At 69.8% G+C, this 109,487-nt stretch carries 128 protein-coding genes, 1 other RNA gene and 1 pseudogene (1 of these 130 running past the window's edge); 65 read left to right on the top strand and 65 right to left on the bottom strand.

The window, feature by feature from the left end; all coding sequences use genetic code 11:
- Positions 1-38: 38 nt before the first annotated feature.
- Positions 39-998, bottom strand: coding sequence for a DeoR/GlpR family DNA-binding transcription regulator (locus ACFVS6_RS22335; RefSeq protein WP_389706192.1), 960 nt, complete (start codon positions 996-998; stop codon positions 39-41).
- 186 nt (positions 999-1,184) lie between these two features.
- On the bottom strand, positions 1,185-2,624 hold the full coding sequence (locus ACFVS6_RS22340; RefSeq protein WP_385585437.1) for an NAD(P)H-quinone dehydrogenase: 1,440 nt from the start codon (positions 2,622-2,624) through the stop codon (positions 1,185-1,187).
- Between the two features lie 173 nt (positions 2,625-2,797).
- Between ACFVS6_RS22340 and ACFVS6_RS22345 the strand changes: the two genes are divergently transcribed.
- The 3 genes from ACFVS6_RS22345 (at position 2,798) to ACFVS6_RS22355 (ending at position 5,873) form a co-directional block, all read left to right on the top strand.
- Positions 2,798-3,235, top strand: a complete 438-nt coding sequence (locus tag ACFVS6_RS22345; RefSeq protein WP_281205642.1) for a gamma-glutamylcyclotransferase — start codon at positions 2,798-2,800, stop codon at positions 3,233-3,235.
- A gap of 141 nt (positions 3,236-3,376) precedes the next feature.
- Complete coding sequence (locus ACFVS6_RS22350; protein ID WP_281205643.1) at positions 3,377-4,183, top strand: purine-nucleoside phosphorylase; 807 nt, start codon at positions 3,377-3,379, stop codon at positions 4,181-4,183.
- Positions 4,184-4,211: 28 nt separating this feature from the next.
- Entirely contained in the window at positions 4,212-5,873 is a 1,662-nt protein-coding gene (locus ACFVS6_RS22355; protein WP_389706195.1) for a phospho-sugar mutase, read from the top strand.
- A 57-nt stretch (positions 5,874-5,930) separates the two neighbouring features.
- Here the strand turns inward: ACFVS6_RS22355 and ACFVS6_RS22360 are convergent, their stop codons facing one another.
- From ACFVS6_RS22360 to afsQ1, 3 genes are read right to left on the bottom strand one after another with little or no spacing between them, the layout of a single operon-like run.
- A complete protein-coding gene (locus tag ACFVS6_RS22360; RefSeq protein ID WP_389706196.1) occupies positions 5,931-6,551 on the bottom strand; it encodes a hypothetical protein in 621 nt (206 codons plus the stop codon).
- Positions 6,535-8,031, bottom strand: coding sequence for an ATP-binding protein (locus ACFVS6_RS22365; RefSeq protein WP_389706197.1), 1,497 nt, complete (start codon positions 8,029-8,031; stop codon positions 6,535-6,537). The genes ACFVS6_RS22360 and ACFVS6_RS22365 overlap by 17 nt, the downstream gene beginning before the upstream one ends.
- Entirely contained in the window at positions 8,028-8,705 is a 678-nt protein-coding gene (gene afsQ1, locus ACFVS6_RS22370; protein WP_180291024.1) for a two-component system response regulator AfsQ1, read from the bottom strand. The genes ACFVS6_RS22365 and afsQ1 overlap by 4 nt, the downstream gene beginning before the upstream one ends.
- Before the next feature lie 174 nt (positions 8,706-8,879).
- Between afsQ1 and ACFVS6_RS22375 the strand changes: the two genes are divergently transcribed.
- The gene (locus ACFVS6_RS22375) at positions 8,880-9,575 is read left to right on the top strand and encodes a SigE family RNA polymerase sigma factor (RefSeq protein WP_388888415.1); all 696 of its coding nucleotides are present in this window, start codon (positions 8,880-8,882) and stop codon (positions 9,573-9,575) included.
- A 147-nt stretch (positions 9,576-9,722) separates the two neighbouring features.
- Here the strand turns inward: ACFVS6_RS22375 and ACFVS6_RS22380 are convergent, their stop codons facing one another.
- Positions 9,723-10,358 carry a uridine kinase gene (locus ACFVS6_RS22380; protein WP_389706200.1) on the bottom strand — a complete coding sequence of 212 codons (636 nt, stop codon included), beginning with the start codon at positions 10,356-10,358 and terminating at the stop codon, positions 9,723-9,725.
- A gap of 154 nt (positions 10,359-10,512) precedes the next feature.
- On the opposite strand from ACFVS6_RS22380, the gene ACFVS6_RS22385 reads away from it, so the two are divergent.
- Positions 10,513-10,863 (top strand): hypothetical protein, encoded by a 351-nt coding sequence (locus ACFVS6_RS22385; protein WP_389706202.1) that lies wholly within the window; start codon positions 10,513-10,515, stop codon positions 10,861-10,863.
- A 141-nt stretch (positions 10,864-11,004) separates the two neighbouring features.
- Here the strand turns inward: ACFVS6_RS22385 and ACFVS6_RS22390 are convergent, their stop codons facing one another.
- Genes ACFVS6_RS22390 through deoC form a run of 3 tightly spaced genes read right to left on the bottom strand, consistent with a single transcriptional unit; the run spans position 11,005 to position 14,335 of the window.
- Positions 11,005-11,910, bottom strand: coding sequence for an aldehyde dehydrogenase family protein (locus tag ACFVS6_RS22390; protein ID WP_389706204.1), 906 nt, complete (start codon positions 11,908-11,910; stop codon positions 11,005-11,007).
- The gene (locus ACFVS6_RS22395; RefSeq protein ID WP_389706205.1) at positions 11,910-13,367 is read right to left on the bottom strand and encodes an aldehyde dehydrogenase family protein; all 1,458 of its coding nucleotides are present in this window, start codon (positions 13,365-13,367) and stop codon (positions 11,910-11,912) included. Before ACFVS6_RS22395 ends, ACFVS6_RS22390 begins: the two co-directional genes overlap by 1 nt.
- A gap of 5 nt (positions 13,368-13,372) precedes the next feature.
- Positions 13,373-14,335, bottom strand: a complete 963-nt coding sequence (gene deoC, locus ACFVS6_RS22400; protein ID WP_389706410.1) for a deoxyribose-phosphate aldolase — start codon at positions 14,333-14,335, stop codon at positions 13,373-13,375.
- Positions 14,336-14,464: 129 nt separating this feature from the next.
- Here deoC and ACFVS6_RS22405 point away from each other — a divergent pair, with 129 nt between their 5' ends.
- Genes ACFVS6_RS22405 through ACFVS6_RS22415 form a run of 3 tightly spaced genes read left to right on the top strand, consistent with a single transcriptional unit; the run spans position 14,465 to position 15,965 of the window.
- Positions 14,465-15,091, top strand: coding sequence for a PH domain-containing protein (locus tag ACFVS6_RS22405; RefSeq protein ID WP_389706206.1), 627 nt, complete (start codon positions 14,465-14,467; stop codon positions 15,089-15,091).
- 39 nt (positions 15,092-15,130) lie between these two features.
- A complete protein-coding gene (locus tag ACFVS6_RS22410; RefSeq protein WP_389706207.1) occupies positions 15,131-15,697 on the top strand; it encodes a VanZ family protein in 567 nt (188 codons plus the stop codon).
- A gap of 52 nt (positions 15,698-15,749) precedes the next feature.
- Complete coding sequence (locus tag ACFVS6_RS22415; protein ID WP_389706209.1) at positions 15,750-15,965, top strand: PspC domain-containing protein; 216 nt, start codon at positions 15,750-15,752, stop codon at positions 15,963-15,965.
- Between the two features lie 9 nt (positions 15,966-15,974).
- Here the strand turns inward: ACFVS6_RS22415 and ACFVS6_RS22420 are convergent, their stop codons facing one another.
- The 3 genes from ACFVS6_RS22420 to ACFVS6_RS22430 all read right to left on the bottom strand — a co-directional run bounded on the left by ACFVS6_RS22420 (position 15,975) and on the right by ACFVS6_RS22430 (position 18,418).
- Positions 15,975-16,742: a hypothetical protein gene (locus tag ACFVS6_RS22420; protein ID WP_389706210.1), complete on the bottom strand. Its 768-nt coding sequence runs from the start codon at positions 16,740-16,742 to the stop codon at positions 15,975-15,977.
- A 124-nt stretch (positions 16,743-16,866) separates the two neighbouring features.
- Positions 16,867-17,130 (bottom strand): hypothetical protein, encoded by a 264-nt coding sequence (locus ACFVS6_RS22425; RefSeq protein ID WP_389706211.1) that lies wholly within the window; start codon positions 17,128-17,130, stop codon positions 16,867-16,869.
- Between the two features lie 139 nt (positions 17,131-17,269).
- Positions 17,270-18,418, bottom strand: coding sequence for an adenosine deaminase (locus ACFVS6_RS22430; protein WP_389706212.1), 1,149 nt, complete (start codon positions 18,416-18,418; stop codon positions 17,270-17,272).
- 114 nt (positions 18,419-18,532) lie between these two features.
- On the opposite strand from ACFVS6_RS22430, the gene ACFVS6_RS22435 reads away from it, so the two are divergent.
- Complete coding sequence (locus ACFVS6_RS22435; RefSeq protein WP_389706214.1) at positions 18,533-19,252, top strand: alpha/beta hydrolase; 720 nt, start codon at positions 18,533-18,535, stop codon at positions 19,250-19,252.
- Positions 19,253-19,624: 372 nt separating this feature from the next.
- Here ACFVS6_RS22435 and ACFVS6_RS22440 read toward each other — a convergent pair whose 3' ends face one another.
- A complete protein-coding gene (locus ACFVS6_RS22440; protein ID WP_389706216.1) occupies positions 19,625-20,857 on the bottom strand; it encodes an ATP-grasp domain-containing protein in 1,233 nt (410 codons plus the stop codon).
- Positions 20,858-21,061: 204 nt separating this feature from the next.
- Between ACFVS6_RS22440 and ACFVS6_RS22445 the strand changes: the two genes are divergently transcribed.
- Complete coding sequence (locus ACFVS6_RS22445) at positions 21,062-22,114, top strand: LuxR C-terminal-related transcriptional regulator (protein WP_389706217.1); 1,053 nt, start codon at positions 21,062-21,064, stop codon at positions 22,112-22,114.
- 48 nt (positions 22,115-22,162) lie between these two features.
- On the opposite strand, the gene ACFVS6_RS22450 is transcribed toward ACFVS6_RS22445, so the two are convergent.
- Positions 22,163-23,101, bottom strand: coding sequence for a LysR family transcriptional regulator (locus ACFVS6_RS22450; protein ID WP_389706219.1), 939 nt, complete (start codon positions 23,099-23,101; stop codon positions 22,163-22,165).
- A 98-nt stretch (positions 23,102-23,199) separates the two neighbouring features.
- Here ACFVS6_RS22450 and ACFVS6_RS22455 point away from each other — a divergent pair, with 98 nt between their 5' ends.
- The 3 genes from ACFVS6_RS22455 (at position 23,200) to ACFVS6_RS22465 (ending at position 26,443) form a co-directional block, all read left to right on the top strand.
- On the top strand, positions 23,200-24,504 hold the full coding sequence (locus ACFVS6_RS22455; protein ID WP_389706221.1) for an MFS transporter: 1,305 nt from the start codon (positions 23,200-23,202) through the stop codon (positions 24,502-24,504).
- A 144-nt stretch (positions 24,505-24,648) separates the two neighbouring features.
- The gene (locus ACFVS6_RS22460) at positions 24,649-25,356 is read left to right on the top strand and encodes a L,D-transpeptidase family protein (protein WP_389706223.1); all 708 of its coding nucleotides are present in this window, start codon (positions 24,649-24,651) and stop codon (positions 25,354-25,356) included.
- Positions 25,357-25,438: 82 nt separating this feature from the next.
- Positions 25,439-26,443, top strand: a complete 1,005-nt coding sequence (locus ACFVS6_RS22465) for a sigma-70 family RNA polymerase sigma factor (protein ID WP_389706225.1) — start codon at positions 25,439-25,441, stop codon at positions 26,441-26,443.
- Here ACFVS6_RS22465 and ACFVS6_RS22470 read toward each other — a convergent pair.
- The 12 genes and pseudogenes from ACFVS6_RS22470 to ACFVS6_RS22525 form a co-directional block, all read right to left on the bottom strand.
- Positions 26,339-26,707: a hypothetical protein gene (locus ACFVS6_RS22470; protein ID WP_389706227.1), complete on the bottom strand. Its 369-nt coding sequence runs from the start codon at positions 26,705-26,707 to the stop codon at positions 26,339-26,341. The genes ACFVS6_RS22465 and ACFVS6_RS22470 overlap by 105 nt on opposite strands.
- Before the next feature lie 114 nt (positions 26,708-26,821).
- Positions 26,822-28,099, bottom strand: a complete 1,278-nt coding sequence (locus tag ACFVS6_RS22475) for a thymidine phosphorylase (protein ID WP_389706229.1) — start codon at positions 28,097-28,099, stop codon at positions 26,822-26,824.
- Positions 28,100-28,204: 105 nt separating this feature from the next.
- Positions 28,205-28,603 carry a cytidine deaminase gene (locus ACFVS6_RS22480; RefSeq protein WP_385585496.1) on the bottom strand — a complete coding sequence of 133 codons (399 nt, stop codon included), beginning with the start codon at positions 28,601-28,603 and terminating at the stop codon, positions 28,205-28,207.
- Positions 28,600-29,865, bottom strand: a complete 1,266-nt coding sequence (locus ACFVS6_RS22485; RefSeq protein WP_389706231.1) for an ABC transporter permease — start codon at positions 29,863-29,865, stop codon at positions 28,600-28,602. The genes ACFVS6_RS22480 and ACFVS6_RS22485 overlap by 4 nt, the downstream gene beginning before the upstream one ends.
- Positions 29,862-30,977, bottom strand: coding sequence for an ABC transporter permease (locus ACFVS6_RS22490; protein ID WP_281205671.1), 1,116 nt, complete (start codon positions 30,975-30,977; stop codon positions 29,862-29,864). Before ACFVS6_RS22490 ends, ACFVS6_RS22485 begins: the two co-directional genes overlap by 4 nt.
- Positions 30,974-32,614: an ABC transporter ATP-binding protein gene (locus ACFVS6_RS22495; RefSeq protein ID WP_389706233.1), complete on the bottom strand. Its 1,641-nt coding sequence runs from the start codon at positions 32,612-32,614 to the stop codon at positions 30,974-30,976. The genes ACFVS6_RS22490 and ACFVS6_RS22495 overlap by 4 nt, the downstream gene beginning before the upstream one ends.
- A 281-nt stretch (positions 32,615-32,895) precedes the next feature.
- Complete coding sequence (locus ACFVS6_RS22500) at positions 32,896-33,960, bottom strand: BMP family protein (RefSeq protein ID WP_389706235.1); 1,065 nt, start codon at positions 33,958-33,960, stop codon at positions 32,896-32,898.
- Positions 33,961-34,322: 362 nt separating this feature from the next.
- Positions 34,323-35,579 (bottom strand): amidohydrolase, encoded by a 1,257-nt coding sequence (locus ACFVS6_RS22505; RefSeq protein ID WP_389706412.1) that lies wholly within the window; start codon positions 35,577-35,579, stop codon positions 34,323-34,325.
- A 137-nt stretch (positions 35,580-35,716) separates the two neighbouring features.
- Positions 35,717-36,910 carry a hypothetical protein gene (locus ACFVS6_RS22510; protein WP_389706414.1) on the bottom strand — a complete coding sequence of 398 codons (1,194 nt, stop codon included), beginning with the start codon at positions 36,908-36,910 and terminating at the stop codon, positions 35,717-35,719.
- Positions 36,907-37,818: an N-acetylneuraminate synthase family protein gene (locus tag ACFVS6_RS22515; RefSeq protein ID WP_389706416.1), complete on the bottom strand. Its 912-nt coding sequence runs from the start codon at positions 37,816-37,818 to the stop codon at positions 36,907-36,909. Before ACFVS6_RS22515 ends, ACFVS6_RS22510 begins: the two co-directional genes overlap by 4 nt.
- 375 nt (positions 37,819-38,193) lie before the next feature.
- A pseudogene (locus tag ACFVS6_RS22520) lies at positions 38,194-38,613 on the bottom strand (cytidylyltransferase domain-containing protein); the annotation flags it as partial.
- Positions 38,610-40,124, bottom strand: coding sequence for a DUF6716 putative glycosyltransferase (locus tag ACFVS6_RS22525; RefSeq protein ID WP_389706236.1), 1,515 nt, complete (start codon positions 40,122-40,124; stop codon positions 38,610-38,612). The pseudogene ACFVS6_RS22520 and the gene ACFVS6_RS22525, both read right to left, overlap by 4 nt.
- Before the next feature lie 155 nt (positions 40,125-40,279).
- Here ACFVS6_RS22525 and ACFVS6_RS22530 point away from each other — a divergent pair, with 155 nt between their 5' ends.
- Together ACFVS6_RS22530 and ACFVS6_RS22535 are read left to right on the top strand one after the other, a co-directional pair.
- Positions 40,280-41,281, top strand: coding sequence for a glycosyltransferase family 2 protein (locus tag ACFVS6_RS22530; protein ID WP_389706237.1), 1,002 nt, complete (start codon positions 40,280-40,282; stop codon positions 41,279-41,281).
- On the top strand, positions 41,278-42,642 hold the full coding sequence (locus ACFVS6_RS22535; protein ID WP_389706239.1) for a polysialyltransferase family glycosyltransferase: 1,365 nt from the start codon (positions 41,278-41,280) through the stop codon (positions 42,640-42,642). The genes ACFVS6_RS22530 and ACFVS6_RS22535 overlap by 4 nt, the downstream gene beginning before the upstream one ends.
- A gap of 61 nt (positions 42,643-42,703) precedes the next feature.
- On the opposite strand, the gene leuE is transcribed toward ACFVS6_RS22535, so the two are convergent.
- Positions 42,704-43,354 (bottom strand): leucine efflux protein LeuE, encoded by a 651-nt coding sequence (gene leuE / locus ACFVS6_RS22540; protein ID WP_389706240.1) that lies wholly within the window; start codon positions 43,352-43,354, stop codon positions 42,704-42,706.
- Between the two features lie 232 nt (positions 43,355-43,586).
- Between leuE and ACFVS6_RS22545 the strand changes: the two genes are divergently transcribed.
- Entirely contained in the window at positions 43,587-44,444 is an 858-nt protein-coding gene (locus ACFVS6_RS22545) for a peptidoglycan-binding protein (protein WP_389706242.1), read from the top strand.
- A 203-nt stretch (positions 44,445-44,647) separates the two neighbouring features.
- On the opposite strand, the gene ACFVS6_RS22550 is transcribed toward ACFVS6_RS22545, so the two are convergent.
- From ACFVS6_RS22550 to ACFVS6_RS22695, 30 genes are all read right to left on the bottom strand, one after another.
- Entirely contained in the window at positions 44,648-45,721 is a 1,074-nt protein-coding gene (locus ACFVS6_RS22550; RefSeq protein WP_389706244.1) for a hypothetical protein, read from the bottom strand.
- The gene (locus ACFVS6_RS22555) at positions 45,721-46,431 is read right to left on the bottom strand and encodes an RNA polymerase sigma factor (protein ID WP_389706418.1); all 711 of its coding nucleotides are present in this window, start codon (positions 46,429-46,431) and stop codon (positions 45,721-45,723) included. Before ACFVS6_RS22555 ends, ACFVS6_RS22550 begins: the two co-directional genes overlap by 1 nt.
- 311 nt (positions 46,432-46,742) lie before the next feature.
- Positions 46,743-48,017, bottom strand: a complete 1,275-nt coding sequence (locus ACFVS6_RS22560) for a tyrosine-type recombinase/integrase (RefSeq protein WP_389706246.1) — start codon at positions 48,015-48,017, stop codon at positions 46,743-46,745.
- A gap of 66 nt (positions 48,018-48,083) precedes the next feature.
- Positions 48,084-48,239 (bottom strand): helix-turn-helix domain-containing protein, encoded by a 156-nt coding sequence (locus tag ACFVS6_RS22565; protein WP_389706248.1) that lies wholly within the window; start codon positions 48,237-48,239, stop codon positions 48,084-48,086.
- Positions 48,240-48,259: 20 nt separating this feature from the next.
- On the bottom strand, positions 48,260-48,409 hold the full coding sequence (locus ACFVS6_RS22570) for a hypothetical protein (RefSeq protein WP_389706250.1): 150 nt from the start codon (positions 48,407-48,409) through the stop codon (positions 48,260-48,262).
- Positions 48,410-48,477: 68 nt separating this feature from the next.
- Positions 48,478-48,714 carry a hypothetical protein gene (locus ACFVS6_RS22575; protein WP_389706251.1) on the bottom strand — a complete coding sequence of 79 codons (237 nt, stop codon included), beginning with the start codon at positions 48,712-48,714 and terminating at the stop codon, positions 48,478-48,480.
- 15 nt (positions 48,715-48,729) lie between these two features.
- On the bottom strand, positions 48,730-49,119 hold the full coding sequence (locus ACFVS6_RS22580; RefSeq protein ID WP_389706253.1) for a hypothetical protein: 390 nt from the start codon (positions 49,117-49,119) through the stop codon (positions 48,730-48,732).
- A gap of 32 nt (positions 49,120-49,151) precedes the next feature.
- Positions 49,152-49,505, bottom strand: coding sequence for a hypothetical protein (locus ACFVS6_RS22585; protein WP_389706254.1), 354 nt, complete (start codon positions 49,503-49,505; stop codon positions 49,152-49,154).
- A gap of 55 nt (positions 49,506-49,560) precedes the next feature.
- A complete protein-coding gene (locus ACFVS6_RS22590) occupies positions 49,561-50,358 on the bottom strand; it encodes a hypothetical protein (RefSeq protein WP_389706256.1) in 798 nt (265 codons plus the stop codon).
- Between the two features lie 358 nt (positions 50,359-50,716).
- Positions 50,717-51,076: a hypothetical protein gene (locus ACFVS6_RS22595; protein ID WP_389706257.1), complete on the bottom strand. Its 360-nt coding sequence runs from the start codon at positions 51,074-51,076 to the stop codon at positions 50,717-50,719.
- Between the two features lie 15 nt (positions 51,077-51,091).
- On the bottom strand, positions 51,092-51,424 hold the full coding sequence (locus tag ACFVS6_RS22600) for a hypothetical protein (protein ID WP_389706259.1): 333 nt from the start codon (positions 51,422-51,424) through the stop codon (positions 51,092-51,094).
- A complete protein-coding gene (locus tag ACFVS6_RS22605; RefSeq protein WP_389706261.1) occupies positions 51,366-52,817 on the bottom strand; it encodes a DNA cytosine methyltransferase in 1,452 nt (483 codons plus the stop codon). The genes ACFVS6_RS22600 and ACFVS6_RS22605 overlap by 59 nt, the downstream gene beginning before the upstream one ends.
- Positions 52,818-52,857: 40 nt before the next feature.
- Complete coding sequence (locus ACFVS6_RS22610; RefSeq protein WP_389706263.1) at positions 52,858-53,394, bottom strand: hypothetical protein; 537 nt, start codon at positions 53,392-53,394, stop codon at positions 52,858-52,860.
- A 15-nt stretch (positions 53,395-53,409) separates the two neighbouring features.
- Positions 53,410-53,733: a hypothetical protein gene (locus tag ACFVS6_RS22615; protein ID WP_389706265.1), complete on the bottom strand. Its 324-nt coding sequence runs from the start codon at positions 53,731-53,733 to the stop codon at positions 53,410-53,412.
- Between the two features lie 72 nt (positions 53,734-53,805).
- Positions 53,806-54,315: a hypothetical protein gene (locus tag ACFVS6_RS22620; RefSeq protein WP_389706267.1), complete on the bottom strand. Its 510-nt coding sequence runs from the start codon at positions 54,313-54,315 to the stop codon at positions 53,806-53,808.
- 15 nt (positions 54,316-54,330) lie between these two features.
- Positions 54,331-54,549, bottom strand: coding sequence for a hypothetical protein (locus ACFVS6_RS22625; RefSeq protein ID WP_389706268.1), 219 nt, complete (start codon positions 54,547-54,549; stop codon positions 54,331-54,333).
- Positions 54,546-54,896 (bottom strand): hypothetical protein, encoded by a 351-nt coding sequence (locus ACFVS6_RS22630; RefSeq protein WP_389706269.1) that lies wholly within the window; start codon positions 54,894-54,896, stop codon positions 54,546-54,548. Before ACFVS6_RS22630 ends, ACFVS6_RS22625 begins: the two co-directional genes overlap by 4 nt.
- Complete coding sequence (locus ACFVS6_RS22635) at positions 54,893-55,441, bottom strand: antirestriction protein ArdA (protein WP_389706270.1); 549 nt, start codon at positions 55,439-55,441, stop codon at positions 54,893-54,895. The genes ACFVS6_RS22630 and ACFVS6_RS22635 overlap by 4 nt, the downstream gene beginning before the upstream one ends.
- Positions 55,442-55,499: 58 nt before the next feature.
- Positions 55,500-55,688, bottom strand: coding sequence for a hypothetical protein (locus ACFVS6_RS22640; RefSeq protein ID WP_389706272.1), 189 nt, complete (start codon positions 55,686-55,688; stop codon positions 55,500-55,502).
- Between the two features lie 18 nt (positions 55,689-55,706).
- An RNA gene (locus ACFVS6_RS22645) (hammerhead ribozyme type II) lies at positions 55,707-55,771 on the bottom strand.
- A 9-nt stretch (positions 55,772-55,780) separates the two neighbouring features.
- Positions 55,781-56,188 (bottom strand): hypothetical protein, encoded by a 408-nt coding sequence (locus ACFVS6_RS22650; protein WP_389706273.1) that lies wholly within the window; start codon positions 56,186-56,188, stop codon positions 55,781-55,783.
- Positions 56,185-56,520: a hypothetical protein gene (locus ACFVS6_RS22655; protein ID WP_389706274.1), complete on the bottom strand. Its 336-nt coding sequence runs from the start codon at positions 56,518-56,520 to the stop codon at positions 56,185-56,187. Before ACFVS6_RS22655 ends, ACFVS6_RS22650 begins: the two co-directional genes overlap by 4 nt.
- Positions 56,521-56,529: 9 nt before the next feature.
- On the bottom strand, positions 56,530-56,841 hold the full coding sequence (locus tag ACFVS6_RS22660; RefSeq protein WP_389706275.1) for a hypothetical protein: 312 nt from the start codon (positions 56,839-56,841) through the stop codon (positions 56,530-56,532).
- 125 nt (positions 56,842-56,966) lie between these two features.
- Positions 56,967-57,284, bottom strand: a complete 318-nt coding sequence (locus ACFVS6_RS22665) for a hypothetical protein (protein ID WP_389706276.1) — start codon at positions 57,282-57,284, stop codon at positions 56,967-56,969.
- A gap of 76 nt (positions 57,285-57,360) precedes the next feature.
- Positions 57,361-58,167 (bottom strand): hypothetical protein, encoded by an 807-nt coding sequence (locus ACFVS6_RS22670; RefSeq protein ID WP_389706277.1) that lies wholly within the window; start codon positions 58,165-58,167, stop codon positions 57,361-57,363.
- A gap of 88 nt (positions 58,168-58,255) precedes the next feature.
- On the bottom strand, positions 58,256-58,921 hold the full coding sequence (locus tag ACFVS6_RS22675) for a hypothetical protein (RefSeq protein ID WP_389706278.1): 666 nt from the start codon (positions 58,919-58,921) through the stop codon (positions 58,256-58,258).
- 1,258 nt (positions 58,922-60,179) lie between these two features.
- Positions 60,180-60,656 carry a Pycsar system effector family protein gene (locus ACFVS6_RS22680; RefSeq protein WP_389706280.1) on the bottom strand — a complete coding sequence of 159 codons (477 nt, stop codon included), beginning with the start codon at positions 60,654-60,656 and terminating at the stop codon, positions 60,180-60,182.
- Positions 60,657-60,816: 160 nt separating this feature from the next.
- Positions 60,817-61,269: a hypothetical protein gene (locus ACFVS6_RS22685; RefSeq protein ID WP_389706281.1), complete on the bottom strand. Its 453-nt coding sequence runs from the start codon at positions 61,267-61,269 to the stop codon at positions 60,817-60,819.
- A 57-nt stretch (positions 61,270-61,326) separates the two neighbouring features.
- A complete protein-coding gene (locus ACFVS6_RS22690) occupies positions 61,327-62,136 on the bottom strand; it encodes a hypothetical protein (protein WP_389706283.1) in 810 nt (269 codons plus the stop codon).
- 11 nt (positions 62,137-62,147) lie between these two features.
- A complete protein-coding gene (locus tag ACFVS6_RS22695) occupies positions 62,148-63,080 on the bottom strand; it encodes a helix-turn-helix domain-containing protein (protein ID WP_389706285.1) in 933 nt (310 codons plus the stop codon).
- A gap of 830 nt (positions 63,081-63,910) precedes the next feature.
- On the opposite strand from ACFVS6_RS22695, the gene ACFVS6_RS22700 reads away from it, so the two are divergent.
- The 21 genes from ACFVS6_RS22700 to ACFVS6_RS22800 all read left to right on the top strand — a co-directional run bounded on the left by ACFVS6_RS22700 (position 63,911) and on the right by ACFVS6_RS22800 (position 82,529).
- Positions 63,911-64,264, top strand: coding sequence for a hypothetical protein (locus tag ACFVS6_RS22700; protein WP_389706287.1), 354 nt, complete (start codon positions 63,911-63,913; stop codon positions 64,262-64,264).
- Between the two features lie 17 nt (positions 64,265-64,281).
- On the top strand, positions 64,282-65,943 hold the full coding sequence (locus ACFVS6_RS22705) for a terminase (protein WP_389706289.1): 1,662 nt from the start codon (positions 64,282-64,284) through the stop codon (positions 65,941-65,943).
- 35 nt (positions 65,944-65,978) lie between these two features.
- On the top strand, positions 65,979-67,406 hold the full coding sequence (locus ACFVS6_RS22710) for a phage portal protein (protein WP_389706290.1): 1,428 nt from the start codon (positions 65,979-65,981) through the stop codon (positions 67,404-67,406).
- Positions 67,406-68,521, top strand: a complete 1,116-nt coding sequence (locus ACFVS6_RS22715; protein WP_389706291.1) for a hypothetical protein — start codon at positions 67,406-67,408, stop codon at positions 68,519-68,521. Before ACFVS6_RS22710 ends, ACFVS6_RS22715 begins: the two co-directional genes overlap by 1 nt.
- Positions 68,522-68,711: 190 nt before the next feature.
- A complete protein-coding gene (locus tag ACFVS6_RS22720) occupies positions 68,712-68,966 on the top strand; it encodes a hypothetical protein (RefSeq protein ID WP_389706293.1) in 255 nt (84 codons plus the stop codon).
- 138 nt (positions 68,967-69,104) lie between these two features.
- Positions 69,105-70,106, top strand: a complete 1,002-nt coding sequence (locus ACFVS6_RS22725) for a hypothetical protein (RefSeq protein WP_389706295.1) — start codon at positions 69,105-69,107, stop codon at positions 70,104-70,106.
- Between the two features lie 71 nt (positions 70,107-70,177).
- On the top strand, positions 70,178-70,633 hold the full coding sequence (locus ACFVS6_RS22730; RefSeq protein ID WP_389706296.1) for a hypothetical protein: 456 nt from the start codon (positions 70,178-70,180) through the stop codon (positions 70,631-70,633).
- Entirely contained in the window at positions 70,630-70,965 is a 336-nt protein-coding gene (locus tag ACFVS6_RS22735; protein WP_389706298.1) for a phage head-tail adapter protein, read from the top strand. The genes ACFVS6_RS22730 and ACFVS6_RS22735 overlap by 4 nt, the downstream gene beginning before the upstream one ends.
- On the top strand, positions 70,965-71,348 hold the full coding sequence (locus ACFVS6_RS22740) for a DUF5403 family protein (RefSeq protein ID WP_389706300.1): 384 nt from the start codon (positions 70,965-70,967) through the stop codon (positions 71,346-71,348). Before ACFVS6_RS22735 ends, ACFVS6_RS22740 begins: the two co-directional genes overlap by 1 nt.
- On the top strand, positions 71,349-71,846 hold the full coding sequence (locus ACFVS6_RS22745; RefSeq protein WP_389706301.1) for a hypothetical protein: 498 nt from the start codon (positions 71,349-71,351) through the stop codon (positions 71,844-71,846).
- 152 nt (positions 71,847-71,998) lie between these two features.
- Positions 71,999-72,739: a hypothetical protein gene (locus tag ACFVS6_RS22750; protein WP_389706303.1), complete on the top strand. Its 741-nt coding sequence runs from the start codon at positions 71,999-72,001 to the stop codon at positions 72,737-72,739.
- Positions 72,740-72,842: 103 nt separating this feature from the next.
- Positions 72,843-73,181: a phage tail assembly protein gene (locus tag ACFVS6_RS22755; protein ID WP_389706305.1), complete on the top strand. Its 339-nt coding sequence runs from the start codon at positions 72,843-72,845 to the stop codon at positions 73,179-73,181.
- Between the two features lie 65 nt (positions 73,182-73,246).
- Entirely contained in the window at positions 73,247-73,561 is a 315-nt protein-coding gene (locus ACFVS6_RS22760) for a hypothetical protein (RefSeq protein ID WP_389706307.1), read from the top strand.
- Positions 73,562-73,564: 3 nt separating this feature from the next.
- Positions 73,565-77,035, top strand: a complete 3,471-nt coding sequence (locus ACFVS6_RS22765; protein WP_389706309.1) for a hypothetical protein — start codon at positions 73,565-73,567, stop codon at positions 77,033-77,035.
- Entirely contained in the window at positions 77,036-77,881 is an 846-nt protein-coding gene (locus ACFVS6_RS22770; RefSeq protein ID WP_389706311.1) for a phage distal tail protein, read from the top strand.
- A gap of 22 nt (positions 77,882-77,903) precedes the next feature.
- On the top strand, positions 77,904-79,625 hold the full coding sequence (locus tag ACFVS6_RS22775) for a siphovirus ReqiPepy6 Gp37-like family protein (protein ID WP_389706312.1): 1,722 nt from the start codon (positions 77,904-77,906) through the stop codon (positions 79,623-79,625).
- Between the two features lie 10 nt (positions 79,626-79,635).
- On the top strand, positions 79,636-79,866 hold the full coding sequence (locus ACFVS6_RS22780; RefSeq protein WP_351586245.1) for a hypothetical protein: 231 nt from the start codon (positions 79,636-79,638) through the stop codon (positions 79,864-79,866).
- Between the two features lie 14 nt (positions 79,867-79,880).
- Entirely contained in the window at positions 79,881-81,128 is a 1,248-nt protein-coding gene (locus tag ACFVS6_RS22785; protein ID WP_389706314.1) for a tail fiber domain-containing protein, read from the top strand.
- Positions 81,125-81,460, top strand: a complete 336-nt coding sequence (locus tag ACFVS6_RS22790; RefSeq protein ID WP_389706316.1) for a hypothetical protein — start codon at positions 81,125-81,127, stop codon at positions 81,458-81,460. Before ACFVS6_RS22785 ends, ACFVS6_RS22790 begins: the two co-directional genes overlap by 4 nt.
- A gap of 29 nt (positions 81,461-81,489) precedes the next feature.
- Positions 81,490-82,314, top strand: coding sequence for an N-acetylmuramoyl-L-alanine amidase (locus ACFVS6_RS22795; RefSeq protein ID WP_389706318.1), 825 nt, complete (start codon positions 81,490-81,492; stop codon positions 82,312-82,314).
- Positions 82,311-82,529 (top strand): hypothetical protein, encoded by a 219-nt coding sequence (locus tag ACFVS6_RS22800; RefSeq protein ID WP_389706320.1) that lies wholly within the window; start codon positions 82,311-82,313, stop codon positions 82,527-82,529. Before ACFVS6_RS22795 ends, ACFVS6_RS22800 begins: the two co-directional genes overlap by 4 nt.
- A 46-nt stretch (positions 82,530-82,575) precedes the next feature.
- On the opposite strand, the gene ACFVS6_RS22805 is transcribed toward ACFVS6_RS22800, so the two are convergent.
- Positions 82,576-82,866 (bottom strand): hypothetical protein, encoded by a 291-nt coding sequence (locus ACFVS6_RS22805; protein WP_389706322.1) that lies wholly within the window; start codon positions 82,864-82,866, stop codon positions 82,576-82,578.
- A 117-nt stretch (positions 82,867-82,983) separates the two neighbouring features.
- Between ACFVS6_RS22805 and ACFVS6_RS22810 the strand changes: the two genes are divergently transcribed.
- The gene (locus tag ACFVS6_RS22810; protein ID WP_389706323.1) at positions 82,984-83,475 is read left to right on the top strand and encodes a hypothetical protein; all 492 of its coding nucleotides are present in this window, start codon (positions 82,984-82,986) and stop codon (positions 83,473-83,475) included.
- 59 nt (positions 83,476-83,534) lie between these two features.
- On the opposite strand, the gene ACFVS6_RS22815 is transcribed toward ACFVS6_RS22810, so the two are convergent.
- Together ACFVS6_RS22815 and ACFVS6_RS22820 are read right to left on the bottom strand one after the other, a co-directional pair.
- The gene (locus ACFVS6_RS22815; protein ID WP_389706324.1) at positions 83,535-84,332 is read right to left on the bottom strand and encodes an IclR family transcriptional regulator; all 798 of its coding nucleotides are present in this window, start codon (positions 84,330-84,332) and stop codon (positions 83,535-83,537) included.
- 97 nt (positions 84,333-84,429) lie between these two features.
- On the bottom strand, positions 84,430-85,380 hold the full coding sequence (locus ACFVS6_RS22820) for a zinc-binding alcohol dehydrogenase family protein (RefSeq protein ID WP_389706325.1): 951 nt from the start codon (positions 85,378-85,380) through the stop codon (positions 84,430-84,432).
- A 346-nt stretch (positions 85,381-85,726) separates the two neighbouring features.
- Here ACFVS6_RS22820 and ACFVS6_RS22825 point away from each other — a divergent pair, with 346 nt between their 5' ends.
- The 13 genes from ACFVS6_RS22825 to ACFVS6_RS22885 all read left to right on the top strand — a co-directional run bounded on the left by ACFVS6_RS22825 (position 85,727) and on the right by ACFVS6_RS22885 (position 92,789).
- The gene (locus ACFVS6_RS22825) at positions 85,727-85,969 is read left to right on the top strand and encodes a hypothetical protein (protein WP_389706327.1); all 243 of its coding nucleotides are present in this window, start codon (positions 85,727-85,729) and stop codon (positions 85,967-85,969) included.
- A 270-nt stretch (positions 85,970-86,239) separates the two neighbouring features.
- Positions 86,240-86,917 carry a hypothetical protein gene (locus ACFVS6_RS22830; protein ID WP_389706329.1) on the top strand — a complete coding sequence of 226 codons (678 nt, stop codon included), beginning with the start codon at positions 86,240-86,242 and terminating at the stop codon, positions 86,915-86,917.
- 54 nt (positions 86,918-86,971) lie between these two features.
- Positions 86,972-87,406: a hypothetical protein gene (locus ACFVS6_RS22835; protein ID WP_389706331.1), complete on the top strand. Its 435-nt coding sequence runs from the start codon at positions 86,972-86,974 to the stop codon at positions 87,404-87,406.
- Between the two features lie 118 nt (positions 87,407-87,524).
- Positions 87,525-87,962: a hypothetical protein gene (locus tag ACFVS6_RS22840; protein ID WP_389706333.1), complete on the top strand. Its 438-nt coding sequence runs from the start codon at positions 87,525-87,527 to the stop codon at positions 87,960-87,962.
- A gap of 88 nt (positions 87,963-88,050) precedes the next feature.
- On the top strand, positions 88,051-88,869 hold the full coding sequence (locus ACFVS6_RS22845; RefSeq protein ID WP_389706335.1) for an AAA family ATPase: 819 nt from the start codon (positions 88,051-88,053) through the stop codon (positions 88,867-88,869).
- A 21-nt stretch (positions 88,870-88,890) separates the two neighbouring features.
- The gene (locus ACFVS6_RS22850) at positions 88,891-89,265 is read left to right on the top strand and encodes a hypothetical protein (RefSeq protein ID WP_389706420.1); all 375 of its coding nucleotides are present in this window, start codon (positions 88,891-88,893) and stop codon (positions 89,263-89,265) included.
- 238 nt (positions 89,266-89,503) lie between these two features.
- Positions 89,504-89,809 carry a CHC2 zinc finger domain-containing protein gene (locus tag ACFVS6_RS22855; protein WP_389706422.1) on the top strand — a complete coding sequence of 102 codons (306 nt, stop codon included), beginning with the start codon at positions 89,504-89,506 and terminating at the stop codon, positions 89,807-89,809.
- The gene (locus tag ACFVS6_RS22860) at positions 89,691-90,308 is read left to right on the top strand and encodes a topoisomerase (RefSeq protein WP_389706424.1); all 618 of its coding nucleotides are present in this window, start codon (positions 89,691-89,693) and stop codon (positions 90,306-90,308) included. The genes ACFVS6_RS22855 and ACFVS6_RS22860 overlap by 119 nt, the downstream gene beginning before the upstream one ends.
- Positions 90,305-90,655 carry a hypothetical protein gene (locus ACFVS6_RS22865; RefSeq protein WP_389706337.1) on the top strand — a complete coding sequence of 117 codons (351 nt, stop codon included), beginning with the start codon at positions 90,305-90,307 and terminating at the stop codon, positions 90,653-90,655. Before ACFVS6_RS22860 ends, ACFVS6_RS22865 begins: the two co-directional genes overlap by 4 nt.
- Positions 90,652-90,885, top strand: a complete 234-nt coding sequence (locus ACFVS6_RS22870; protein ID WP_389706339.1) for a hypothetical protein — start codon at positions 90,652-90,654, stop codon at positions 90,883-90,885. The genes ACFVS6_RS22865 and ACFVS6_RS22870 overlap by 4 nt, the downstream gene beginning before the upstream one ends.
- The gene (locus ACFVS6_RS22875; RefSeq protein ID WP_389706341.1) at positions 90,866-92,059 is read left to right on the top strand and encodes a hypothetical protein; all 1,194 of its coding nucleotides are present in this window, start codon (positions 90,866-90,868) and stop codon (positions 92,057-92,059) included. The genes ACFVS6_RS22870 and ACFVS6_RS22875 overlap by 20 nt, the downstream gene beginning before the upstream one ends.
- Positions 92,056-92,403, top strand: a complete 348-nt coding sequence (locus tag ACFVS6_RS22880) for a hypothetical protein (protein ID WP_389706343.1) — start codon at positions 92,056-92,058, stop codon at positions 92,401-92,403. Before ACFVS6_RS22875 ends, ACFVS6_RS22880 begins: the two co-directional genes overlap by 4 nt.
- Positions 92,400-92,789 carry a hypothetical protein gene (locus ACFVS6_RS22885; protein ID WP_389706345.1) on the top strand — a complete coding sequence of 130 codons (390 nt, stop codon included), beginning with the start codon at positions 92,400-92,402 and terminating at the stop codon, positions 92,787-92,789. The genes ACFVS6_RS22880 and ACFVS6_RS22885 overlap by 4 nt, the downstream gene beginning before the upstream one ends.
- A 67-nt stretch (positions 92,790-92,856) precedes the next feature.
- Here ACFVS6_RS22885 and ACFVS6_RS22890 read toward each other — a convergent pair whose 3' ends face one another.
- The gene (locus ACFVS6_RS22890) at positions 92,857-93,387 is read right to left on the bottom strand and encodes a GNAT family N-acetyltransferase (protein ID WP_389706347.1); all 531 of its coding nucleotides are present in this window, start codon (positions 93,385-93,387) and stop codon (positions 92,857-92,859) included.
- Positions 93,372-94,625 carry an XRE family transcriptional regulator gene (locus ACFVS6_RS22895; protein ID WP_389706349.1) on the bottom strand — a complete coding sequence of 418 codons (1,254 nt, stop codon included), beginning with the start codon at positions 94,623-94,625 and terminating at the stop codon, positions 93,372-93,374. The genes ACFVS6_RS22890 and ACFVS6_RS22895 overlap by 16 nt, the downstream gene beginning before the upstream one ends.
- Positions 94,626-95,424: 799 nt before the next feature.
- Between ACFVS6_RS22895 and ACFVS6_RS22900 the strand changes: the two genes are divergently transcribed.
- Positions 95,425-95,565, top strand: coding sequence for a hypothetical protein (locus tag ACFVS6_RS22900; RefSeq protein WP_389706351.1), 141 nt, complete (start codon positions 95,425-95,427; stop codon positions 95,563-95,565).
- Positions 95,566-95,698: 133 nt separating this feature from the next.
- Complete coding sequence (locus tag ACFVS6_RS22905) at positions 95,699-96,628, top strand: hypothetical protein (RefSeq protein ID WP_389706352.1); 930 nt, start codon at positions 95,699-95,701, stop codon at positions 96,626-96,628.
- On the opposite strand, the gene hemC (ACFVS6_RS22910) is transcribed toward ACFVS6_RS22905, so the two are convergent.
- Entirely contained in the window at positions 96,615-97,547 is a 933-nt protein-coding gene (hemC, locus tag ACFVS6_RS22910) for a hydroxymethylbilane synthase (RefSeq protein ID WP_389706353.1), read from the bottom strand. The two genes, ACFVS6_RS22905 and hemC (ACFVS6_RS22910), sit on opposite strands and share 14 nt — an antisense overlap.
- A gap of 101 nt (positions 97,548-97,648) precedes the next feature.
- On the opposite strand from hemC (ACFVS6_RS22910), the gene hemC (ACFVS6_RS22915) reads away from it, so the two are divergent.
- The 11 genes from hemC (ACFVS6_RS22915) (at position 97,649) to ACFVS6_RS22965 (ending at position 106,651) form a co-directional block, all read left to right on the top strand.
- A complete protein-coding gene (hemC, locus tag ACFVS6_RS22915; protein ID WP_389706354.1) occupies positions 97,649-98,560 on the top strand; it encodes a hydroxymethylbilane synthase in 912 nt (303 codons plus the stop codon).
- Positions 98,561-99,239: 679 nt separating this feature from the next.
- Entirely contained in the window at positions 99,240-99,866 is a 627-nt protein-coding gene (locus ACFVS6_RS22920; protein ID WP_389706356.1) for a 2-oxo-4-hydroxy-4-carboxy-5-ureidoimidazoline decarboxylase, read from the top strand.
- 152 nt (positions 99,867-100,018) lie between these two features.
- Entirely contained in the window at positions 100,019-100,399 is a 381-nt protein-coding gene (sdhC, locus tag ACFVS6_RS22925) for a succinate dehydrogenase, cytochrome b556 subunit (protein ID WP_389706358.1), read from the top strand.
- Between the two features lie 5 nt (positions 100,400-100,404).
- Positions 100,405-100,887, top strand: coding sequence for a succinate dehydrogenase hydrophobic membrane anchor subunit (locus ACFVS6_RS22930; RefSeq protein ID WP_389706361.1), 483 nt, complete (start codon positions 100,405-100,407; stop codon positions 100,885-100,887).
- Positions 100,888-100,910: 23 nt separating this feature from the next.
- Positions 100,911-102,665, top strand: a complete 1,755-nt coding sequence (gene sdhA / locus ACFVS6_RS22935; RefSeq protein WP_389706363.1) for a succinate dehydrogenase flavoprotein subunit — start codon at positions 100,911-100,913, stop codon at positions 102,663-102,665.
- Positions 102,665-103,432, top strand: a complete 768-nt coding sequence (locus tag ACFVS6_RS22940; protein ID WP_389706364.1) for a succinate dehydrogenase iron-sulfur subunit — start codon at positions 102,665-102,667, stop codon at positions 103,430-103,432. Before sdhA ends, ACFVS6_RS22940 begins: the two co-directional genes overlap by 1 nt.
- Before the next feature lie 127 nt (positions 103,433-103,559).
- Positions 103,560-104,081: a hypothetical protein gene (locus ACFVS6_RS22945; RefSeq protein WP_389706366.1), complete on the top strand. Its 522-nt coding sequence runs from the start codon at positions 103,560-103,562 to the stop codon at positions 104,079-104,081.
- 77 nt (positions 104,082-104,158) lie between these two features.
- Positions 104,159-104,926, top strand: coding sequence for an alpha/beta fold hydrolase (locus tag ACFVS6_RS22950; RefSeq protein WP_389706367.1), 768 nt, complete (start codon positions 104,159-104,161; stop codon positions 104,924-104,926).
- Positions 104,927-105,074: 148 nt separating this feature from the next.
- Positions 105,075-105,479, top strand: coding sequence for a hypothetical protein (locus ACFVS6_RS22955; protein ID WP_389706369.1), 405 nt, complete (start codon positions 105,075-105,077; stop codon positions 105,477-105,479).
- Between the two features lie 3 nt (positions 105,480-105,482).
- The gene (locus ACFVS6_RS22960; protein WP_389706370.1) at positions 105,483-105,908 is read left to right on the top strand and encodes a thiol-disulfide oxidoreductase DCC family protein; all 426 of its coding nucleotides are present in this window, start codon (positions 105,483-105,485) and stop codon (positions 105,906-105,908) included.
- Between the two features lie 11 nt (positions 105,909-105,919).
- Positions 105,920-106,651, top strand: a complete 732-nt coding sequence (locus tag ACFVS6_RS22965; RefSeq protein ID WP_389706372.1) for a TetR family transcriptional regulator — start codon at positions 105,920-105,922, stop codon at positions 106,649-106,651.
- A gap of 37 nt (positions 106,652-106,688) precedes the next feature.
- Here ACFVS6_RS22965 and ACFVS6_RS22970 read toward each other — a convergent pair whose 3' ends face one another.
- On the bottom strand, positions 106,689-108,005 hold the full coding sequence (locus tag ACFVS6_RS22970) for an MFS transporter (RefSeq protein ID WP_389706374.1): 1,317 nt from the start codon (positions 108,003-108,005) through the stop codon (positions 106,689-106,691).
- A 107-nt stretch (positions 108,006-108,112) separates the two neighbouring features.
- Between ACFVS6_RS22970 and ACFVS6_RS22975 the strand changes: the two genes are divergently transcribed.
- Positions 108,113-108,625 carry a MarR family winged helix-turn-helix transcriptional regulator gene (locus tag ACFVS6_RS22975; RefSeq protein ID WP_389706376.1) on the top strand — a complete coding sequence of 171 codons (513 nt, stop codon included), beginning with the start codon at positions 108,113-108,115 and terminating at the stop codon, positions 108,623-108,625.
- Between the two features lie 40 nt (positions 108,626-108,665).
- On the opposite strand, the gene ACFVS6_RS22980 is transcribed toward ACFVS6_RS22975, so the two are convergent.
- Positions 108,666-109,487, bottom strand: partial view of an ABC transporter substrate-binding protein gene (locus tag ACFVS6_RS22980; protein ID WP_389706378.1) — the 3' portion only. Its footprint extends 735 nt past the window's final position; only the last 822 of its 1,557 coding nucleotides appear in the window; its start codon lies off the right edge, out of view; it ends in the stop codon at positions 108,666-108,668.

Here is a 109,487-nt window from a genome sequence, read left to right on the forward strand (position 1 = left end):
GCCGCCGCTTCCGGGCGGCGGCCGGGCGACCCGTCCGGTCACCGTCGGCGCAGGTCCGCGACCCTCGCCCGCTCGCTCGGCTCGGCCATCGCGGCCGACCGGAGCGTGCCGGGTCCGCCGCGCCGCTGGACCGGGAGCGGGGAATCGCGCCGGGGCCTGCGCCCCTGCATCCCGTCGCCGCCCGCCCCGCCGCCGGGACCCCCGCCGGACGCCACGGCCGCTCCGGCCACGGTGATCTGGACACCCTGGTCGGCGAGGGCCTGGAGCTCGGTGCCCGCCCGGTCGTCGTGCGGCGGCGGCTCGTCCGTGACCAGCCGGGTCATGACGTCCGTCGGCACGGTCTGGAACATGGTGTCGGTGCCGAGCTTCGTGTGGTCGGCGAGGACCACCACCTCGGCCGCGGCCTGCACCAGGGCCCGGTCCACGCTCGCGGAGAGCATGTTGGAGGTGGACAGCCCGCGTTCGGCGGTCAGGCCACTGCCGGACAGGAAGGCCCGCGAGACCCGCAGCCCCTGGAGGGACTGCTCCGCGCCACTGCCCACGAGGGCGTAGTTGGAGCCCCGCAGGGTTCCGCCGGTCATCACCACCTCCACCCGGTTGGCATGCGCCAGCGCCTGGGCGACGAGCAGCGAATTGGTGACCACGGTCAGGCCGGGCACCCGCGCGAGCCGGCGGGCCAGCTCCTGGGTCGTGGTGCCGGCGCCGACGACGATGGCCTCGCCCTCTTCGACGAGTCCGGCCGCGACATCGGCGATGGCGGTCTTCTCGGCCGTGGCGAGATGGGATTTCTGCGGAAATCCGGATTCCCGCGTGAAACCACCCGGCAAGACCGCACCGCCGTGCCGGCGGTCGAGGAGTCCTTCTGCCTCCAGCGCCCGCACGTCCCGCCGTACGGTCACTTCGGAGGTCTGGACGACGCGGGCGAGCTCCCGGAGCGATACCGCTCCGTTGGCCCGCACCATTTCGAGGATCAATTGGCGACGTTCTGCAGCGAACACGAAACTGACAGTAACCCGGGTGACCGTCTGCTTTCAGCTCCTTGCACCGGAATACCGAAGTTGTCCGTAAACCGGGTCGACAAGTGGTATACGCCGCCGGACGGGACCGCGCCCGCCCGGCGGGAATCCGGACCACTGCTCCGCGTTCACCCCAACCTCCATGTGAGGAGGGGTGGTTGGCGGTTCCTACGCCTCGCCCGCAGCCTTGCGCGTGTGCAACTGACGGGCGACCTCGGCGATCGAACCGGACAGCGAGGGGTACACGGTGAACGCGTTTGCGATCTGCTCGACCGTCAGGTTGTTGTCGACCGCGATCGAAATCGGGTGGATGAGCTCGCTCGCGCGGGGCGCGACGACCACGCCGCCGACGACGATGCCGGTGCCCGGGCGGCAGAACATCTTCACGAAGCCGTCGCGGATGCCCTGCATCTTCGCGCGCGGGTTGCGCAGCAGCGGGAGCTTCACCACGCGGGCGTCGATCTTCCCGGAGTCGACGTCGGCCTGGGTGTAGCCGACGGTGGCGATCTCGGGGTCGGTGAAGACGTTCGAGGAGACCGTCTTGAGGTTGAGCGGGGTCACCGCGTCGCCCAGGAAGTGGTACATCGCGATCCGGCCCTGCATGGCCGCCACGGACGCCAGCGCGAAGATGCCGGTGACGTCGCCGGCCGCGTACACGCCGGGCGAGGAGGTGCGGGAGACCTTGTCGGTCCAGATGTGGCCGGACTCCTTGAGCCGGACCCCGGACTCCTCCAGGTTCATGTCCTTGGTGTTCGGGATCGCGCCGACGGCCATCAGGCAGTGCGTGCCGGTGATGACGCGCCCGTCGGACAGCGTGACCTCGACCCGGTCGCCGACCCGCTTCGCGGACTCGGCGCGCGAGCGGCCGACGACGTTCATGCCGCGGCGCCGGAAGACGTCCTCCAGGACGGCGGCCGCGTCCGGGTCCTCGCCCGGCAGCACGCGGTCGCGGGAGGACACCAGGGTCACCCGGGAGCCGAGGGCCTGGTACGCGCCGGCGAACTCGGCGCCGGTGACGCCGGAGCCGACCACGATGAGTTCCTCGGGGAGCTCCTCCAGGTCGTAGACCTGGGTCCAGTTGAGGATCCGCTCGCCGTCGGGCATCGCGTCCGGGATCTCCCGGGGGTGCCCGCCGGTGGCGATCAGGACGGCGTCGGCGGTGAGGATCGTCTCCGTGCCGTCGGCCGCGGTGACGATGACGTCGCGCGTCCCGTCGATGCCCTGCGGCCCGCCGAGCTTGCCGCGGCCGCGCAGGACGCGGGCGCCGGCCCGGGTCACGGAGGCGGTGATGTCGTGGGACTGGGCGAGCGCGAGGCGCTTGACGCGTCGGTTCACCTTGCCGAGGTCGACGCCGACGACGCGCGCGGCCTGTTCTATGTGCGGGGTGTCGTCCGCGACGACGATCCCGAGCTCCTCGTACGACGAGTCGAAGGTCGTCATGACCTCGGCGGTCGCGATGAGGGTCTTCGATGGCACGCAGTCGGTGAGTACCGACGCCCCGCCCAGACCGTCGCAGTCGACGACGGTCACCTCCGCGCCGAGCTGGGCCCCCACCAGGGCCGCCTCATACCCGCCGGGTCCGCCGCCGATGATCACGATCCGGGTCACGAAAAGTCCGCCTCACGTCTACCCGGCCGGCTGCCGCCCCGGCCGGTGTTCCGGGGGGTCTCCCCGGGGGATGCATTCCGTGCCCCATTGTCCCGCACGCGCCGCGGTGCTTCGCCCCCGGTCCCGCCATCCGGGCACGCGCGGCGGGCCGGCCCTCCCGTACCCTCGACCACATGTCGCTCTACGCCGCGTACGCCGGCAACCTCGACCCGCGGCTGATGACGCGCCGCGCCCCGCATTCGCCGCTGCGCGGCACGGGCTGGATCAACGACTGGCGGCTGACCTTCGGCGGCGAGCAGATGGGGTGGGAGGGCGCCCTCGCCACGATCGTCGAAGCCCCCCGCCACCAGGTCTTCGTCGCCCTCTACGACATCGCTCCCCTGGACGAGGACTCCATGGACCGGTGGGAGGGCGTCGGGATGGACATCTACCGTCGGATGCGGGTGCGCGTGCACACGCTCGACGGCGAGGAGGCGGCCTGGGTGTACGTCCTCAACGGATACGAGGGCGGACTGCCCTCGGCGCGCTACCTGGGCGAGATCGCCGACGCCGCCGAGGCCGCGGGCGCCCCGCACGACTACGCGATGGAACTGCGCAAGCGTCCCTGCTGATCCCGGACCGGATCCCGGCCCCGCCTCGACCCGCTCCCGACCGGCCCCGGGACGATTCGGCGGAAACGACAAGGCAACGATCCGAACACCGTGAGCTGTGCCATCTACGCGCGTAGGCCGAGAGCGGTTACGCTCGTCCGCGTGAACGCATCTGTTACCGACCCCTTCGCCGCCGCCGACGCCGCCGCCACCCGCCTGCGCGAGCTGACCGGCGTCGATTCCCACGATGTCGCCCTCGTCATGGGCTCCGGCTGGGCCCCCGCCGCAGAGGCCCTGGGCGCCCCCGAGGCCGAGTTCCTCGTCACCGAGCTGCCCGGCTTCCCGCCCGCCGCGGTCGAGGGCCACGGCGGCAAGATCCGCTCGTACAAGATCGGCGAGAAGCGCGCCCTGGTCTTCCTCGGCCGGACCCACTACTACGAGGGCCGCGGTGTCGCCGCCGTCGCCCACGGCGTGCGCACCGCCGTGGCCGCCGGCTGCAAGACCATCGTCCTCACCAACGGTTGCGGCGGTCTGCGCGAGGGCATGAAGCCCGGCCAGCCCGTCCTGATCAGCGACCACCTCAACCTGACGGCCACCTCGCCGATCGTCGGCGCGAACTTCGTCGATCTCACCGACCTGTACTCGCCGCGCCTGCGCGCGATGTGCAAGGAGATCGACGCGAGCCTCGAAGAGGGCGTCTACGTCCAGTTCCCCGGCCCGCACTACGAGACCCCGGCCGAGATCAACATGATCCGCGTGATGGGCGCCGACCTGGTCGGCATGTCCACCGTGCTGGAGGCCATCGCCGCCCGTGAGGCCGGCGCCGAAGTGCTCGGCATCTCCCTGGTCACCAACCTGGCCGCCGGCCTGTCCGGCGAGCCGCTGAACCACGAAGAGGTCCTCCAGGCCGGCCGCGACTCGGCTGCCCGCATGGGCACGCTGCTGACGCAGGTCCTCGCCCGCATCTGATCGACGTACGAGAGGTAAGGCGGAAGCAGTGCAGGAACAGGCACAGGACGACCTGATCACCCGGGCGCGGGCCTGGCTCGCCGAGGACCCGGACCCGGAGACGGCGGCCGAACTCGCCGGGATCATCGAGGCGGGCGACACCGCCGAGCTCGCGGACCGGTTCGCCGGCACGCTCCAGTTCGGCACCGCCGGACTGCGCGGCGAGATCGGCGCCGGCCCGATGCGGATGAACCGCGGCGTGGTCATCCGGGCCGCGGCGGGCCTCGCCGCCCACCTCAAGGCCCAGGGCCACACCGACGGCCTCGTCGTCATCGGTTACGACGCCCGCTACAAGTCGGCGGACTTCGCCCGCGACACCGCGGCCGTCATGACCGGCGCCGGGCTCCGCGCGGCCGTCCTGCCCCGACCGCTGCCCACGCCCGTCCTCGCGTACGCCATAAGGCACCTGGGCGCCGTCGCCGGCGTCGAGGTGACCGCGAGCCACAACCCCCCGCGGGACAACGGCTACAAGGTGTACCTCGGCGACGGCTCGCAGATCGTCTCCCCCGCCGACGTCGAGATCGCGGCGCAGATCGACCGCGTCGAGACCCTCGCCTCCGTGCCGCGCCCGGACTCGGGCTGGCAGGAGCTCGGCGACGACGTCCTGGAGGCCTACCTGGCCCGTACGGACTCCGTCCTGACCCCCGGCTCCCCCCGGGGCGTGCGGACCGTCTACACGGCCATGCACGGCGTCGGGAAGGACGTCGTCATGGCGGCCTTCGCCCGGCACGGCTTCCCGGAGCCGGTCCTGGTCGCCGAGCAGGCGGAGCCGGACCCGGCCTTCCCGACGGTCGCCTTCCCCAACCCGGAGGAGCCGGGCGCGATGGACCTGTCCTTCGCGAAGGCCGCCGAGGTCCGCCCCGACATCGTGATCGCCAACGACCCGGACGCCGACCGCTGCGCGGTGGCCGTGCCGGACGCGTCGGCCCCCACGGGCTGGCGCATGCTGCGCGGTGACGAGGTCGGCGCGCTGCTGGCGGCCCACCTGGTCCGCAAGGGCGTCAGCGGCGTCTTCGCCGAGTCGATCGTCTCGTCCAGCCTGCTGGGCCGGATCGCCGAGGCCGCGGGCGTCGGCTACCAGGAGACCCTGACGGGCTTCAAGTGGATCGCCCGCGTCGAGGGTCTGCGCTACGGCTACGAGGAGGCGCTCGGCTACTGCGTGGACCCGGAGGGCGTCCGCGACAAGGACGGCATCACCGCCGCCCTGCTGGTGGCGGAGCTGGCCTCCGAGCTCAAGGAGCAGGGCCGGGGCCTGACCGACCTGCTGGACGACCTGGCGCTGGCCCACGGCCTGCACGCCACCGACCAGCTCTCGGTCCGCGTCTCCGACCTGTCGGTGATCGCCGACGCGATGGCCGCGCTGCGCGCGGAGCCCCCGGTCTCCCTCGCGGGCCTGCGGGTCGTCTCGGCCGAGGACCTCACGGTCGGTTCGGCCGCGCTGCCGCCCACGGACGGCCTGCGCTACCACCTCGACGGCGACCACAAGGCCCGGGTGATCGTCCGCCCGTCCGGTACGGAGCCGAAGCTGAAGTGCTACCTGGAGGTCGTGGTCCCCGTGGCGGGCGCCTCCGACCTCGCCGCGGCCCGCACCCGCGGCCAGGGCGTCCTGGACGCGATCAAGAAGGACCTCTCGGCGGCCGCCGGGATCTGACCCGCGGCTCCCTCCGACGGCCCCCCGAGCTCCGGCCCGGGGGGCCGTCGGCGTCCGTCAGGAGGGCGTCGGCCGGACCAGCTCGCCGAGCGTCGGCACCGACTCCGGGCGGGAGCGGACGGCCTCCGTGCACTCCCAGGCGCGCGGCGGGTCCGCGTCCGGCCCGCCGAGGACCACCGGCCCCGGCCCGGCCGAGATCGCGTCGCTGCCGGCCAGGGTGCACACGATCTGCGACAGCGCCACCGGCGGCAGGTCCTCGGGCCGACGGGTCAGCCGGACCGTCCCGGCCGGGTCCCCGGTCCGCGGCGGGGCGACCGCCAGCCCGCCGTTCACCCCGGTGGTGAAGCCGGCGCTCCGCTCGTCCGCCGACGTCCGCTCCAACTGCTCCAGCAGCGCCTGCGCCACCAGGACCTCGGCCTCCTTGGCCGGCCTCTTCTCGGTCACCGGAACGATTCGCTCCACGCCCACCAGCTGCGATCCGCAGACCAGTTCCACCGTGGCCCGGAACCCCGGCACGCCGCTCTGTCCGGCCGGCCGCTCCGGGGTTTCGCACGACACCCTCGACGGGGCCGCGCCCACGTCCACGGGCACGGTCGTCGCCCTGATCCCGCACGCCGAGGTCCCGCACAGCAGCACCGCCGCCACGACCCTCGGCACGGCCCTACGCGTCCACGTCACCCGTGATCACCTTCCCCACGTCCCCCGGCAGCCGCAGGGTGAAGACGGCCCCGCCGTCCGCCCCGTTCTCGGCCGTGATGTCACCGCCGTGGATGTGCGCGTTCTCCATCGCGATCGACAGGCCCAGACCGCTGCCGTCCGACTTCGGCCGGGAGGCGCTCGCCTTGTAGAACCGGTCGAAGACGTGCGGCAGGACCTCCTCGGGGATGCCCGGCCCGTTGTCCCGGATGGTCACCACCAGCCAGTCGGCGTCGGCGCTCTCCACCGCCACCGACACCCGCACCGGCGAACCGCCGTGCTTGAGCGCGTTGCCGATCAGGTTCGCCAGGATCACGTCGAGGCGCCGCGGGTCCAGCCGCCACACGATGCCCCGCCCGGCGTCGAGTTCCACCGCGTCCAGCCAGGCGCGCGCGTCGATGCACGCCGTGACCTGGTCGGCGACGTTCACGTCGTCCAGCACCAGGCGCGCCGTGCCCGCGTCGAAGCGGGTGACCTCCATCAGGTTCTCCACCAGGACGTTGAGCCGTCGCGTCTCGCTCACCACCAGGCCCACCGCGGGCGCGATCATCGGATCGAGGTCGTCGACCTCCTCCTCCAGCACCTCGGCCACCGCGGTCAACGCCGTCAGCGGCGTGCGCAGTTCGTGGGACATGTCGGCGACGAAGCGGCGGCTGGCCTCCTCGCGGGCGCTCATGTCGGCGACCTTCTTCTCCAACGCCTCGGCCGTCTTGTTGAACGTGTGCGACAGGTCGGCGAGTTCGTCCGTGCCCGACACGTCCAGCCGGTGGTCGAGTTCGCCCTCGCCGAGCCGGCGCGCGGCGTCGCCGAGCCGCTGGATGGGCTTCAGCACGGTCCGCGCCGCCGCCTGCGCGAGCAGCGCCGACCCGAGCAGGGCCAGCCCGGTGGCGATGGTCAGCGACCAGCCCAGCGCGTTGAGGTCGTCCCGCTCGGTGGCCAGCGACTTGTACATGTAGCCGGTCGGCCCGCCGCCCACGATCCGCGTGCCGCCCACCAGGTACGGATTGCCCTGCGGCTTCGTCCGCTGCCAGTACATGTGGTACTCGGCGTCGTTGGCGGCCGTGGTCTTCTGGCGGTCGTTCACGGCGTGCTGGAGCGACTTCGGTACGTCGTCCAACCCGAAGGTGGCCGCCCCCGCCGCGCCGAACACCTTCCGGCCGTCCTTGCGCTCGTGCACCAGCAGCACGCTGTACCCGGGGCTGCTGCCCGCCATCAACTCGGCGGTGCGCTGCATCTCCTGGGGCGTCGGCTCGGCGGGCAGCCCCGCGGCCCGGAGCTGCATCTCCTGACGGAAGTCGCCGAGGGCCGCGTCCTGGGTACGGGTGAGCACGGCCTCGCGGTTGAGCCAGTAGGCGATCCCGGAGGCGGAGACGGCGGCCGTCAGCGCGACCAGGCAGAACACGACCAGGAGCCGCAGCCGCAGGCTGGTCCAGCGCCTGCCCGCGAACAGGGCTCGGATCATTGCGGCGAGTCCAGCCGGTACCCGACGCCCCGGACGGTACGGATCAGGGTGGGCGAGGACGGGACCTCCTCGACCTTGGCGCGCAGCCGCTGCACGCAGGCGTCGACGAGCCGCGAGTCACCGAGGTAGTCGTGCTCCCAGACCAGGCGCAGCAACTGTTGGCGCGACAGGGCCTGACCGGGCCGGCGGCTGAGTTCGAGCAGCAGCCGCAGTTCGGTGGGGGTGAGCTGGAGGTCCTCGCCGTTCTTCGTCACGGTCATCGCGGCCCGGTCGATGACCAGGGACCCGAAGACGGCGGAGTCGCTGGCCTCGCGTTCGCCCCGGCGCAGCACGGCCCGGATCCGGGCGTCGAGCACCCGGCCCTGGACGGGCTTGACGACGTAGTCGTCGGCTCCCGACTCAAGGCCCACGACGACATCGATGTCGTCGCTGCGCGCGGTCAGCAGGATGATCGGCAGCTGGTCGGTGCGGCGGATCCGCCGGCACACCTCGAAGCCGTCGATACCGGGCAGCATCACGTCGAGCACGATCAGGTCCGGCCGCTGCTCGCGCAGCAGTTTCAGGCCGTCCTCGCCCGTCGCCGCGGTGGCCACACGGTGGCCCTGGCGGGACAGGGAGAGTTCGAGGGCCGTGCGGATGGCGTCGTCGTCCTCGATCAGCAACAGGAAGGGCACGCGCTCATTCTGTCCCATCGGCCGTCGGGACTTCGACCGTCGGGCGCCCCGGATCCGGCCGCGGTCCGCTGTGACAGGCCTGTGACAGTCGAAGGACACCCCGGTTATGTCCGGCGGGCAGGCTTCTGTCATCGCAACACGGACCGAAGCAGACTCCACGACGGGGGGCGCGAGATGAACACGCTGCACAGCACCACGACCAGCGCGGTTGTCACGCGGCTGCACGATGTGAACCGCCGGGCGGGTGTCCGTACGGCGCCGGTCGCCCGTCCGCGGCCGGTGCACGTCACAGCCATTGACGCGAACCAGTACCAGACGGTTCCCGCACCGCGTACTCCCTCCTCCACCTCGGAGGCCGAGTTCACGGCGTACGTCCAGGAGCGCCGCGCGGCCCTCTTCGCCACCGCCTTCCACCTCACCGGTGACCGGCACGAGGCCGAGGACCTGTTGCAGAGCGCCCTGTTCTCCACGTACCGGGCCTGGGACCGGATCAGCGACAAGGCGGCCGTCGGCGGCTACCTGCGGCGCACGATGACGAACCTGCACATCAGCGCGTGGCGCCGGCGCAAGCTCAACGAGTACCCGACCGAGGAACTCCCGGAGACGGCCTCCGACACGGACGCGATGCGCGGTACGGAACTGCGCGCGGTGCTGTGGCAGGCGTTGACCCGGATCCCGGAGCCGCAGCGCACGATGCTGGTGCTCCGTTACTACGAGGGCCGCACCGACCCGGAGATCGCCGAGATCCTGGGCATCAGCGTCGGCACCGTGAAGTCGAGCATCTGGCGGTCGCTGCGGCGCCTGCGGGACGACGAGGTGCTGAGCTTCGGACGTGACGAGGCGGAGTCCTTCGGGGAACTCGTCGCGTAGCCGGGACCACGGGCCCAGGGGGCCGTCCTACGGGGGTGGGACGGGGGCTTGCGGGGGGAGAAGAGGCGGGATCAAGCGGCCGGGGGTCCGCGTGATCCCGCCTTTTCGCGCGCCCGCCCCTTCGTGTGCCGGGGGCGCGGCCGGGGGTCAGGCCGGGGTGGTCGCGGCGCGGTGGCGGCCGGCCGCGGCGGCGGCCAGCCGGCCGAGGGCCTCGTCACGGCCGCAGGCGTGGGCGCCGAGGGCGGTGTGCCGGGCGACGATGCCGCGTTCGGCCCGCATCAGGCGCCAGCCGCGGCGCAGCAGGAACGGCAGCGACTTGCGGCCCTCGCGCAGGTCGCGGGCCAGGCGCCGGCGGAAGGTGGTCGAGGGCCGGCCGCGCAGGCAGAGCGCGTCGGCGAGGAGGCCGAGTTCCTGGCAGCGGGCCACGACGTCGGCAGCGAAGATGCCCTCCGCGATGAACAGCGGGGTCCGCGCTATGTCCAGGGTCTCGGTGCCGGTGCGCGAGGACGACGCGAGGGAGTACTCCGGCACCTGCGTACGGCCCGTGGAGCAGAGTTCCGCGATGGCGGTGACGGCGGCTTCCGCGTCCCACGACCGCGGGGAGTCCCAGTCGATGTCGGAGCTGCCCTCGACCAACGGGAGGGTCGGGTCCGTCCCCTCCTTGTAGAAGTCGTCCAGGCGCAGGACGGGCAGCCCGGAACGGGCCGCGAGCGAGGACTTTCCGGATCCCGAGGGACCGGTCAGCAGCACGACGCGCGTGGGAAGAGGAGATGAACAGCTCACGGGACACCAGTGTGAGGCATGACCGGCCGTAAGGGCACACCCGTGACGGCGCCTGCGACAACCCTCACACCGGGCGCGGTCCGCCGGTTGGAATCGGGGAAGCCGCCTCGACTACCCTGTGTGCGCACGCGACTACGACCACAGGCGGGAACCCATGGCACGTCACGCAGCTCCCACCCCTCCGAAGCGCCTCCGCGCCGCCGGACTGACCCTGTCCATGGCCGGCGCGGCCCTGGCGATGGCGGCGGGCGGGGCCCAGGCCGGTGAACTCTCCGTCCCCGCGGCACTGGCGGGGGTGACCGACCCGATCACGAACCTGAAGGTGAACCCGCTCGCGAACACCGGTGTGGACCCGCTCGACAACGGGGTCGCCACGCAGGTCGCGGACTTCCCGTCCGTCGGCACGGGCATGGTGACGGGCACCCTGACGCGGGGGCCGTCGGTCGGCGAACTGCCCACGGCTGCGGTGTCGTCGCTGCTGGGTCCGGTGCTCCCGAAGGCGTAGGCCGCACCGGGGATACGGGAAGGCCCCGACAGCGCGGGGGTCGCTGCCGGGGCCGGTCCATGGTGGTGCCCCTGGTGCCTGTCGTCGAATTCCCGTCTGCCTCGCGGTGTCCGGGCGACAACGGGACTTCGACGACGGGCCCTAGTAGGACGAACCGCCCGCGCCGAGCGAACCCGTCGGGTGCCAGACCGTCTTGGTCTCCAGGAAGGCGGTCATGCGCGCCGTGCCCGGGTCGGCGTTCCAGTCGTCCACAGGCTGTGGACGCAGGACGCGCTTGAGGTTGTCGGCCGCCGCGATCTCCAGCTCCTTGGCGAGGGCCGCGTCGGCGCCCGCCAGGTCGATCGCGTTGACGTCCTGGTGGGACGCCAGGTGCGGGCCCATCTCGGAGGCCTTGCCGGACAGGATGTTGACCACGCCGCCGGGCAGGTCGGAGGTGGCCAGCACCTCGCCCAGGGACAGGGCGGGCAGCGGGGCCTTCTCCGAGGTGATCACGACGGCGGTGTTGCCCGTCGCGATCACGGGGGCGATCACCGAGACGAGGCCCAGGAAGGACGAGTCCTGCGGGGCCACGACGGTGACGACACCGGTGGGCTCCGGGCTGGAGATGTTGAAGAACGGGCCCGCGACCGGGTTGGCCCCGCCGACGATCTGGCCGATCTTGTCGGTCCAGCCCGCGTACCAGACCCAGCGGTCGATCGCCGCGTCGACGACGGCCGCGGCCTTCGACTTGGACAGGCCCTCCGCCTCGCCGACCTCGCGGACGAACTGCTCGCGGCGGCCCTCCAGCATCTCGGCGACGCGGTAGAGGACCTGACCGCGGTTGTAGGCGGTCGCGCCGGACCAGCCGCCGAACGCCTTGCGGGCGGCGACGACCGCGTCACGGGCGTCCTTGCGGGACGACAGCGGGGCGTTGGCCAGCCACTTGCCCTTCGAGTCGGTCACTTCGTACACCCGGCCGCTCTCGGAGCGGGGGAACTTGCCCCCGACGTACAGCTTGTAGGTCTTGAAGACGTTCAAACGGGTCACAGAGGACTCAACCGTTCCCATTAGCGCTCACCCTTCGGGCTCGACGGGGCGAGGTAGCCCTCCAGGCCGTGGCGACCGCCTTCGCGGCCGAAGCCCGATTCCTTGTAGCCGCCGAACGGCGAGGTCGGGTCGAACTTGTTGAACGTGTTGGCCCAGACGACGCCCGCGCGGAGCTTGCTCGCGACCGCGAGGATGCGCGAGCCCTTCTCCGTCCAGATGCCGGCGGAGAGGCCGTACTGGCTGTTGTTGGCCTTGGCGACGGCCTCGTCCGGGGTCCGGAAGCTCAGTACGGACAGCACCGGGCCGAAGATCTCGTCGCGGGCGACGGTGTGCGCCTGGGTGACGTTCGTGAAGAGCGTCGGGGCGAACCAGTAGCCGGCGGACGGCAGCTCGCAGGCCGGGGACCAGCGCTCGGCGCCCTCGGCCTCGCCGGTCTCCGCGAGCGCGGTGATCCGGGCGAGCTGCTCGGCGGAGTTGATCGCGCCGATGTCGGTGTTCTTGTCGAGCGGGTCGCCCAGGCGCAGCGTCGACAGGCGCCGCTTGAGGGAGTCGAGCAGCTCGTCCTGGATGGACTCCTGGACCAGCAGGCGGGAGCCCGCGCAGCAGACCTGACCCTGGTTGAAGAAGATGCCGTTGACGATGCCCTCGACGGCCTGGTCGATGGGGGCGTCGTCGAAGACGATGTTGGCGCCCTTGCCGCCCAGCTCCAGGGTGACCTTCTTGTCGGTGCCGGCGATCTGACGGGCGATGGCCTTGCCGACCGCGGTCGAGCCGGTGAAGGCGACCTTGTCGACGTCCGGGTGCGCGACGAGGGCGGCGCCCGCGTCGCCGTGGCCGGTCAGGATGTTGACGACGCCCTTGGGCAGGCCCGCCTGGCGGCAGATGTCCGCGAAGAACAGCGCCGACAGGGGCGTGGTCTCGGCGGGCTTCAGGACGACGGTGTTGCCGGTGGCGAGCGCCGGGGCGATCTTCCACGCCAGCATCAGGAGCGGGAAGTTCCACGGGATGACCTGGCCGGCCACGCCGAGCGGGCGCGGGTTGGCGCCGTAGCCCGCGTGGTCGAGCTTGTCGGCCCAGCCCGCGTAGTAGAAGAAGTGCGCGGCGACGAGCGGGAGGTCCGCGTCGCGGGTCTCCTTGATCGGCTTGCCGTTGTCCAGGGTCTCCAGGACGGCCAGCTCGCGGCTGCGCTCCTGGATGATCCGGGCGATCCGGAAGAGGTACTTGGCGCGCTCGGAGCCGGGCAGCGCGGACCACTTCTCGAAGGCCTTGCGGGCCGCCTTCACGGCGCGGTCCACGTCGGCGGCACCCGCCTGCGCGACCTCGGCGAGCACCTCCTCGGAGGACGGCGAGACGGTCTTGAAGACCTTGCCGTCGGCGGCGTCGGTGAACTCGCCGTCGATGAAGAGGCCGTAGGAGGGGGCGATGTCGACGACCGAGCGGGACTCGGGGGCCGGTGCGTACTCGAAAACAGAACCCATGGTGATCAGTCCACCGTCACGTAGTCGGGACCGGAGTAACGTCCGGTGCTCAGCTTCTGGCGCTGCATGAGCAGGTCGTTCAGCAGGCTGGAGGCGCCGAAACGGAACCAGTGGTTGGACAGCCAGTCCTCGCCGACGGTCTCGTTGACCAGGACGAGGAACTTGAGGGCGTCCTTGGTGGTGCGGATGCCACCGGCGGGCTTCACGCCGATCTGGATTCCGGTCTGCGCCTTGAAGTCGCGGACGGCTTCGAGCATGAGGAGCGTGTTGGCGGGGGTGGCGTTGACGCCGACCTTGCCGGTGGACGTCTTGATGAAGTCCGCGCCCGCGAGCATGCCGATCCAGGAGGCGCGGCGGATGTTGTCGTAGGTCGACAGCTCGCCCGTCTCGAAGATCACCTTGAGCCGCGCGGCCGTGCCGTCCTCGCGGACGCAGGCCTCCTTGACGGCCTTGATCAGCTCGTACGTGTCCAGGTACCGGCCGGCGAGGAAGGCACCGCGGTCGATGACCATGTCGATCTCGTCGGCGCCGGCGGCGACGGCGTCACGGGTGTCGGCGATCTTCACGGGCAGGGCGGCACGACCCGCCGGGAAGGCGGTGGCGACGGAGGCGACCTTGACGTCGGCGCCGTTCAGGGCCGCCTTGGCGGTGGCCACCATGTCGGGGTAGACGCAGACCGCGGCGGTCATCGGCGTCGTGCGGTCGGTCGGGTCGGGGTGGACGGCCTTCGTGGAGAGCGCCCGGACCTTGCCCGGGGTGTCAGCACCCTCAAGCGTCGTCAGGTCGATCATCGAGATGGCCAGGTCGATGGCGTACGCCTTGGCCGTCGTCTTGATCGAGCGGGTGCCGAGGGAGGCCGCGCGGGCCTCCAGGCCGACTGCGTCTACGCCGGGCAACCCGTGCAGGAAGCGGCGCAGCGCGCTGTCGGACGTCGTCACGTCAGCGAATGCGGTGAGGGTGGTGGGCATGGTCACCAGAGGAGCATATCTACGCGCGTAGCTGCCTGTCACCCCCCTCGGTGCACATATGGGCGTGACATCCGCCATCGGTGCGGAGCCCTTGTCGCGCTCGCGCGTGCGTACGGCACAATCGGCGGCATGACTACGCCCTCCCCCCACGAGCCGGTCTACGACGACCGGGTCTACCGCTCCCCCATGGCCGTCGTCACCGGGGTGCTCATGCTCGCCGTGATCGCGTGGCTGTGCGGGGACGCCGTCGTCCGGGGCGAGGGCCCGGGCCGCTGGATCGGGCTGGCCATCGCCCTGTTCGCGGTGCCGCTGACCGTGGCCTTCACCATCCGGCCGGCCGTCTTCGCCAATGACGACCGGATGCGGGTGCGCAACCCGTTCCGCGTCATCGAGCTGCCCTGGGCCGCCGTGGACGCGGTGCGCGCCGGGTACTCGGCGGAGGTGCTGGCGGAGGGGTCGAAGTACCAGCTCTGGTCGGTCCCCGTGTCGCTGCGCGAACGCAAGAAGGCCAGTCGGCAGCTCAGCCGGCGCGAGGCGCTCAGCGGCAGGGGCCTGGAGAAGGACGGCGCCGCCGTGCCGAAGGAGCCGGAGCGGGCCGCGGCCGACAAGGTCGTCGACGAACTCCGCGAGCTCGCGGAGCGGGGTGCGGCGCGACCCGGCGCACAGGGCTCCGTCAGCGTCACGTGGTCCTTCGAGATCATCGCGCCGGCCGTCGCGGGCGTGGTGCTGCTGATCGTGCTGCTCGTCACCGGCTGAGGCGGAACCACCGCCACCGGGGGGCGCGTCCTCGCAGGTGTGCACCGTCATGAGGGCAGCGGCAGCGCCGCCACCGCCACACAGCTCCCGCTCCGGCCCCGAATCCTGAGCGGGGCCCTGCTGGCCGCGCATCTGGTCCTCGTGGCATGGCTGACCCTGCGTCCGCTGGACGTGCCCTGGGCCGCCGCCGCCAATCTGACCCCGCTGGAGGGGATCAGGGCGGACCTGGCGTACGGGCCGCTGGAGGCGGCCCGGCGGATCGGCGAGGGGCTGGCCCTGCTGGCCCCGCTGGGGGTGCTGCTGCCGCTGGCCGGGGGGCGGCTCGCGCCGACGCCGCTGTCCGCGTGGTCCTCGCTGGCCCGGACCGCGGCCGCCGGCGTACTGGTCTCCCTCTCCATCGAGATGCTGCAGACGGCCGTCCCCGGGCAGGTCGTGGACGTCGACTCCGTGCTGCTGAACACCATCGGGATGGTGCTCGCGCACCTGGCCGTCGTACCGGCCCTGAGGGCCAGGATGAGGCGGTCTCAGGGGCCCACCCCGAGAATTACCAGGGTCGGGCTCGGCCGCTGGACCGAGGTTCTTTCCGCGGTGCCGCGCGAGTATTGAGGCATCGCGCAGGGGCTTCCCGGGGCGCGGTCACCCTACGAAGGAGAAAGCCATGAGCGCGATTGCCCGCCCCCGTGACGGACGGATGATCGGTGGCGTCTGCGCCGGTCTCGCGCGACGTTTCGGCATGAAGGCGAAGACGATGCGGATCATCTTCGTGATCTCGTGCCTGCTGCCCGGCCCGCAGTTCCTGATCTACCTCGCGCTGTGGCTGCTGCTGCCCAACGAGAAGTACGGGACCACGGGCGCCGCCGGCACCGCCTGGTAGTTCCGCCGGTCAGCCGGCCTTGGCGACCTTCTCCAGCTGCTTGTCGGCGACCTCCTGCGGGACGGTCGCCTGCTGACCGGCGCCGGTGACGTTGAGCGCCATCAGCCGGACGACGGTGTCGCCCTCCCGCGCGACGACCAGGTGGACCTGGGCCGAGACCCCGCCCGCGGCCGCGACGGTCGTCCAGCTGACGCTCTCGTCCGCGGCGGTCCTGTACGGGACCGCCTTCACGTCCCGGTAGCTGCCGGTCTGCTTCTCCACCGTGGCGGCGAATCCGGTGCCGCAAGCGGCGACGGCGTCGCGCAGCCGGGAGACGAGCCGCTTGGCGTCGCCCTCGGAGTAGGAGCTGACGGAGGCGGAGACGGCGAGGCCGACCTGCTTCTGGGAGCCGATGCCCCGGTTCACGGTCTCCCGCGCGGCCGGGTCGGGCTTGTCCCCCATGATGTCGGCGAGGGGCTGGCAGGCCTTCTTGTCGGCCTGCGGCTGGCCGTCGGGGGCGTTGGGGTTCTTGCCCTGGGCGGACACCTGGTAGCCGGGCAGGTCGCCCTGGACGAGGGCGGCCCGCTCCAGCCCGACGGGCGCGGCGCCGGGCGCGGCGGAGCCGGACGCCGACGCGCCGGGCGCACCCGGGGCGGGGGCCACGGCGGAGCCCTTGGGATCCGGGACCTTGCCGGACGCGGGGGAGTCCGCGCTGCTGCATCCGACCGCTGCGAGAAGCAGCGCGGGAAGCAGCGCGATCGTCGTCACCGGCGCTGTGGATCGTGTCTTGATGCGCATGACGGAACCTCATACCCCATACGTCGAGCGGCAGTTAGGCGCGATCGTGGCACACCGCGCGGCGCGACGCACACCCCCTCGAAGAGGCGTGCGCCAGCCGCACACGTGTACGCGTCGCAGCAGGTCAGCCGCCGATGGGCAGACCGCCGGCCAGTGCGGGGAGACCGCCGAGGAGACCGGTGACGGGGGCGGCGGGGTCGGACGACTGCCCCTCCTGGCCCTCCTGGGTCTGGTTGGTGACCGAGCTGGTGGCGCTGGTGACGGCACCGAGGGCGTCCGTCAGGTTCGCGGCCGGAAGACCGGCGGCGGAGGCGGTGCCGGCGGCACCCGCGGCGAGGGCGGCACCAATGACAGCGACACCGAGGGACTTGGCAGCAGACTGCTTCATGAAAGATCGTCCTTGCGACGGGGAATTGAGCGGCTCCGCAAACTAGTCACTTGAAACCCCCGACCGCAAACATCATCAAATACGAGAAAGCGCCCGGGAATTGCTCCTCCCGGGCGCTTTCAGTACGTCATGCCGTGGCCTAGGCCGAGACGGAACCGCTGGTCGAGACGGTCTGACGGAACAGCCATTCCGACTTCAGCTCCGCGTAACCGGGCTTGATGACGTCGTTGATCATGGCCAGTCGTTCATCGAAAGGAATGAACGCGGACTTCATCGCATTGACGGTGAACCACTGCATGTCGTCGAGCGAGTAGCCGAAGGTGTCGACCAGGTGCTCGAACTCGCGGCTCATGCTGGTGCCGCTCATCAGCCGGTTGTCGGTGTTCACGGTGAGCCTGAAGTGCAGCTTCCGCAGCAGACCGATCGGGTGCTCGGCGTACGAGGCGGCCGCGGCCGTCTGGAGGTTCGAGGTCGGGCACATCTCCAGGGGGATGCGCTTGTCCCGGACGTACGAGGCCAGCCGGCCCAGCGTGACCGAACCGTCCTCGGCGACCTCGATGTCGTCGATGATCTTCACGCCGTGGCCGAGCCGGTCGGCGCCGCACCACTGCAGGGCCTGCCAGATCGACGGCAGGCCGAAGGCCTCGCCCGCGTGGATCGTGAAGTGGTTGTTCTCGCGCTTGAGGTACTCGAAGGCGTCGAGGTGGCGGGTGGGAGGGAACCCGGCCTCGGCACCGGCGATGTCGAAGCCGACGACGCCGTTGTCCCGGTAGCGGTTCGCCAGCTCGGCGATCTCCAGCGCGCGGGCCGCGTGGCGCATCGCGGTCAGCAGGGCGCCGACGCGGATGCGGTGGCCGTTGGCCTTGGCGCGGCGCTCGCCCTCGCGGAAGCCGTCGTTCACCGCCTCGACGACCTCTTCGAGGGTCAGGCCGGCTTCCAGGTGCTGCTCGGGGGCGTACCGGACCTCGGCGTACACGACGCCGTCCTCGGCCAGGTCCTCGGCGCACTCGGCGGCGACCCGGAAGAGCGCCGCCTTCGTCTGCATGACGGCGCAGGTGTGCGCGAACGTCTCCAGGTAGCGCGGGAGGGAGCCGGAGTCGGCGGCTTCGCGGAACCAGATGCCGAGCTTGTCGGCGTCGGTCTCGGGGAGGTTCTCGTAGCCGACCTCGCGGGCCAGCTCGATGATGGTCCCGGGGCGCAGCCCACCGTCGAGGTGGTCGTGCAGGAGCACCTTCGGGGAGCGGCGGATCTGGTCCGGCGTGGGCAGGGTGGGGGTCTCGCTCGTCATCTGCGCACTCTAGCTCCTACGCGCGTAGAGCGTAGCCCCGGCAACGGTCGCCGATATGTAACAGTGACCGTCCGGACGGGTGGCGTACACCTGGCGGTCTGAGACTGTTCCGCCATGGCACAGCATGCGCCGCCGGCGCGCGGGGTCCGCCTGGGGCGGCCCGCCGGAGCGAACGGTTCGGTTTCGACGGTCAGTGGTGTGGTGCTCCTGCTCCCCGGGGCGTCCAGATTCTCCCCCGGTCCGCTGCGTCCGCTCGCGCGGGCGCTGGCGCGGGCCGGCGGGACGGACGGCCTGGTCGCGCACACCGTGCAGCACGGGTCGGGACCGCAGGAGGAGGCCGCCGGCTGGGCGGCGGACGAGGCCCTGCGCAGGTACGGGGACGTCCCCGTGTGCCTGGCCGGGTTCGGGGCGGGCGGCCGGGCGGCGCTGCGCGCGGGCGGCCACGGCGCGGTCAACACCGTCCTGGCGCTCGCGCCCTGTCTCGGGGACGCGGGCGGCGGGGACTCCCCCGAACCGGTAAAGCACCTCGCGGGGCGCCAGGTGCTGATCGTGCACGGCACGAACGACGCGCGCAGCGACCCGGAGTCCTCCTTCCTGCTGGCCACCCGCGCGAAGAAGGCGAACCGTTCGACCTGCCGGTTCGAGGTGCACTCCGACGGGCACGGGCTGCGCGAGCACCAGGCCGAAGTGGTCGCCCTCGGGGTGGACTTCGTGATGGGCGCGATGGTGTCGGGGCGGTACTCGCGGCCGGTCACCGACGCCCTCGCGGCGCCGCCGCCGCTGGGTCTGCGAATGCCGCTGGCCTCCGGCTTCGGCCGGTCCCTGCGGGGCTGACCGGCCCGCGTCGGGCGGCGGCGCGCGCGAGGTGAACGGCGGACCCGGGGCCCGCGCCCGGGCGATCGGCGGCACGTCCCGGCCGAACGGCGGCCGCGGCGCGGCGACTTCACGGAGGCCTCGCCACGACACGGGGCCGGGGCGCGGGCGCGGGCGCGGGCGCGGGCAGGAACGCGGGCCCGGGCATGGACGCGGGCACAAGGCACGGGCACCGCGCGGCACGGGCACGGACGCGGCAGGGGCACGGGCACGGACTCGGGCATGCGCGCGAGGTTCGGGCAGGGGCATGAGGCCGGGCTCAGGCATGGGCGCGGGTACGGCAACGCCCGGGCGGGTGAGCGTGCGGGCCCCGGCGTGGGTGGGGTTCGCGGGTCATGCGAAGCCGCGGTCGGGGCGGAGGGGGAGTCGGCAGGGCCTCGGTGTCGGGTCGAGCGGGTCCCGCGCGAGGAGGTCCGCGGCGTCGTCGAGGGTGCTCCTCAATAACGCGGCCGTCGGTGCGGTGGCCAGGAGTTGGGCGTGGTGGTGGCCGCCGGTCGGAGTGGCCCGGACGACCGTGTCCGGCGGCACCGTCAGCCGTGCCCTGACCACGCCGGGGACCGCGCGGGCCGCCGCCAGGCGGGGGCCGGCCTCGGCCAGGCTCCGACCGGGCGGGAAGTCCACGTACCGCAGGCCCGCGTGGGCTGCGCGGGGTCGGCGCACCGGCTCCGGGAGGCCGAGCCCCTCCGCGAGCGCGAGGGCGAGCACGTCGGTGCCGTGCGCGAGGCGCAGCAGCTGCGTCAGCTCCTCGGACCCGGGCCGGGCGTGGGCCTCGACCAGGCGGGGGCCGCGGGGGGTGAGGACGACCTCGGTGTGGGAGGGGCCGTCGTGGTGGCCGGTGAGGTCCAGGACCCCGCGCACGAGGGCCCGTACGGCCCCGGCGGTGGCCTGGTCGAGGGCGACCGGGAGGTCGTGGCCCGCCGCGGTGAGGCCGGCGCCGGGACCGGGGAGGCGACGGGTCCAGCCGAGGATCCGGTGGCGGCCGGCGCGGGAGAGGGCCTCCACCGCGAGCTCGGGGCCTTCCAGGTACTCCTCGACCAGCAGGTCGGTGATCTCCGGGTAGTGCGGAGCGGCGGCCTCCGCCGCGGCGGCGTCGCCGACGAGCCGCACCCCTTCGCCATCGGCGCCCGCGCGGGGCTTGATGACGCAGGGGTATCCGATGAGGGTGGTCAGGAAGGGGAGCAGCTCGGCCCGGCCGCAGCGGGCGAAGGAGACCGGCCGGTCGGGGTGCAGGGCGTTGGAGCGGGCGCGGAGGGCGGCCTTGTCCATGAGGGCGGTGACGGCGGTGGTGGGGGTGCCCGGCAGGCCGAGGGCCTCGTTGGCGCGGGCCGCCGCCAGGGTCGCGGCGGGGCCGAAGCCGAAGACGCGGGCCCGGCCGGCGCGGACCTCCGCCAGTCGGCCGACGTCCTCGACGAGGCGGGGGTGGTCGCGCCAGTCCGTCCGTACCCGCCGCTCCGCCCCCTCACGGTCGGATGGCACCGATGGATCCGGCGCGACCACCACGGTGCGCACGCCCGCGCGGCGGGCGGCGGCAACCTCGGCGGGGCGCGGGCTCAGCAGGACTGCCACGGGCTGGTGCCTCTGGCCGGTCGGTCCTTGCCGCATACCGCGCTCCCCCCGTCACGCCGTGCCCCCACTGTGCCGGTTCGGCATATGCCGGGAGCGGCCGCGCACGCGTCGAGTTGCCGCCTTGCGGGAACACGAGGGGTTTATAAACGGTCACATGCAGGGACGAATACGCATATGCGAGCCGATGCCGACGGAGTCGATGGGGTGAACGGGACCGAGGGCCTCCACGGAGGACGAGGGGACCACCGTGACCACCGGGATCACCGGGACCACCTGGGCGAGCTGAGTGCCGCAGCACGGCGCCTGTACGCGTACGCGGTGGAGCGGCACGCCTTCACGGCGGCGGAGGCCACGGCGGCGCTGGGCGTCCGGGCGGGCGCGGCGATCACCGAGCTGGCGGCGGCCCAGCTGCTCCAGCGGGCCCCGGGCGACGGGCCGGAGCGGTGGAGCGCGGTGGCGCCCCGGGCGGCGGCGGCGCGGGTCCTGGCCCCGCTGGCGCTGCTCGTACGGGAGACCCACGACGAGATGGACCGGCTGCGCGGGCGGCTGGAGGCGCTGGTGCCGGCGTACGAGGCGGGGGCCGCGTACCGGGAGCTGAGCGGTTCGGGGCACCTGGAACTGGTGACGGACCTGGGTGCGGTGCGGGGGCTGATCACCGAGCTGGTGGCGGGGTGCGAGCGGGAGCTGCTGACCTCGCAGCCGGGCGGGGGCCGGCCGTTGGAGACGCTGGAGGAGGCGGTCGGGCGGGACGAGTCGCTGCTGTCGCGCGGGGTGCGGATGCGGACGATCTACCAGCACACGGCCCGGTACTCGCGGCCGACGGCGGCGTACGTCGAGCGGGTGACGGCGTTGGGGGCGCAGGTGCGCACGCTCGGCGACGGGCTGATGCGGATGCTGATCTTCGACCAGCACACGGGGCTGATGGCGGTGCCGGACCGGACCGGGGCGGCGTTGGTGGTGCGGGAGCCGAACGTCGTGCACTTCATGACGGCGGCCTTCGAACGTTCCTGGCTGGGGGCGGAGCCGTTCCCGACGACGGTGGGTCCGGACGCGGCACGGTCGATCTCGGACGAGCTGCGGCAGACGATCGTGCGGCTGCTGTCGGAGGGGCTGGAGGACAAGGTGATCGCGCGGCGCCTCGGCATGTCCGAGCGGACCTGCCAGCGACACATCGCGGAGATCATGCGGGCCGTGGGCGCCAAGTCCCGCTTCCAGGCCGGGTACTTGCTGTCCCCGGCCGCCGCGCCGCCCCGGTAGGCGGGCTGCAGCCGGGCCGGTCGGGGCGGCCGGGAGGGGCGTCCGCGGTCAGGCCGGGGGCTCCGGCTCCACGATCAGGCGGCCGCGCCGGGACAGCAGGAAGCGCTTGAACTCCGCGACGGGCGGGGTGTCCGGGTGTCCGTCGAGCCAGGCGACGCCGATCTCGCGCACCGCGCGCGGGGCCGTGACCGTCAGCTCGACCACGCCCGGTCGGGGCACCGCCGGCGGGGGCAACAGGGCCACCCCCAGGCCGGCCGCGACGAGGCCGCGCAGGGTTTCGGCCTCCTCGCCCTCGAAGGCGACCTTGGGGGCGAAGCCGGCCTCCGCGCACAGGTCGTCGGTGATGCGGCGCAGGCCGTAGCCCGCTTCGAGGGTGACGAAGGTTTCCTCGGCGGCCTCGGCCAGCCGGACGCGCTTGCGTCCGGCGAGGCGGTGGTCGTCCGGGACGACCAGGCGCAGCCGCTGCTCGTCGAGCCGGCGGGCCACCAGGTCGGGGGCGTCGGGCAGCGGTGAGGTGAGGCAGAGGTCGAGCTCACCGGCCCGCAGCTTCTCCAGCATGGCCTCGCCGTAGTTCTGCACGAGGGAGAACCGCACGCGGGGGTGGTCGGACCGGAAGGCACGGATCAGTCCGGGCACGGTTTCGGGCCCCAGGGTGTGCAGGAACCCGAACGCGACCTTGCCGAAGGCAGGGTCGGCGTCCTGCTGCACGGACTCGGCGGCGCGCGCGATCCCTTCGAGGGCCTGTTCGGCGGAGGCCAGGAAGGTCCGGCCGGCCGTGGTGAGGGCGACGGTGCGGCCCTTGCGGGCGAACAGCGTGACGCCCAGGTCCTGTTCGAGGCGGACCATGGCCCGCGACAGGGTGGACTGGGGAACGCCCAGCTCGTGCGCGGCGCGCGTGACGTGCTCGTGCCGGGCGACGGCCACGAAATGGGCGAGCCGGGGGGCCAGCTGGCGTGTCACGGCCATGTCTTCTTCGTAACGGTTCATTGACATCCGCCGCCCTGAGCTGTGGTGATGCGTGAGTGGATCGATTATGGCGAATCTGTGCATTGGACGCATCAAAAAGTCGGGCCTACGGTTTTCGTATGCCTCCCGCTCATACCGGGGCACCCGTCACCTCGGGTGCCTCCACCCTGTCGTCCCCGCTCGCGCCCGCCCCCGACACCGCGGACGGGCCCCTCTCCCCCGGCCGCCCCGGCTACCGCCGGATGAGCCTGGCGCTCTTCGCCGCGGGACTGGCGACCTTCGCCCTCCTCTACTCCACCCAGGCCCTGCTGCCCGCGATCTCCGCCGGGTTCGGCGTGACGGCGGGTCAGGCCAGCTGGACGGTTTCCGCGGCCACCGGCGCCCTCGCCCTGTTCGTCCTGCCGCTCAGCGCGCTGTCCGAGCGGTTCGGACGGACCCGGATGATGACCTGGTCGATGGTGCTGGCCGTCGGCGTCGGCCTGCTGGTGCCGTTCGCGCCGAACCTGGAGTGGCTGGTCGTGCTCCGCGCGGTGCAGGGTGCGGCGATCGCCGGCATCCCGGCCTCCGCGATGGCGTACCTGGCGGAGGAGGTCCGGCCGAAGGCGCTGGTCGGCGCGATCGGCCTGTTCGTGGCGGGGAACTCCATCGGCGGGATGAGCGGTCGCATCGTCACCGGCTGGGCGGCGCAGCTGTGGGGGTGGCGGGCCGGGCTGTTGACCGTCGGGCTGATGGCGCTGGCCTGCGCGGTGGCCTTCCTCGTGCTGCTGCCCCGGGCCCGGTTCTTCCGGCCGGCCTCGTTGAACCCGCGTGCGGTGGGACGTACCGTCGCCGGTCACCTGCGCGATCCGCTGCTGCTGCGGCTGTACGGGATCGGCGCGCTGTTCATGACCGTCTTCGGCGCGGTGTACACGGTGATCGGCTACCGGCTGGTGGACGCGCCGTTCTCGCTGGGGCAGGGCGTCGTCGGCTCCGTGTTCCTGGTCTACCTGGTCGGTACGGTCTCCTCGGCGGCCGCCGGGAAGCTGGTGGCCCGCACCGGGCGGCGCGGCGCGCTGTACCTGGCCGTGACGACGACGGCCCTGGGCCTGTTGCTGTCCCTCGCGGACTCGCTGGCCGCGATCCTGGTGGGTCTGGTGCTGATCACGGCGGGGTTCTTCGCGGGCCACGCGGTGGCCTCCGCCGCGGTCAGCCGGACGGCGCGGACGGGCCGCGCCCAGGCCTCCGCCCTCTACCAGTCCGCGTACTACCTGGGATCCAGCGCGGGCGGCACGCTGGGCGCGCTGGCCTACCACTCCTCCGGATGGGCGGCCACGGTCGGCATCGCGCTGCTCGCGGTGGTGGGCGTCGCCTCGATCACCCTCTACGGGTCCCACGCGGCCCGCGTCGAGCGGCGGATCCTGCTCTCGGCGGCGACCGCACGCTGAGGCGGGAGGTGCCTGGAGGGGCCAGGAGGAGACAAAAGGGGTCCCGGTGCGGTCGGCGCCGGGAAATCCCAGGTCGTTACACAACTTCCCCTGTCTTTGCGGGCCCGCATCCCCCAATATGCGGTGCAGGACAGGGGAGGGTGAATGGCCGCGATACGCACGCGTGCGAAAAGACGGGCTGCAGTGGTGTTCGGTGGGGCGTTGGCACTGGCCGCGCCGCTGGTGGTGGCGGGCGGTGGGGCGGCGCAGGCCGCTTCCTGCAACGTGACCACCGGGCCGTACCAGAGGCAGGTGGAACAGTTCCTGGGCAGGCCGGTGGACGGCGTGCAGTCGGCGGCCGACTGCAACGCCATCAAGTCCTTCCAGGCGACCCACGGAATCACCCCCACCGCGGGGTACGCGGGACCGCTGACCTGGCAGACGATGAACACGATGCTGGCCCAGCGGGCGGCGGGGAAGAACCCGAACGCCGACAGGAAGTGCCCGACCAACCTGGGCCGGATCGCCTGCGTCGACCTGACCCGGCAGCTGACCTGGATCCAGGACGGCGCGACGCTGAAGTACGGGCCGGTGCCCGTGCGCACGGGCAAGGCCGAAACCCCGACGCGGACCGGCCTGAAGAAGATCTACTACCGCAGCATCAACCACTGGTCGACGCTCTACAACGTCGCGATGCCGTACTCGCAGTTCTTCGACGGCGGGATCGCCTTCCACTCCACGCCCAAGAGCATGTGGAACCCGCCGGGGTCGGGCGGCTGCGTCAACATGACCACCGCCGACGCCAAGGCGTACTGGAGCATGTTGGGCAACGGTGAGGACGTGTACGTGTACGGGCGCAAGCCCGGAACCTGATCCGCACGGTCGCTCGCGGCTGCCGTTGTCGGTGCCCTCGGGTAGTTTCCGAAGCATCGGAATCCTTCTGGGGACGGCAGCCATGAGTGACCTCGCGACGACACCACCGGAAGCGGACCTCGACGCCGCGATGGACCGCTACCGGGTGGAACTGACCGGATACTGCTACCGGATGCTCGGCTCGTCCTTCGACGCCGAGGACGCGGTGCAGGACACGTACATCCGCGCCTGGCGCGGCTTCGACAAGTTCGAGGGCCGCTCCTCGCTGCGCTCGTGGCTGTACCGGATCGCCACGAACGTCTGCCTGGACCTGCTGAGCGCCGGGAACAAGCGGGCCCGCCCGATGGACCTCACCGCCCCGCAGCACCAGGCCTCCGCCGTGCTCGGCGAGCGGCCCGAGGTGACCTGGCTGGAGCCGGTGCCCGACGGGCGGGTGCTGCCGCACACCGCCGACCCGGCGGAGATGGCACTGGCCAAGGAGTCCGTCCGACTGGCGTTCGTCGCCGCGCTCCAGCACCTGCCCGCCAAGCAGCGGGCCGTGCTGATCCTGCGCGAGGTGCTGGCCTGGAAGGCCGACGAGGTCGCCCGGCTCCTGGACACCACGGTGGCCTCCGTCAACAGCGCGCTCCAGCGGGCCCGGGCGACGCTGGCCGATCAGCGGATCCGCGAGACCGAGTCGGTGGACCCACTGGACACGGACCAGGCGAAGCTGCTGGAGCAGTACCTGTCCGCCTTCGAGGCGTACGACATCTCCCGGCTCACCACCCTGCTGCACGAGGACGCGGTGCTGTCGATGCCGCCGTTCGACCTGTGGCTCCAGGGGCCCGCGGAGATCGCGGCGTGGCACCTGAACCAGGGCATCGGCTGCAAGGGCTCCCGGCTGATACCGACGACGGCGAACGGCATGCCGGCGTTCGGCCAGTACCGGCCGGACCCCTCGGGGAAGGGGCACACGCCGTGGGCGCTCCAGGTGCTGGAGGTCTCACAGGGGCGGATCGTCGGGCTGAACGCCTTCCTGGACACCGCCCGGTGGTTCCCGCTCTTCGGGCTCCCCGAGCAGCTCGACGAGACCGACGAGGCCCAGTAGACCGCGTAGCGGCGGGCCCGCTCCGGTGACCCGGAACGGGCGGTCGCGGGCGGTGAGCCGCAGCCGGGCCAGCGCCTCGACGGCGCCCAGGCCCGGGGCGGTGACGGCCCCGGCGTCGCACACCACCGCGACCGCGCCGGCCTCGTACAGCAGCTCCAGGCGGGCGCACAGCCCGGCCACGTCCTGGGGGGCCGGGCCGGGGCCGGGCAGGACGAGTCGCATGATCTCCACGCAGGGGTGACTGCCGGGGGCGGGCGAACTCATCGGCGGCGGGCGCCCGCGCCGCCGCGCGGGGAGGGCGGAGGTGTCCGGCCCGAAGCCGAACGGGACCGGTGGGTGTCCACCGGTCCCGTTCGCGCGAAGGGGGAAGCCGCCAGGTCAGGCGATGCGGTCCAGGACGATCGGGGTGGCCTGGAAGGCCGTGCCGGCCGGGGCCACGTCGTAGGAGCCCTCCAGGGAGGCAAGGGCGTACTCGAACTTCTCCGGGGTGTCCGTGTGCAGGGTCATCAGGGGCTGGCCCGCGGTGACCGTGTCGCCGGGCTTGGCGTGCAGCTCGATGCCGGCGCCGGCCTGGACCGGGTCCTCCTTGCGGGCGCGGCCGGCGCCCAGGCGCCAGGCGCCGACGCCGACGGCGTACGCGTCGAGGCGGGTCAGGACTCCCGAGGCGGAGGCGGTGACGACGTGCTGCTCGCGGGCGACGGGCAGGGCCGCGTCCGGGTCGCCGCCCTGGGCGGAGATCATCCGGCGCCACACGTCCATCGCGGAGCCGTCGGCCAGGGCCTTCGCCGGGTCGGCGTCCTTGATCCCGGCGGCTTCGAGCATCTCGCGGGCCAGGGCCAGGGTCAGCTCGACGACGTCGGACGGGCCGCCGCCGGCGAGGACCTCGACGGACTCGCGGATCTCCAGCGCGTTGCCGGCGGTGAGGCCGAGCGGGGTGGACATGTCCGTGAGGAGGGCGATCGTCTTGACGCCGCTGTCGGTGCCGAGGGCCACCATCGTGGAGGCGAGCTCGCGCGCGTCCTCGATGTTCTTCATGAAGGCGCCGGAACCGACCTTGACGTCGAGGACGAGCGAGCCCGTGCCCTCGGCGATCTTCTTCGACATGATCGAGGAGGCGATCAGCGGGATGGCCTCGACGGTGCCGGTGACGTCGCGCAGGGCGTAGAGCTTCTTGTCCGCCGGGGCCAGGCCGTCGCCCGCCGCGCAGATGACGGCGCCGGTCGTGTCGAGGACGTTCAGCATCTCCTCGTTGGACAGCAGCGCGCGCCAGCCGGGGATGGACTCCAGCTTGTCGAGGGTGCCGCCGGTGTGGCCGAGGCCGCGGCCCGACAGCTGCGGCACGGCCGCGCCGCAGGCGGCGACGAGCGGGGCGAGCGGGAGGGTGATCTTGTCGCCGACGCCGCCGGTGGAGTGCTTGTCGGCGGTCGGACGGGAGAGGGAGTCGAAGTTCATCCGCTCGCCGGAGGCGATCATCGCGGCGGTCCAGCGGGCGATCTCGGCCCGGTTCATGCCGTTCAGCAGGATGGCCATCGCCAGCGCCGACATCTGCTCGTCGGCGACGACACCGCGCGTGTACGCGTCGATGACCCAGTCGATCTGCTCGGGGCTCAGCTCACCGCGGTCCCGCTTGGTCCGGATGACGGAGATGACGTCCATGAGGTGACTTCCTTCTACGCGCATAGAGATGAGGGGGGTTGGAACGTGGAGCAGGAGAAACCGACGGCCCTCCGCCCCGGCGGGGGCGGAGGGCCGTCGGCACGGCTATCTCAGGTGGTCGGGCCCGAAGGCCTGCGGGAGCATCGCGCTCAGCGGCAGGATCCCGTCCGGCGTCTCGACGAGCAGCTCCGGCCCGCCGAACTCGAACAGCAGCTGGCGACAGCGTCCGCACGGGACGAGGATCTCGCCCTTGCCGTCCACGCACGTGAAGTGCGTGAGCCGGCCGCCGCCCGTGGCGTGGAGCGAGGAGACCAGACCGCACTCGGCGCACAGACCGAGGCCGTAGCTGGCGTTCTCGACGTTGCAGCCGGTCACGACGCGGCCGTCGTCCACCAGGGCCGCGACGCCGACCGGGAAGCCCGAGTAGGGGGCGTACGCCCGGGTCATCGCGTCCCGGGCGTAGGTCCGCAGGGCTTCCCAGTCCGCTGCCTGGGGCGGGGTCACTTGCCCTGACCCTTGCGGTACGGCATGCCGTCCGCCTTGGGCATCCGCAGGCGCTGCGCCGACAGGACGAGCACGAAGAGCGTCGTCAGGTACGGGGCGGCGTCCACGAACTGGCTCGGCACCGCGTCCGTGAAGGCGTACCAGAGGTACAGCAGCACGGCGAAGGCACCCGAGACGCCGGCCTGGACGTACTTCTTCTTGTACAGCTGCCAGGCGAGGAGGAGCGTGAGCAGGATCGCGACCAGCAGCAGCATGGCGTGGACGTTCTCCGCGCCGCCGCGCAGCTTGAGGCTGTCGGTGAAGCCGAAGAGGCCCGCGCCCAGCGCCATGCCGCCCGGCATCCAGTTACCGAAGATCATCGCGGCGAGACCGATGTAGCCGCGGCCGCCGGTCTGCCCCTCCTGGTAGATGGGGCTGGCGACGATCGACAGGAACGCGCCGCCGAGGCCGGCGAGGCCGCCCGAGACGATCACGGCGATGTACTTGTACTTGTAGACGTTGACGCCGAGCGACTCGGCGGCGACGGGGTTCTCACCGCAGGAGCGCAGCCGCAGGCCGAAGGTGGTGCGCCACAGCACCCACCAGGTGCCGGGGATCAACAGCAGCGCGACGACGGTCAGCAGCGACAGCTCGGTGACCAGGCCGCCGATGACGCCGGCGAGGTCGGAGACGAAGAACCAGTGCTTGCCCTGGAGGTCCTTCATCCAGTCGGACAGCCCCGGCACCGTGATCTTGTAGATCTCCTCGACGCGCGGCGACTGCTTGGAGGAGCCGCCCTCCGCCTCGGCGAACGTGAAGTTCGACAGGTACTGGGTGAAGCCCAGCGCCAGGATGTTGATGGCCACACCGGAGACGATGTGGTTGACGTTGAAGGTGACCGTGATGATCGCGTGCAGCAGGCCGCCGATGGCGCCGCCGGCGATGCCGACGAGGACGCCGGTCCACGGGCCCCACTGGTAACCGGCCCAGGCACCGAACCAGGTGCCGAGGATCATCATGCCTTCGAGGCCGATGTTGACGACGCCCGCGCGCTCGGCCCACAGACCGCCGAGGCCGGCGAGGCCGATCGGGACCGCGAGGGAGAGGGCGCCGGAGACCTGGCCGACCGAGGTCAGGTCATTGGCACCGCTGATCAGGCGGACCAGGGAGACCAGCGCGAGCCCGCCCGCGATGATCAGCATGATCCAGGGCAGGGTGAGCTTCTTGCGGCCGCCCGGCTTCTTCGGGGCGGCGGATTTCGCGGAAACGGTGCTGGTGCTCACGCCGCGACCTCCTTGTCGGTCTTGATGGCGTGGCCCGCGGCCAGTTCCGCGCCGACCTTCTGCTGCTGGCGGCGGATTCCGTAGCGGCGGACGAGTTCGTACGAGACGACGACCGCGATCACGATCAGGCCCTTCATGATCGTGCCGATCTCCTTCGCGTATCCCTCGGTGTCGAGCGAGGCCGAGGCCTTGTCGATGAAGGCCATCAGGAACGCGGCGAAGAGGATGCCGACCGGGCTGTTGCGGCCGAGCAGCGCGATGGTGATGCCGGTGAAGCCGACGCCCACCGGGAAGGACAGGTTGTACGTGTGGGTCTCGCCCAGCAGCTGCGGCATGCCGGACAGGCCCGCGACCGCGCCCGAGATGAGCATCGAGGTGATGATCATCTTCTTGGCGTCCACACCGGAGGCCTGGGCGGCGGACTCGCTGGCGCCGGTGGCGCGCAGGTCGAAGCCGAAGCGGGTGCGGTTGAGGACGAACCAGTAGACGATGCCGAGCGCGAAGGCCACGAACGTGAAGCCGTAGACCTCCAGGCCGTCACCGATCGTCAGGGCCGGGAACCAACCGGACTGCGCGATGTCGCCGGTCGTCAGGTCGTTGGAGCCCTCGGGCTGGACGCCCAGGTTCGTCGGCAGGATCAGCCAGGCGATCAGGCTGGTCGCGATGGCGTTCAGCATGATCGTGGAGACGACCTCGCTGACGCCGCGCTTGGCCTTGAGCACGCCCGCGATGCCGGCCCAGAACGCACCGGTGAGCATGGCGACGACCACGATCAGCAGGATGTGCAGCGGACCGGGCAGCGCGACGGCGGTGCCGACCACGGCGGAGACCATCGCGGCGAGGCGGTACTGGCCGTCGACGCCGATGTTGAAGAGGTTCATCCGGAAGCCGATGGCCACGGCCAGGGCTGCCAGGTAGTACGTGCCGGCCTGGTTCAGGATCAGGACCTGGACGTCCTCGTAGCCGGCGTTCTCCACCATGAGGCGCAGCGGCTCGATCGGGTCGATGCCCGTCGCGGCCAGCACGATCACGGTCAGCAGGAAGGCGCTCACCAGGGCGAGCACGGGCCCGGCGAAGCCGAGGAGCAGCCGGTCCTTGTCGAATTTCTTCATCGGGCCTCGTCCTCCGGTGCAGCGGTACCCGCGTCGGTACCGGCGGCGGAGTGGTTGTCGGTGGCTTCCAGGTGCCCGGAGGCGGCGCCCGTCATGGCGGTGCCGAGCTCTTCCGGGGTCACGGTGGCGGGGTCGGCGTCCGCGACCAGGCGGCCGCGGTAGATCACGCGCAGGGTGTCGGACAGGCCGATCAGCTCGTCCAGGTCCGCGGAGATCAGCAGGACGGCCAGGCCCTCGCGGCGGGCCTCGCGGATCGCGTCCCAGATCTGCGCCTGCGCACCGACGTCCACGCCGCGGGTGGGGTGGGCGGCGATGAGGAACTTCGGGTTGTGGCTCATCTCGCGGCCGACGATCAGCTTCTGCTGGTTGCCGCCGGAGAGCGAGGAGGCCGTGACGTCGATGCCGGGCGTGCGGACGTCGTACTCGCGCACGATCCGCTCGGTGTCCTTGCGCGCGGCCTTCGGGTCGAGGATGCCGTTCTTGGAGTTCGGCGCCTCGGTGACGTGGCCCAGGATGCGGTTCTCCCACAGCGGGGACTCCAGCAGCAGGCCGTGCCGGTGGCGGTCCTCGGGGATGTAACCGATCCCGCCCACGCGGCGCTTGCGCACCGTGTCCTTGGTGATGTCCCGGCCGTCCAGGGTGATGACGCCGTCGTCGGCGGCGCTCATGCCCATGAGCGACTCGATGAGCTCGGTCTGGCCGTTGCCCTCGACGCCGGCGATCCCGAGGATCTCGCCCTTGTGGATGGTGAAGCTGACGTCGTCCAGCAGGAGGCGTCCCACCGCGGTGTGCTCGCGCAGGGAGGAGTCCTCCGGGTCCGCGCCCGTCATGGTCTCCGGCTCGGCGGAGACGACGTCGCCCGCGGCGACGGTCAGGTTCGACACCGTCAGCATCGGGACGGTCGTCACGGTCGACTCGCGGGTCTCCGGCGAGGGCAGTTCCGCGCCGACCATCAGCTCGGCGAGCTGCTTGGTGGTGGCGGTCTTCGGGTCGGCGGTGCCGACCGTGGTGCCGCGCCGGATGACGGTGATGTCGTCGGCGACCTTCTTGACCTCGCCCAGCTTGTGCGAGATGAAGATGACCGTCAGGCCTTCGGACTTGAGCTCGCGCAGGTTGTCGAAGAGGGCGTCCACCTCCTGCGGCACGAGCACGGCGGTCGGCTCGTCGAGGATGAGGATCCGCGCGCCGCGGTAGAGGACCTTGAGGATCTCCACGCGCTGTCGGTCCGCGACGCCGAGGTCTTCGACCAGGGCGTCGGGGCGCACGCCGAGGCCGTAGGCCTTCGAGATCTCCAGGATCTTCTTGCGGGCCTTGGAGCCGATGCCGTAGAGCTTCTCGCCGCCGAGAACCACGTTCTCCAGGACGGTGAGGTTGTCGGCGAGCATGAAGTGCTGGTGCACCATGCCGATCCCGCGCGCGATGGCGTCGCCGGGGCTGGAGAAGGTGACCTGTTCCCCGTCGATCGCGATGGTTCCCTCGTCCGGCTTCTGCATGCCGTAGAGGATCTTCATCAGGGTCGACTTGCCGGCGCCGTTCTCGCCGATCAGGGCATGGACGGTGCCCTTGCGAACGGTGATCGCGATGTCTTTGTTGGCGACGACGCCGGGGAAACGCTTGGTGATGCCGTGCAGTTCCACGGCGGGGGGCGGGCTGGACGCGTTGATGACGCACTCTCCTTGGCGCGGAAGGAGCTGGAGGCAGGGGGGGGACAGGGCGGTCGATCGGCCGGGCGGGTGGGCGGGAGCTGGACGGTATCGCGTCCCCGATGCCTCTACGCGCGTAGCACTGTCGAAAGTGAAAACTTGCGACCAACTGGCCACGAGTGAACACGGAACGTGTCCGACGAGGTGCGGGGCCCGGGAGCGGCGAAGACCGCTTCCCGAACCCCGGAAACCACGAAGGACTGTCGGACCGAACCCTACGGGGTGGTCTTGACGGTGATCTTCTTGGCGATGATGTCGGCCTTGGCCTTGTCCACCGCGGTGATGACCTCGGTCATCTTCTTGTACTCCGGGTTGGAGTCGGCCAGGCCGACGCCGTCCTTGTCCAGGCCGTAGCGGATCTCACCGGTGGTCGGCTTGCCGTCCTTGACCGACTTGATCAGGTCGAAGACGGAGTCGGAGACGTCCTTCGTGACCGAGGTCAGGATGGCGTTCTTGTACTTCGACAGACCGGCCTGGTTGTACTGGTCGGAGTCGACGCCGATGGCCCACTTGCCCTTGGCCGAAGCGGCCTCGATGGCACCGGAGCCGGCGAGGCCCGCGGCCGCGTAGACCACGTCGGCGCCGCCGTCGATCTGGCCCTGCGCGGCGGCCTTGCCCAGGTCGGGCTTGGCGAAGCCGTCGAAGTTCGGCGGCTGGGTCAGGTAGGTGCTGAGCACCTTGGCGTTCGGGTTGGTGTCCTTGACGCCCTGCTCGAAGCCCGCCTGGAACTTCTTGATCAGCGGAACCTCGACGCCGCCGATGAAGCCGACCGTGCCGGTCTTCGAGACCTTGGCGGCGGCGACGCCGGCCAGGTAGGAGCCCTGCTCCTCGTTGAAGACCAGGTTGGCGACGTTCTTGTCCTGCACCGAGGTGTCGTCGATGATGCCGAACGTGGTGTTCGGGAACTTCGGGGCGACCTTCTTGATGGCCGGACCGTAGGCGAAACCGACGCCGATGACCGGGTTGTTGCCCTTGCGGGCCAGCTCGGTGAGGCGCTGGACCTTGTCGGCCTCGCCCTCGCCGTCCGTGGGCTCCGCCTCGGCGCCCTTGATCTTCAGTTCCTTCTCGGCCTTTTCGAGGCCCGCGAAGGCGGCGTCGTTGAACGACTGGTCGCCGCGGCCACCGATGTCGTACGCGATGGCGGCACTGGCCTCGGAGGAGCCGGAGCTCGACGAGGGGGAGGTGCTGTCCGAGGACTTCTTACCGCCACAGGCGGTGGCCGAGAGGGCCAGCGCCGCGGACGCGATGCCCACGGTGGCGATCCTGGTGATCCGGCGCAAGGGGAGGCTCCTTCAAAACCTGACCGAAGCGCCACGACCGGCGCTGGTTTCGCGGCGATCGTAACGCGCGTAGATGTCAGTTAAAGGCCCGTTCATGAGTCGTTATCGGATCGTCGCGAACCGGACAGTGACCGATCGGTAACTGGGTCATGGTCCAGCCCTTGCGTACCAAGGGCTGGACACCTCCACCGGATCTCCGGCGGTTGTTGTAGAGACCTCCGGCCGCGGTCCGGCCGGAGGGCGCCGGAGGGCCGATCGACGCCCCTGTCGAGCGACTCCACGACCGGTCCCGCGCGACCGGTCACCAACCACCGGTCCCACGACCGGCCCTTCGACCGATTCCTTTCGGCCGGCCGGCCCGGCTAGCGGGGCGCGCCCGTGGTCGCCCCCGCGCGCAGGCCGTCGAGGAGGACGGCGGCGGTGAAGAACTCCACGCCGACGCCGATCGCGGACTCGTCCACGTCGAAGTCGCCCCGGTGCAGGTCGCGCTTGGTGGTGTCGCCGGGCTTGCGGGTGCCGAGGCGGGCCATGGCACCCGGGACGTGCTCCAGGTACCAGGAGAAGTCCTCGCCGCCCAGGCTCTGCTCGGTGTCCTCGACCGCGTCGGCGCCCCGGCGGACCGCCATGGCCTCGCGCAGCAGCTCGGTCACCACCGGGTCGTTCACCACCGGCGGCACCCCGCGGACGTGGTTGATCTCGAACTTGGCGCCGTGCATGGTCGCGACCTCGTCGATCGCCGCATGGATCATGTCGGGGGCCTCGTGCCAGGCGCCCAGGTCCAGGCAGCGAACGGTTCCGGACAGTTCGGCGTGCATCGGGATGACGTTGCAGGCGTGCCCGGCCTCGATCCGACCCCAGGTGACCGACATGCCCGAGCGGGCGTCCATCCGGCGGGTGAGCAGCGCCGGGACGTCGACGGCCACGCGGGCGGCGGCGGTCACCAGGTCGGTGGTCAGGTGGGGCCGCGCGGTGTGGCCGCCGGCGCCGGAGAGGCTGACCTCCAGGCGGTCGCAGGCCGAGGTGATCGGGCCGGGACGCAGCCCGATCCGACCCGCGTCGACGCGGGGGTCGCAGTGCACCGCGATGATCTTGCCGACTCCGTCCAGCACGCCGGACTCGATGGCGTCGCTCGCCCCGCCCGGCAGCACCTCCTCGGCGGGCTGGAACAGCAGCCGTACGGGCCGGGGCAACAGGCCCTGCCGGTCGAGCTCGGCGAGCACCAGGCCGGCGCCGAGGACGACGGCGGTGTGGACGTCGTGGCCGCAGGCGTGCGCGCGGTCGGGGACGGTCGAGCGGTACGCGACGTGCGTCTTGGCGTCCGGGATGGGCAGGGCGTCGATGTCCGCGCGCAGGGCCAACATGGGCCGTACGCCGTCCCACGTCCCCACGTCACAGATCAGGCCGGTGCCGGACTTCAGCACGCGGGGGCGCAGGCCGGCCTTCTCCAGCCGGGCCTTGATCGCGGCCGTGGTGCGGAACTCCTGGTGTCCTAGCTCGGGATGCATGTGCAAGTCCCGTCGGAAGGCGATCAGTTCGGCACGCAGGTGGTCCGGAAGCTTGCCGGGCAGCTCGGGCCGGTCGGGCGTGCCGGGCAGGGCGGTCTGGGACTCGCGGGACATCAACTGGTTCACCCGTTGAAGGGTAGGCCCACGAACGGGTCAACTGGCTGGAGATCACAAAAAGTTCATGCCGTCAGGGGAAAGAATCCCCGCCTCTGGACGCATGATCGGATGCACCCGGGGGTAAACTCGCGCGCTCATCCGGCCGCGGGAGCGGCCTGTGCGGGCAGTCTGCGCACATCGCGGGCGGTGTCGGTGACCCCGGCGAGGAAGCCGCGGGCCCTCGGCGAGGCCGTCTCGGTCAGCCAGGCAGGATCGACGGTGCGGACGGCGACGGTCACCCCGGTACCGGCCAGGGCGTACGGCAGCGTGTGGACGACCGTGGACGGAAAGCTGACGACGGTCCGGCCGATCGGACCCCGCCGGGCGATCAGTTCCAGCGGCAGGTCCGGCCGTACGATCTCCAGCCCCGCCGCCTCGCTCAGCGCGCGCAGCTTCTCCGGGGATTCCCGGCGGTGCGCGAAGTAGCGCGTCACGCCGTGCTCGCGGGTCAGGGTGCGCACCGCCTCCAGGTAGCGGGCCGGGTCCACCACTCCGGTCTCCACCAGGGAGGTGCCGACCAGGTCGGTGCCCCTGGTCAGGCGCGGCGGCCCGAACCGGGAGCGGGTCCACGCGAAGTCGTTGACCCGCAGCTCCATGCCGGGGAGGGCCTCCACGGGCATCGACGTGAACACCTCCACCCGGCGGCGCGCACCCGGGGTCAGCCGGCGGCGGGCCGTACCGGACACCGGCGCGTAGACGAGCTCGCGCGCGCGGGCGGCGGGGCCGCCGCCGGTGCGGTGCCAACGGCGCAGTCGTTCGCCCCGCCCGAGTTGGGCGACGAACTCCATGGTGGCGGTGCCGTCGTCCACGACGACGAGTTCGGCGGCCCGGGCCGGGGCCAGGAGGAGCTGCACGAAGCGGGAGAACGGATCTCCGACGACGATCCGCTCGGCGCCGCGCACGGCGGCGGCGAGCGAGGCCAGGGCCTTCAGGGGAGCGCCGGAGCCGCCGCGGGCCTCCTGCCAGTGGACGTCGTACCCCTCGTCGCGGGCGAGGGAGGCGACCCGGCGCAGCTGGCCCCGGGACATGGGGTCCGTCGGCGGCAGCACCACGATCCGCGGCGGGTCGGCGGCCGGGGTCGGGCCGGGGCGGCGGTCGCGCTGGGGCGGAACGGCGTCGAGCAGCGGGGCGGCGCCGGTCGGGCGCGCGCCGGTGGGGGCGGCGTCGTGGGCGTACGCCCACTCCAGCACGTTCAGGAGCTGGACGGGACTCTCGACGAAAGCCAGGGTGGAGGCTGAGCGGGACACCACGTACTCCTCGTCAGGGTGCGGGGTCGGAGCGGAGGTCAGACGGCTGCCGGGACCGGGGCCTGGACCCGGCGGAGCTTCTTCATCGGGCCGAGTTCGGAGTCGTAGACGCGCTTGACGCCGTCGCCGAGGGCGGTCTCGATGGTGCGGATGTCGCGGACGAGGCGGGTGAGGCCGCCCGGCTCGACGGAGGCGGCCTGGTCGGAGCCCCACATGGCGCGGTCGAGGGTGATGTGCCGTTCGACGAAGGCGGCGCCGAGGGCGACGGCGGCCAGGGTCGTCTGGAGGCCGGTCTCGTGGCCGGAGTAGCCGATCGGGACGTTCGGGTACTCCTCCTGAAGGGTGTTGATGACCCGCAGGTTGAGCTCCTCGGCCTTGGCCGGATAGGTCGAAGTGGCGTGGCAGAGAAGAATGTTGTCGCTGCCCAGTACCTCGACGGCGTGCCGGATCTGCTTCGGGGTGGACATGCCGGTCGACAGGACGACCGTGCGGCCGGTGGCGCGCAGGGCGCGCAGCAGGTCGTCGTCGGTGAGGCAGGCCGAGGCCACCTTGTGGGCGGGGAGGTCGAACTTCTCCAGGAAGGCGACGGCCTCTGTGTCCCAGGGGGAGGCGAACCAGTCGATGCCGCGCTTGGCGCAGTGCGCGTCGATGGCGAGGTACTCGGCCTCGCCGAACTCGACGCGGTGGCGGTAGTCGATGTACGTCATCCGCCCCCAGGGCGTGTCCCGTTCGATGTCCCACTGGTCGCGCGGGGTGCAGATCTCCGGGGTGCGCTTCTGGAACTTGACGGCGTCGCAGCCGGCTTCGGCGGCGGCGTCGACGAGGGCGAAGGCGGTGCCGAGGTCGCCGTTGTGGTTGATGCCGATCTCGCCGACGACGTAGACGGGCCGGCCGGGGCCGGCGGTGCGCGAACCGAAGCCGCGGAGACGGGAGTCGGGGGTGACGGTCATGGCGGGGGATGCCCTTCGTTCGGTGCGCGGGGTCCCGGCGGGCGCCGGGGGTTCGGGAAGCTCGGCCGCAGCCGTGGGGGTGGTGTCGAAGAGGGGGGCGAGGAGCCGGGCCCGGGCGAGGTCGTGGGGGTCGTCGATCTCCAGCACGCGCGCCGGATCGGCGCTGACGGGCAGGATCCGCCCGAAGAACCGGTGCCCGGCGGCGCGGAAGCCGGGTACGGACATGGCGTAGGCGGCGCCGGTCTCCAGCAGTTCCGCGGGGCGGTCCTGACGGCGCGGCCGGTGCGCGGCGTCGTGGTTGACCCCCGTCCCGGAGCCGTCGGTTCCGGGGCGCCAGAGGAACCCGTGGAACGGGGCCGCGGTCAGGGCCGAGTCGGCCGCCCCGGACGCGACGGCGGCGGCCACGGACTCGACGTCCGAGGGCGTCAGGAAGGGGCTGGTGCACTGGACCAGGACGACGACGTCCACGGTCGCGGTCGCGGGGCGGCTCCCCTCCGCGTCGTCCGTGGCGTTCGCGGCCTCGAAGGCGTCGAGGGCGTGCAGGAGCGCGGCCTCGCTGCTCGCGGTGTCCCCGGAGATCGCGGCCGGGCGGCGGATCACCCGGGCGCCGGCGGCGCGGGCGGCGTCGGCGACCGCGTCGGAGTCGGTGGAGACGGCGACGTCGGTGACGGTGGGCGCGGCCAGGCAGGCGCGGACTGCGCGGGCGACGAGCGGCACCCCGCCGACCGGGGCGGTGTTCTTCCCCGGCACCCCCTTGGAGCCGCCCCGGGCCGGGATCACCGCGAGGACCCTCACAGCTCCCCCAGCCGGCGGATGACGGGGGCCACGCGCTGCACGCCGTGCCGGTAGGTCCCGCGGGCGGTCTCGCGCAGTCGGGCGCGGAGCCAACGGCGCGGCCCGGACCCGGTGGGCGCCTGTCGGGCGGCCCCGGGCAGCGGGGTCCCGTCGCTGTCGAGGTGGTGCCGGGCCAGGATGCCGGGAAGGTACCCGGGCGCGGTGGCCGCGGTGTAGTAGGGGGCGACGGCGGGCAGCCGGTCGCGGGCCAGCAGCTCGGCGAGCCGGTCCCGGGCGGCGGCGTGGGCGTCGGGGCCCCCATCGGGCGCCGGGGCGTCACCCGACGGGTGGGCGGGGCCCGGCAGGTGAGCCGTACCCGGCACGTGGGCGGCGCCCGGCGAGTGGGCCGTACCCGGCACGTGGGCCGCGCCCGACGAGTGAGCCGTACCCGGCGAGTGGGCCGTACCCGGCACGTGGGCCGTGACGCCCTGGGCGGCGAGCCAGTGGGGGTCGGCCCGGGGCAGGAGGCCCTCGTCGAGGCGGTCCCACGAGGTCAGGCAGCCGGAGCCGATGAAGTGGTGGTTGCCGAGCGCCTCGCGGATGCCGAGGTCGGTCAGGACGGCGGTCGGGATGCCCCGGTGCAGGGACTCCAGGGCCGCGGTGGAGGACACCGTGACCAGCAGGTCGGCGCCGTCCAGGACCTCGCCCATGTTCCCGTGGACCGGGCGGCAGTTGGCGGGCAGCCCGCCGGGGAGCCGGTCGGCGAGGCGCTGGTAGGGGTGCTCCTCCAGGTGCGTGGTGTGCTCCCCCGGCCTGCTGCGCAGTTTGATCAGCACTTCGCGGTCCGGGTGGAGCCGGGCGTGTCCGGCGGCCCGCCGCAGCAGGTACGTGCGGTCGGCGCGGCTCTCGGGGACGGAGGGCTGCACCGCGAAGACGACGGTGTGGGCGCGGCTGCCCACGGGGGCGTACGGGGCCCCGCCGAGGAACGGCAGGGCGGTCTCGGTGACGGCGCCGGGGTCGGCGCCGACGCCCTCGTACACGGCGCGGAAGCGGCCCGCGTCGTGGCGGGAGTTGGCGAGGACGATGTCGGCGCCGTGCCGCAGCAGCAGTCCGTCGGCGAGCTTCTCGTAGACGACCCCGACGTACCCGGTGACGAGGACGGGGCGGGCGGCCGGGCCCGGCCACAGGGCGCGGACCCCGTGCAGGAAGGCCTGGACGGCGCCGCCGACGAGGGCGAGGACGACCACGTCGAACCGTTCGCGCCCGAGGACGTCGAGGAACTCCGCGCAGGTCACCTCCGTCGGCGGGCCGTCGGTGGCGACCCCGACCTCGCCGAGTTGGCGCGGCGTGGGGGTGGCCCGGCCGCGCAACAGGTAGCCGGTGACCCGACGGTGTTCCGGGTCCGGGGCGAGGCGGCGGGCCGTGAGCGCGCCCCATTTCCACCGCGTGTCGGAATCGGCGATGACGGCGATGCGGAGTTCGGCTCGGCTGCTGCTGAGTGGCACTGGCACCCGGCAGAAGCTATTCCGCATTTCCGGTGTTCGGCCCAACGAACGCACAACGGTGGGTTAACAACCCGTCGACGAAATGCGAAAGCGTGCGGGTTAACGCGCCCGCCGCTCGTCGTTCACATGGAATCCGCGTACGGGCCATGGCGAATGACGCGCCGCCCCCTATTGTCTCGCAGGTGCTCAAGCTCTCTGTCGTCGTGCCGTTCTACAACGTGCAGACATACGCACCGGATGCCCTGAAGAGTCTCGAACTGAACGCCCGCGAGGATTTCGAGTTCCTGCTGGTCGACGACCGATCCACGGACGGGACGCCCGAGTTGCTCGAACGGGCCGCCGCCGCCCTGCCCGGCGCGGTGCACCTGAGACGGGACCGCAACGGCGGGCTGGCGGCGGCGCGCAACACCGGCCTCGACGCGGCCAACGGGGAGTACGTCACCTTCCTGGACGGCGACGACTGGCTGGAACCGGGTCACCTCGCCCGCACGTTGGCCGCCATGGAGGCCCTGGGCTGCGACTTCGTCCGGACCGACCACGTGCAGGTCACGGGCCGGACCCGGAGCGTGCAGCGCGTTCCGTACGGGCCGCAGGGCGTGCCGGCCGATCCGCGCGCGGCGATCCTGCCGGTCTCGCGGGCCACCGGCGTGGACTACGCGTACGCCTGGGCCGGGATGTACCACCGGCGGCTGTTGGACCGCGGGTTGCTGCACTTCACCGACGGGTTGCGGACGGCCGAGGACCGGCCGTGGATCTGGCGACTGCACCGGGAGGCGCGTTCCTTCGCCGCGGTCGGAATGCCCGGGATCTTCTACCGGCGCGGCATTTCCACGTCCTTGACGCAGATCGGCGACGAACGACAGCTCGATTTCATTCGCGCATTCGATCAGGTCCTCTCCGACACGGCCACCGACCCGGAATGCGAACTCCTGATGCACAAAGCGGTTCGAACGTATTGCGCGATTATCGCGCACCATATCGGTTCGATCGAGAGGTTCGAACCGGCCGTGGCCGGAAAACTCAGGGCCATGAGCGCGGACGCGCTCGGCCGCATGCCCCGGCCGGTGCTGGACCGGGCCCTCGACTCGATGGACGCGGAACGCTCGGCCCTCCTGCGCAAACTGCGCCGCCGCGCACCCGCACGCCCCGGGCGGACCGTCCGGACCTCGGGAGCCGCCGCGTGAACGGCACCGGCGTGACCCAGGTGTTCCTCGCCTCGACCCTCTACGGGACGGCCACGCTCGCCGCCGCCCTCGACTCCGGCGCCCTGCCCCCGGCCGCCCGCCGGATCCTGCTGACCAGCAACCACTCCCCCACCCCCGAGATCACCCCGGGCCTGCCCGCGCTGCCCGGCTTCGCCGCGCTGCGGACCCGCTTCGACGAGGTCCTCGACTGGAACGCCGTCATCGCCCCGCAGCACCCCAGCGTCTGGGCCCCTCGGCCCGAGGACGTCCCGATGTGGGAACGCCAGTTGCGCGCCCTGTGGGGGCTCGGCGAGGACCGGGTCGAGCTGATCGTCGAGTCCCTCCAGGTGCCGCCCGCGCAGAGCCTGTGCCGGCTCTTCCCGGGCGCCGCGGTCGAGGTCTACGCGGACGGGCTGATGTCCTATGGCCCGACCCGCTTCCGGCTGGACCCGCAGATCGGCATGCGGGTGCGGCGCGTCCTGCACCTGGACCTCGTACCCGGTCTGGAGCCGCTGCTGCTGACCGAGTTCGGGGTACCGGCCGAGGTGGTCCCGACGCCGGCCGTCCTCAAGGTGCTGGCGGAGCTGGCCGAGGAACCGGGCCCCGTACCGCCCCGACCGGCCGCCGCCGAGGACGGCGGGGGCCCCGCCCTGTTGCTGGGCCAGTACCTCTCCGCGCTGGAGCTGCTGTCCCCCGCGGAGGAGGAGGAACTGCACGTGGAGATGGTCCGCGGAGCCTTCGCCCGGGGCCACCGGGACCTGGTCTTCAAACCGCATCCCAGCGCCCCCGCGGCCTACTCCCGACGGGCGGAGGCGGAGGCCGCGCGCCTCGGGGCGCGCCTGACGGTGCCCGACGCCCCGGTGCTGGCCGAGACCCTCTACCAACAGCTGCGCCCGGCACTGGTGGTGGGCTGCTTCTCGACGGGGCTGCTGACGGCCCGGGCGCTGTACGGGATCCCGGTGGCCCGCACCGGGACGGCGGCGGTGCTGGCCCGTCTGAGCCCGTACCAGAACAGCAACCGGATCCCGCTGACGCTGGTGGACGCGCTGGTGCCGGACCTGGCGGCCGGGGCGACGGCTCCCGCGGCGGCCCCCGCCGACCTCCCCGGTCTCGTCGCCGCGGTCGGGTTCACCATGCAGCCGAAGGTGCTTGCGGAGCGGCGCGCGGACGCCGAGCGCTACCTGACCCGGAGCCTGGACGACGACACCCGGCGCTACTTCGGGCGCCGCCGGCTGACCGCGCTCGGCCTGCCGGGCGGGATCCCCGCCCGGCTGGCGTTCCTGCCCCGCAGTCCGGCCGTGCGCCGGGTGGCGCACCGCCTGCGGCGCCGGTTCGGGGCGCCGGCCGGGGGCCGCTCCTAGAACCTGTCGTCGAAGTCCCGTTGCCGCCCGGAGGGCGGCCTCGCGGTGTCCGGTGGCCCGGTCAACTGGTGGCGAGCTTGGCGGCGAAGCCCAGGAAGAGCACGCCCGCCGCCGAGGTCGCCCCGGCCGAGAGGCGCTTGCGGCGGCGGAAGGCGGCCGACAGCCGGGTCCCGGTGAAGATCAGGGTCGACAGGTAGAGGAGGCTCACCAGCTGCGACACGACGCCCAGCAGCAGGAACGACAGCGCCGGGTACGCGTAGCCGGGATCCACGAACTGCACGAAGAACGACAGCAGGAACAGGATCGCCTTGGGGTTGACGAGGCTGACCACCAGCGCCCGCCGGTAGGGCCGCTCGGCGACGCCCGCCGGCGCCTCGCCGGCCAGCAACTCCTCCTGGTGGACCCTGCGGTCCTTCCACATCCCCCACGCCGCCCGCATCATGCCGACGGCCAGCCAGCCCAGGTATCCGGCGCCGAGGAACTTGACGACGGTGAACACCAGCGGGCTCGCCTGGAGCAGCGCGCCGGCGCCGGCCGCGGTCAGCACCATGAGGACCGTGTCGCCGGTGAACACCCCGGAGGCCGCCTTGTAGCCCTCCTTCACCCCGCTGCGCGCGGCGACGGACAGCACGTAGAGCGAGTTCGGGCCCGGCAGCAGAACGATCAGAACCAGGCCGGCGAGGTACGTAGGAAGGTCTGTGACACCCAGCATGGGCAGGAGTGTCGCACAGGTACGCACCTGTACCGCCAGTGGGTTTCACGGGTTGGTACGAGGGCCCGCGGGAGCCGTCGGGGCGCCGCGACGCCGACGGGTCCGGGGGCTGGTACAACCGTCCCTCGACGGCCTCTGGTCACAATGGCGCAACATCCCGGAACCCTCCGCAACTCTCCGCGCCCCCGAAGCATCACTTGCATACACACGACGTTGAAATCGGGGGACCGCGATGTACCGCCAGAAAGTCATGATCCGCACGCTCGGCCTGGCCGCGTCGGTCGTGCTCGCCGCGACCGCCTGCGGCCCGCAGGGTTCCGCTCCGGCCGCACCGGGCTCGTCCGCGTCGGCGCCGGCGGCCTCCCCGTCCGGCCCGGACGACAAGCCGGGCGGCGGCGGGTCCTCGCCGGCGCCGGGCACGTCCGCCTCGGCGGGGCAGCCCTCGGCGCAGGGTGGCGCGAAGCCGATCATGGCGAACGGCGACGAGAGCGACCGGATCCGCGAACTCCAGGCCAGGCTGCGGCAGCTCAAGCTGGTGTCGGTGGCACCCACCGGCTTCTACGGGTCGAAGACCACGGCCGCCGTCAAGACGTTCCAGTCGAACAACGGGCTCCCGTCGACGGGCGCGGTCGACGAGGCCACCTGGCAGAAGATCCAGAGCCTCAGCAAGCCGCCGACCGAGGAGGAACTGCGCCCGCCGACCAGCAACGAGCTGGCCGCCCCGGACCCGCGCTGCATGGAGGGCCGGGTCATGTGCATCAGCAAGGAGAGCCGCACCCTCGCCTGGATGATCGACGGCAAGGTGGTCTCGTCGATGGACGTGCGCTTCGGGTCGGAGAACACCCCGACCCGTGAGGGCCTGTTCAAGGTGGACCGCAAGGAGCGGAAGTGGAAGTCGACGCTCTACCACACGGACATGCCGTACTCGATGTTCTTCAGCCACGGCCAGGCGGTGCACTACTCCCAGGACTTCGCGAGCCGCGGCTACAGCGGCGCCTCGCACGGCTGCGTGAACGTCCGGGACATGGCCAGGCTGTCGGCCATGTTCGAGCAGGTGCAGGTGGGCGACAAGGTCGTCGTCTACTGGTGATCCGCCGGGCGGGAAGTTGAGGGCGCGGGCAGGGCCGGGGGAACGTGCCCCGCCCGCGCCGGTTGCGCAGAGCCCAGGGGTACGGGGGGAACCCCGGCTCATGCGCGGCCGATGACCAGTCGGCTCGTTATGTACTGCGCCGGCGGTTCGAAAAGTGTTACTGGGGGGTGTGCCGAGCCGTTCCGGTCGGCGCCCCGGCCGGTTCAGCGGCGGTGGCGGGAGCCCGGCGAGACGCCCGGAGCCGGGGTCGGACTCGGGGCCGGGGCCTTCAGGACCTCGCCGCCCGGCCCGTCCCAGCCGCCCTGCGGGAGACCGTCACGGGGGCCGTCCAGCACGAACTCGCAGTACCGGGGGATCTTCGCGAGGGCCCCGGCGAGCTTGCTGAGGCGCGAACGCCGGTCGTCGTTCATCCGGCCCGCGCGGTAGTCCTCGCACAGGTCGGCGGCCCGCGCCTGCCTGTCGCGGTCGCGGTCCTTGCCACTGCCGCCGCCGCTGCCGTCCACCTTGTCCGTCCGGTCGTTGAACAGTTCCCGGCCGCCGTCGGCGGTCTCGTTCGCGCCCGATCCGGTACTGGTGCTCATGCCGGTGCCCGCCCCGCCGGTGGGGAAGTGGGACCCGGATCCGCTGCCCGAGGTGGTGCCGGGAGTCGTACGGCTGTCCGTGCCCGGCATCCGCGAGGTGCCCGGGGAGGTGACGAAGCCGTCGCCGCCGCGCTGCGGGGTGGTGGGGTCCGGGCGCGGGATGAGCGGGGCCGGGCCGTCGCTCGCCCCGCCGGCCGGGCCGTCCGTGTCGGCGCTGACCGAGACGGCCGGGGCGGGGGCCGCGGTGTGGCCGGCCTCACGGTCCAGCAGGCCGCTGCTCGCGACGGCCGCGATCCCGCCGACGGCGACGCCCGCCAGGGCCGCCGCGAGGCCGAAGCGGACCGGGGTGCTCGCACGGCGCTGCGCGGGGATCCGTACGGTCGCCGCCGGGGTGAGGGAGACCAGGGGTTCGTGGGCGGCGGCTTCGTGGGCGGCCGGTGCGGCCGTGGGGCGCCGCGGGGCCGGGGCCGGGGCCGCGCCGCGCGCCGCGCGGAAGGCGGCCAGGGCGGCTTCCTCGCCGGGCAGTTCCCGGCCGGGCGTCGGGGTCACGCCCAGGGATTCCAGGGCGGCGCGCAGCCGGGCCTCCCCGGCGCGGGCCCGCGGATCGGCGCCCGGTCCGGCCGGGTCGGCGGGTTCTCCGCGCAGCAACCTGTCCGCCGCGGCTGCGTCCAGCCACCCGTTGTGCTCGTCGGCCATCACATGTCCTTCTGCGTCCGCCAACGTGAATGCGTCACACCGGTTTGTTCTACGAGGCCCCCGGCGCGGCCGCGTTGCGCCGGTACGGCGTCCAGATCGCGCTCCCGTGCCTGGTCATCGGCATTATGGCCGACGCAGGGGCCGGGTTCCGCTTCGTTTTCGGCACTGCCCAGCAGTTCCGCGAGTCTCTTCAGCCCCCGGTGTGCGGCGGTGCGGACCGCGCCGGGCCGCTTCCCCAGGGTCTCGGCGGCGCTCTTCGCGTCGAGGCCGACCACCACCCGCAGCACGACGGCCTCGGCCTGGTCCTGCGGGAGCTGGGCTATCAACGCCATGGTGCTGCCGGTGGACAGGGCCTCCATGGCGGCGCCCGCGGTGTCGCTGTCGGCGGCGTGGCCGGTCAGCTCGCTCTCGTCGCCGCCGATGGCCGGCCGGCGGCCGCGCATCCGGATGTGGTCGAGGGCCCGGTTGCGGGCGATGCGGGCGGCCCAGCCGCGGAAGCGGTCGGCGTCACCGGTGAAGGAGTCGAGGTCGCGGGCGATCTGCAGCCACGCCTCGGACGTGACGTCCTCCGCGTCGCCGTCGCCGACGAGCGTGCGTACGTATCCGAGCAGGCGCGGGTGCACGGCGCGGTACACAGTCCGGAACGCGTTCTCGTCGCCGTCCTGTGCCGCGAGCACCGCGGCGGTCAGCTCCGCGTCGTCCCCCAGCAAAGTCCCCAACCCGTTCACTGTCCTGTACGTGTGGCGCAAATCCGCACGTTACGGCTTTCAAGCACCTCTCGTCCACGAGTTGTACAACCTGCAACCAACCCTGCGCGGAGCGGGGTGTGACACAAAACGCACTCGCGGCGCTGACAGGGGTACGGGCTTGTCGCACGAGTCCGTGTCGGATGGCGACCGGGGCCTCTCCTGTGGGGGGTGGCGGCCTCGGTCGCCTTCCCCATGTCTCACGCTCTGACCAGGGATTATGCCGAGCGTGAGGCGTTGCCGTGACCAACCGCGTGACCAACGCATCCGGCGGCTCATCCAATCCGCCCCAGGCCGATGCGCTGCGCCGTTCCCGAGGCCAGCTTGCGTGCACCCTCAACTCGGCGCTTACCGTACTGCGCCATCGTGTAGCCGGGCGAGTGGTGCCTCACGTTCGCGGAGACCTCCACCGGGTTCTCCCCCGCGTCCAGGTCGTTCGTGACCTTGCTGTGCCGCCAGTCGTGGATGCGGAATCTATCCGGTAGGTCGAGCCGCTTCCGCGTGCTTCGCCATCTGGCGCTGACCTGGCCGGCATCCTGCGCGCGGCCCGGAGTGATCCCGCCCTTGTAGAGCATGTATCCATCCCGCGCGAAGATCAGGTCGTTGTCTTCCCAGGCCGGGCCGAGCTTCTCCTTCCACATCTCCTGACGTTCCCGTACCACCTTGAGGACGCCCATGAGCGCTTGATCGACATAGATGATCGCGGCGTCGTCCCCGTCCTTTGTGAGGCGCCGCAAGACGCTCTTGTTCCCGACCTCGACGACGACCCACTCCAGTTCGATGGCGCAGTCGTCCCAGTGGATGAGGCTCCACTTCATGCCCAGGGCCTCGCTCCGGCGAACACCCGTGGCGGTGTATACCGTCCACAGCGGTGCGTCGCGGGTGCAGAAGTGCAAAGGCCCGCATCCCCGCCGTCCGCATGGTGTCCAGATGTCTCCAAGGAACCCACTCGTGCTGGCGTCGTCGAGCACCACGTACTTGCGCTGCTGTGCCTTGACCTGCCGGACCGTGGGCGGGCTGGCGGTGGCCGCAGGGTTCACCGGGACCAACTTCTTGATGACCGCAGCCGCGAACGCAGCCGACAGGATGTTGTGGACGTGGCGGACGGACTTTGCGCCCAGGGGCTTGCCCCTGTTCGATGGGCACGGGGCCGTCTCCAGCATCCGGTACAGCGCATCAAGATCGTCGTCAGTGATGTCCTTGAGCTTCTTCGCCCCCAGGTGCGGCTTGATGTGGAGCCGGATCTTCGTTTCGTACGCTGCGCGAGTGGTGTCCTCGACTCGATGACCGATGAACCACTTATCCAGCCAGTCGCTGAACTGCATATCCGAGCGCGGAGCAACGGCCCCCGCCTCGTGATCCGCCAGCCACTTATTGAGAGCCTTACTGGCCTCGGTTTTCGTCGAATACTCACGCCCTATCCAGAATCGCACCTTCTTTGCCTGAATCGGGTCGTAATGGAGGGGCGTCCTTACACCCCAGGTATTCGGCCTGCCACGTCGCGGTATTTCAACCGGCGAGCCCCCCAGACCGTTAGCCTTCTTAGCCACTCATACTCCTCCCTTCTCTTGGCCTCGGACGAACCGGGGCTAAAATGTGTGCAGCAGCCAAGAGCTCTACGGCATCTGCCGATCGATCCACTTGTCGAGATCCCCCGGCCGACAGCGAAGAGCGTTGCCGACCTTCCTGAATGGAATTCCCTGGGCTCGCCAATTCCCGTACACCCAGCTCTTCGGCTTTGCCAGGTGCCTCGCGACCTCGTCAAGAGACATGAGCGGTGTCCCAGTCACGTTCAAGAAGCGCTCCGGCCCTGGCTGCTCTGGAGCTTGAGGATTGCGCCCGGGATCAGTGCGGGATCGTGTACGCCGAGCAGCTTCGCGACTCGTCCGAGCATCTCCGCCGAATCGACCGCCGGGGGCTGCTGGGCGGGGCGCGAGTACACCCGGCACTCCTGACCGCTGACGCCGAGAACCCAGCCCCAGCCGTTCCTTAGTGCTGTCTCGGTGGGCTTCAGGCGGCGGCTCCGAAGTAGTCAGCCCGGGAGAGGGACGTCAGGTGGTACATGCCGTGCTCGCATTCGTAGTAGCGGTTCTCGAAGGTGATTCCTCGGCCGGTGCCTCGGCGGTCGGCAACGCCGCGCCGTTTGGCCTGCGCCTTGCCGAGGGCTCGCTCGGCGGCTCGGGGGTCGGCGTAGGCCCGCTTTGAGCCGCAGGGGCAAGCCCTGAAGTCGATGGTTCTGGTGGTCATCTCGCGCTCCTGTTCCTACTTGCGAAACCCCTCGCAGGGGCAGGTGGGTATCTGGCAGGCACCCCGGGCCGCAGAGGCCGCGGAGTGGGTAAAGGGGGCATGGCCGCACTCGTCGTGCTGGCAGTACCCTTTCCACTTCTTGCCGTCGTGATTGGCGAGCATCGCGCCAGGACTGTGGAGTGGAACGATGCGCCCCCTGCCGCCGAAGGCCATCTTGGAAGCGAAGGACTTGGCCTCGGCCTCGTTGCCGAAGGGGGCGAAGTTCAGGCCGCGGTGACCATCGCTCCACGTGTGGACGAGGGCCACCCAGTCGCGCATCTGGAGGATGGACCCGATCTCCTTGATTAGGGCCTTGGCCATCTGGTCGGCGTTGTCGAAGCCGGGGTCTTCCAGCACGGCCTTCACCGCGTCCACCTCCTCGCGGCGGGGGGTGATCCTCACCGGCGCCCTACCGGAGCGAGTAGCCGCTCAAGGCGACCCAGGACTTCAGGCAGGGCGCCGGCCGATGCGCCGGAGCGGATATCGGCGACAACACGGCGCAGCTCGGTCTTGAGCATCGGCATCGTGACTGGGCCGGTGAGGTCCGCGACGAGTTCCAGCGTTGCCGGGGTGGGGTTGACGACCCGGACGGGAAATCTGAACCAGTCGGCATCCAAGGCCCAGGCGTAGCCGATGACTTGCCAGCCGCCGCCGTGGGCCTTGAATCCCGCGTCACCGTCAGCATCCCGAATCTCGGTGCCGACCGGCAGCTCATCAAGGATGGCGGAGTTGTTGATGGGGTTAGTGGTCACTGCGTCCCCTCCTTCTGAGGAAGACACTATTACATTGACCCCAGCAGTTCAACTCTTACATTCGCTCCGTGAGGAGCTGGAGCTTGTGGCCGAGAGCGTAGGCCGAGCGGTCGTTGACGAGCACCTCGTCGAAGTCCCAGTCGGCGAGGGCGCTCTCGCTCGGGTGGCCCGACTCCGTGATCACCTCTTGGCCCGGCCGCAGGATGTTGACCACCAGGCCGCCTCGCCTGACGATCTCCGCTGCCTCATTCGGGAAACGGACATCGGTGATGACCGTTGGACCCCATCCCTCGGCGTCCTGGAAGAGGGCGTCCACCCAGATGTCCTCACCGAGAACGGCCCTGCCTGCCTCCGTGCCGCACCGCTGAAGGTACCTCCGCACCTCAGGCTGCATCTTCTTGACAGTGTCCCAACCGAACTGGTCCACTTCCGACGCGAGCGGGGAGTAGCCGTGGGCCTCGATCCATGGGTTGACGGCGTACAGGAAGTCCTTCACCTTGTCGGCGAAGGCGCGACGCTGCCAGCCGATCGCCTCCAGGGCCTTCGCCGCGGTGTCCTTGCCGGAACCGGCGAGCCCGGCCAGCCCGACAAGGGGCACGGGATGCAGCGGCTCCGCGAGGAGCTCCACGTCGGACTCCCTCAGCACGGAGACCCAGTTCTGCCGGCTGGGCTCGGCACCAGGGGTCTCGTCCACGTGAAGACGGAATACCCGGCGGCGCAGGCCGCCCCAGGCTGCGGTCTTCAGCTGAGGATCAGCGACGAGGAAGCCCTCGCGGGTGACGGTGTGGCCTCGCGTGTCACGACCGGTGGCGCGTACTCGCTGGCCGGACTTCAGATTGACCTTGATCTTCATTATTGGAGTTCCCTGCTGTCGATGAGGCGGTAGAGACCCGGCGCGCGAACGTGGCCGCTGCACACGTCGCAATCGCATTTGTGCAGGCAGGTGCCGCATGCCGGTTCGTCGCAGTAGGAGTCCGGGCCATGCCAGCCGTGTGCGGGGTCCGGGTCCGGGCAGCCCCAGCCTTCGCAGCTCCGGTCCTTCGCCCACGTCGGGTAGACGATGTGTTCGCGCCGCCCCAGGGGCCCATGCACGAGGGGTCTGTCGGGGCAGGTGAAGCGGGAGCGCCCCGCTCTCTCGCGGGTCAGGAAGGCCGCGCGGCAGCGCAGGCACTGGAGGCGCCCCTCGGGCCGCATCCGAAGTGAATGGCTAGTCACAGGTTCACCATCTCGACGTAGCAGTCCGCGATGGGGATGCCCTCGGCCTTGGCGTGCTGGATGCAGTTCTCGGCGCACTCCAGGAAGAACGCGAGGGCCTTCTCCGCGGCCTCGGACGCGGTCTCGGCGAACTCGTACCGGGCATTCTGCATGCGCAGCAGCTCATCGCCGAACATCAGGAAGAGCACCCCGGCTAGCCAGTAGATCCGGCCGCCGCCGAAGGGGTTGAGGTCGTTCTGCTCGTGCAGCACCGTGTCGTTGGTCAGGCCGCGCTCGATGCGGACCCGAAGCTTTGCGCCGTTGGACAGGGTGATCGTCTCGGTGTAGCTGGTCATGTCGTCCTCACGGTCGGTCATGGTTCTCCGTACGGGTCAGAGGGTCGGCACGGGGAAGTGGATGTCGCAGGACGTACGGCGGCACGGCTGGCCGAGGGCGTTGATGAACTGCCGATGCGCCTCGAAGGCTTCGGCCAGCCAGTCGTCGCCCTCGACGAACTCGGGGCGCTTCTCGGCCCACAGGGCGCGGACCTTGGCGATGTCGGGTATCTCGTAGAACTCGCTGGCGCCGTGCTGGCGGATCAGGTCGATCCAGGAGGCTCGGACCCGGTCGTATCCGCGCCGGGAGTGGTCGTATCCGGAGGCGGGGTCAATGTCCTCGATCGCTACGCCGGAGGCGATGCAGACGCCGGCGCGGGCGTCGGCCATGGAGGTGAGCCGGTCGGCCTCGCAGACGGGGCAGTCGAACGGGCTGCTGGCGTAGTGCATGAGCAGGAGGTTTGCGTGCATGGTCTCTCAGACTCGTCAGGCGGCGAGCACGTATACGGGCTCGGTAGAGGTGGGCGTGGTTGTAGATGTCGGCGAGGTACCAGCGGAGGCGGTCCTCCCAGTGCTGGTGGAGGAGGGTGCCGATGATGACCGCGCTCATCGGTGGGGCGACGACGTCGCCGATTTGCTGCGTGCAGCTCGACCGGGAGCCGGTCCACGGGTGTCCGGGGCGGAAACCGACCAGGAGCGCGGCCTCGTCGAGGCTGAACGTCCGGTCCTTGTCGTGCTCCCAGTACCAGCCGCGGATTTTGCTGGTGATGCCGGTCGCGGGCTTGTCCGCGCTCCAGCAGTTCCCGCCCGCCGTCTTGCGGAGGCCTCTGGTGTTGACGCGGATGCCTTCGGGCCAGCCGAGGGCCTGGGCGGCGCTGGTGGTGGGAATGGGTGCCCTGGGTGTGAGGGCGGCCATGTCGACGTACGAGTGGCGGGCCGCCATTAGGAAGACACGCTTGCGGCGGGAGGCAAGGCCGTAATCCACGGCGTCCAGGACGCGGTACTCCGCGCTGCACCAGTCCGCCGACCAGAGCTCTTCACGCAGTCCGTCGAGGATCAGTTCGGGCAGGGCCGAACTCTGCTCCATGGCCAGCCAGCGGAGGTTGTCCCATTGGGCGGTGAGGGTGAGCGACCAGATCAGCACCTCGGCGACGAGGCCGATCCGCTCGTCCGTCATGTCGGCGACCGGGGCGCGGACCTCGTCCATGGTGAGCAGGGGACCGGTGTAGCCAGCGTGGCCGTCCCACGCGGGGTCGTTGCAGATGAGGCAGGTGTCCTCGAACTCGCAGGCTTCGCAGTCTGCACTGTCGTGCCAGTGTCCGAAGGTGGCTTCGAACGCCATGGTGAAGGTGTCGAGCAGCAGCTCCTGATTGCGGGGGTCGAGTCCGGCGCGCTTGCCGGCCGGTGACCAGCACTGGCAGGGAGCGGAGACGATCAGTCCGCGTACCCAGCGGAGCGCCGGGTGCCTCGGGTCGAGAGAGCGGACGTCTGCGGTGATACGCCGGAACCCCGCTGCCTGAGCCGTGGCCGACGCGCCCTTGTGCATTTCGACGCCCACGGCGTCGAGCTCGTGGCGCAGGACGTCCCGGGCTCCGAATTCCCAGCCCCCCGCACCGGCAAAGAGGTTGATCACGCGGTCGGGGTCCCCGGGCTCCGGTGGGAAGAACCAGTGGACGGGCCAGGGCGCGGCGATCTCCGCGAGTTCTTCCGGTGTCTTGCCGGAGAGGTCGAGGTCGTCGGGGACACCGAGCGCTCCGGCGGTGTCAAGGCGGGTCAGGGACATCAGGCCGCAGCCACGGCCTTAACGGATGGGTTGGGGGTGATCACGGTGCGGCCTCCGCGTAGGCGGCTATGCGGACGAAGAGGTCGATGATCTTCGCGTCGGCCGCGCGCAGCTCGCCGCAGACGTGTTCGCGGTGCTGTTCGGCGCTGCGGAGATCGCTTTCGAGTTCCAGGCGTTCGCTGATCCGGCGCCAGTGCGGGTGCTCCGCCTCGTACCGGTCGGCGGCCTCCGCCACCATAAGGTCGAGGCGCCGGTCCGCGGCCGTCTCGGCGCCGACCACCTTGCCCTCGGCATTGGTGTACTCCCCGTCGAGCAGCACAGGCGACTGCCAGCGCCAGCGGCCCGACGTGCCCAACTCCTGCTCCAGAGATCGGATGCGCCTGGACGCAACGCGGTAGCGCCGACCCCGGATCTTCAGGAAGCCGGGCTCGTCCTCGTCAGCTGAGGAACTGATGGCCAGACGGGAGCGGACGAGGCGCACCCGCTCGTCTCCCCAGCGTTCCTCCTTGGTCTCGGCAGGTAGGACGGTGACGTGGAGGTCGCCCTCAGGGAATGCGTACGTGGCGTGGTGGGTCATGGAGGTCTCCATCGGTCAGGCGGGGGTGGTGTAGGGCAGGCCGGCACGGAGGGCGGCTTCGAGTTCCTTGGCCGCGCGCTTGAACTGGCCGAGGGCTTCCATCGCGAGGGCCCAGTCGCCCGTGGGGAGGTCGCGGATGTCGTCCATCCAGGACAGGCAGGCGTACGGGCTGAGGAAGTGCAGCAGGTTGCCATCCGTGTCCACGACGACCACTTCGGCGGGGTCGAAATAGGCCGTGTCGAGGTCGAGGAGGTGGCCGCAGTGATCGCAGAGGAAGAGGCCGGAGGGCTGGGCCCCGTAGGGGCCGATGCCGCAGTCGCGGCAGGTCATCGTGCTCATGGGTATCCTTCCGAGCGGCACCGGTCCATCCCACCTCGAACGGGAGGGACCGGCGCCGTCGTTGTGTCTAGGTCAGTGATCGGTGGTGAAGCGCTCACGCATGGCCTCGGGCCCGTGCTGGCGCCAGTAGGCCAAGGTGGCTCGCTCGCCGGAGGGTGACGCGTCATGCGACCCCGTCACCGCCTCGTCGGCTTCGTCCCCTCGGTCGAGGTGGACATAGGGAGCGGCCAGGTCGTCGTCCGCCGCACTGCCGTTCTCCTCGATGAACAGGTGGCACTTGGCGCACCGCTCGTACAGGACTTCGGTCGGCGGGGTCCCGAAGTAGGAGAGGAGCTCCTCTACAAGCCGCTCCTCGTATGCGCTCAGGGGGCCCGCCTCGTACCTCGGCTCGTCCTTGAACCAGACGGCCGGCCAGGTGACAGTGGGGAGCGCGAGAATCAGCGCTTCGGCGGCGGCGGCCAGGTTCAGCCCGGCAACGTGCTCGTCTTCCCACGACCAGGTGCGGCCTGGCTCGGGCTCTTGGCGCATAGTCTCGACGGCTTCGTTCAGCTCACCGACAAGGTGCTTGATTCGGTCGGTCATGTGCATCGCCATTACTCAGTAGACGCTGAGAACTTCAACGACTTCCACGTCCTGGATCTCTTCGAAGACGGGGTCCAGGCCATCCAGGTCCTCGTTGTCGTTGATCCAGTCACGAAGGTCGTCCTCGTCGAAGATTTCGCCGTCGTCGTCGAGGAACTCGTCGGGGACGTCTATTTCCAGCTCCATGTCTCCGTGGGTGGTGCGAGCGAGGGTGAACTTCACGAGCTTCTTCACGCCGCGACCTCCTCAGCCTCGGCACGCATCTCCGCGAGTCCGGCGTCGAACTCACTCAAGACAAGGAGCTCAGCCTCGTCGGCAGTGCGAGCTTCGACAAATTGCAGGAAACGATAGAGGTTGTCCGTCGTATAGAGTTCACTGCTCTCGTCGTGGAGATGGCCTGCAAAGACCCCGGAGATCAGCAGCACCTCCGCGTCCTCGTTATGCAGGGCGCTAACGGTCCATCGTTTCAATTCAGAGCTGTTCAAGATTTCCCCTAGGTAGTCGCGGCAGGGGCCGCAAGTGAGATCTTCATCAAGCAGTTCAGGGGTGTAGCCGCACTCGACACAGGGTTCGGTGTTCATCGCGGGTTGAAGACGTAGACGCCGCCGTACACGCGCTCGGCGTGCAGGCCGCTGGAGAAGAGCTCTTCGGCGGCGCGGTCCCAGTCGATCGAGTTCCACGGCCAGCGCGTCATGCGCTCCGTGTCCTCGGGCTTGGAGGTGTCCTCGGCCCACTCCTGGGCGTAGTGCCCCTCGGACTGGTGGAAGCCGCGGTACTCCTCACGGAAGCGGTCGACCCAGTGGGCGTTGTCGACGTCGTCGCCCCACTCGGCGACCCAGGCCGAGAACGCGCCGAGCTCATCGTGGGTGAGGCCCTGGAGGGCTTCGGCTATCTCGGCGGCGTGCGCCGGGGAGCACTCCCCCTCAAGGGCTCCGTAGAAATCCTCGTGATCCGTCACCCACAGTTCCTCGTGCTCCGTGGGTCCGCCGTGAAGGTCTTCGGGAGTGACCAGGTCACCCGTGTCGGCGTCGTACCAATCACCAACCAGATAGCCGGAGTTGTAGCAGGCCAGGCAACAGATCCAGACGCGCGGCTGGACGGTGAGGGTCAGGGATGGGGCGGTCAAGTGGTCCTCGCTGTCGAATGGGGCCGCCGGGCCAGGCAACTGGCCCGGCGGCGGGTTCTCAGTTCTGGGCGGTGCGTCGGTCGACGTGTCGGCGGAGCGCCCGGACGGACTCCAGGACGAAGTACGCGCCGATGGCCGAGGCAGTGAACTGCCACAGGTTCGGGTCGACGTCGGCGAGGGCCCAGATGGAGGCGGCGAAGGCGCCAGCGAGGGCGCTCTCGACGAGGGCTGGTATGAGCTGCTTCATGGGGACTCCTGTGTGCGATGCGGGCTGGCATCGTCAGGCAGGGCAAACCACTGCCCCGCGACCCCCTTTCGGAGGTTTCGCCTGGTGATCGACTAGTGGTCGGAGTCTTCGAGGACGGGCCACAGCTCTCGTGAGCGGTGGGCGCCGATGGACTTGTGCAGGTCGTCCAGGGCGCCCTGGAAGGAACGGACGCACGGGTCGCACAGGAACTGCCGGTTACTCGGAGAGCGGGTGTACGGACCGCGCCGACCGGTCGCGGGGCCGCAGACCTCGCAGAGACCGCCACCTTCGATGTGCTGGAAGACGACGCTCTTGACGCCGTTGTGCGGGCTCGTGCTCTCGACGTAGGCGTGGCCCTCGCGGACGGCGGCTTGGAACGCCAGACGGTAGCCGTAGTCGTGCCAGGTGCCGCCGTGCCGCCAGGCCCCGCACGAGCCGTCGTGATCCTCGGGCTGCTCGTAGCCGCAGTCGCAGATGTAGAGGTCGTACGGCCAGGTCACGAAGCCCTCCCCTGCAAGGGCTGCCTGGTGGGCCTGGCGGCCAGCACGGTCGCGAAGTTGGCCATGACCACCATGGCCATGTGCTCCAGGTCGGGGCCGCCGTCCGGGATCGGTACTCCGAGCATGCGGAGGGAGGACAGGGAGCGGGCCACGAGTCCGGCCATGCCCTGGGTGTCGACGAGTTCGGAGCAGATGTCGCAGGCTCGCCACCGTCCGTCATTCGGAAGCGGAGTCACCAGTCCTTCGTCACTCAGCAGGGCGACGACGGCCCGGTCCTGGAGGACGTAGACCCATTGGGCGCCGGGCAGGCAGCAGAAGTCACACTCGGGCATCGCTCCGCCTCAGGCCGTCAGGGCGAGCTGAGACGTCTCGCCCTTGTAGTGGGAGTCGCCTTCGTCGTCGCTCTCGGCGTGGCAATACAGCCACATGTCGGCGGCTCGGGTTCGGTCGTTGGCCTTGAGGAAGTCCGCGAGGCGCTCGACCTCCCCGCAGTTCAGGTGCTCGCCGATACCGGCTGCCAACAAGCCGTCGTCGAGGAGATCCACCAGATCATCCGATGCGGTCCGCAGCACGGAGAGCTCACTCTCCAGGGTGCCGACGATGTCGGCCGCGACGGTCAGCGCGAAGACCGTGGTGTCACGCTGGGCACGCAAGGCACTCCAGGGATTCAAGAGGCAACGAAGGCGGGAGGGCTCCCCCGGCACGGCCGTGCGGTTCGTGAAGATCGAGGTCAGTCGCTTGAAAGCACGCATGTGTGTCACTCCGGTGGTGGGGTCGTCTACAGGCAGAGCAGGGGCGGGGTAATGAGGGAGAGCTCGGGCGTGACCTCCTGGACGGCGATGCCGTGGGGTTCCCAGACCCCGCAGTCGGGATCGCCTTCGCACGGGCAGTCGCGGCGGGAGGTCTCAACGAGGGCCTCGGCGCCGAAACGGGCATAGCTCAGCGCGGCGTCCCGGTCGTCGAAGTGGGTCTCCTCGCGGCGGTCGTGGGTGACGACGTAGCGGCCCCTGCCCTTCGACTGGATCTCCCAGAGTCCGAGGAGGTCGGCGGCCTCGTTCCAGACACGGACCTCGTACGGGCGGGTGGTGGTGCGCATGTGTTCTCGCATTCGGGTGGAGAGCCACCCCTCCCCGGGAGGGGGCACAGAGAGGGGTGGCGGTTCAAGGAAGGGGTCAGGCCGGCATGAGGGCGAGCTGCCCCAAGATCTCGTTGCGCATGAACTCGCGACCCAGCGCGAGGAAGTGCTCACCGCGGCCGCGGTCGTACGCGTCTCGCACGCCGTCCCAGTCGGCGTGGCCGTCCGAGTCCCGGTACTCCAGGTCCCACAGGCAGTCGGAGGCGTGCTCGACGATGCTCTGGTGGTCGGCCTCGGAGTCGTAGGGGTAGTGCAGCTTCACGTCCTCCAGGGCCTCGTTCAGGTTGCCCTCGAAGACCCCTCGGCGCTGGTCGTAGTAGTCGTCCTCGTCGAGGAACGGATGGTCGTCCTTGACGAACAGGGCCAAGGCGACGGCCGCACGGAAGGCGGCGGTGTACGCATGGGTGCCGTGACAGTCCCCCTCGCATGGACTTCCCTGGCAGAAGTCGACGTCGGGATCACACCCCGGCCGGCACTCCTCGGTGTGCGTGCCAGGGCAGTCCTCGGGGCAGCCGCCTTCGTAGACCTGGACAAAGAGCTGGGCGTAGTCCCAGGCGCTCGTGCCGCGCCCGCAGTCATACACCTGCTCGTCGGAGACCACGGTGTCCGTGCGTCCCTGATCGGCGGCCGTGCGGATCAGGTCGCGGGCGACCTCGAAGTTGCTCTTGTCGCCGATCCAGCCGCAGCGATCGTCGTGCCACGTGAACATCTCCACATGGGTCGGGGTGTCCTCGTTGGCGTACGTCCCCGTGCACCAGGAAGGCCAGGAGCGGTGCGCATCATCGAGTCGCGCGGCGTACTCGGCGAGCGTGTCATCGGTCGGAGTATCGAGACTGCGGTACATGGTCCTCGTGATCCGGTTGGAACGGGCGCGCCTTCCTGCCCTCAGCGGGTAAGGCGCGCCCGTCTAGTTACACTCTTACATTCAGGCGTCAGATCACGTCGGACTCTTCGAGTTCTATGCCCCCGACCCGGATGTCGGAGTAGGCCCACACGAATCCCGGCAGGTTCGGCGCGTCAGCATCCACCGCTGCGCGAACGGCAGCCTCGATCACGTCGCGGCCGTCCCGACTCCGAAGCCCTTCGTACGTGACGGTGATCGTGACCTCGGCGCGGTACTCGTCAACGATCGGGGCGAGCTTCAGGGCTTCGAGGATCTCGTTGGCCGCATCCCTGGAGATCTCGTCAGCCTGGTGCGAGGCGAGGAGCTGATCACGCACGCTCCCGCGGAATCGGCCGGCCTCACGGTCAACCTCCTGGTAGAGCCCCTCCCATCGTCCAGCCTCGGCCTTGTAGTGGTCACGCAGGCCGACCAGCTCCGCGACCTCCAGGCCGTGATCGGTGGCCAGGTCATTGACCACCTCACGAAGGAGCTCGAACGCGTCCGACACGTCCCGCAGCTCCCTGCGGGTTCCGTCCAGTTCGTAGGCGATGGCGAAGTTGCGCTCACTCAGGTTGCAGGCCATCTCGAAGAAGGAGAGGTCGCCAAGCGGGTGGTCCTTGCAGAGGTTCACAGCCATGTTTCTCCAATCGCAGGCCGAGCAGAGCCCGACTCCGTATCGCAGCGCGAACTGCACTGCGATGTCAGCCGCGTCCATTTAGTTACACTATTTCAATCGGCGCGGCGTCAGCGCCCCCCGGTGGCTTCGCACCTACGCCCAAGGCGTCCGGGAGGCCCGGCCAACAGGCCGGATGTTCATTTCAAGTGATTTGGGTGAGGCTCACTCGCGCCTCGTTCACCGTCCACCGTTCTGCCGTCCACGTTCCGCTCGCCTCACTTTCGAAGCGCGCAGTCCGCGTGCCTCACTTTCGAGGTTCGCGGTCCGTTTCCGGCCGTCCGATGGACGGTGAGCCCTGACTCGCCTAGTCACGTTCCTGCCGACCACCTTGACTGACCCCCTGCACGCCGAACCGCAGGGCATCCCACGGCGCGGCACAGCGAGTTACGCCAGACAAGGAGGCGTCCGACTGCTACCGGCTGGAAAACCGGTACGGACAGCGTTCTCTACACCTAAGCGGCTGTACCCGACGGGGTTCTCGATGCCGTCCGCTTTCGCGCCCATCATCGGCAGGATGCCCTACCTCCGGGTACGTCAGCTTCAGGGCCGTGGTCGCCCATCCTTCACCCCCGACGCCTGCCTCTCGGCGGTATCGGGACGGTGGTCCTACTGTCCGCGCAGCGGCATGTAAGCCAGCAGGCGGGGAGTGTGTGTGCCGTTCCGGCGGGGCCGGTCTGGCGTTGGCTCCGACCCTAGTGGGCCTCGACCTAGTTTCGCAACTCTTACATTCGCTGGGTTGCGATCCGCCATCCCGTTCTCTCGGCGGCGCCGCTCATGCGGCCCGTTCTCGACTTCCCGGTCTGGCGTTGGGTTCGAACCTAGTGGATCGGAACCCGGTTTCGCAACTCTTGCATTCGCTTCGAGTGCCTGCCCCCACCACGTCCGGCCTGCCGTGTGGCTGGCGTTCCGTGGTGGCGACATGGAGAACATTACGGCCCGAGTGACACTCTTGCAAATCTGCACCCAAAGTCGCAGGTCAGAGCGGGTTTCGCCCCTACCTGAAAGGGGCCTGATTGGCGCTGTGAGGCCCGTTCTCGGCCCGTTCCTGCGCTCCCCCGGGCCGTGCCTGCCATGCCCTGAGTCGGGCGCCTGTCTGCCTTGGGGGGTGCGGGGGGTGAGTGCCTGCGCGACGCGCGGAGGGTAGCGCACGGCGCGCAGCGACAGGCGGCCGGGACCGGGCAGGGGGGTGGGGGGTGACCCCCGGTGTACGCGTACGCGGACCGCCATGTCTTAGCAGCTCGGATTCTGCCACGGTTCCAGGGCCGTCTGACATGGCGCCGCCGGTCCTACCGTCGCGCTAATGGACCAAGGCGACCGCCAGCGCCGTGGCCAGGACGACCACCGCCGCGATGCTGGACAGCACGGCCAGCCGCAGGAAGCGGAACTTGCGGCGGAGGAGCTGTGAGCGCCCGATAAGCCGTGTGGCTCGACGGTCGGCGGCAAGATCGTCGAGCACCTCATCCGGGGTGCTGCACTCAGCCCAGCGCAGGAAGGAGCCCGGCGTCGCGCTGCTGGCCACCCCCAGCGGGAAAAGGGCGGTCAGGGCCAGAACCGCTCCGGTCAGCATGCCGGCGCCCGCGAGTCCAAGCAGGACGGCAACGGCGGCGGGAAGATGCCGGCCGGTGACCACTACCGTCAGGAGGGCCATCGGTAAGCCGAAGGCCGAAAGCAGCGCGGCGACCTTCGCTTCCGTTCGGCCTAGGTCGGTAGTCACCTCGGCGTGCGCCCGGGTGAGGGCCTCGTTCACATCAGGGCTGTTGTTGGGCTGGTCCACTGTGCTCCTTCAATGCCGGGGTCTAGAGATGCCTGCGCGGGCTTGCAGCAGGCAGCAAGAAGCCCGCCCAGTCCGGCGTGGACTGGGCGGGCTACTTGATTCTGGGGTTGGGCGATTAGTCGGGGTGGGACGGCTGAGCTGCGACTCACCCGCCGCGCTGCTATTCCTTCATCACTTTCAGTGCCGTGGGCCGAGACATCACGCCACGAACACGGTGAGCGATGTTGTTCCGCGAGTAGCTGCTGAACTTGCGTACGTCCCGCATCGCGTCTTCGAGCTCTTGCCGACGCCTATCCGACGCGACGTCAGCCATCTGGCTCGCTTCGATCGCCACTTCGAGTGCGGCCACCAGCTCGTCGGCCGGTGTCAGATCGGTGATCTCGGCGTAGGCGCCCAGGTTGTTCCGCGCCTCGACGTAGGCCGGCAGGCCGCGGTAGCGCTTCGGGCAATCCACCTGCCACACCGCCAGGACGAATCTGGCGAGGTCGTGAACTGTGCCATCCCAATCCACGCCATCGGCGGAAGCTGCTGGCTTCTCCCACCCCTCGCCGGCATTGGCTGCTGCGGGAACGCGAAGCTCGTAGGAAAACTCCAGGTCAGCACCGTTCGTCATGGTCAACGACTTTACCAGTCAAGGCATTGACCAGTAAAGCCGTTGACCACTTCCCCGTCAGGCTGCTTGCAGGTCGCCCAGGTAGCGGTACCCCGAGCGTTCCGAGCATCCGAGCCGCTCCGCCAGCGTCGCCCCGGTGACCTTCTCACCACTGGCCTTCATCGCGGCGATCGTGTTCTTCACGACGGCGAGGGGGACTGCCTTGCGCTGAACCCGCTGGTGGCGCGGCTTGGGCTCCACTGTGGCGGCCTCCGCCAGCTCCTCGGAGATCTCGTCGACCAGAGCGGCGGCCTCGGCTGCAAGCTCGTCGACGATTCCCGCCAGCTCGTCGTACTCGTTGGCAATTCCGCGGCTCTTCGAGACGAGCTGGCGGCCCGCCAGGTCGAGCGCCTCTGCCAGTTCGCCCGCCAAGTAGCTGGCAGTTTCCTCAGCCTCCCGCAACCTGTCCCAAGCCGTCAGCTCCTCGGCCGGCATCGCCGCCATATGAAGCATGTGCGCCACGACGAGCGGAGGCACCGAGGAGACGACTGCCACCAACAAGGCGGAGGTCGTCATGTATCCACGGTCGAGCAGGTGGGCCACGACCTGAGCTGACAGTGCCAGCGCCAACGCAACCCCGGCGCCGATGGTGGCAGTGACGCGACCCGGAGCCTTGGCAAGTTGGCGCTGGGTGGCAATGACGGCGGCGCAGGCGGCGTAGGCGGAGACGCAGACCGGCATGAGCCAGGTGACCCAGCCGTGCCAGCCCGCGATCTCCGCCATCCGGATCTCGCCGGGCACGGACATGACGAGGGCTGCCACCAGAACCAGGGGCCTGCCACCGACGAAGACGGCCTTGGCGTACCAGGGCATTTGCATGTTGATCATCTCGTCGCCCCTCACGCGGCCATGGCGGCGCGGCAGCGCTCGCGGCCCTGTCGGGCGGTGGCCAGATCATCGAGCACCGGCTCCGGTTCGGCGGGCGCGGTTCCCGCCAGGAGCGCGGCAGCCCGGTCGAGCTCTGCCTTGCAGGTGGCGCACACCTCGCCGTGGCGGCCGAGCGGGAACGGCGCCCGGCAGACCTCGCAGCGGTCGCGGGTGTCAGGAACGGGCTTGGGCTTCGGCGCCGGCCGCTCGGGCATCTGGTTCCTGAGGCGGTAGGAGATCAGCGCTGCGGCGGAGTCGACGTGCTCGGGAAGGCGGGCCATCAGCGCTGCGGTGATCTTCGCGGGGTTGTGACCCTCCGCCAGCCAGGCGGCGGCGAGCGGGGCCAAGCGAAGGACCTCGGCCGTGCTCAGCTTCAGACGGGGCTCGATCCCACCGAGGTGGGCAAGCGCAGCGGCGGCCTGGCCCGCCTCGGCGTCAACCGGGGCGACGTCATTGGTCGTGTCGAAGCCATCTCCCTCCTCCTCGACATCGGCCTCATCGGCCTGCTGCGGCGCCGGGACGGGGAGGAGGTTCTTTCCCCGGTTCTTTATCCCCTTGGGAGAGTCGCCGATGCTCCGAGCACTCGGCTCACCGGCCGCCGGGATGCGGTCCATCGGAAGATCAGAGATGTGGGACTGGGTACCCCAGAGCCCGGTTTCAGAGTCCTGGCCACGTTCCCGCCGCAGGTACCCCGCGCTCTCCAGCGCGGTGAACGCCTTCGCGACGGCCCGCCGGCCTTCCTCGACCTGGTCGGTGATGGTGTCGATAGTGGCTCGCGTTCCGTCCGGCAGGGACAGGAGCGTCACGAGCAGGCCGCGGGCGGTGAGCGACAGGTCCCGGTGGCGCGCGGCCGAGTTAGGCACGACGGTGAAGGCACGGTCGTGCCGGTTACGATGCACTCGCATCTAGAGGTCTCTTCTCTAGGTGAAGACCCCGGCCCGGTGTTACAGCACCGACCGGGGTCGCTTGCGTTCTGTGCTCCGCACCGTATGACAGAGTGTGACTCCAATGCAAGACTTGATGTCATCGCCTCGCGTCTGCGATTGAAAGAGTGTGTCTGCCGTCACGTCTAGATAGGTTCCAGAACGGACGGCTGCCTCCGTATATATGAGTAGAGGGGCAAGCCTCCTGGGGCTTCCCTCCGAGGGCGCCTACGGCGCCCACCCCTCGAAGCCTCCTTCGCCGCTGCCCCCTGCCGGGGGCAACCTGCCGCAGCCCCTGCTCGCCGCTGCGTCAGCCCTGACGTAGGAGGCTCATGTCCTGGACTACGTCTGACCGTAGGCTTCGCCTGCCGCCGAACTGGCCGCAGCTCCGACGTCGCATCCTGGTCAGGGACGGTCACCGCTGCACAGCCAGAGATCACTACGGCGTGCGCTGTGCCGAACCGGCCACTGACGTAGACCACGTCAGGCCCGGTGATGACCATCGCGAGGCCAACCTCAGATCGCTCTGCGGGTGGCATCACCGGGTCAAGTCGTCCCGCGAAGGAGCCGCCGCGAAGGCGGCCAGCCGCAGGCGTCATGACCGCAAATTCCGTAGGACTGAGGCCCATCCGGGCCTGCTGTGACCGCGCAGAGCTCCAGGCCGTAGGCCCGTAGAGCCGCGCCGGCCCCCGAGGAACCCCCCCTTCGGGGGCCCTTGACCTTACGGAGGTGAGCAGGTGCCCGGACCCGTGCCCAATCGCGAGTCAGATCTTGCTCGCCCCCGCGAGCGCAAGGGCGGAGATGTGCAGCCGGTGACGCGAGGCGTCGCTCGGCCCACGAAGATTCCGCATGCCGACGACTCCTGGCATCCCATCGCACAGCGCCTGTGGGACTCCCTCAAGACGAGCGGCCAGGCCGACTTCTACCAGGACTCGGACTGGGCGCTCGCCTTCTCGCTCTGCGAAGACCTCTCGTACTACAAGGGGGCCGGCAAGCGGTCGGGCCAGATGCTCCAGACCATCTACTCGGCTTTCGAGCGGCTGCTCGTTGCCGAGGGTGACCGGCGTCGCGTACGGGTCGAGTTGCACGAGCCTGCGCCTGAACAGCAGTCCGCGGCCGTGCTCGCCATCGCCGACTACAAGAAGGATCTTGGCCTCGAAGCCTGATCTCGGGGGGACCAACCATGGCGGCGACCGCGCCCCTCACCCTTGATGAGATCAAGGCCCTGGAGCCGGAGTTCCACGGGCCGACCTGGCAGAAGGACGCCTTCGGGCAGTGGGCTCTCCCCGAGCGCACGCTCGGCTGGCAGGTCGCCGGCTGGTGCGCCGAGTACCTGAACGGCGAAGGGTCCACCGACGAACAGCGCGTTCCCTGGAAGTTCACCCGCGAGCAGCTCCGCTTCCTCCTGTGGTGGTACGCCATCGACGAGGACGGCGAGTTCGTCTACCGCACGGGTGTCCTCCAGCGGCTCAAGGGCTGGGGCAAGGACCCGCTCCTCGCGGTCATCTCGCTCGTGGAGTTCGTTGGGCCGAGCCGGTTCTCCCACTGGGACGAGGACGGCGAGCCTGTGGCCAAGCCGCACCCGCAGGCGTGGGTGCAGGTGACGGCAGTCAGCCAGGAGCAGACGACGAACACGATGGGCTACCTGCCCATCCTGATCTCGGACCGGCTCATCGCGGCCTACGGCATCAAGATGGGTGCCGAGCTGATCCGCGCCGACCGGGGCCGTAAGAGGCTTCAGGCGGTTACCAGCTCGTACCGGGCGATCGAGGGCAAGCGGACCACCTTCACCCTGCTCAACGAGACCCACCACTGGATCTTGGGCAATGGCGGCCACAAGATGTACGAGACCATCGACGGCAACGCCACGAAGATGGACAGCCGTTACCTGTCGATCACCAACGCCTTCATGCCCGGTGAGGACTCCGTCGCGGAACGGATGCGCGAGGCGTACGAGAAGGTACGGGCCGGCCTGGCGGCCGACGTGAGCGCGCTGTACGACTCGATCGAGGCGCACCCGGCGACACCGCTGACCGCCGAGGCCCTGCGCATCGTCATTCCGAAGATCAGGGGTGACGCGATCTGGCTCAAGGTCGAGTCGATCATCAAGTCCGTTCTGAGCCTGACCATCTCGGCCGCTCGCTCCCGGCGCATGTATCTGAACCAGATCGTCGCTGAAGAAGACGCGGTGTACGGGCCCGCCGAGTGGGACGCGCTCCGCGACGACGCCCTGGCGCTCGCGCCGGGCGACGAGATCACGCTCGGCTTCGACGGCGGCAAGACCGACGACGCCACGGCCTTGGTTGCCCTGCGTGTTCGGGACATGGCCGCCTTCACTGTCGGTCTGTGGGAGAAGCCGGACGGTCCGGCCGGCGCCAACTGGCAGGTTCCCAAGGCTGCCGTGGACTCCGCCGTGCACGACGCCTTCCGGCTCTTCCGGGTGCAGGGCTTCTACGCTGATGTCGCCCTGTGGGAGTCGTACATCTCGGAGTGGTCGGAGACCTACGGCGAGACCCTCGCGGTGAAGTCCCCCCTCGGGAAGGACGCGGTCGGCTGGGACATGCGCGGGTCCCTCAAGACATCGACGCTGGCGCACGAGCGCCTGATGCGGTCCATCTTCGACCGCAAGCTCGTCCACGACGGCGACCTCAAGCTCCGTCGCCACGTGCTGAACGCGCGGCGGCGGGTGAACAACTACGGCGTGAGCTTCGGCAAGGAGTCGCGCGAGAGCCCGAAGAAGGTCGACCTCTACGCCGCTCTGCTTCTGTCGCACGAGGCCCTCGTCGACCTTCGAGCCCGCGGCAAGAAGGTTCGCAAGAGGACCGGCCGAGGTTTCTTCCTTTAAGCAATTTGCAAGAGTGTAACTAGGGCGGTGATCGCGTGGCCGCCTCGACCTCCCCAGTTGCGCTCGCGCGCCAGCTCCTCTCCATCCTCAACCGCGATGGCGAACGCCTGCGGCGCATCGACGACTACCTTCACGGCCGCCACGCCGACCCCTACATGCCGGCCATGGCGGACGACGAGTACCGCCTGCTCGCGAAGCGGTCCATCTCCAACTGGCTGCCCCTCCTGGTCGGCACTCCAGCCCAGGCCCTCTACGTCGATGGCTTTCGACCCGGGATGGTCGCAGGCGGCCTTCCCGCCCAGGCCGAGACCACTTCGGACGAGTGGGCACACTGGCAACGCTCCCGCCTCGACGCCCGGCAAGCAGCCGTCTACCGGGGTGCGCTGACGTACGGGCACTCCTTCACGGTGACGGAGCGGGACGCCGCGGGCCGGGTCCGCACGAAGGGCCTCTCCGCCCTGAAGACGTCCGCCCTGTTCGAAGACCCGGCGAACGATGACGTTCCGTACGCGGCGCTGACCGTGACCGCCTGGCCGTCCCCCGAGGCTCCCGGACGGGCGCGGATGTGGGATGCGCGCGAGGAGTTCACGGTCCGCTTCAAGAGCCTGGACGACGCCAAGGGCATCACCGTGGCGAGCATCCGTCGGCACGGCGCGGGCGAGTGCCCCGTGACCCGCTTCGCGGCCCTCGTCGATCTTGAGGGCCGCACGCTCGGTGTCATCGAGCCGATGATTTGCCTTCAGGATCGAATCAATCAAACGATCTTCGATCTCCTCGTCGCTCAGACCTACGCCAGCGTCAAGGTACGCACAGCCACCGGAATGGCGCCCCCTATCCAGCGCGATCCGGAGACTGGAGACCCCGTCCTCGACGGGCATGGAAATCCGATCCCTCTTCCGATCAACCACAACGCCAGGCGCTTTCTTTTCGCCGAGGACCCTGACGTCAAATTCGGCAGCCTAGACGAAACCCCGCTCGGGGGATTCATCGACAGCGTGGATATGTCCATAAGGCACCTCGCCGCCGTCAGCCAGACCCCGCCTCATCATTTGCTGGGTCAGATAGCCAACTTGAGCGCCGAGGCGCTCTTGGCGGCGGAAACCTCCCTGAGCAGGAAGATCGCAGAATTCCGTACAGCATTCGGCGAAAGTTGGGAACGCGTGTTTCGACTTGCGGCCGAACTCTCCGGTCATGGCGGTGCTGAGGATTACCAGGGTGAGGTCATCTGGCGCGATATGGAGTCGCGTTCCCTGGCTCAGGCAGCGGACGCCCTCGGCAAACTGCGCGAACAGCTCGGCATCCCCGCAAAGGGGCTCTGGCGGCGTGTGCCTGGTGTCACGCAGACAGAGTTCGAAGACTGGGAGGAGCTGGCCGAAGACGAGGACTCGGTCGGCCAGCTCGCCTCGGCCCTGACTCGGGCCACCTCCGGCACGCGGAGTGACCCCACCGTGGAAGCCGCCTGATGCCACGCTCGAAGCAGGAAGAGGCCAACGAGGTCTCCATGGCCTACAGCGTAGCCCTGTCGCAGATCGGCGCCGCCACCACGGCTGACGCCCTCGCCCTGTGGGCCGAGGTGCCGGCCGCCCGGCGGGCGGCCACGGTCGGCGGCTGGCTACGCCGGGCGATCACGCTCGTGATGGGCCGCAGGCGACAAGCCCGCGACCTGGCCCGCGCGTACTACCGTCTGGCCCGCGCCCTTCAGACGGGCACGACCGTGGCCGACCCGTACCACCCCGAGCCCACGTACGTCACGCTCGGCGATCTCCGCCGCGAGTTCGCCGGTCTGGCCGGCACCTACGAGCCCCCCGGCGCGGGGGCAGACGGGACCGCGACCGGCGAGCCCGGGGAAGTCCCGCCTGCCCTTGACGCAGACGAGCCGCCAGCCGACGAAGACGACGAGTGGGAGCGGGTCCTCGTCGAGGAGCTCGCTGGACTACGCGAGGACGAGGAACAGATCGAGCGGGAAGCCGAGAAGGAACTCCAGACCGTCCTGGAGGCCCTAGGTACGGAGAACCTCAGACGCCGCACTTCCGCCGTCGATGACCAGCAGCCAGCGCGGGTCGCAGACCGTCAGCGCGAAAATGCCCACCGTCAGGCCGGGGCCCAACAGGCCGCTGCGGCCTCTCGGATCGCGATGAACGGTGGCCGCTCTACGGCCTGGAACCACATGCGCCGCGACGGCCGCGCGCTCGGCTACGTCCGGCTCTCCCGCACGGGCACACCTTGCGGCTGGTGCGCGATGCTCATCAGCCGGGGCGTGGCCTACAAGAACGCGCTGACCGCGCAGTTCAAGGACGGCGATCTCTTCCATGATCACTGCCACTGCTACGCCGAGCCGATCTTCAGCCGCCAGCAGTACGGCTCTGCCGCCCTTTTTGCCCTGAATCGCGAATACGAAGCCTTGTGGCCCAAGGTCACCAAGGGGCTGGTCGGTAAGTCCGCGGTGAGCGCCTGGCGACGCTTCATCCGCCAGAAACAGAGAGCCGCAGCCCAGGAGGCTCGGCGAACGCCACAGATAGCCCAGGAGGCACCCCCTGCCCGAGCAGACCCCAGGCCCCACCGACGAGCAGCCGACTGACGGCATACAGCCCGACGGCGCAGTCCCAGACGCGGCCGGCGACCCGGAGAACGACCTTCCTGACTGGGCCCGCCGGGAACTCACCAAGGTCCGGGGCGAGGCCGCGTCCTATCGCACCCGGCTCAGGGATGCTGAAACCAAGCTCGGCGACGCCAAGACCGCTGAGGAGTTCGAGGCGGCCCTTGCCGAGGTGACGGCGAAGAACGCGGAGCTGGAGCACTCACTCACCGTGGGGCAGGTGGCCCGCAAGTACGACCTGCCCGATGAGCTGACCAGCCGTCTGCGGGGCGCCACCGCGGAAGAGCTGGAAGCAGACGCCAAGACCCTTCAGGCCCTCCTCGCCCCGAAGCGGCCCGAGCAGCTCGGTGGCGGCCTCACACCGTCCGACGAAGACGACGGAGAGATGGACCCCCGCGCCCTCGCGCGACGCTCCCGCCGCACCTGACCCACTGAAGAAACGTTCCTCCTAACCCCCGAAGCCACCTGGCCGGGGGTTTTTTTATGCCCCCCGGAGTTGCCCAACTTGCCCACCGCACAGCACCAGGTCGTAAAGCCGCAGAAGCTTGTAAACGCAGCGGTTGGAATGCTTGAGCAGGAGCTCATCATTCCGAACCTCTTTCAGAAGACCGGCATCGACCAGTTCAAAGGCGCCGACAACGACACCGTCACGGTCAAGGTTGAGGGCGTACTGCCCTTCCACGACTACGCCTTCCGCAACGACCGTAGCCAGCCGATCCAGTTTGACGAGTACAGCGAACGCAAAATCCCCGTGACTTTCGGCGGCAACTCGTACTCGGCGGTCAAGCTCACTGACGAGCAGAATGATTTCGATATCGACCAGTGGTCTAAGCTGCTTCGCCCGCAGACTCGCGCAGTCGGTCGAGGACTTCAGCGGCGGGCCGTCAAGACCCTGACGAACCAGAACTACAACGTCACCATCGGAAACGCCGGCCAGAATCTCCGAGGCGCCCTGATTGAGGCTCGCCGGGTGCTGAACAAGCTTCACGCGCCAAAGGAAGGCCGCTGCCTCCTGGTCGGCAGTGACTTCGAGTCGGCCCTTCTGAACGAAGAGAAGCTCAACCTCGCGCAGAATGTCGGCGACTCCGAGGCCGAATCCGCGCTCCGTACCGCTTCCCTCGGCGAACGCTTCGGATTCCGCATCGTCGTCGATCAGACGATCCCGACAGATGCGGCATACGCGTTTGCCAGTTCCGCGTTCATCTTCCTCTCCGCCGCACCGTCCGTTCCGCAGAGCGTCCCGTTCGGCGCGACCACGAGCTTCGAGGGCATCGCCCTGCGCTGGATTCGCGACTACGACTCCCTCTACCTCCAGGACCGCTCGGTCGTGAACACGTACAACGGGTTCCGCTCCGTAACGGACGTCCTGGTCGGCTGGGACGACGCCGCCGAAAAGGAGATCATCTCCACCCAGGAGCACTTCGTGCGCGGCATCCGCCTCACCCTCGACGGGAAGAGCGACTACCCGGCCGCGGCTTCCGAGCTCGCGAAGATCACCGGCATCTCCGACGCACGAGTCTGGACCCCGACCGGTATCAAGCCCGAGAGCGACCCGGCAAACGCCTAACCCCACGCCCTGCGGAGGTCGGTGCCTGAGGTGCCGGCCCCCGCTCGGCCTGCCTGAAAGGAGGTCGCCGCGTGGCGTACGCAACACTCGACGAACTCAAGGGCCGCCTGGATTGGGAACTGGACGAGGACGAACTCCGCATCGGAGCCTCCGCACTGGAGGACGCCTCGGACCTTGCGGCCGAATACGGTCGCGACTGGGCGGCAACCTCCGCCCCACGTCTCGTGAAGACGCTCGTCCTCAAGGCCGCAGCCCGCTACGTACGCAACCCTCACGGGTACACGCAGAGCCGTGCGGGAGACGAGACGCTCGCGTGGGGGGACATTGGGCGCGACGCGGGATCGGTGTACTTCACCCGTGAGGAGACCCGACTCCTGGCCGAACTCGCCGGCCGCAGGCCCTGCCTGACCACTGCACCGATCATCGCCTGGGGAACAACGCGCCGCCCCGGTCGGGCGGCCACCGTGCCTGTCGACTACGGGGGCGACCCCTTCCCCCTGTACGGCGATCCGGTGAGCCCCTGGTGAGCGTGCAGCGCAGGCGCGGCCAGCAGGCCCGGGTGTGGCGGACCGTCGAGGTCGTCGACTCGCGCGGGAACGCGGTGACCATGGCGGACCCAGCAGGTCCCATTGAAGTCCGGGCCGCCTTCATCCCCCAGCGCTCAGCCCGTGCCGAAGTCCCGGGCCAGCAGCAGATCAACGTCACCCGCATGATCGTGGACGCCCATCTCGACGGCGTCTCCCTCTGGTCTCGCGTCGAGTACGCGGGCCGGCAGTGGGACATCGTCTCGCCTCCCGCTTACCACCACGGAAGCCGCCGCTCGCGGCACTGGAGCATCGATATCCGGGAGCGGCCCTGATGGCGGATATCTATTCCAGCGTCAACGGACGCAAGATCGAAAAGCTCATGGCCGTCCACGACGGCGTGCAAGCGGAGCTCGACCGGCGAGCATTCGAGATCGCGGTGCGTGCCGAGGAGATCCTCATTCGGCATCGCGCGGATGGTCACGCCGAGATCGACATCGAAGCGGGCGACAACAACAGATACGTCATCCTCTCCGACGATCGAGGCCAAAAGGCCGCCCTGTCCATCGAGTATGGCCGGGAGGCGTCCGTGGTCATCCGAAAGGACAAGCACGGCCGTGAGCACCTGGACGTCGTTCCAGAAATGGACGGTCTCTACATCCTTGCCACCGCCTCGAACCTCCCCAAAAAGCGGAAGGGCAAGGTGAAGCTCGACTAAGTGGCCGGCATACCTGACCACATCAAAGCCCTGGCCGAACTTTCGCCCGTCGAAGACCTTCTGCTCGCCATTCTCCGCAAGGGCCTTCCGGGCGTCCGCGTGAAATCCCTCATCGACCGGCACGAGAGTTTCCCCCTCGTCCTCGTGCGCCGGGACCCCACCTTCGGGCAGTGGGCGGCGGACACCCGTTTCACGGACTCGGCACGGGTGGTCGTGAACTGCTTCGCCGAGGACCCTGACGGCGATTCTGACGCCGCGATCCTGTCCGAGGCGGTGCGCGTCGTCCTGCGGGACGCCTGGCTCAAGCACGAGGTCGTGCCGGGCCGGGGCCACATCACCCGCGTCGACATGAACTCCTCGCCGCGCCGCGCCTCGGACTGGGCCACCGCCACCGGGCCCGTCCAGTACGCGGACCTGCCCACGGGCGTCTGGCGATACGAGTCGATCTTCGACATCCAGATCCGCAAGCCGCGGACGCGCCCATACCCCTCCTCGTAAACCCACCACACGGAAAGGCCCGGCCCCTCTTGGGGATCGGGCCTTTTTTCATGGCTCCAGAAGAATCCTTTCTTCGCCGGGCATGAAAAAGGGTCCACCCTACTACCGGAGGATTCGGGCCTTTTTGTGCCCGAAAAAGGAACTGTTTCTTTTTGGCGCTCAACGATGATGCCACCCTTGTCGTCGGCTCCGGTAATTACCTGATCGCTCCGGTCGGTACCGCGGCACCCGATAATCTACTCGTCCCCACCTCTCCGTGGCAGAACGTCGGTCACACCAGCCTCGAAGACGTCTTCGGAATCACTTCCGAGGGTGGCGAGGCAACCACTATCGGTACGCTCCAGAACAAGTCCCTCCGGACGAAGTATTCGGCCCGTACCGAGACGATGACCTTCACTTTGCAGCAGTTCGACACTCCTGCACTGCGGCTCTATTTCGGCGCCAATGCCCCCCTGCTTCCTGACGGTTCCGTAGGTGTGCCGGCCGACCCGAAGCCGACCCAGTCGGCATTCCTCGCCATCTTCATCGACGGCGAGAATCATTTCTCTTTCTTTGCCCCAAAGGCCGAGATCTACCGGGCCGACGACATGGCGATTGCGGACACCGAAAGCCTCGCCGGACTTCCCCTCGGCGTGAAGCCCATGGTGCACGGCAACAACGCGTGGACGTACGCGGTTACCCCGCTCGGCGGGACCGTGGCCACTGGCGCGAGCGCGGGCAACCCCGGCGCCTTCACCCCGGCGCGAGCTGTCGCCCCGGCCAACCTGGCCGGCCTCGGTGGCGTGATCGCCGCGCCCGCCACGAAGTGGACGGTCGGCCAGCACGTCGTGCTCGGAGACTCCGCCAAGGCGTTCTGGAACGGCACCGCCTGGGCCAACGGCACCGCCACCTGACGGCCCCCACCCGGCGCGAGCGCACGCGGACCTGCTTGCGCCGGGCCAGCCCCTCCCCTGGTCTGCCCCCCTGTTCTTCAACTCCCCGGAGATCCGCACCCCCATGGCTTCTTACTCCCTTGACGCGATCCGCGCTGCCGCCGAGGCCCGCTACGGCTCGACCGACATCGAGCTCGACGGCGACACCGTCCGCTTGCTCAACCCGCTGCGCCTCCGCAAGGAAAAGCGGACCGAGCTGACTCAGCTCCAGGACCACATGAGCGGCGAGGACGCCGACCAGGAGGAGCTGCTCTCCCAGGCCATCCGCCTGGTCGCCGAGCACCCCAAGGCAGCGGACAAGCTCCTCACCGCGATCAACGGCGACCTGGCCGTGCTCGCCGAGATCTTCGACCGCTACGGCAAGGGCACGCAGGCGGGGGAAGCCTCGGCCTCTGCCGCCTGATCGACGACTACGGCGAGGGCCTGTACGCGGACCTGCTCTTCCACTACGGCGTTGACCTCGCCGAGGTGATCGCAGGCCGCGGGCCCTCCCCCGTGCTCGTCCTCGCCCTGGTGCAGAGGCTTCCCGACACCTCCCTGACCGTCGCCCTCGCGTCCGGCGACCGCCAGCACTTCGGCTGGGGCCAGGACCGCCACCTGGCCGCCGACCTCTTCGACGCCATCAACGCCAACACCCGGGCGACCGGGCAGTGGGGCAAGGGCAAGGCCCCGAAGATCCCGCCGTTCAAGCGCCCCTCGGCGAAGTCCGCAGCGCAGAAGGCCGGCACGCGGCCCGCCGTGAGCGTCGCCTCGCTCTACCAGCAGTTCGCAGCACGGAGGTAGCCCTTGTCAGCGGGCCAGATCATCGGCCGCGTCGCCGTCAAGGTGTCCCCCGACACCCGCGACTTCAAGCGGGAAGCAGAGCGCCAGCTCGACCGCATCGAGCAGCAGCTCGACAACCTCAAGGTGTCGACGAAGATCGACATGAGCGGCGCGAGCCGTGAGTTCGTCGAGGAACTCCGCAAGATCAACCGCCGCAACAAGCAGATGGACGCGCGGAAGATCCGGTTCTACACCACGATCTCCACGGACGGCATGGCGACCGCCGTGCGCACCGCCGCCCGTGAGCTCCAGCAGCGCGCCAACGCCCAGCGGGTGACGTTCCGCGTCTCCGACCTGAAGGCCACCGGCAAGATCGAGCTGGAGCTCGACCAGCGGTCCGCCGACCGGGCGAAGCAGAAGCTTAAGGACTGGGCGGACGACGTGTCGCCGCTCAAGGTCAAGGTCGAGCCGGACATCGCGAACGGCTCCGGGGCCGCCCTTTCGGCGCGGCTCCAGATGCTGACGCGCCCGCGTACCGTCCCGATCCTGCCGGAGCTCGACAACGGGGCCGTGGCCCGCGTCGCCACCGCCCTGGCCGCGCTCAGCGGCGCCCGCGTCCTGAACTCGATGTTCGAGCGGCTCGGGCGGACGCTGAAGAACCTCGACAAGTCCGTGCCCGTCATCGGGTCGCTGGCGCTGGCGGTTGCCGGCCTAGCCGGGTGGGGGCTGTCCGCGGCCTCCAACCTGGCCGCACTGAGCGCCTCGCTCGCTCAGATCGGGGCGACGTCCCTTCTCCTGCCGGGCCTCCTCGGCGGGATGGTCGTCGGCCTCGGCGTCACCATCGCGGCCTTCCGCGACTTCAACAAGGTCGTCCCCGAGGTCAAGGCCGCGCTCAGCGGTCTTCAGGACACGATCTCGGCGAACTTCTGGAAGAAGGCGGCCGAGCCGATCCGGGCGGTCGTCGACGACCTCCTCCCCCGCTTCCGCGACGGGGTCGCCAAGACCGCCACCGAACTCGGCGGGTTCTTCGGGAGCTTCGCCACCAACCTGGGCACGGCGCTCTCCCCCGCGCTCGGCCAGATGTTCACGGACCTCTCGGGGTCCATCGCGGTCGCCACCGCAGGCACCGATACCTTCGCGTCGATCATCGCGACGCTGGGCAAGGTCGGCACCAGCTACCTGCCGAGCCTCGCTGCCTGGTTCGTCCAGATCAGCGAGCAGTTCGACTCCTTCCTCCAGCGGAAGGGCGAGGCCGGGCTCAAGGCGGAGATCGACCAGGGCATCCAGGCCCTCCAGGATCTCGGCTCGGTCCTCTACAACACGGGCGGCATCCTCGCGGGTGTCGCCCGTGCGGCCGAGGCTGCGGGCGGCTCCTCGCTCGGGTCGCTGGCCGGCACGCTGGAGCGCATCCACGCCACAGTGGACTCTCCTGGCTTCCAGGAGGGTCTGACCGGCGTCTTCATCGCCGCTCACGAGGCGATGTCCCGGATCGCCACGATCTCGGGTCCGGCGGTCAAGGCGTTCTTCACCGAGCTCGGCCAGCTTGCAGAAACGGTTCTTCCGCAGGTCGGCACGATCATCGGCACCGCCCTTGAGGCGGTCGCCTCGGCGCTCGCGCAGCCCGCCGTCACGGACGGCGTCAAGGCGATGTTCGACGGCATCCAGGCCGCCGTTCAGGCCCTGGCCCCGGCTATGGCGCCGGTCGGCGCCGCGCTGGGCGCCCTGATGACGGTCATCGGCGCGTTCGCGTCGATGCTCGGCCCGCTCGTCTCGGCCGCGCTCGTCCCGCTCGCCAGCGCGTTCACCGCGCTGGCCCCGGCGGTCATCCCGATCATCGCCCTGCTGGGCGGCGCCCTGACCGGCGTCCTCCAGCAGCTCGCGCCGATTCTGGCCCAGCTCGTCCCGGTCGTCGGTGCCGCGCTCGGTGTCGCCTTCGGCGCGCTGGCGACGATCCTGCCGCCGGTCGCCGAGCTCTTCACGACGATCATGGGGGCGGTCGCCCCGCTGGCGGCCTCGCTGATCGAGGGCCTGGCCCCGATCCTGCCCCTGCTGGCGAGCGCCTTCTCGGCGATCGTCACGGCCGTAACTCCGGTCGTCGCGCTGCTTTTCCAGCTCGTTTCCGCGGTCATCACGCCGCTGATCCCGCTGGTCGAGTACATCGTCAGCGCGTGCCTGCCACCGCTGGTCGAAGCATTCCAGCGCGTCTCCGAGGCCGTTCAGCCCTTCCTGGCGGCGCTGATCCAGGTCGTCAACTTCCTGATGCCGGTCCTGGTTCCGGCATTGCAGTTCGTCGCCGATTTCATCATCGGCTCGCTGGCGATGGCGCTCGACGGCATCGTGCTCGTGATCACCGGCGTCCTCGACGTGATCATGGGCGTCTGGGAGGTCTTCGCCGGTGTTTTCACCGGCGACTGGGACCGTGCCTGGCAGGGCGTCAAGCAGATCTTCGGCGGCATCTGGGACATCATCGTCGGTCTCTTCGAGATCTTCATCAATGTTGGCATCTTCGGCGTCCTCAAGAAGGGGATGGCGCTCATCAAGGCCCTCTGGACCGGGGGCTGGGGCTTCATCAGAACCTTCTTCATCGGGATCTGGGACGCGATCAAGGGCGGCCTCGGGTTCGCCTGGACCGCCATCCGCAGCTACATCGACGACGGCCTGCGCAGCCTGCGCGGCACCTGGTCGAGCGGCTGGAACGCGATCAAGCAGTTCTTCATCGACGCCTGGAACTCCATCAAGGAGAAGGCCCTCTCCGGGGCCCGCGCCCTGTGGGAGGCCGTCAAGGACGGTGTTGAGCAGTCGATCCGCTTCGTGCGCGAACTGCCCGGCAAGGCCCGGGAGGCCCTGTCCGATCTCGGCTCCACCCTCGTCAGCGCGGGCAAGGAGCTGATCAAGGGCCTCATCCGAGGCATCACCAGCATGTTCGGCGGGGTCAAGGAGTCCCTCGGCAACCTGACGGACAAGCTGAAGGACTGGAAGGGCCCCCCGAAGAAGGACCGGGTCCTCCTGACCCCCGCAGGCAAGCTGATCATCCGTGGATTCGTCCGTGGTCTGGAGTCCGAGTACGGGAGCGTCCGGCGCTCCCTGTCCGGCCTGACCGCCAGCATCCCCGACGCGGGATCGCTCCTCGGCGACCGGGCCGGCCGGGACCGCGACGGCATGCGTGCCCTGGCCTCCCAGTGGGACGCGGGCGCCAAGCAGCTTGGCTCCGCGCGCGAGCGCCTCGACGAGGTTCTCGGCCAGGTCCTCCCGGCCGGCGCCTTCAGCGACGACAGCGCCGCGAAGGCGGTCCGCGCGCTCACCGCGCGCCCCGGCGCCTCGGACTACTCCAGCGCCGCGCGCACGCTCGCCGTGGCCGTTTCCGGCGGCCACGGCACCGCCCCGACCGGGGGCACCACGAAGATCCTCAACTACTACGCGGCAAGCGGGACTTCGATCGGCGCTGAAGAGGATCTCTTCGCGGCGACACACCGCGCACGAATGGTGGGGTGGTAAATGACCGCCCTCCTACTCGAAGGCGAGCGCGACGTCCTCGATCTCAACGGAGTGGCAGACGAAGGCGTTGGCTTCCAGGCGACTTATGGAGCCACCGGCTTCGGCCTGCCCTCCACCGCCGCACAGTGGCTTGAGGGAGCCGGAGACGGCGCCCGCTACCGGGGCCGCCGGGTCCTGCCCCGCGATCTCGACATACCCCTCGACATCGTCGGGGAGACCCGATCCCACCTGGGCTCCCTGGTATCCCGGCTCGCCCGGGTCGTCTCCGAGGACTGCAACCTGGTCCTGGTCGACGAGCAGGGCGTGCGCTGGTCCACGCCGGTCGTGTGGACCGGAGGCGGTGAAATCGATCTCGACGGCGCCACCGACGTCCAGACCGTCATCTCCTTCCGGGCCCCCGACCCCTACTTCACCGCGTCCACCGTCTCGACGCAGAGGGTCACGGGCGATCCGGGCACAGCAGCGTTCCTGTCCTCCATCTCCTCCATGCCGCTGGCCGCATCCCAGGCCATCGGCTCCATCCAGTTCGACAACCTGGGCGACGTGCCGGCCTACCCGGTGTGGGAGATCTACGGCCCCGGCCGGGACCTCACCGTCACCTCCCCGACCGGCGAGACCCTGCGCTGGACCGGGACCCTGACCGCAGGAGAAAAGCTCGTCATCGACACTCGGGCCGCGACGGTCAAGGACGGCAAGGGCGCCAACAGGTACACCTTCGTCGACACCGCGCCCCGCTTCTGGAGCATCCCGCCCGGCGTCTCCACGGCGACCGTCCGCTTCCTCGACACCACCGCGGCTTCGCGGATCGTCTGCTCGTGGCGGCCTCGCCGATGGATGGTGATCTGACCTGAAGCTCACCGACCTCACCGTGGAAGTCCGGACCAAGAACCTGGTCCGCCAGGGCCTCATCCGCCCCGAGGATCTCGCCCTGGAGGTGGAGGACACCTTCAACAACGTCGGCACCTGGAAGGCCACCCTCCCCTCGGAGCATCCCCTCGCCGACATCCTGCGCACCCCGGGCTCCGGCCTGATCATCACCGGTCCCGGGGATGTGCTGATGTCGGGTCCGGTCGTCTCCTCCGAGTACGCGGCCACCCCCGAGGACCGGCGCGGAAGCATCGCCTTCGAGGGCGTCTCCGACACCGTCATCCTCTCCGACATGCTCGCCTGGCCCGAACCCACCAACTCGAACGTCAGCACCCAGCGCGTCGGCCACGACGAGCGCACCGGCCCCGCCGAATCCCTCATGCACGCCTACGTCGGCGCCAACTGCGGCCCGACAGCCCCGACATCGCGGCGCAGGGCCGGGCTGGTCCTGGGCCCGAACCAGGCCCGGGGCCCGGTCATCTCGAAGGCCGCCCGCTTCCCCACCCTGGGCGAGCTGCTCACCGGGATCGCGACCGTCGCCGGGCTCGGCTTCCGCATCGTGCAGCGTGGCAGCCAGCTCGTCTTCGAGACGTACGCGATCACCGACCGGACACGGGAGGTCCGCCTCGACGTGCTGGCCGGCACCCTCGCCGGACAGCGGGTCTCCGTCTCCACCCCCGGCGCGACCCGCGTCATCGTCGCGGGCCAGGGCGAGCAGGAGGCCCGCACGTTCGTCCCCGTCGACAACACTGCTTCCCTCACCGCGGAATCGGACTGGGGGCGGCGCATCGAGCGCTTCGTCGACCAGCGCAACACCAACAACGTGGCCGAGCTGACCCAGGCCGGCAACGAGCTCCTGGCCGACTCCGGGTTCACCGCGACCGCCGTACAGGCCGTACCGGTCGAGGACTCCAGCATGGAGTTCGGTGTCGACTGGGGTCTCGGCGACCGCGTGAGCGTCGTCGCGGGCGGCCAGGAACTCGCGGCCCCCGTTACCGGCATGGTCCTCAAGGCGGGCGACGGGGGCTTCCGCGCCGGAGCCCTCCTCGGCGACCTCAGCGCCTTCGACCCGAACGCCGCAGCCGCGCAGCGAGCCCAGACCACCGACCGCCGCGTCTCCGCCCTGGAACGCACAGCAGAGGCGGGCGGGGCAGCCGATCCGCCCTCCGGCTGGGGTCCTGAGGACCATGGACTTCTCACCTGGGCCTTCGATCCGGCGCTGGCCAACTCCACCGGCCTGTATCCCGGCTCTGGCCCGATCCGTGTCACCGCAGTCCCCCTGCGCCAGCCCACACAGGTCAGCCGCATCGTCTGGCACGCCACCGGATACGCGGGCGGCCTGGCCAGCGGCTCATGGGCGGCCATCTTCAACGCCGCCGGAGACCGGGTAGCCACGACCGGCGACCTGTCGAACGCCGCGTACGAACCGGCCGAAGTCCACACCGGGGGCGGCGCCGCGATCAGCTCCCCGCTGACCTCCGCCACCACCCTGGCGGCCGGCACGTACTACGTGGCCTGGCGCATGCAGTACAACGCCACGACCGGCGACGGTCCGATGCTCCTGGCCAGCGAGTCGTCAGCCGGGGCGCCGCCCAACTTCTTCGGCCCCAACGGCCTTCGCCGCTTCGGCTACTACGCCACCGGCGCGGCCACCGCGCCCGCCTCGATCACCGTCACCTCCATGCTCAACGGGGCCAACCGCTTCTGGGTGGGCCTCAGCTGAAAGGCCCCGAGTGAAAGCCATCTCCGCCATCGTCCCTTTCCACCCCACGGGCGAGGTCCAGAAGGTCTACGGCACGGTCCAGGTCACCATCGCCGAGCCGAACCCCCCATACCCCGACCTCACCGCCGACGAGCGCGAAAGCATCCTCCGCGCCGCAGTGACCGCGATCCGCGGGGCCCTCCCCGTCGACCTGGAATCCACCTTCCCCACCCTGCGCGCTGCCGAGGACCGCACCGCCTGAAAGGAGGTCGCCCCTTGGCGATCACGTCCTACCCCTTCGACGGCCAGGCCGTCACCGAGTCACAGTTCTCGCAGCTCTTCAGGGAGTTCGCCGACTCCGGGATCGCGGCCTCCGCCCAGGCCAACGCCTTCAGTACCAGCGCGGACGGTGCCACCATGGCGGTCAAGGTCCAGCCTGGCTTCGCGATCGTGCGCGGGCACGCGGTGCTGTCCACAGCTGTGGAAACCCTGCCCATCGCGGCGGCCGGCACCTCCGCCCGCTCCGACCGCGTGGTCCTTCGACTCGACCCGAGTGTGAACCAGATCACACTGACCGTTCTGCAGGGTGCAGCGGGCGGCGCCGTTCCGACCCCCACACAAACCGATACGGGCATCTACGAGCTGCCGCTCGCGACCATCACCGTGGCCGCGAACGCGACCTCCATCGCCTCGGCGGCCGTCAGCAAGGAGCGGCCCTTCATCGGGCAGTCCGTAGGCGTGTGGGTCAACGCGACCCGCCCGGCGGCCCCGCGCCTGGGCAAGCTCGGCTACAACTACGACAACTCGGCCTGGGAGTTCTGGAACGGCACGGCTTGGACCTCCCTGGTCTCCTCCGTTTCCTGGTCCAGCCTCACCGGCAAGCCCGCCACCTTCCCCGCCACCTCCCACTCCCACCCCTGGGCCGAGGTGACTGGCGCCCCGTCGTCGATGCCTCCCACCGCGCATAAGCACCCGTGGGGGGACATCACCGGCACACCCGCGACGTATCCGCCTGCCGGCCACGCGCACAGTTGGTCGGACATCTCGGGGAAGCCGGGCCAGTTCCCGCCCACCGACCACTGGCACGGCCAGTACCTCGACTCTGGCGGCACCATCTCGTGGGCCAACGGCTCCAAGATGCCTCACAACAACTCGGCGAGCGGCTCGGGAACGTGGTACGCGGTCTGGGTGGAGGGGGACGGAACCTTCTGCCGCAACACGTCCTCGATCCGATTCAAGGAGAACGTCCGGGACCACGAGATCCGTCCCGAGGACGTGCTTGCACTGCGTCCCGTGATCTACGACCGCAAGCCGACCGAGGAACGTCCCGAACCGCGCACCAACGAGGTGGGCCTGATCGCGGAAGAGGTCGAGGAGACACTCCCCTGGCTCGTGAACTACTTCGACGGCCAGGTCGACGGCCTGCGGTACGACCTCCTCGGCGTCGCCCTCGTTGCCGTGGCCAAGGACCAGGCCGCACGCATCGAACGCCTGGAGGCCCGCGTCGAGGGGCTGTCCCCGTGACCCTGGAGCCATCCGTGCAGGTCGCCATCGTCTCGGCAGGCGGGGCCATAACGGCGGCCCTCGTCGGCGTCTTGGTGGAGCTGGTACGCCGCCAGGGCGCCGCACTTGCCGAGGTGCGCGAGCACACCCAGGAGGCCCGCGACCAGGTCTCGAATGACCACGCGACGAATCTCCGAGACGACCTCGACCGGGTCATCCACGGCCTCGATCGCATCCTCGACAGCCAGGACCACCACAGCGAGGAACTGGCCAGTATTCGCCGCGACATCGCGCATGAACGAGTCGAACGGCTTGCGGTCGCGGAGCGGCTGGACGCACACCTCACTCCCTGAAATTTCCCACCCACCTACTGAACTAGTAGGTGGTCCATCGACCCCTGCCACCTCTCGGTGCAGGGGTTCTTGCATGTCTGGAGAACCCTCCCCTGAGCATCAACATCACCGCCCGCTCCGAGTGGGGCGCGAAGCCCTGGAACGGCACCCCCAGCTCTGTCGCCCTCAGCCAGCGCACCGAGTTCTTCATCCACTACGACGGCGCCGACCACATCCTTCGGACCGGCCCCTCCGTTCCTCAGGCGATCGAGCGAGGCCATCTCGGTCAGGGCTGGGCGGGCATCGGCTACTCGTTCGTCGTCGACCAGGCCGGCACCATCTTCGAGGGGCGGGGGTGGGGTCTTCAGGGTGCCCACTGCCCTGGACACAACATCAGCGGCTTCGGCGTCCAGATCGCCATTGGCGGCGACCAGGAGCCCTCGGCGAAGGCCCTGGCCGCTGCGCGTGCTCTTTATGACGAGGCGTGCAGGAAGACCGGCCGCGTGCTCGCCCGACGAGGCCACAGGGACGGCTTCGCCACTGAATGCCCCGGTGGTCGGCTCTACGCGTGGGTCCAGGCTGGCATGCCGGCCAGCTCCGCCGGGGGTGACCGCGACGACGTGGTGCCTCTCGCGTCGGGCGTAAAGCCTGGGGCCCGGCATCCGCAGGTCCGTGAGCTACAGCAGCTCCTGCTTCAGGCCGGATACGGGCCGATCTCGGGCGCGGTGACCGACTTCTACGGTCCTGCGACCCAGGCCGCAGTGGCCCGATTCCACGACCGTCACACCGAATTCAAGTCCACCGGGGTTTCCCGAGACGTCACGATAGGAGCCCGCGGCTTCGCGGTGCTCCAGAAGGAGGCTGGTCGCCGATGAGCAAGATGGTGATGCCGGGTTCCAAGCCCCCGAGCCTCGTGAGCCTGCTCCCCGTCCGGTACCGCACCCGTGCGGGCGCGATCCTTGCCGCGATTGGTGTCGCGGTGAGCGTCGCGTCCATCGTCTATGCAGACAGCCCCGAGGTCGCTGTCATCGTCCAGGTCCTGACCGCCCTCGGCGTCGTGGCCCCGTCCGAGGACGAGGACGCCGAGTAACGAATGAGCCCCCACCAGCCAACGCTGGTGGGGGCCTTCTTGTGTTCTACGCCTTGGCCGCCTTCGCAGCCTCGATCTCGTCCACGGTGGTGACCTTCCTCGCCCGCCGCCCCCTAGGGGGGCGGGCAGCAGCCTCGGAGGCTGGCCCCGGCACCTCAGCCGCGGCTGTGGTTGCCGACTCGTCCGGCTGCCTCAGCACGTCTTCGAAGGACTCCGCGTCGTGACCGCAACGCACCGTCGTGCCCGAGCGACCGCTCTCCGCCTCCGTAATGGTGTAACGAGAGACCGGGACGCCAACCCTCTGGCAGACATCGCAAACTTCTACCTCGATCAGCACAACCCTTACACCTTCTAGTTCGTCTTGACTCGTCCAACTATTACATGCGACTGTATAGCCGTGCCTGCTGCCGCGCCAACGGCCATGCACTCGCGGGGACCATCAAACCAGGGAAGGGTGGACACCATGGGCCGTGCCAGCAAAGTCCAGAACCACGATGAGGCGAAGCGCTGGCTCGGTGAGGGCAAATCGTACGCCTGGATGGTCGAGACGTACAGGAAGAAATACGGCGTTGAGACCACGCCCACCTATTGGGCCGTTTACAGGAACCGCGCCGGTATGCCTCTTCGAATCGCTCGCGACAATGAACTGATTCCCTGGCAGGTGGAGCAGCAACATCGTTGGTCGTACGACCTTGTGATGCTTCGCTTCGAGGCCAGGCGTCGTGCAGTTCAGGGGGGCGACAAAAATATCAAGCCGCTCTCGGATTACGATGCGAAGCGGCTTACGTCCTGGAAGCGGGACCTCACCGAGGCGAATGCGGTCGTCTACTACGACCCCACGACCGAAGACGGCTTCTTCCTCGTCCCTCGGGAGGAGTCCGATACTGACATCGTGCGTGCGATCCGGCCGGGAGACCCGGCCAGGCCACGCAGCACAGATAGCTGAATACCAATGCTGCACGAACCGCCCCGAAGAACGCTCGGGGCGGTTCGTTGTTTCTTCAGCTAAACCGGGACGACAGTGGGCGCGGCAGCGATCCGGCTGAGCATGTCGCCCGCCATGAGCGTAGCAGCGACAAGGCCACTCGTGTCTGACGGCATTTCCTGCGCCGGGATCCACAGCAGGAGCGACCCCTGAATGGTCTCATCCCACATCACAGGAACTGCCACGGAGTCCCAGCCACTCATGCATTCCTGGCGACCGATGGCGAAACCGCACTCGACGATGTCCTTCAGCGAGTCGATCAGGAGGTTGTTGTCGCGGATAACGCCGGGGCCAACGCCCTCGGGCACCGGCTCGGCGAGAACCCGCTCCTGGAACGGTGCCGGCATGTGCGCGAGGATCACGCGTCCGCTCGCGCCCGTGCGGAGCGATCGACTGTATTTGACCAGCTCAAACGGGTCGATGCCGATGGACTTGGGATCGAAGCCGCCGATTGCGTAGTCCGTGCAGATTCGCCGGGTTCCCACCACGGCGTAGTAGGCGACCAGCCCGCCCGTAGAGCGCTGGAGCTTGTCGAGGACGGCGTGCGTCATCTCCTCGTCGGGAGTCTGGGCAAGCGCCTGCATCGAGAGTCGAAACACACCAGGCCCAAGGCGGTAGAGCTGGCGACCGTTCTCCTTGACCTGGACGAAGTTTCCGTCGGCAAGGCCATCCTGGAGCACGCGATAAACGGTAGCTCTGTCGAGGTCGGTCGCCTTTGCGATAGCGGCAGGACCGTGACAATCCCCATCGAGTTCGGCGAAAGCCCGCTGAACCAGAAAAACTCGTTTGCCGTGCGCCGTGCCCTTGGCCGTGGTCATTACTTCCCCTGAACAAAACGCGGCGCCGTCTTCTTCGGCGACGCCACGAATACCTGTGATCCCAGCCGGCGCACTTACGAGCGCAGGCTCAAGAATGTTACTGCCGAGTTTGCTTGATCGTTACCTTACCCGTCGTCACCCGGGCCTCAAGGTCCGCGTGCGCCTTCGACGCCTCAGCACTGTTGTAGCAGGGGCCTATGACAGGCCGCAGATCCCCGCGCCCCGTGGCTTCGAACAAGGCGGCCATCGAATCCCGCAAGGCGTACCGAACGCCGTACAGGTTGGGAAGCCAAAACCCTGACACAGACTGCGACTTCTGCATCAGGTCCGTGATCGATGGGGACCGGCGATCCCCCGAGACGCATCCGTAGACCGCCATGCGGCCACGCGGCGCCAGGGCGGCGAGAGTGGCGTCGAACACGGAGCCGCCCACCATCTCCAGGGCAGCGCTGACGGGCCCCTCGTTGGCCTCAAGGATTCGGGCGGCGAGATCCCCGCCCACCGTGGTGTCGAGTACGGCGTCCGCGCCCAGATCTCGCACGAGATCCGCCTTGTCGGCACCTCCGGCGAGGGCGATGACACGGGCACCGGCGAGCTTGGCGAGCTGCACCGCGAGCGAGCCGACACCGCCCGCAGCGGCCGGCACGAGGACGGAGTCACCCTTTGTGATCCTGATCACCGAGTGCAGCAGGTGCCAGGCGGATTGCCCTTGGAGGGTAAGCGCAACGGCCTGGTCATCGGTGATCTCATCCGGAACGTCCCACGTGAGGAGACGGCGCACCAATGTCTTCTCCGCGTACCCGCCCCCTTGGCACAGGCCGACGACGCGTCGCCCGTCTGGCAGCGTCCCTACGACCTCGTTGCCCGGAATGACTGGGTACTCGACCCGCGCCAGGTAGTCCCCTTGCCGTACGTGGACGTCGGCGTAGTTGACCCCCGAACGCGAGACGGTCACCACGTGGTGCCCCGCGATGGCCTGCGGGTCCGGTACCTCCATCTCCCGCAGCACCTCCGGGCCACCTGCCTGAGTCATCACAGTCGCGCGCATGTTGATCCTTTGCTGGTTTGTTGTATCCGCCATTTTATGAACGCTCCAGCAGGCCAGGGTCCGTCATTTCGCCTGACGAAACGCACTGACGCTAGTCTCGTTTCACCACGTGAAACGAGACGGCGCTCATTTCGTGTGGCGAAATGAAAGGTCGCTGCAATTCCCAAAACGGGGCCTAAATCACTCCGTCCGGAAGCTTTGCGTCCAGTACGGTTTGCAAGGGTTGACCAGAGGGCAGCCCGGCGGGCAGGATCTAGGCTCGCACGAACGTTCGACCGCCGGAGCAGGGAAGCACCGGCACGGGGAGAGGAGCCGTCGAATGATGCATGGCCAGGGGGCGGTCTCCATGTGTGAAGCCGAACCGATCAGGCGAGCCGAAGTCCTGTACCTGCCGGGCGTAGCCCTGCACGTCGCCGAGGACGAGTCGGACTGTCACATCACGGTCCGCCCCGATCACGTGCCGGACCACCTGCGCCGCATCCTCCAGGTCGCCGAACAGCGCGGCCTCGGACTCCTCGACCAGGACGAGTGCGAGCCGATCCTGCTCGCGGACGACTCGGTGCGCCTCTACCTTCAAACCGCCGCCTAAGACCACTTGGAGCTACTTTTGCCCCTGACTCTCATCGATCTCCCGGCCCCCGCTGTCCCTCGGGACGGATGGGGTCGCCCCCTCGTCGTACCCAAGGGCGGCGGGACGCCCAAGCCTCTGACGAGGACGACGACTTACATCGACTGCATCGAGGACAAGTCGGCCCTGACCGCCTGGAAGTCCCGCATGACTCTCGTAGGCGCGTCCCGCGACCCAGCTCTCGTAGCGCGAACGAAAGAGTTGGACCCCGAAAGCCGGGAAGGCAAGGCGTTGCTGAACGAGCTCGCCGAGCGGGCGGTGAGCCTCGCCGGAGCCAACAGGAAGCGCGAGCACGGCACCCACCTGCACACGCTCTCCGAGGCCGTCGACCGCGGGGAGCCCCTACCTCTCGGCACGCCCAACCGCGACCTGGCCGACATGGCCGCGTACAAGATGGCGATGGTCGGCTTCGACACGGTTGCCATCGAGCGGTTCGTCGTCGTGGACGAGCTCGGCGTAGGCGGCACCTTCGATCGCCTGCTGCACTACTCCGGTCCAGGGCCTGACGGCCGTCACTTCGAGGGACTGCTGATCGGAGACCTGAAGACGGGATCGGTCCAGTACGGCGGCCTCAAGATGGCCAGCCAGCTCGCCGTATACGCCCATGGCGAGCGCTACGACCACACCCGCTTCCCCGTGGACGGACGCGACAAGAAGGCCCTGGCCACGTGGCGGAAGACCTCCGTGCCGGCCGACGAGGCCATGACCGCCTACGCCGACACAGCCGAGGTAAGCCGGGACTGGGGCGTGATCATTCATCTGCCCGCAGGGGAGGCGCAGTGCACCCTGTACTGGGCGAACCTGCGGATCGGGTGGGAGGCCGCACTCCTCGCAGGTGACATCCGGCGCATGCGCGCAACTCGGGGGGCGCTCGCCGCGTTCGGGGGTTCAGCCCAGCGGATCGTTTGATATAGTGTAACTACACACCGGGGAGGCCCGGTCGTCACACGAGGGGAAACAGCGATGCCCGAAGAGGCCCTGTCGATCACCATCAAAGTCCCGTGCGGGGAAGGCGAGACCGCCCCGCAGGTTGCCTTCAGGGGCAACGCGAGCGGCCTTCGCGAGGAGCTCGGCTCCTTCTTCGGGCTTGAAAGTAAGAGTGTTACTACCCTCACTCTCCACGAGATTCTCGTCGAGGTCAGCCAGCTCGCCAGGAGCGCGGAGGCCATCTCCTCCGGCCTGGGTGCCCGCGTCGTCCCGCAGGCATCTGCGCCGACGCCCCCCGCGCCGCAGGGTGGCCCCGCAGGTAGCCCGGCCTCCGCCGTCCTGGAGCAGATCGCCGCATGCCAGACCGCCGATGAGTTGCGCCGCCTCTGGGCGGCCAACCAGGCCGCCTTCGCGGAGTCGGTTGTCATGGACGCCTGGAAGGCGCGCGGCCGAACACTTCAGGCGTCGTGATGGGCCGTCGACTGCTCGGCGCGGCTGTCGCCGTCGTCCTCGCTGCCGGGCCCTTGAAGCCCCGACACCTCCCCCACACCCCCTACCCCGTTCACCGAAAGAGTGGAGATCAGCACTAGTGACCCTGAACCTGAAGAACATCCCGACCCAGGCCGGCGGCTGGTTCAAGCCGAAGGAGGCCCTCGATGCCGTCGCCATCCTCGTCGAGGTCTCGGCGTGGGATCGGCAGCGCCCGACGCCCAACGGTCCCAAGGACAGTGCTCTCGCCACCGTATCGATCTTCCGGACCCCGGAGCAGCTCTCGTCGCTGACCCCCGAGGTCTCGCAGGGGATGCGGATCGAACAGACCGTCCTCGCTCGTGACCTGGAAACGATGGTCGGTAGCGCCGTGCTTGTCACCGTCGCCCAGATCCCGCCGACGAAGCCTGGAGCCAACCCGGCCTGGGTCTGGCGCCAGGTCAACGACATGGCCACCCGAGCCCAGGTCATCGCGTACGCAGAGCAGCGCGACAAGGCCGTAGAAGCCGCGGTGACCGCAGCGCCCAACTTCGACTGACAGATCGGCCAACAGGAGGGGGCGGCCTCAACGTCGCCCCCTCCCCTTCACGATTGGAGCCGATCAAGTGCTCACCCCTGGACGGTCCTTGACCCTCCACGCTGAAGCGGGCCGCGAACTCCCCAGAATCGCCGCGTTCGAGGCCCTCTACAACATCGGTTGCCGGCCCCGTCAGGGCGAAGTCATCATGATCGCGGGGCGGTCGGGAACCCAGAAGTCCGGCCTGGCGCTCTACTGGGTCGCTCAGATGAACCTTCCTACCCTGTACTTCTCGGCGGACATGTCTGCCTTCACAGCCTCTTCCCGCCTGGCGAGCATGGCTACGGGGGACACGACCGAGATGGTCGAGGCGGGCATGGCGGCAGGTGGCCGGCACCGTCAGGAGTACCTGTCTGCCCTCGCCGATAGCCGCATCACCTTCTCCTTCGGTAGCCCGATTGCCTGGAAGAACGTGGACGAGGAGCTGGAGGCGTACATCGAACTCTGGGACGCCTATCCGCAAGTCATGGTGTTCGACAACCTCATGGACTTCGAAGGCTCGGAGTCCGACTACACCGAGCAGATGGCCGTGATGAGCGGCCTTACCGAGCTGGCCCGCGCGACAGGCGCGACTGTGATCGTCCTGCACCACGCCTCCGACAAGAGCTGGGAGGCCAAGAGCGACCCGTGGGCCCCACCGTCCCGCGATCAAGTCAAGGGCGGGTTGAGTGAGAAGCCTGAGCTCTCGCTCTCCGTGGCACTTGACCCGTCCAGCCTCGAATACCGCATCGCCGTGATCAAGCAGCGCATGGGGCCGTCCGATCCCACAGCCCGCCGGTACGCCACCCTGCGCTGCCACCCAGACGTCACCCAGTTTTCCGCCCTCGCACCACGCCAGTGGTCCCCTCTCGACGCCTTGAAGCAGTGAGGAATGTAAGAGTTGACTGACGTGAAGGCGCGGAACCGCCGAAACAAACGCCGAGGAGCCGACTGGGAGTCGGAGCTCCGCGACCAGCTACGCGCGACAGGCGTCGACATCGAGCGCCTCCGCCTCACCGGCAAGGACGACGAAGGCGATCACGTCGTTCGGCGCCCAGGCGGACGCCCGCTCGTGATCGAAGCGAAGAACGCGGTCTTCGAACCCAGCACCTTCGTCCGCGAGGCCCTGCGCGAGCGGGACAACTACGCCCGCCATCGTGGGCTGGACCCCTCCGGCGTGGATGCCGTGGCCATCGTCCGACGCCGTGGCGCGAGCTGGCGCGACGCCTACGTCCTCACCACGGTGTCCGAGTATTTCGGCCTCTCTCGCGAGGCCGAACGGTGAGGCAGTTCGAGGAGATGGCCGAGCACCGCCGTCTGACGAGGGAGCTCTCTGACCTCCTGGGCGAGTCCGAGCCCGATGGGCTCGACGACCTCGGATGGGACCGGCAGGCCACTCACTTTCGCGGGCGGAGGGTCGCGTGAGGCTTCGCAACATCGGCCGGCAAGACCGCGAGGACCAGCCGAAGCCCGACTTGGCTGCGGTCCTGGAGCACTACGGGGTCTCGATGACTCGGACCGGCATGGTCGCCTGCCCGCTGCACGAGGACCGCACCCCCTCGTGCTCCGTGGACGAGGACAAGGGCCTCTGGAAGTGCCACAGCTGCGGCCACGGCGGCGATTCGTACAACCTGATCATGCAGAAGGAGAGCACCACCTTTGTCGGAGCGCGAACCCTTGCGGCCTCTCTCGGCCTCCCAGCGGACGATGTTGGAGGAGGCGACGAACGCCTATCAGGCAGCTCTTACGGCGGACGCCGCCCGCTACCTGGCCGACCGAGGGATCGGCGAGGAGGAGGTGGCTACGTTCCGGCTTGGCGTCGTCGCTGATCCTCTGCCCGGCCACGGCCGCTACCGCGGAATGCTGGCGATCCCCTACCTCGGGCACGACGGGCACACCCTGACCGTCCGCTTCCGCTGCCTCGAAGACCACGACCACCGCGCCTTGGGCCACGGGAAGTACAACACGATGCCCGGCGATCCGCCCCGCATCTACGGAGTCGACTCCATCCACCAGGCCGGAGACGAGATCCATCTCAGCGAGGGTGAACTCGATCGGATCATCCTGCGGAAGGTCGGCTTCCACGCCGCAGGCGCCCCCGGTGCCGAGATGTTCTTCGGCCGACACCGCCGGATGCTCGCCGGATTCTCCCGTGTCTGGCACTGGCCCGACCCCGACGAGGGTGGGGCACGCATGGCCGCCAAGGTGAGCCGAGGTCTACGTACCGCCGCCTCCGTACGCCTTCGGGCCGGGGACGTCACCGAAACCTACAAGGCCGGCGGCGCCCAAGCCCTCTACGACCTCTACGAGAAGGAGAAGTCCAAGTGACCGAGAAGCCCCCCGTGAAGCGGCAGCCGCGGAGGCCGGACCCGACCACCGCCGTGCTGGCCGAAGTGCGTGCCGAGCGCAAGGTGCTGCCCGACGAGGACCGCCCGCTGAGCGGAGGACTCCGGCCCGACCGAGCCCGCCTGCACTACCGCCGCGAAGCCGATCGCTGGGCCGAGATCGCCTTCGCCCGTTCACTGGCAGATCATCCCGGCTGGGATGCCGAGCTCCTGGCCGTGCTCAATGCGGCCATCGCCACAGCGGATTCTGCGACCGCTCGCGCCGGACTCATCCAGGTGGCCGCCCTGGCGACGGCCGCCGTCGAGCAGCTCGACCAGGGAACGGCATGAGCAGCCCGTTGCCGGGGCGTCCCGGTCCGAGCCTGCTGGCGATCTGGGAAGCCCTGGATGGCCGCGAACGCGAAGCCTTCGAACGCCACCTCCTCCAGGACACGGCCGCCGAGGACCTCGTCTGGATTCTCGACCGATACGGGCACCGAGTGTCCGCCTCGACCATCCGCACCTACCGGCGCCGTCTGCGCCAGGAAGGGGTGACCGCCCTTGAGCGACACCCTGCTTGATGAACTCCTCTCCAAGCCCGTAGGCCCGTCCTTCCCGGCCCGCCAGGTCGACCCCGACCGGGACTACACCCGGCAGATCGAGGTGACCGGAGACACGGCCGAGGTCACCGTTCGAGGCCCTCAGGGAATCGATTCCGAATCGACAGCGGCCGACGTTCTCCGCGCACACCAGCTCGACCCCGCCGAGTGGGAAGTCACGGCATTCCGCTCCTCCGAGTGGACGATGCCGGGCGGTGAGACTGGCGTCTCCGCCCGCTTCAACTTTGGCCAGCGCAAGGGCATGTCGGCCGAGCGACCCAGCGTCGATGAGCTACTGACGGTCTTCGACCGGCATACCCCGCCCGTACGTACCGCCCTGGACACCGAGGGCGAGTGGACGTACATAGTGGCCCTCGGGGATACCCAGTTCGGCAAGATCGACGGGGACGGACCCGAGGGCACCCTTCGGCGCGCGATGGAGTGCATTGACAAGGCAGCCGACCTGCTGTCCGACTACCGCAAGCGCTTCAAGATTGAGCACGCACACCTGGCCTGGCTCGGTGATCATGTCGAGGGGTTCGTCTCCCAGGGTGGCGCGAACACATGGCGTACTCAGCTCACCCTCACCGAACAGATCCGCCTCACCCGGCGCCTGATGTCTTACGCCATCATCAGGTTCGCTCCGCTGGTCGCACGACTGACCGTCGTTGCCGTCCCTGGCAACCACGGCGAGGCAGTGAGGCCGGGCGGTAAGGGCGTGACCCGGTACGACGACAGCCACGACACCGACGCCCTGATCTCCGTGAGCGAGGCCCTGGCCCTCGCGGGCGAGGAGTTCGCTCACGTTGAGGTGTACGTGCCGGACACTGACGAACTGACGGTGACGGTCGAGTGCTCGGGAACCATCGTGGTCCACGCCCACGGGCACCAGTGGCGGCCGGGCAAGCACTTCGAGTGGTGGCGCGGCCAGGCGTTCGACAAGACCAGCGCCCTGCACACCGCAGATCTGCTCCTCGCTGCCCACCTGCACCACGAGTTCGTGGACACCGACGGCCCCCGGACGTTCATCCAGATCCCGGCCATGGAGTCCGAGTCGACCTGGTGGCGACACCGCACCGGTACCCGAGGTGCGCCGGGCCTGATGGTCATGGTCACCAAGGCCGGCCAGGTGCCGGTCAAGGAGGTGGTCCGATGAACCTGAATCTCGCCGATCTCGAATCAGCCGAAGCTCACGCAGCGGTCGACTGGTCCGTGCTTGCCGAGCCGCAGGTGGACAGCGTGGCCAAGGCCGTAGCCCGCGGATTCGCCCGCGACTACGGGCTGACCCTGGAGTACGACGACGCCTTCCAGGAGGCCGTCCTCGTATGCGCCGAACGATCTCTTGACGTCCGGCGCATCCTCTCCGAGTCCGGTCCCGGCCTACTGCACCGCTGGCTGTCCCAGCGACTTCGCGACCGCTGGCTCACCGAGGCCCGACACCGCGCCGGCCACACCTCGTACGAAGCCGCCCAGCAGGTCGTCGGAAGCGGTGAACGGTGAGCGGCTACGACCGGCGGCTTGTCGAACACCTTCTGCCGGCCGTCTGGGACACCGAGGCCGCGTACGGCATTCGAAACCCCACCGCTCCTGACGCCGACATGCCGAAGGGCACGGTCGACAAGAAGGCCGCGGGGACCCTGTTCGCGCATCTCGCGGACATCCGCGCAGGATGGGTGACTGCCCCCCTCTCCGTGGGCGAGCGCCAGGCCCTCCTACTCCGGTACGGAGCCGATATTCACGACGACGAGGCCGGAGTTCTCCAGGGCGTGACCGGACGCGCAGTGCGATACCGGCGCGAGCGGGGAGTGGGCAAGATCGCGGCGCACCTGAACGGCCATGAGTACGTTGATGGATACGACGAGCTGCTGCCTGAGGAAGAACAGTAGGCACCCGCGCCCCGGAGACCGTGAGCGCCTCCGGGGCGCACCGTCGTGCGACCGACAAGACCGCCCGTCACGGACTGGTGAGATCCTTCATCATTACCGCGTAGACCGGCGAGTCCGCGAACGGCTGGTTCTCTCCGACCTTGCTGTAACCCCATTCCTCGTACATCGCTTGAAGTCGGGGACGCTTGGTGTCAACGGTGAGGACGGCCCAGGCTTCCGGGCGCTCATCGAGGAGCGCATCGTGAAGGCGTGGTCCGAGTCCGGTCTTTCGCCACTTCGGGCGGACCATGAGCTCCGACACGGAGAACGTGGCTGCGTTCTCGGGCGGGGTCTCAAGATGCCCCTGCCACCACTCCCGCCCCGGCTCCGCAGGAGCTCCGTAAGAGAACCCGACCGGCACCTCCCCGTCCCAGGCGATGACGCACGAAAAGGCCGGGTTCTCGCCCCAGTGGCCCACAAACCACGGGAACCGCTGCACGAACTCCTCGTGTCGGCGATCCGCGTACGCGTCCTCGTGTACGTCCAGGAGCGTCTGCCGGATGTCGCCGAGGTCACCGTGTCCGTAGCGCTTTATCTCGGTGGTCACGCAGTTCTCCATTCAGTGCGGTAGCGGTCTGCCCACTCTCGTGCCACCTGGGCGGAGGGGGCAACCGTGAACAGGTTGCGGTGGAAGTCTCCGAGCATCGTCCGCAGGCGTCCCGGAAGGGGATCTCCGGCCATCAGGTCGAAAGCACCTCCGGTAGTCGCGCACGCCTGTTCCACCTCCCCCTGACGGAGCTGGGCAACCGCAAGCCTGACCATGGTCATCGACCGGTTTCGCCGCAGCTCCTTGGGCAGAGACGCTAGTGCCCGGTGTGACGCCGCTTCAGCATCGGCCGGCTTACCCAGTAGTTCGTGGATGATCGCCGTGAGCGCCGCCAGTTCAGCAGGTCCGTAGAATCCGATCCACGGCGGGCGCGGTGTGGCCGGATCGGCTTTCGCAAGGGCGACCTCGGCGTAGCGCAGCGAGCGCAGCGCGGGTTTGTGGTCGCCGCACGATGCGTGTCCAATCGCGGTGCGAGCGTGAGCAAGGGACGAGAGCATCGGGTCGCGGCGAGCCGCTGTAGTGGCCTGTGCGGCTTGCGAAGCTGCAAGCCCCTCGCCGTACTCGTGTCGCTGATGCGCGAGCATCGCGCTCGAATTCCACACCCGAAGCTGTGCTACAGGGTCCTGAGCCATGCCGGCCATACGAAGGGCCTCGGCCAGATGTGACCGAGCTCGATCAAGTTGCCTGGCGTCGATGCAAGACCAGGCTGCGGACGCAGTGTAGTGCGCCCCCAACGACAACAGGCGTTGCCGCACAGTCTGCGACGCGGCATTCTGCTGCAACCCAACCGCTTCCGCTGCCCCCGCGAGCGCGGCCTTCTCCAGCGCCGAGTGCCCTCCCCGGGTCTGGTCAAGATCCGTCAGCGCAGCCATGCCGTCACGTAGTCGGAGCACATCCGACATCCCCACCGTCCGTCTCACCGCGGACCCGGAGAGGGGACTGAGGAGGAGGCCGGTGGTGAGGTTGCAGAAAGAGCGGCGGAGCACGGGGTCCTCCGGTGGTACGGCGGTTGCGGTTGATGCGAACCCTAATTCCGTGATCGGGCATTGGAATACCTGCTCAAGCGCAGCCCGCGTGCGACCGATGGGGCGCGTAGTCGCTCCGCTGATCAGGTTCCGTACCGATCGCGCCGAGACTTCCCCCGGCCGACCGGTGATCCTCAGGAGCGCATCGTTCATCTGACGTGCCAACTCGTCTTGCTTGAGCCCCAGATCGGCCATCCGCGCGCGTAAGACAGCGTTTTCGACCATGCACCGAAAGTAGCCTTGCGCTAACTCTCCGGTCTACCCGATTTGCAAAGCGCGCGTAAAGTTTTCCGCCACGGCGCGTTGCCTCGGCAGGCAACCTTTCCTGTTTCGTCACGCCGGACGGTCGTTTACTGGGCACAGCCGACCGGGGCTTCGAGGATCTCGGGCGGCATCCCCCAGCAGCGGGTCGCGGATACTTCCTGCCACCCTGCGGCCCGCTGCACCCCGCCGGAGAGGAGCGACCGTGTCCAGCGCCTCCGAATCGCCTCGCAACCGCAACGTCAGCGGACGTACGCGTACCCCACCCGAGTCCCAGCCCGCGGCACCTAGCCGGTCGTTGCGCCTCCGTGCGGCTAACGGCTGGAGGAAGTTCATGCTGGGTGCCGAGTTCGCCATCGAGCCGGAGATCAGGGCGTGAAGGCGCGTCCGCGACCCGCCTCCCATCGGGGCCTCCCGGCCTGGCTCCACGAGGGCGCTCGCGTCTTCGATCCGGCCCGCGACCGCGAAGCCATCGTGCAGTTCATCGGCGAGTACGAAGACCCCTCCACGCGGCGGGTCATGCCGTGCGCTGTCTTCCTCCGGCCCGAGGGCGGGGGTACGGAGTGGATCGTCACCCCTGAGGCCCTCAGGCCGGCGGACGGGCGGTAACTCGTGCGTCAGCGCATTGCTGTCCTGCTCTACGTAGCCATGACTAGCGCGGTTGTCTTCGCCTTGGCTGCGGCCGGCACGAGCGGCCGTTGACGACCGATATCAGCTTCCCGCGTTCGACCGAGCCGGGACCGACAAGAGAAGGGAACGTGCCATGGGCGCGACCATCGACACCGAGACCGAGAACCCTGCGGTCACCACGAGCGACACCGAGATCGTCGAGAAGCCGGACGGTGACGAGAACGGCCACGGAATTGCCGGGCCGCTCGACGCGCGCGACATCCTCGCCGCGTAGCACCGCCACGATCACCGCCCCGGTCGGCATGTTCCGCTCGTTTCGAACACGTTCCCCCCTCGGAGCAAGCGGCGCCGGCCGGGGCGGGCCAGGCCCCCCACGCAGCCATCCCCTTGACCTCGCAGGAGGAGCAATGTCCACTCATCGCTTAGCCGTTCGCAGTTTTCTTGGCGGCCCCAACCTCGCCCCGGCCGACCTGGCCATGGTCCTCCTCGTTCGCGAAGACGACGACGACAAGCCGCGACCGATGCCCACGGTCACGGTCCGGGAGATTGGGGGGATGGTGAAGGCCCTGGAGTCCTTCGGCGTGGGGTCGGTCAAAATCTTCGCGGGCTCACGAGTCCGGGACTCCCGCGCGTCCCAGGGCGCCTCCCCCACCAGCCTCATGGCCCGAGCCATCAAGGCGGTGAAGCGAGCGGCTCCCAAGGTGCTCGTGATGACCGAGACATGCGTCTGCTCCCACAACGACAGCGGGGAGTGCTGGCTCGCCGACAAGGGCGGACGCATCGACGTCGAAGAAACGATCGAGGCCCTGGGGTTCCAGGCGATCATGCAGGCGGAGGCCGGAGCGGACATCGTCGGACCGGCGTCGATGATCCCCGACTCGGTGCGCTGGATACGCCAGGAACTCGACGGGGCCGGGCACCAAGGCGTAGGCATCATGCCGCACCTGATCTTCGAGTCCTCCCTCTACGAGGGCTACCGGACCTCCATGGGAGCCGTTCCGCGCTCGGGCTCCCGCGCCTTTCAGATCAACCCTGCCCACCCCGATCAGGCCGTTCACGTGGCACAGCAGATGGTGGAGGAGGGCGCGGACATGATCCTCACGGAACCCGCCCTGCACACCGTCGACACCCTCGTGCAACTGAAGGACAAGGTTGCCGTGCCCATCGTCCCGTTCTCCGTGTCCGGCGAATACCTGCGCCTGACCGACCGCCGCGACGACGGGGAGCGCGACGTCAAGGGTTTGATCGAGTCGTACACCGTCCTGAAGCGCGCGGGAGCCGCGCGCATCGTCACCTATGGTGCGCTGGATATCGCACGCGCACTCAAGCCTTCCTGATCTCCGCCAGGATGCCGGCCGCGCCGTGACCGATCAGATCAGCCGCAACGCAGGCCCCGAGCTTCTCGGGAGCGTCAACCGGCCCCTCACCCGCCGCACTGACCTGCTTCGTACCGTCCAGGGACGTCACGGTGGCAGACAGATACAGCAGGCCGTCAACACCGATTCGGCCCCAGGCCCCGACCGGCACAGAGCAGCCGCCGTGGAGTTCGGCAAGGAGGGCTCGCTCAGCCTTCACGCACGCATCGACGAGCGGGTCTCCCGTTGCCGCTAGCAGCCTGGCCGCCGGGGAGTCGACTCGAACCTGGATGCCGAGCGCGCCCTGCCCTGGTGACGGGGGGAAGACCGTCGGGTCGAACACCTCGCGCACGGCCGGCATCAGGTCGAGGCGGTTTAGGCCAGCCGCCGCCAGAACCACGGCGTCGAGTCCGCCCTTCGCGCTCTTCGCGAGGCGACCAGGGACGTTTCCGCGGATCGGTTCGACCCTTAGGTCCGGGCGGAGCGCGAGGAGCTGGGCCACGCGGCGCGGGGCGCCGGTCCCGACTCGGGCGCCCTTGGGGAGACCCGCGAGAGTCGAGCCGCACAGCACGTCCCGCACGTCTTCGCGCGGGCCGGGGGTGGTCAGCAGGACTGTGCCCTCGTGCACCGAGGTGGGGAGGTCTTTCAGCGAGTGCACGATCACGTCGACCTGGCCGGTGACGAGGGCCGCCTCCTGGTTTGTGGAGAACGCCGACCCGCCGGCCGTCTTGGCGACCTCGGCCAGGGTGGGTGTGACGCGGTCCTGATCCCCGCCTTCGAGGATGACCTCCCGCCGGAATGTCACGTTCGGGAACTGCTCGGCAACGGGCGCGAGCCACTCCGCGACCTGCCTCCGAGCCAGCTTGCTCGCCCGGGAACCGATCCGCACTACATCGCCCATTCGGGTCAACTCCTCGCCACAGACGGCTTGTTGACGGCCAATCGTACTTGCACCAGAAGCATGCAGTTTCCGACAGATTGTCACCAAAGGAGAGGTCCACGATGAGGACACCCCTACGCATCGGCGCTCGCGCTTCGCGGATGTCTCTCGCGCAGTCCGCCTCCCTACTGGCCGCCCTCGCACCGGACGCGATGCTCCTCCGCCCCTTCTCCGGCGAAGGTGGAGACCGCGAGGACAACCGCGCCACCTTGGAGTCGGACGGCGTCTTCTCCCAGGAGATCGAATCCGCCCTCCTCGCCGGAGAGATCGACGTGGCCGTCCACTGCCTCAAGGACGCACCCACGCATGACACGCCGGGTCTCACCATGGCGGCCTACGTCCGCCGCGACGACATCCGCGACTGCCTCGTCACCCGGGACCCTGCCGACACACTCGACACGCTACTCCCCGGCGCAACCGTAGGCACGGCCTCTATCCGCCGCTCGACGGCCGTACGGACCTATCGCCCGGACCTTGAGGTCACCCCCCTGCGCGGGCCCGTCTACAGCCGCCTGGAGGCCCTGTTCAGTCGGGAGGTTGACGCGCTGATCGTGGCCACGTGCTCGATGGAGCGCCTTGGGCTGCGCCACCGCATCGGCGAACGCATCAGCCCCGAGATCATCTGCCCGCCGCTCGGCGCAGCGATCATCGCCCTCCAGACCCGCGAGGACGACATGGAGACCCGTAGGCGCATCTCGAAACTCCATCATCTGGAGACAGAAGTCGAAGCTGAGGCGGAGCGCCTCGTGCTGCGACAGATGGGCGGCTTCTGCAACGCCCCACTGGCCGGGTACGTCAAGACCAACGACGACGGCAATGAGGTCACCTACACCGTTCGGGCGCGAGCGTTCTCGGCCGAGCCGGCAATCGCGATCGACGTCCGGCTCACCGGGGCGGACGCCACGAAGACAGCGCTCGCGGTCTGCCAGCAGCTCAGGAGCCACGGCGCCCTGGACATCAGCACGGCGGGATGAGAGAACGTGGGACGCATCAAGAGGTACGGCAAGGATCGTCTGCGCTCGCTCGAAAGCGGCGTGCCGGCGCCCCGCGGCGCCTCGCAAGAGGAGCGGGACCGGGCCGCCCTGCGGGTCGCAGGCCACGCGGACTCATGGGCTGACTGCCTGGAACTGCTGGATGCACTCGGCCTTGAGCCCGAACGGCTTCTCCAGCTTGGCCACGAGCGGCCCCTGCGTACAAATGGCGCAGTGGCAGAGATCACATCGAGGGATCAGGGTGAGGAGGATCCCTGCTGTCCGGCAGGTTGACCAGCGCTAAGACCGGCCTCAGCGACTGGTGCCACGCGTTGGCCGCATGACCAACGCGTGACCATCAGCACCCGTAAGTAGCCCGAAACACTGAGATCAGGGCATGAACGGACGGGGTTGACCCAACCCCCTAACAACAAGGAAACCCCAGCTCAGAGGGCCCATAGTGCGCCAATGCGGCCGGGGGTGGCGGCCTCGGTCGTCCTCCTCTCCGGCACATCCTCCCGCGCACCCTGCCACGCACCGGCCCGATCCGGCCACGAGGCATCGCGGGACATCACCGGACACCGCCGGACGGCCCGGCCGGCGCGACACAACTCATCCTTTCGGCTCTCTTCCGGGTGAAATCCCCGCACGGGTACGACACTCCCCGCCCGAGGTGGCTAGCGTGGCGGTACACCCCCGCCACGCCCCGAGGAGACCTCCGCTGTCCAGCCACCTTCCGGCACAGGTCCGCGGCACGGCCTCCGGCCCCGGGCCGGCGCGCTTCAACTCCCTGACCCCCGAAGCCGCCCAGGCGGCCCTGCTGCACTGCTGCGGCAGCCGGCGTTGGGCGCACCGGGTGGCCACCCACCGCCCCTACCCGGACACCGCCTCGCTGCTCGCGGCCGCGGAGGAGGCCTCGTACGACATGTCGCAGGCCGACCTGACCGAGGCACTGGCCGCGGAGACCTCGGCCGAGCTCGGACACGGGGCCCCGTACGCGGCGATGCTGGCCCTGGACGCGGCCCGCGCCGAGTACGAGCGCACCTTCCGGCACGCCTTCGTGATCTGCCTGGACGGCCACCCGCCGGAGGAGCAGGTGGACCAGCTGCTGGCCGCGATCCGCCGGAGAATGGCTCACGAGATCGACGAGGAACGCTCGATCTCGGCCGAGGAACTGCGCCTCGTCGCCCGCGGCCGGCTCGTCCGTCTGTTGGAAAGGTTGCCCTCGCTGCCGGACGGCTCGACCGGGACGGTCCCCGACGGTGGACCAAATGAGGCTGATTTCGGGCTATTCGCCCCTGTGGGATAGTCCGTCCGTGCCTGTTTGATCACACCGATGGCCCCCGCGCAAGGGAACCGACAAAGCGTCGCTACGATGTCCGGGGCCGGAGGACCGTACCCGGCCGGGCCCGACCGACAAAGAAGCCGGCTGGCCCCCGCCCCGCTTCCGGAGGGTTTTCCGTGCCGGCTGGAACGTTGTACCGCGGCCGGGAAGGAATGTGGTCCTGGGTGGCTCATCGAGTCACCGGCGTCCTCATCTTCTTCTTCCTGTTCGTACACGTCCTCGACACCGCTCTCGTCCGCGTCTCCCCCGAGGCGTACGACGATGTCGTGGCTACCTACAAGACTCCGATCGTCGCGCTGCTGGAGTACGGCCTCGTCGCCGCAATCCTGTTCCACGCGCTCAACGGTCTCCGTGTCATCGCTGTGGACTTCTGGTCCCAGGGTCCCCGTCACCAGAAGAAGATGCTCTGGACCGTCGTGGGCGTCTGGGTCGTACTGATGATCGGGGCGCTGTACCCCGTCCTCGGCCACGCCTACCTCGAACTGTTCGGGAAGTGACACGCATGTCTTCTGACACTTCTTTCGAAAAGGGCATCGGCGACGTCGAGGGCGTGTCCCTCTACGACGTCGACAACCCGGCGCCGTACATCGAGGCCCCGCGCAAGCGGACCGGCAAGACCCCGCGCTCGACGCGGGGCAACTTCGAGATGGTCGCGTGGCTCTTCATGCGCCTCTCGGGCATCGTCCTGGTCGTGCTCGTCATCGGGCACCTGCTCATCCAGCTGGTGCTGGACGGCGGCGTCTCCAAGATCGGCTTCGCCTTCGTGGCGGGCCGCTGGGCGTCCCCGTTCTGGCAGATCTGGGATCTGCTGATGCTGTGGCTGGCCATGCTGCACGGCGCGAACGGTCTGCGTACCGTCATCAACGACTACGCGGAGCGCGCCAACACGCGGCTGTGGCTGAAGGGCCTGCTCTACGCCGCCACGGTGTTCACCATCCTTCTGGGCACGCTGGTGATCTTCACCTTCGACCCGAACATCCGCTAGGCAACGGGGCTGAGGCGAATCCCATGAAGATCCACAAGTACGACACCGTCATCGTCGGCGCAGGTGGCGCCGGCATGCGCGCCGCCATCGAGGCGACGAAGCGCAGCCGCACCGCCGTGCTGACGAAGCTCTACCCCACCCGCTCCCACACGGGCGCCGCGCAGGGCGGCATGGCCGCCGCCCTGGCCAACGTGGAGGACGACAACTGGGAGTGGCACACCTTCGACACGGTCAAGGGCGGTGACTACCTGGTCGACCAGGACGCCGCCGAGATCCTGGCGAAGGAGGCCATCGACGCGGTCCTCGACCTCGAGAAGATGGGCCTGCCGTTCAACCGCACCCCGGACGGCACCATCGACCAGCGCCGCTTCGGCGGGCACTCCCGCAACCACGGCGAGGCGCCGGTCCGCCGGTCCTGCTACGCCGCGGACCGCACCGGCCACATGATCCTCCAGACGCTGTACCAGAACTGCGTCAAGGAGGGCGTGGAGTTCTTCAACGAGTTCTACGTCCTGGACCAGCTCCTGGTCGAGGAGGACGGCGTCACGAAGTCGGCCGGCGTGGTCGCGTACGAGCTCGCCACCGGCGAGATCCACGTGTTCCAGGCGAAGTCCGTCATCTACGCCTCCGGCGGCACCGGCAAGTTCTTCAAGGTGACCTCCAACGCGCACACCCTCACCGGTGACGGCCAGGCGGCCTGCTACCGCCGGGGCCTGCCGCTGGAGGACATGGAGTTCTTCCAGTTCCACCCGACGGGCATCTGGCGCATGGGCATCCTGCTGACGGAGGGCGCCCGCGGTGAGGGCGGCATCCTCCGCAACAAGGACGGCGAGCGCTTCATGGAGAAGTACGCGCCGGTCATGAAGGACCTCGCGTCCCGTGACGTCGTCTCGCGCTCCATCTACACGGAGATCCGTGAGGGCCGCGGCTGCGGTCCCGCCGGTGACCACGTGTACCTGGACCTGACGCACCTGCCGCCGGAGCAGCTCGACGCGAAGCTCCCGGACATCACCGAGTTCGCCCGTACGTACCTCGGCATCGAGCCGTACACGGACCCGATCCCGATCCAGCCCACCGCGCACTACGCCATGGGCGGCATCCCGACCAACGTCGAGGGTGAGGTCCTGCGCGACAACACCACCGTCGTCCCGGGTCTGTACGCGGCCGGCGAGGTCGCCTGCGTGTCGGTGCACGGCGCGAACCGTCTGGGCACGAACTCGCTGCTGGACATCAACGTCTTCGGCAAGCGCTCGGGCATCGCCGCGGCGGCGTACGCCCACGCGCACGACTTCGTCGAGCTGCCGGAGAACCCGGCGCAGCAGGTCGCCGACCTGGTCGAGCACCTGCGCAACTCCACGGGCCACGAGCGGGTCGCCGACCTGCGTCTGGAGCTCCAGGAGACGATGGACGCCTGCGTGATGGTGTTCCGTACGGAGCAGACCATCAAGACGGCGGTCGACAAGATCGCGGAGCTGCGCGAGCGCTACAAGAACGTGTCCGTCCAGGACAAGGGCAAGCGCTTCAACACGGACCTGCTGGAGGCCATCGAGCTGGGCAACCTGCTCGACCTGGCCGAGGTCATGGCCGTGTCCGCGCTCGCGCGCAAGGAGTCCCGCGGCGGTCACTACCGCGAGGACTACCCGAACCGCGACGACGTCAACTTCATGCGCCACACCATGGCGTACCGCGAGGTCGACGCCGACGGCAAGGACTCCGTCCGGCTGGACTACAAGCCCGTCGTCGTCACCCGCTACCAGCCGATGGAGCGTAAGTACTGATGGCCACCCCGACCATGTCCAAGACGGACCAGATGGAGGCGGCGGCCGCCGCCTCGCCGTTCATCACGGTCACGTTCCGGATCCGCCGGTTCAACCCGGAGATCTCGGAGGAGTCGACCTGGCAGGACTTCCAGGTCGAGATCGACCCGAAGGAGCGCGTGCTCGACGGTCTCCACAAGATCAAGTGGGACCTCGACGGCACGCTGACCTTCCGCCGCTCGTGCGCGCACGGCATCTGCGGCTCCGACGCGATGCGGATCAACGGCAAGAACAGGCTCGCCTGCAAGACGCTGATCAAGGACATCAACCCGGAGAAGCCGATCACCGTCGAGGCCATCAAGGGCCTCACGGTGATGAAGGACCTCGTCGTCGACATGGAGCCCTTCTTCCAGGCGTACCGGGACGTCATGCCGTTCCTGGTCACCAAGGGCAACGAGCCGACGCGCGAGCGCCTGCAGTCCGCCGAGGACCGCGAGCGCTTCGACGACACCACCAAGTGCATCCTGTGCGCCGCGTGCACGTCCTCGTGCCCGGTGTTCTGGAACGACGGCCAGTACTTCGGCCCGGCGGCGATCGTCAACGCGCACCGCTTCATCTTCGACTCGCGCGACGAGGCCGGTGAGCAGCGGCTGGAGATCCTGAACGACAAGGACGGCGTGTGGCGTTGCCGCACGACCTTCAACTGCACCGACGCGTGCCCGCGAGGCATCGAGGTCACGAAGGCGATCCAGGAAGTCAAGCGCGCCCTCATCACGCGCCGCTTCTGATCCCTGATCGACGCGCCGGAGGCCCGTATCCCCTCGGGGGTGCGGGCCTCCGGCGCGTCGCGGCGAACGTCGAAGCCGGCCTCCGGGCGGGTACGGAGGCACGGGCCGCTGTGGAAAGATCGGCCGTATGAGTGAGCAGCAGCCGAATCCGTATGCGGGCGGGCCGGGCGGGCAGCCCGGACCGGGTGACTACACGTGGGGCCCGGGCGAGCCCAGTTACGGTTACCCGCAGCCCTATCCGACCACGCCGGCGCCGTACCAGCCGACCATGGGCGCGGGCCTGCCCGCACCCGTTCCCGGCCCGATGGGCGGCGTGTTCGCGCTGGGCGACATCACCATCTCGGGCGACCAGATCATCACGCCCTCGGGGACGATGCCGCTCCGGGGCGCGATGTGGAACGCCACCGACTTCTCGCGCACCGAGGAGAAGATCCCGACGCACGCGATCGTGCTGGCCATCGTCTTCGCCCTGTTCTGCCTGGTCGGCCTGCTGTTCCTGCTGATGAAGGAGAAGGTGACCACCGGCTACATCCAGGTCACGGTCACCAGCGGCGGCCGCCACCACTCGACGATGATCCCGGCGACCGACGCGTACGCCATGCAGTGGGTCATGGGACAGCTCAACCACGCCCGGTCGCTGAGCATCTGAGGCCGGGCCGGCCCGACCGCCGGCGCCCGGGTCCGAACCCGGTGGCGACGGGCTCCCGGCCACGGGAGGATCGCGTCATGATCCTTTCCCATGACGTGACCGGGCCCGTCGGCGCGCCCGCCGTGGTCCTGCTGCACTCCTCCGTCTGCGACCGGCGCATGTGGGACCCCCAGTGGGTGCCGCTCGCCGAGGCCGGTTTCCGGGTCGTCCGCGCGGACTTCCGTACGTGCGGGGAGTCCCCCGCCGCCGACGCCCCCTACAGCGACCACGGCGACGTCCTGGCCCTGTTGGACCGACTCGACATCCACCGCGCCGCGTTCGTCGGCTCCTCCTACGGCGGCAGGATCTCCCTGCGGATCGCCGCCCTGCACCCGGAGCGCGCCTCGCGCCTGGCGCTGCTCTGCCCGGGCCGGCCCGGGCTGTCGCCGGACGGACCGGAGGTGCGCGCGTACGGCGCGGCCACGGACGCCCTGCTGGCCGCCGGGGACCTGGAGGGCGCGGCGGAGTTGACCGCCCGCACCTGGCTCGGTCCGGAGGCCGACGCAGCCGCGCACGCCGCCGTCCGGGACATGGAACTGGGCAACATCAAGGGCGCCCTGGCCGACACCGGGGACCACGAACTCCCCGAGCCCGACATCGACCTGGGCACCGTCACCGCACCGGTGCTGGCGATCGGCGGCGCCCACGACCTCCCCTGCTACCGCCGCATCCCGGCCGACCTCCCCGCCCTCGTCCCGGGCGCCGAGCACCGCGAACTGCCCTGGGCGGGGCACCTGCCGTCGCTGGAGCGGCCGCGGGAGATCACCGCCCTGCTGCTCGACTTCCTCGGCGCCCCGGCCCGGTAGGGCTGCTTCGGGCGGACGTGGTGGCGTCGCGGGCGCCACCACGCGACCCACAACCCTGAACCCGTTCAAAACCGGGCTTGAACCTGTTCAAAAAGAGGTCTACAGTCAAGGACGTCAGCAGTTGAACACGTTCAAAGGGGCTGGGGCAATGGACCTCACCGTGGTCGCGTACGTCATCTACCTGCTCATCAGCATCGGACTCACCGTCTGGGTGGCCCGGACGCTCAGCCGCAACGGCCGGGTCTTCATCGGCGACGTCCTCCAGGGGAACGAGAAGCTCGCCGACGCCGTCAACCAGCTCCTGGTGGTCGGCTTCTACCTCGTGAACATCGGGTTCGTGACCCTCTACCTGCGGTCGAGCGAGGACATCCGCGAGGCCCGCGACCTCTTCGAGGCACTGTCGGTCAAGCTCGGCGTCGTCCTGCTCGTGCTCGGCGTCATGCACCTCGGGAACGTGTGGGTGCTCAACAGGATGCGCCGCCGGGGCGTCATGGAGCGCCAGCACACCCCGCCGGTCGCCCCGCAGGGTTGGACCCCGCAGGCCGGGGTCTGAGCGATGGGACCGTCGTCGGCGCCCGTCCGGCACCTGACCGTCCTCTACGACGCCAACTGCCCGGTCTGCGTGCACATCCGGCACTGGCTGCTCTCGCAGCGGTGGCTCGTGCCGCTGCGGCTCGTGCCGGCCGCGTCCTACGAGGCGCGGCACCGCTTCCCCCGGCTGGACCACGCGGCGACCCTCCGGGACATCACGGTGGTCGGCGACAAGGGGCAGGTGTGGAGCGGAACGGACGCCTTCATCGTCTGCCTGTGGGCGCTCGCCGAGCACCGGCCGAAGGCGAACTGGCTGGCCACACCGGCCGGTCGACCCTTCGCCAAGGCGGCCATGCACACGGCCGCCGCCGTACGGCACGCGGTACGGACCGATCCGCGAGCGGAGCCCGGGGGCGCACTCTGTGACGAGCAGTGCCCCACACCCCGATAAGGTCGGACACCGTGACAGATCAGAAGGCGCCCAAGAGCGAGCAGACCCGGACGCTCATCCTCGAAACCGCGCTCCGGCTCTTCCAGGAGCGCGGTTTCGACAAGACGACCATGAGGGGCATCGCCAAGGAGGCGGGGGTCTCGGTCGGCAACGCCTACTACTACTTCGAGTCGAAGGAACACCTGGTCCAGGGGTTCTACGACCGGATCGGCGCGGCCCACCAGGCGGCCGTCCGGCCGATCCTGGACCGGGAGACCGACCTGCAGAAGCGGCTCGCCGGGGTACTGACGTCGTGGCTGGACATCGCCGCGCCCTACCACGAGTTCGCCTCCCAGTTCTTCAAGAACGCGGCGGACCCCGAGAGCCCGCTCAGCCCCTTCTCGCCGGAATCCGAGCCGGCGCGCAAGGCGGCGATCGACATGCACCGCGAGGTGCTGGCCGGCGCGAAGACGAAGGTTCCGGACGAACTGGCCGACGTACTGCCCGAGCTGATGTGGCTCTCGCAGATGGGGCTGGTCCTGTACTGGGTCTTCGACCGCTCGCCGGACAGCCAGAAGACCAGGCGGCTCGCGGAGCGCGGCGCGCAACTGACGACCCGGGGCATCGTCCTGGCCCGGTTCCGGGTGCTGCGGCCGCTGGTGCGCGAGGTCCACGAGCTGTTCGCGGACTTCCTGCCGGGCATGGCCCAGACGGCCGTCTCGCGCGGCAAGCGGGCCTCGGACCCGCACCCCGACGAGGCGTAGCCGACCCGGGAGGGCGGGGCCCCGGGCCCCAGGGGCTTCACGCCCCGAGCACCAGGAGGCCGGCGGCGGCCGGACCGAAGGCGCCGCCGAGCTGGTAGGCCAGGGTGAACAGGCCGATGGCCGCCGGCCGTCGGCCCGCGTCGGGGGCGGCGGCCACCGCGTGCGTGGACAGGACGGCGTTGGCGGCGGTGGCGGTGAACACGCCCGCCGCCGTGGCGGCCAGCAGCAGCGGGCCCGAGTCCGCGAGGACCGCCGTCAGGGCCGAGGCGGCCCCGGTCGCGACCAGCACCGTACGGACGGCCGCGCGGCTCATGCGGGCCGAGGCGGCGGCGAGCGGCCAGGACAGGGCGGATCCGGCGAGCAGCGCGAGGAGCTGCCCGGTCCCGACGGCGGCCGGATCCCAGCCGGCGCGGTCGGCGAGCAGCCGGGGCACCGACAGGAGCACCGTGAAGTAGGACGTCGACACGGTGAGGGCGAGCAGCGCCGAGACCACGAAGACGGGCTTGCGGAGCAACGCGACCGGTACGAAGCCCTCGGGGCGGCGGCGTACGTGCAGGACGAGCAGTACGGCAGCGGCGAGGGCCGCGCCCAGGGCGGCGAGCGGAGCGGTCGCCAGCAGCACGAGGGCGGTGACGAGGGCGGTCAGCAGGGCGGCGCCCCGGGCGTCGAAGCGGCCCGGGGCGGGCGCGGACGCGGCCCGCACCTCGGCGGCGCGGCGGCCGACGGCCGGGACGGCGAGCAGGGCGACCACCGGCAGGGCGAGGGCGAGACGCCAGGAGGCGCCGTCCGCGAGGGCCCTGCCGAGGAGCGGCCCGGACGCCCCGAGCACGCCGAAGCCGGCGCTGACGACGCCCATCCGGCGGGCGGTTCCGGCGAGGCCGATGGCGACGGCGACGAACCCGGCGCCGCCCGCGGCCTGGGCGCAACGGCCGACCAGGGTGAGCGGCAGCCACGGGGAGACGACGACGATCAGGGCGCCGGCCAGGACGAGGGCGGCGGACAGTCGCAGCAGGGCGGCCGTACCGCGGTGGCGCAGCAGTCCGGCCAGGAGCGGCGTGGCGACGGCCACGGCCCAGCCGAAGGCGGTGAGCAGTTGGGCGACGGCGCCGGTGGGAGCCCCGAGGGAACCGGCGATGTCGGGGACGATCAGCACCGGCGCGTTGGCCCCCGCGGCCAGGGGCGCGGCCAGCAGGGCGAGCAGGAGCGCGGGAACGGGGCGGCCCGCGGGGGCGGCTGCCGTGTTCGCGGGGGCCGCGGCCCGGATGGTGTTCGCGGGGGCCGCGGCCGGCGCGGTCCTGGCGCCGCGGGCGGCGGGGGTGGCCGGTGTGGTGCTCGGGCGGTGGGTGGTGGACATGGGAAACCCGACCTCGCTTCTCTCAACATTGATCATCTCAACGTTGAGATAAAAACAGGCCCACTACCTCAACGTCAAGTCTCTTAACATTGAGGTATTCTTTCGGCATGGAGAACGACATGGTGGCCCACGTCATCGGCCAGTGGACCGCGGAGCGCCCCGACCTGGCGGACGACCTGTGGCCGGTGGAGGCGGTGGGGCGGATCCAGCGGATGACCCGGATCATCGACAAGCAGCTCAAGACGTTCATGGCGGAACACGGTCTGGAGGTGGGCGAGTTCGACGTGCTGGCCAGCCTGCGCCGGTCGGGACCCCCGTACGCGCTGACCGCCGGGGCCCTGCTCCCCGCCGCCATGGTGACCTCGGGCGCCATCACCAACCGCATCGACCGGCTGGAGGCCAAGGGTCTGGTCGAGCGGGTGCGCGACGACGTCGACCGGCGCTCGGTGCGCATCCGGCTCACGGAACGGGGCCTGGAGACCAGCGGGAAGGTGATGGAGGCCCACCTCCAGCACTACGCCCGGCTGCTGGCCCCCCTGGGGCGCGACGGGACGGCCGCGCTCGCCGAGGCGTTGCGCACCCTCCTACTGGCCCACGGGGACGCGCCGGCGCTCGACTGAGCGGGCTCCGGTCGGGGCCCGCTCGGGATCCGGCCGCCCGTCAGAGCCGGTTCAGCTCCCACAGGCGCCACACGCCCGTGCCGTCGGAGAGGTACTGCGCGCCGGTGACGGCCTCGCGGGACAGGACGTAGTCCTTCTTCTGCCAGATCGGCAGCATCGGGACCTGCTGGGCGACGACCTTCTGCAACTCGCGGAAGTCCGCGGCGGCCCCGGCCCGGTCCGAGAAGGACTGGGTACGGGTGATCAGGTCGTCGACGGCCTTGTCGGAGAAGCCGTTGTTCATGCTGGACCCCGCGCCGACGAGCGGCGCGAGGAAGTTGTCGGCGTCCGGGAAGTCGGCGATCCAACCGATCGTGTAGGCGTCGTACTCCCCCGCCGCGTAGCCCTTCTGGAAGTCGGCCCACGCCTCGACCGGCTTGACGGTCACCTGGAACAGGCCGGTGGATTCGAGCTGCCGCTTGATCTCCGCGGCCTCGGCCACGTTCGCGCCGCGCGCGTTGACGCCCAGCGTCAGCGGGACGGCCGCGGTGATCCCGGCGTCCTTGAGGAGCTTGCGGGCGAGCGTCCCGTTCGGCGAGGGGTACGCGTCGAAGAAGGGCGTGCTGTGCGCCGCGATGCCCGCCGGAACGAGGGAATAGAGCGGGGTGACGGTGCCCTTGTACACCTCCCCGGAGATCTTCGAGCGGTCCAGCACGGCCGCCACCGCCTGGCGCACGGCCGGCTTCGCCACCGCCGAGCCCGGGCGCACGTTGAAGACCACGCCGCGGGTCTCCGTACCGCCGGAGGCCTGGTAGCGGGTGTCCTTCATGCCCGGGTTGAGGCCCGCGAGGACCTCGGGCGGCATGTCGCGGTGCGCGACCTC

This window comes from Streptomyces sp. NPDC057939, from assembly GCF_042887545.1.
Taxonomy (GTDB): Bacteria; Actinomycetota; Actinomycetes; order Streptomycetales; family Streptomycetaceae; genus Streptomyces.

What these genes read in the sequence shown, in the direction of transcription:
- ACFVS6_RS22430 (WP_389706212.1), bottom strand. Translation starts at nt 18,418, where the DNA reads ATGACGAGCGAGACCCCCACCCTGCCCACGCCGGACCAGATCCGCCGC.
- ACFVS6_RS22615 (WP_389706265.1), bottom strand. Translation starts at nt 53,733, where the DNA reads ATGAGCACGATGACCTGCCGCGACTGCGGCATCGGCCCCTACGGGGCC.
- ACFVS6_RS22600 (WP_389706259.1), bottom strand. Translation starts at nt 51,424, where the DNA reads ATGGCCGACGCCCGCGCCGGCGTCTGCATCGCCTCCGGCGTAGCGATC.
- ACFVS6_RS22950 (WP_389706367.1), top strand. Translation starts at nt 104,159, where the DNA reads ATGATCCTTTCCCATGACGTGACCGGGCCCGTCGGCGCGCCCGCCGTG.
- ACFVS6_RS22835 (WP_389706331.1), top strand. Translation starts at nt 86,972, where the DNA reads ATGCCCGAAGAGGCCCTGTCGATCACCATCAAAGTCCCGTGCGGGGAA.
- ACFVS6_RS22610 (WP_389706263.1), bottom strand. Translation starts at nt 53,394, where the DNA reads ATGACCCACCACGCCACGTACGCATTCCCTGAGGGCGACCTCCACGTC.
- deoC (WP_389706410.1), bottom strand. Translation starts at nt 14,335, where the DNA reads ATGCCCACCACCCTCACCGCATTCGCTGACGTGACGACGTCCGACAGC.
- ACFVS6_RS22525 (WP_389706236.1), bottom strand. Translation starts at nt 40,124, where the DNA reads ATGCGGAATAGCTTCTGCCGGGTGCCAGTGCCACTCAGCAGCAGCCGA.
- ACFVS6_RS22455 (WP_389706221.1), top strand. Translation starts at nt 23,200, where the DNA reads ATGCCTCCCGCTCATACCGGGGCACCCGTCACCTCGGGTGCCTCCACC.
- ACFVS6_RS22505 (WP_389706412.1), bottom strand. Translation starts at nt 35,579, where the DNA reads ATGTCCCGCGAGTCCCAGACCGCCCTGCCCGGCACGCCCGACCGGCCC.
- ACFVS6_RS22655 (WP_389706274.1), bottom strand. Translation starts at nt 56,520, where the DNA reads ATGCCCGAGTGTGACTTCTGCTGCCTGCCCGGCGCCCAATGGGTCTAC.
- ACFVS6_RS22770 (WP_389706311.1), top strand. Translation starts at nt 77,036, where the DNA reads ATGACCGCCCTCCTACTCGAAGGCGAGCGCGACGTCCTCGATCTCAAC.
- ACFVS6_RS22900 (WP_389706351.1), top strand. Translation starts at nt 95,425, where the DNA reads ATGGGCGCGACCATCGACACCGAGACCGAGAACCCTGCGGTCACCACG.
- ACFVS6_RS22685 (WP_389706281.1), bottom strand. Translation starts at nt 61,269, where the DNA reads ATGACGAACGGTGCTGACCTGGAGTTTTCCTACGAGCTTCGCGTTCCC.
- ACFVS6_RS22565 (WP_389706248.1), bottom strand. Translation starts at nt 48,239, where the DNA reads ATGTCTCTTGACGAGGTCGCGAGGCACCTGGCAAAGCCGAAGAGCTGG.
- ACFVS6_RS22630 (WP_389706269.1), bottom strand. Translation starts at nt 54,896, where the DNA reads ATGAACACCGAACCCTGTGTCGAGTGCGGCTACACCCCTGAACTGCTT.
- ACFVS6_RS22475 (WP_389706229.1), bottom strand. Translation starts at nt 28,099, where the DNA reads ATGGACGTCATCTCCGTCATCCGGACCAAGCGGGACCGCGGTGAGCTG.
- ACFVS6_RS22880 (WP_389706343.1), top strand. Translation starts at nt 92,056, where the DNA reads ATGAACCTGAATCTCGCCGATCTCGAATCAGCCGAAGCTCACGCAGCG.
- ACFVS6_RS22460 (WP_389706223.1), top strand. Translation starts at nt 24,649, where the DNA reads ATGGCCGCGATACGCACGCGTGCGAAAAGACGGGCTGCAGTGGTGTTC.
- ACFVS6_RS22890 (WP_389706347.1), bottom strand. Translation starts at nt 93,387, where the DNA reads ATGGAGAACTGCGTGACCACCGAGATAAAGCGCTACGGACACGGTGAC.
- sdhA (WP_389706363.1), top strand. Translation starts at nt 100,911, where the DNA reads ATGAAGATCCACAAGTACGACACCGTCATCGTCGGCGCAGGTGGCGCC.
- ACFVS6_RS22705 (WP_389706289.1), top strand. Translation starts at nt 64,282, where the DNA reads ATGGCGGCGACCGCGCCCCTCACCCTTGATGAGATCAAGGCCCTGGAG.
- ACFVS6_RS22665 (WP_389706276.1), bottom strand. Translation starts at nt 57,284, where the DNA reads ATGCGCACCACCACCCGCCCGTACGAGGTCCGTGTCTGGAACGAGGCC.
- hemC (WP_389706353.1), bottom strand. Translation starts at nt 97,547, where the DNA reads ATGGGCGATGTAGTGCGGATCGGTTCCCGGGCGAGCAAGCTGGCTCGG.
- ACFVS6_RS22800 (WP_389706320.1), top strand. Translation starts at nt 82,311, where the DNA reads ATGAGCAAGATGGTGATGCCGGGTTCCAAGCCCCCGAGCCTCGTGAGC.
- ACFVS6_RS22545 (WP_389706242.1), top strand. Translation starts at nt 43,587, where the DNA reads ATGTACCGCCAGAAAGTCATGATCCGCACGCTCGGCCTGGCCGCGTCG.
- ACFVS6_RS22870 (WP_389706339.1), top strand. Translation starts at nt 90,652, where the DNA reads ATGAGCAGCCCGTTGCCGGGGCGTCCCGGTCCGAGCCTGCTGGCGATC.
- ACFVS6_RS22390 (WP_389706204.1), bottom strand. Translation starts at nt 11,910, where the DNA reads ATGGGAACGGTTGAGTCCTCTGTGACCCGTTTGAACGTCTTCAAGACC.
- ACFVS6_RS22550 (WP_389706244.1), bottom strand. Translation starts at nt 45,721, where the DNA reads ATGGCCGACGAGCACAACGGGTGGCTGGACGCAGCCGCGGCGGACAGG.
- ACFVS6_RS22345 (WP_281205642.1), top strand. Translation starts at nt 2,798, where the DNA reads ATGTCGCTCTACGCCGCGTACGCCGGCAACCTCGACCCGCGGCTGATG.
- ACFVS6_RS22955 (WP_389706369.1), top strand. Translation starts at nt 105,075, where the DNA reads ATGGACCTCACCGTGGTCGCGTACGTCATCTACCTGCTCATCAGCATC.
- ACFVS6_RS22595 (WP_389706257.1), bottom strand. Translation starts at nt 51,076, where the DNA reads ATGACCGACCGTGAGGACGACATGACCAGCTACACCGAGACGATCACC.
- ACFVS6_RS22365 (WP_389706197.1), bottom strand. Translation starts at nt 8,031, where the DNA reads ATGATCCGAGCCCTGTTCGCGGGCAGGCGCTGGACCAGCCTGCGGCTG.
- ACFVS6_RS22435 (WP_389706214.1), top strand. Translation starts at nt 18,533, where the DNA reads ATGGCACAGCATGCGCCGCCGGCGCGCGGGGTCCGCCTGGGGCGGCCC.
- ACFVS6_RS22375 (WP_388888415.1), top strand. Translation starts at nt 8,880, where the DNA reads ATGAACACGCTGCACAGCACCACGACCAGCGCGGTTGTCACGCGGCTG.
- ACFVS6_RS22490 (WP_281205671.1), bottom strand. Translation starts at nt 30,977, where the DNA reads ATGAAGAAATTCGACAAGGACCGGCTGCTCCTCGGCTTCGCCGGGCCC.
- ACFVS6_RS22415 (WP_389706209.1), top strand. Translation starts at nt 15,750, where the DNA reads ATGAGCGCGATTGCCCGCCCCCGTGACGGACGGATGATCGGTGGCGTC.
- ACFVS6_RS22515 (WP_389706416.1), bottom strand. Translation starts at nt 37,818, where the DNA reads ATGACCGTCACCCCCGACTCCCGTCTCCGCGGCTTCGGTTCGCGCACC.
- ACFVS6_RS22930 (WP_389706361.1), top strand. Translation starts at nt 100,405, where the DNA reads ATGTCTTCTGACACTTCTTTCGAAAAGGGCATCGGCGACGTCGAGGGC.
- ACFVS6_RS22820 (WP_389706325.1), bottom strand. Translation starts at nt 85,380, where the DNA reads ATGCGCGCGACTGTGATGACTCAGGCAGGTGGCCCGGAGGTGCTGCGG.
- ACFVS6_RS22715 (WP_389706291.1), top strand. Translation starts at nt 67,406, where the DNA reads ATGCCACGCTCGAAGCAGGAAGAGGCCAACGAGGTCTCCATGGCCTAC.
- ACFVS6_RS22405 (WP_389706206.1), top strand. Translation starts at nt 14,465, where the DNA reads ATGACTACGCCCTCCCCCCACGAGCCGGTCTACGACGACCGGGTCTAC.
- ACFVS6_RS22575 (WP_389706251.1), bottom strand. Translation starts at nt 48,714, where the DNA reads ATGACCACCAGAACCATCGACTTCAGGGCTTGCCCCTGCGGCTCAAAG.
- ACFVS6_RS22420 (WP_389706210.1), bottom strand. Translation starts at nt 16,742, where the DNA reads ATGCGCATCAAGACACGATCCACAGCGCCGGTGACGACGATCGCGCTG.
- ACFVS6_RS22855 (WP_389706422.1), top strand. Translation starts at nt 89,504, where the DNA reads ATGGTCGCCTGCCCGCTGCACGAGGACCGCACCCCCTCGTGCTCCGTG.
- ACFVS6_RS22395 (WP_389706205.1), bottom strand. Translation starts at nt 13,367, where the DNA reads ATGGGTTCTGTTTTCGAGTACGCACCGGCCCCCGAGTCCCGCTCGGTC.
- ACFVS6_RS22385 (WP_389706202.1), top strand. Translation starts at nt 10,513, where the DNA reads ATGGCACGTCACGCAGCTCCCACCCCTCCGAAGCGCCTCCGCGCCGCC.
- ACFVS6_RS22905 (WP_389706352.1), top strand. Translation starts at nt 95,699, where the DNA reads ATGTCCACTCATCGCTTAGCCGTTCGCAGTTTTCTTGGCGGCCCCAAC.
- ACFVS6_RS22940 (WP_389706364.1), top strand. Translation starts at nt 102,665, where the DNA reads ATGGCCACCCCGACCATGTCCAAGACGGACCAGATGGAGGCGGCGGCC.
- ACFVS6_RS22690 (WP_389706283.1), bottom strand. Translation starts at nt 62,136, where the DNA reads ATGATCAACATGCAAATGCCCTGGTACGCCAAGGCCGTCTTCGTCGGT.
- leuE (WP_389706240.1), bottom strand. Translation starts at nt 43,354, where the DNA reads ATGCTGGGTGTCACAGACCTTCCTACGTACCTCGCCGGCCTGGTTCTG.
- ACFVS6_RS22945 (WP_389706366.1), top strand. Translation starts at nt 103,560, where the DNA reads ATGAGTGAGCAGCAGCCGAATCCGTATGCGGGCGGGCCGGGCGGGCAG.
- ACFVS6_RS22740 (WP_389706300.1), top strand. Translation starts at nt 70,965, where the DNA reads ATGGCGGATATCTATTCCAGCGTCAACGGACGCAAGATCGAAAAGCTC.
- hemC (WP_389706354.1), top strand. Translation starts at nt 97,649, where the DNA reads ATGAGGACACCCCTACGCATCGGCGCTCGCGCTTCGCGGATGTCTCTC.
- ACFVS6_RS22470 (WP_389706227.1), bottom strand. Translation starts at nt 26,707, where the DNA reads ATGAGTTCGCCCGCCCCCGGCAGTCACCCCTGCGTGGAGATCATGCGA.
- ACFVS6_RS22970 (WP_389706374.1), bottom strand. Translation starts at nt 108,005, where the DNA reads ATGTCCACCACCCACCGCCCGAGCACCACACCGGCCACCCCCGCCGCC.
- ACFVS6_RS22960 (WP_389706370.1), top strand. Translation starts at nt 105,483, where the DNA reads ATGGGACCGTCGTCGGCGCCCGTCCGGCACCTGACCGTCCTCTACGAC.
- ACFVS6_RS22590 (WP_389706256.1), bottom strand. Translation starts at nt 50,358, where the DNA reads ATGAAGATCAAGGTCAATCTGAAGTCCGGCCAGCGAGTACGCGCCACC.
- ACFVS6_RS22725 (WP_389706295.1), top strand. Translation starts at nt 69,105, where the DNA reads ATGCTTGAGCAGGAGCTCATCATTCCGAACCTCTTTCAGAAGACCGGC.
- ACFVS6_RS22825 (WP_389706327.1), top strand. Translation starts at nt 85,727, where the DNA reads ATGTGTGAAGCCGAACCGATCAGGCGAGCCGAAGTCCTGTACCTGCCG.
- ACFVS6_RS22465 (WP_389706225.1), top strand. Translation starts at nt 25,439, where the DNA reads ATGAGTGACCTCGCGACGACACCACCGGAAGCGGACCTCGACGCCGCG.
- ACFVS6_RS22815 (WP_389706324.1), bottom strand. Translation starts at nt 84,332, where the DNA reads ATGACCACGGCCAAGGGCACGGCGCACGGCAAACGAGTTTTTCTGGTT.
- ACFVS6_RS22425 (WP_389706211.1), bottom strand. Translation starts at nt 17,130, where the DNA reads ATGAAGCAGTCTGCTGCCAAGTCCCTCGGTGTCGCTGTCATTGGTGCC.
- ACFVS6_RS22895 (WP_389706349.1), bottom strand. Translation starts at nt 94,625, where the DNA reads ATGGTCGAAAACGCTGTCTTACGCGCGCGGATGGCCGATCTGGGGCTC.
- ACFVS6_RS22755 (WP_389706305.1), top strand. Translation starts at nt 72,843, where the DNA reads ATGGCTTCTTACTCCCTTGACGCGATCCGCGCTGCCGCCGAGGCCCGC.
- ACFVS6_RS22640 (WP_389706272.1), bottom strand. Translation starts at nt 55,688, where the DNA reads ATGAAGCAGCTCATACCAGCCCTCGTCGAGAGCGCCCTCGCTGGCGCC.
- ACFVS6_RS22675 (WP_389706278.1), bottom strand. Translation starts at nt 58,921, where the DNA reads ATGGACGCGGCTGACATCGCAGTGCAGTTCGCGCTGCGATACGGAGTC.
- ACFVS6_RS22450 (WP_389706219.1), bottom strand. Translation starts at nt 23,101, where the DNA reads ATGAACCGTTACGAAGAAGACATGGCCGTGACACGCCAGCTGGCCCCC.
- ACFVS6_RS22670 (WP_389706277.1), bottom strand. Translation starts at nt 58,167, where the DNA reads ATGTACCGCAGTCTCGATACTCCGACCGATGACACGCTCGCCGAGTAC.
- ACFVS6_RS22620 (WP_389706267.1), bottom strand. Translation starts at nt 54,315, where the DNA reads ATGACCGACCGAATCAAGCACCTTGTCGGTGAGCTGAACGAAGCCGTC.
- ACFVS6_RS22605 (WP_389706261.1), bottom strand. Translation starts at nt 52,817, where the DNA reads ATGTCCCTGACCCGCCTTGACACCGCCGGAGCGCTCGGTGTCCCCGAC.
- ACFVS6_RS22695 (WP_389706285.1), bottom strand. Translation starts at nt 63,080, where the DNA reads ATGCGAGTGCATCGTAACCGGCACGACCGTGCCTTCACCGTCGTGCCT.
- ACFVS6_RS22975 (WP_389706376.1), top strand. Translation starts at nt 108,113, where the DNA reads ATGGAGAACGACATGGTGGCCCACGTCATCGGCCAGTGGACCGCGGAG.